The organism is Streptomyces uncialis (assembly GCF_001905345.1).
GTDB lineage: Bacteria > Actinomycetota > Actinomycetes > Streptomycetales > Streptomycetaceae > Streptomyces > Streptomyces uncialis.
Map to the genome: position 1 here is coordinate 1 of NZ_LFBV01000002.1, position 115,343 is coordinate 115,343.

Sequence of the window (115,343 nt, forward strand, 5' to 3'; positions counted from 1 at the left end):
GCCAGCCGGTCACACGATCACTGATCGCCTACGACCACTGATCATTCGGAATGACTCGTCTAGAGCTCGATCGGCCGGGTGCTTCGAGCAGGACGTCGACACGGATCTCCCGGCAGGCCGTGAAGACCGTCGCCGAGCCGTCGTCCTCGTCGTGTTCCACTTTGGGCGGGCCCCACGGGGTGACTGCGGCTCGGGCCTCCTCGAGGGTCATGCCGAGGTGTACAGGGCCAGCGCTGCGGGGCGGTTCCAGAACCAGGTCCATGAGTTGCGTGTCTCCCCTCCGGTGGGCTCACAGGTTACGGATGGCCTCCGCCAGGTCGGGGCCGTAGGACGCCCAGCAAACGACTGATCCGTCGGTACCGAGCTGCCCCATGTACCACTCGCCGTCGTCGAGCACGAGGCACAGGTCGTGGAACCCGAGGACTGCCTCAGGCCGGAGTGTCATGTATTCGTTCTGGCCCGGCTGTTCGACAACTACCAGCCTGTCGAGGGAGAGCGGGGTGGCGCTCCGGTCCTGCGAGAGCGTGCGGATCTGCTCGATCGTCCATCCGGCGGGCAGGTATGAGGTCACCGTCGCATGATCGCAACTTGCCGCGCCTCGGGGCCACTCGTCGATGACCGCACCCACCGCTGTTGTCTCGTGGTGCATCCACCCGCCACGTCATGATGGCGTACGCCACCTCGACGCGGCGGGGGTCGGCGGTCTCGTCGGATTCGACGCGCCGCATCAGGTCCGGGCCGAGGCTGCCGGGGCGGACCGGCAAACTTCCCAGACATGGCTTCTAGCGCGGGTCGCGTTCCGATTCGGTCTGCTGGGGTTCCCGACGCTCTCGGTCGATGAGCTCGGTGATTCCCTCGATGCTTCCGTCGCTGCGTGACCGTCGCGAGCGGACCCGGCGAATGACGCCGCGGGTGGCCGACTTGAGGGAGCTCGCGATGACGTCGGAGGCCACACCACCGGCGATGGAGAGGGCGATGGTGACGATTTCCGAGACCCCGAAGCCGTGTCCCTCCTCGACGGCCAGCACCTTGACGTTGATCCCGTGGTCGGTGAACTTACGCTCTTCGACGTCGATCAGCACCGACCCGGGGAGACCGGCGTCGTGCGGGTCGATCTCCACGTCGAGCTCGATGACGGTCATTCATGCCTCCGGAACGGGTCGGGGGAACATGTGCAGGGTGTGCGAAGTCGGGCGGCCGGCATGCTCGGATGTCAGGGTGCTTTCCCACCTGGCGGCGCTTTCCCGCACGGCCTTCGCGCTCGAAGCCGCCAGCTGACGGCGTATGGACTGGATGACGTAGAGGCCGGCGCCTCCCAGAACGACGTCGGTGCTCGACGGGCCGGCCGACCGGACGAAGGGGTGGATCAGGGTCTGTCGTGGTGGTCCGGTGACTGCGAAGGTCCCTTCTTCGCCAGCCAGGCGCCATGCCAGCAGCTTTTCCACGGCGAGGATTTCGAACAGCCAGCGGATCGCCATCCAGATGTCACCGATGGTGACGTTCTCGGCGGGGTTCCTGAAGAGTGCGTCGTAGGCGAAGCGATCGGCTTCGGCCTCCAGCTCCGGACCTGATCTGCCCTCTTCGTGCAGGAGGAGGTGCGCGAACTCGTGGGCGATCATGAAGGTCATCTGGATCCGTGCCGCATTGACGGCTCCTCCCCCGGCCAGCTCTGAACGTACCCGCATCATGGGGGTCTGGTCCCATCGGACGTTGCGGTACAGGGGCAGCAGGAACGGAAGGAGACTGTCGTAGGACGGGTTCGGCAGCGCGGCGTTGCTGCCGGTCGTGCCTATCAGCTGCTGCCGCACGCTTACGGCATTCCAGAGGAACAGGTCGATGGTGTGCCACAGCTGTCGAGTGACCAGGGACAGCCTTATCTGGCGTGTCGCATGGTGAGCGCGGACATACAGGCGAGGGTCGTAGGTGACAACGACCTCGATGTCGTCGACCTGGGGGAAGGCAGGACGCAGGTGATCGCGGACATGCACGACTGTTTCTTCCGCCCAGGTGGGCAGCGGCAGGGGATGCCCCTGGTTGGTCCACCAGTACAGGCGCAGTGCGCGATCGAGTGCGGTTCGCCGCCACGTGCGATGCCGCTCCACGGACGCCTCGTCCGCAGCTGATCCGAGGCTCGCCACCGACCGGAGGACGAAGTAGATCAGAGACTGGCGCTCGCGGTCTTCTTCCAGGAGCGAAAGCGCAGGGATGCCGTGTGGAGGAAAAGGAGGTTCTGACGACTTGTCGAGCAGGTAGTTGAGGTACGAGTCACTGTCGAAACCGATCCCGCTGAATTCCTCAGGCATAGGCCACACCAAGATTGTCGAGGTGCACGAACAGAGCCAGTTCGTAGTCGGCGGCCATGTGTCCCGCCACCGTGACGTGCGTGCCGGCCCCGCTGGACCGCAGGTGTTCCTCGATGCGCTCGGCCGCACCCGTGAGGACGGCGGCGTACGAGTCACTCGGGCCGGCCGTGGAGAATAACGTTCTCAAACCGTCAAGCGTCCAGGCGAAGCGCATGACCTCATCGCAAGCCACGGGATCCCCCGAGGGCGTCAGGAGACCGTCGAAGGTGGTCATGTCGGCAGGGATCAGGAGAGCGCAGCGACGAAAGATCACCACGGCCAGGAGGTAGTCGTACACCGAACCTTGCGAAACCGCCCGGCTGTAGGCCGTGAGCGCCAGATCGAGGAGCATCCAGCCGGCCAGCTGGGGTAGCCGGTAGGTCGTGAGGCGTGATTCCACAAGCGCCATGTGGCTGAGCAGCGCATGTGCATAGCCGCCGACGCGTATCCGCTCACCCGCCAAGTTGACAAGGTTCTGGAGTCGGTGCTCGGACTCCACAGGGTCGGGGGAGGCGGCCAAGGCACGCGCCAGAGCGGACATCGTGTCGTTCAGCGAGTCGAGACCGCCGAGGAGGCGGTACCGGGCGATATAGGCGAATCCGAGATTCGACAGGTACGGCATTATGGAGGATCCTTCGAAGTCCGCCTCCGCCACGGCCCTGCCCAGGAGGGCGACCGCCTCGTCGAGATCGTCCCGTGAGCGATCTCGCTCGCCACGCAGGCGCAGGGCACGCCCCAGCAAGTAGCAGGCCTCGGCGGCCTTCCGTCGAGGACCGGTGAGTGCGGCCACGGCCCGGCGGAGCGATATGACTGCCTCCCCGAGGGCTCCCGGAACCAGGGCCAGTTCATGGCTCATGAGGAGGGCCCGGCCCACGGTCTCGAACCGCTCGCCTTGCTCGATGCTGCCGTCCGTCGCCGACTCCGCGAGGGATCGCGCGATGCCCGAGACCGTCAACCAGTCCTCTGCCGAACGCTCGGGGTCTGTGGATTCGGTCAACGAGGCGCGGACCCCGTAGGCGGTGAGCCGTGCCCGCTGGACGTCGATCCGAGCGCGCGCTTCGGGAGAGCGCGCTATCGCCTCGTCTAGGCGGCTGATGCCCCTTGACAGAGGCTCCGTACTACCCAGAGCCGGACACGCGCCGATCTCCACCCCCACGAGTTCCAGGAGCGGCAGTATCGAATCCGGGACGGTGGGGTCTCGCAGAACGGCTTCCCACAGCGCGACCGACTCTTCGAATGCTTGCGTGTCCCTGCCAGCCATGGCTTGTTCGGCCAAGGCCCGCGCGGATTGAACCTGCGCGGCGGAACGACCCCAGATGCCGCCGTCATCGACGTCCGTGCCCAGTAGGTCCGTCACCGCTCCAGTATGCGTCCCGACCCGGCATGAGTAGCCCTGAACGCCGCAGAACGTCTTGCCCATACTGGGATCCCGCACAGCGAGGCCGGCCCCAGGCGTTCGACAGGCCCGTCACCCAACCGAAGGCGTCGGCCCAGCGCGGTCCCTGCAGCACGACGCGCCCCTTTCGGTGATCAACGCGTCAGCGGCGCATGGCGGCCTCCGTGGCCAGGACCTGGCGGCGGCGTTGCACGCGGGACCGCGCGACCGGGGCCGGCGCATCGTCCGGGCCGACGCCTAAGCGTCCGGACTGCGGGTCTTCCCGTCATCAGAACGATCCCACCCCGCACTGTGATCATCACGGCACGAGGCAAGACACGGGCCCCAGCGCCAAAACACGGCATCGCCGCTGCCCGGCACCGGCGCCGAGGGCCATGTCCGGCTGCCGCACGCGGACGGCATAGACGGACTGCCGCCCGCCCGGGCGCGTTTCGGGCAGTGAGACGCCGCCCAGGCCGGTTGCGCCATTGCGCCTGGTGCCGTACCGGCATGGCGGACCGGCTTCGCCGACGACCTTTGCCCGGAGCCCGAGGGGGGTGGGTAGGACCCTCGGTGTTCAGGTCGTCGAGCCGTCGTCGTACGGCTCGTGGGCGGGGACCTGCCCGATGCGGCGCCGCTGCCGGTCACCGGTGAGCGCGACAACACGGTGCAGGGGCACCCCGACAGACGTGTGCCCTCCCGCAGGGGAGAACTCCAGGCTGCCGGTGCCGGGGTCGAAGGCGATCACGGTGCCGTACAGGCGGTGCAGTGCGGTGCCGGGCCGGGGTCCGCACTCCACGTCCAGGCACAGCATCCAGTCCTTCAGCCAGTGCACGGGCAGCTCCGCCAGCTCGGCGGACGCACTGCCCCCGGCATCGTCGTCCGGCACCCAGCTGTACCGGCCGACGACGAGCTCGTCGTACCGCGCGATGGAGCCGAGGTCTCCCTGAAATGTACGGCCCGGGTCGCGCCGCGCCGCCCGCACCCCGGTCACCAGCGGGGAGGGCCGTCCGCCGGGCCCGTCGTCCCCGGCGTCCGCCGGAAGGTACGGTTAGGTGCCGCGCAGCAGCGCCCGCGCCTCCTGCCCGGCCTGTCCGGCAGCGCCGTCCGGTACGGCGGGTCCGCTCACGATCCTGCCGCTCCCGGCCGCGGCGTGCCCGGCGGCGAACGGGGCACGGCCAGGACCACGGCGTGGTCGGGTTCCCAGGTGTAGCCGGTACGGCGTACTCCGAACGGCACGGCGGGTGCGAGCTGTTCGTACTGGGCCAGGTAGGCCACAACCGTTGTCAGCGGTGCCGTCGGCGTTGACTACTCAATGACCATCAATCGATCGCTCGAGAAAGTACGCCCATCGCGTTCCGCCCGAGGCCGATCCACAGGTCCTGACACTACTCTCCGCAGACTCGGACTGTGCGGATCAAGCGCGCGTCTGACGATCGATAGACGCTGGTCTTCCGTCATGAATCAACGGTAGTTGTCGGGCATGACAGCCTCCAGGGTGTTCCCAGAGTGAACAGGGTCTCCTACGGCATGACGAACGTGGCGCTGTACTTCGCCCGCGTCACCGCGACGTAAAGCTTCGCCCTGTCTCCGGCCTGGGTGCAGTCTCGGGTCTGGTAGTAACTGATCATCGGCTTCGTCGGGAAGATGAGCACGCGGTCGAACGTGCTGCCCTTCGAGGTACCCATGTTCATTGCGTCGAGACCGCATGTATCGGCTCGCTTGTCCCAGCGCAGCACCGTCGGCGCGTACTTCTCGGCGTACTCCAGCACGGCCGATTTCCCGATCGCGAAGATGCCATCGTGACCAGTCACTTCGGTGTTCTTGGACACGGTACGCGCAAGGTTGGGGTACAGATCATCTGCGAAATCACAGATATCCTGGTTGCAGCGGTAACTCTCTACTCGGTTTTCAACGAGGCACAGGTCGGTACGTGTAGCCAACCACTCAACGATGCCACTCCCCTTGCACTTCGCGTTCTTTGTAGCGTTGTTCGTTGCGAAGGTGACCTGGCGAGGATCACCAACCACCGTGACGGCAATCGGCGACTTCATCAAAAGGTCCAGGAGGTCGAGGTCGCACCCTGCCACGTCCTGGATCTCATCAATGAAAATGTGGTCGTATATCCGCGAAAGACGATCTACCACCATACCCTTGCTCAGTTTGTTGGCCTCGAAGGAGAACGCCGACACACCGTCTCGATATGCCGACTTGCCGCGATCTAGGTAGTACTGCTGAGGCTTGCTTTTGGGATGTACCTCGAACGCTGTCCCACGAAATTGAAGCCACCCATCATTCCCGCTTCACCGAGAGCAAAGCTCTGATAGGGGCGAGCACACTCGTTGAGAATAAACGTGAACCAACCCATGACCGTGGCGTGCCGCGGTAGCACGCCAGTGCCCGCGCTCAGTCGGCTCACGATCTGATGGAGGTTTTCGTTGGTGTAAGTCGTCACCAAGACGCGCTTGCTCGGATCAGCGACAACGCAGTCGATGATGTGCTGGGTCTTCCGCGAGCCAGCCGCCGCGATAACGGCTAGATTATTAGGCGACTGCATCCCTGATGTACTCCGGCATGTTGATGTTCTGGTCGCTAGAGAAGATCGTTAGAGCACAGGTTGTCTTTCGATCCTCCATATGCTCAAGCAAGTCTGCCTCGGAGGCAAAATTCTCTCCGAGGATGGCGTTCATTGCGACTAGACCGTTCGCCTTGAGGAGTTGCGGCTCGAGAGTCCTGTACGTCTTATCCTGTCCCACGTGAACAGAGATGTTCGGGAAGGCAGTGTGAGCGGCGTACTTTCGCTGCACCTCTGCGGCCTCGGTACCGTCGTTATCCCTCACGACGGCGACCACATTTCCGGTGAGTGATGCGATATCCAGGGCTGGCGCCCGGCCGGGGCCTTGGCCGCAGCGTGAGGTCCTGTGGTTCACAAAGGTGAAGCTGTCTTTGGGCCCTTCCAGCAGGCCACTGCGGCTTGAGGGCGGCTATTGCGGGCGGCCCAGGGGAACGCGGGAGCGGACCGGACGAGGAAAGATCACGGCGTACACCTGGCCGGGCTCCTGGCACACCGTCGCGCTCCGTTTCCAGAGGTACCAGCAGCCGTTGCCGGGCGCCGGGGGGATTGGGCCGATGCAGTGAGGCCGGGGGCCGCGTGTGCGGTCCCCGGCCTCGTGGATGTGCGGGTGGGTTACTTGCCCTTGCCGGGCTCCCCGCGCTTGTTGGCGATCTTGACCGTCACGGTCTCACCCGCGTCCTCGGGGGTGATGACGATCGGGCCGCGGACCGGGTTGTCGGGCAGGACGTAGCCCTCGGGCACGTCCGTCTCGCGCACGTAGTACGTCCCCGTCGGCAGTTCGTCGAAGACGCACAGTCCCGCGCGGTCCGTGGCACAGCCAGGACCGGTACGGGTGTCGGGCGGGGTGGAGCCCGACGGCCGGGTCTGGAGGCCGGGGACGCCGTTGGTCTCCTCCCACAGTTCGAAGACCGCGCCCGCGAGGGGGCGGCCGTTCTTCGCGTCGGTCTTCTCGACCTTGATGACGCTCTCCTCGGCCGGGGTGCGGCTGTTGCCGGCCGTGACCGTGACGCCCTGTCCGGCGTTCTCCGGCGTGAGGTTCAGCGGGCCGAAGACCGGGGCGGAGGGGAGGTCGTACCCGTCGGGCGCCTGGGTCTCGCGCCAGTAGTACGTACCCGTCTCGACCGTGCGGGTGCACTGGCCGTTGGCGGGGGTGGTGCAGGAGCCGCCGACCTGGGTGTCGGGGTTGCCGCCGGTGGTCTGGAGACCGGCGATGCCGTTGGTCTCCTCCCACAGCTGGAACACGGCTCCGGCGAGGTTGGCGCCGGTGTCCGCGTCCTTCTTGACGACCGTGACCTCACCGGTGACGGGGGCGGTCGTGGAGTTGTTGGCGTTGACGGTGACGCCGGTCGGGGCGTTGGCCTCGGTCAGGACGAGCGGGCCGAAGACGGGGTTGGCCGGGAGGTCGTAGCCGTCGGGGGCGCGGGTCTCGCGCCAGTAGTAGGTGCCGAGGTCGACGGTGCGGGTGCACTGGCCGTTGGCGGGGGTGGTGCAGGGGCTGCCGACCTGGGTGTCGGGGTCGGTGCCGGAGGTCTGGAGGCCGGGGATGCCGTTGGTCTCCTCCCACAGCTGGAACACCGCGCCCGCGAGGGGTGCCTGGGTGGTGGAGTCCTGCTTGACGACGGTGACCGTGCCGGTGACCGGGGCGGTCGGGCTGTTGTTCGCGGTGACGGTGACACCCTGTTCGGCGTTCTCGTCGGTCAGCGCGAGCGGGCCGAACACCGGGTTGGTCGGCAGTTCGTAGCCGGGCGGTGCCTGGATCTCGCGCCAGTAGTACGTGCCGGTCTCGACGTCGCGGGTGCACTCGCCGTTCGCGCCGGTGGTGCAGGACGCGCCCACCTGGACGTCGGGGTTGCCGCCGGTGGTCTGGAGACCGGCGATGCCGTTGGTCTCCTGCCACAGCTGGAACACGGCACCCGCGAGGTTCGCGCCGGTGTCCGAGTCCTTCTTCACCACCGTGACCGCACCAGTGGCGGGGGCTTTGGGGGTGACCACCCGTGCGCTGCAACTCGGCTCGCAGCCGGGGTCGTCGGTGCCTGGGGCGGGGGTGACAGTCGCCGTATTGGTGATGTCGTCCGAGGCGTCGGCCGCGGGGGTGCCGGTGATGACGAAGGTCACCTGGCCTCCCGCTGTGATGTTCACCAAGGTGTCGACGTCTCCGGTGCCGGAGGGGTCGGTGCATGCGCTCGCCGTTCCTGCGGCCTCGCACGTCCAGGTGAGGCCGGTCAGCAGCGCGGGTCGGGGGTCGGTCACGCGGACGGCGTGCGCGTCCTGGGGGCCCGTGTTCTTCACGATGACCGTGTAGGTCAGCGGCCGGCCGGGTGTGTAGGACGGGGAGTCGGCCGTCTTGGTGACACTCAGTCCGATGTCCGCGCAGCGGGTCGGGTACAGCGTCTGGGGCTCGCGTGTCTCGTGGATCCACGCGCCTCCGCCGTCGTAGATCAGGGTGTCGGACGGGGTGTAGGTCTCGCCCACGGTGACCCGGGGGCCGCAGGGGCTGCCCCAGTCGTTGCTGCCGCGCCCGCCGACATCCCTCGGCGCGGGGGTCGCGGCGGTGGTCGCGGCGACGGGGGTGTCCCGGGCGTCGACGGCGACGTTCCCTCCGATCATGTCGTTGTCCTGATTGCTGTCCTGTCCCGTCTCGGCGTTGGTGAACGTGCGGAGGGCGACCGAGTCCTTCGGGAAGACGTTGCCGCGCACCAGGACGGTGTCCCGCATGACGCGCCAGGTGCCTTCCTTCTCGCCGAGCTGGATCATCGGTCCCGTACCGGTGAAGACATTGCCGAGGACGTCGATGTCCGAGGACGAACGCGACTGCTGGTCCTCGGGGGTGTTCGGGAAGGTCGCCGGGTCGAGGTTCTCCAGCGCGGTGCCCGCGCGGACAGCGCCCGAGTTGTCCTCCAGCGGGGTGAAGGAGATCTCGTTGTCGCTGACGGCCACATGGTGCGCGGGGACCGCGTAGACGACGTAGTTGGCGGGTCCGCCGCTCACCTTGTTGCGCAGATAGTCGAGCGTGTCCCCGCCGTAGGGGAAGAGGACGCCTGCGGGGTTGTCGGTCAGCTGGTTGTCGGCGAACGTGATGTCGCTGCTCTTCTGGATGACGTCCAGTCCGTCGGCGCTCGCGGACGGGTTGATGGTCAGGTTGGCCACGCCGGCGTTGCCGGTGAAGGTGCTGTTCCGGACGGTCAGCCGGATGACGGATTCCGTGTACGTCGCCCACCAGTCGATGCCGCTGACGGTGGCGTCGGTGACCGTGACGTCCGTCGTCATGTCCCAGTAGAAGGCGTTCGCGCCTCCGGTGAGCGTCGAGTTCTCGACGCTGATGTGGTCGGAGTAGTAGAAGCGGATCGCGGCGGATCCCCGGCGCACGTCGTCGGGGTTCTCGTAGCCCTCGACGGTCACGCCGCTGATCACGACGTCGGTGTTCTCGTAGCCGCCGATGCCGATGCCACCGCCGCCGCCCGCACCCGCGACGAGTTCCAGCGAGGTTCCGGTGACCCGCAGGCCCGAGTTGTTGGCGACGAGGATGCCGGTCGCGACGTCCGTGAAGGTGCCTCCGGTCACCACGGGGCCGTTGAGGGGATGACCGGACGTCCGCACCCAGACCTGTCTGACGCCGATGCGCACCCCGCTGATCTGCGGGTTGTCGAGGGTCACGGAGGTGGCGCGGACCAGGTCGACACCGGTGCCGGTACTCCCCGGCGCGCCGGAGACCTTCACGTCCGTGAGCCTGGCGCCGGTGGTCGCCCCGAGGCTGATGCCCGTCGTGCCCATCCGGGAGACCGTCACCCGGGTCAGCTGGGGGCCCTCGCCCGTTGTCGCGGCGGTGGTGGTGATGCCGTTGACATAGCCGGTGACCGTGCTGTCGGTCATCACGACACCCGTGGAACCGCCCAGGCCGACGCCGGTCGACCCGGCCAGCGACGTGCCCGTGAGGTGCACCTCGTCGAAGGAGGCGCCGGTCGTCCTGCCGGTCACCACGCCCTGCAAGGTCGCCCCGATGTCCACACGGGAGAACCGGGGGCCGGTGCCGGTGGCCGCGGCCGCCATGAAGAAACCACGGGTGACTCCGGTGATCTGCGTGTCGCGCACCACGACGGAGGCCGCGCTTCCCGCGTTGATGCCGGTGGAGACGCCGTTGGCGGCATTGTCACCGTTGTCGAACACGTAGTTCGCGACCGTTCTTCCGGTCGCCGGGGTACCGGAGAAGGTGATGCCGGTGATGGCGGCCAGGTTCGCCGTGTTGGTGATCCTGATGCCGTCCAGCACGGTGTCGGCGGAGGTCGCCGCGACCGTCACGACCGTCCTGCTCGCGGCGGTCGGCTCGAACGTGACACCGCTGACGGTCAGTCCGCCGCCGGTGACCGAGAACAACGCGGTGACCACCGAGGCCGACGCACTGGCGAGGGTCACCCGACGGGGCACGGTGATCGTCTTCGTGAACACATAGCTGTCGGGGACGATGCTGACGGTGTCCCCGTCGGCGGCCGCGTTCATCGCCTGTTGCAGGGTCAGCAAAGTCGGCGGCTGAGTGGGGCCGACCCAGGCGATGAGGGAGTCGTCAGCGGGATTGACGACGCGGCGGCCCGGCGCATCCGACCGGTGCGACGCTGGACGCGCCACGGTACGGGGCGCGGCCCCGGCGGGCCCCCCGCCCGGGGAGCGGGCCTCGCCGCCGCCCTCGCGGCCGGCGGCGTAGCCGGGGACAGGACGGTGGTCCAGTTCCCTGACCGCCGTGACCCGACCGGGAGCCGGCACCGCCGGAACCGCCGCGGCTCCCCATACCCCCCACACCAGCAAGCAGGTCAGCGCTGCCCGCACCGACCGGGCTGCGGCCGATGGACGTCTTCGGTTCAAGGACTCTCTCCAGGTCACTTCCGCGACTCCCCCGGAACAGGGACGCGGTGCCCCGATCCAAACCGGACGACCGACGCGTCCTACGCCTGACGCGCTGGGCGTAGGACGACTGCCACAGCACCGGCACCCGTCCGCGTGAAGAAATGAGGGCGCGGCCGACCCACCACCGGGTGCGGGCGAGTCCGTGGTGCCGGTGCCGGTGCCGGGGGTGGTCGGGGTGCGGGTCACGGTTCCCATTGGCGGGGAGCGTGGTGGGGTGGCTCAACCGGCTTTCCACGAGCCCGTGGGTGGGTGTGCTGGTGAGGGCCGGTGCGGGTGGCGTGCGACAGGTTCGCGCGTTCAGGTGAAGGGCGGGTAGTTGTCTCTTGGAGTCCGTCTGCGCCGTGTAAGGAGGGCGTTCGGTCGCGTGGGTTCAGGGGATGGTGTGGCAGCGGTCCGCGGATGAGCGGTGCCCCCGGCTTCGTCGGCGACGAACGGGTGGTGACGGCCGGTGCCGAACTCCTGGCGCTCCGCGACCCGGGCGCTCCGGGGGCAGCCGTACGGTCGGGGACCGTACGGTGCGGGTTCAGTACAGGCCCTCGGGGGCCGAGCTCGTGGTCTGGAGGGGGCGGACGTTGGCGACGCCGTCGATGGGCCAGCGGTCGGTGCTGTGGCGCAGTGCCTGATCGCGTTCCAGGATGTTGGGGAGGAAGAGGTCCTCGTGGAGCACGGTGAGCCGTACCTGGCCCACGGTGCCGGGGGCGACGGGGGTCGAGCGGTCGGCCTTGTCCACCACCGCCATCGTGACCTGTGGATAGTTCGGGACATAGCTGATCAGCTCACCGTCCCGCTCGATGTCCAGGCAGGCCGCGTTGCCGAAGGTGTTGCCGTAGGTCAAGCCGCAGATCCCGCCCCGCAGGGCGGTTCTGAAGGTCCGGTACATATCGGCGCTGATCTGGGTGCCGCTCAGGCGTACGCCGTCGAGGGCGGCGACGAGTTCGGGCCGGCGTTGGCGGAGGGCCTGGAACAGGGCCGGTGTGGTGTTGAGGTACTGGACCCGGCCCTGCCGGAGCACGTCGGTGATCTGCTCCAGCAGATGGGTGGTGTAATCGCCGACCTCGGCCAGCCGGCCGGCCCGGATGAGGCGCTTGACCCACCGGGGGTCCATGTCCACCGCGTACACCTGGCCGGCGTGGAGTTCCGAGACCTCCTGGACGCCGTTCCCGATCAGATGCGGTCCGGTGGGCGTGGCCTGCAGCCAGGTGCGGCCGGGTGCGAAGCCTTCCCGGACGAAGGACCAGCGGCGCCAGATCGCCCGGTGCGACAGCATGTCGGGGGTGTAGAACACCCGGCAGGGTGTGCCGGTGGTGCCGCCGGTGTCCCAGACACGCCCGGCGAGCGGCCGGGGCACGGACTGCGGGACGAGGTCCGCGGGGTCCTCCTCGCGCAATCGGTCCAGGGGGAACGGGCCGAAGGCGCCGAGCTGGTCGTGGCGGGTGATGTCACGCGGGTCGAAGTCCAGTTGGTGGACGCGGCCGAGCCAGTACAGGCTGCCGGACACCGGGTCGAAGTGCCGTCGGACGACCCTGCGGGTCCATTCGTCCAGGTCGGTGTCCAGCCATCGCGCGACCTGGGCGTCCGGGTCGGCACGGGTGGGGGCGGTCATGACAGCGCCGGGGCGCCGGTGAGGTCGATGCCGAGGTCGTACGCGGTGGTCAGAGCCTGTTCGATGTGCTCCGGCTGCTCGATGTGCACCACCGGGAAGGGGAACGCGAGGATGCCCTCCGGGATCGAGGGGCCCATCACCAGCCCGAGTTGTACGCCCTGTTCCCGCATGCCGTCGTAGACGTCGACCAGGCTGATGGGGTCCGTGGAGTTGCGTTGGAACAGGTCCCTCACGTCGGCCGCGGTCCGCAGGACCTTGGGTTCCAGGCAGGACAGCAGGGGGATCTCGGGGTCGGTGAAGGACATCGCGTCGATGCGCGGGGCCATGAAGTCGCGGTAGTGCCGACGCAGCGGGGTGTGGACGGCGATGGTGCGGCCGGGGAGCGGAACCACCGTGCCCGGTGGGACCTCGGCGGCGAGTGCGTCGAGCGCTTCGGCGTGGCCGGCCAGCATGAGGATGCGCTGGGTGCCGTCGGTGGTGGGGCCGAAGTCGCCGGCCAGATGGACGCCGGGGACATTCTCGCCGGGGTGGGAGGGGGCGCCTTCGCCGAGGGCGCCGAAGGCTATGGCTATCCCCTGCCGCGGTGCGTCGGCGGGCGGTTCCGGGGTGTCGCGGGAGCCGGCCAGCATCTCGAACAGTTCCCGACGGTCCACCGATCCGGCGAGGCAACTGGCGGCCATCGCACCGAGACTGAGGCCGCCGATGGCGGCAGGGCGTAGATTGAACGACGCGAGCACGTCGTGCACACCGATCGCGAGGGCCGCCTCGCGGACGGTGCCGACGCTCTGGCGTTCCTCCTGGGCGGTCGGGAGGTCTTCCTCCAGGATCTGACCAACGGTCAGCCCGGTCCACTCGGAAACCTGTTCGTACCAGCTGCGCACCACCGGGTAGGTCCGATGGAGCTCCAGGCCGTGCGGCTCGGTCCCGACGCCGCCGCCGAACAGGTAACCCAGACTCATGACAGCTCCCGTGAATTGGTGTGCGAAAAGGAGGGGCCGGTGCGGCCCAACGGTAGAGCAGCGAAACCAGGGCTACCAGCACAATGCCGCAGAATCCGCTCTCCGGGCGGGTGATCGGAAGCCCGTCTCGCTGCGCGATATCGATACGATATTCCGGTCTGGGAAAATCTACCGGAAGCGTACCGCTGGAGCACTTCTCCCCCTGAGGGAAAGACCTATCGGAAACGAGATCGGGGAACAGGCGGCTACCGCGCTCTCCCTATGTTTCGAGGAATTCCGGAAGGACCCGGGGCGGCCATGCCCCGACGCTCAGCACGCCGAGGGAATGTGCCCGCGAGACCAGGGCGGCCCGGTTCGCGACCTGGAAATGACGCAGCATCAACCCGATGCGGTACTCGACACCCTGTCGGCTCAGATAGAGGGAGGCCGCCAGCTGGACGGTCGAGGTGCCGACCGCGACACCCTCCAGGATCAGGACGTCCAGCGCGGTCAGCCGTCGGACGCCCACACCGCCGGAACAGTCCTCGCCCGACGGGCCGGGGTGATCGGCGCGCTCGGACCGCGGCGGTCCCTGCGCGGAGTGGATCTGCCCAGAGGTGGATAACGGTGTCACCCTCAACACCCCCTATTCCTGATGTTCGTGGTATCAGGCGCGCGGTGCGGTGGCGAGGTGCTCGCGGAGCATGCCGATCACCTCGTCCGGCCGACTGCTCAGATAGAAGTGCCCGCCGGGGAAGACCTTGAGGTCGAACGCGGCCGTCGTGCGATCGCGCCAGGTCCCGGCCTCGGACACGGGTGTCCAGGGGTCCTGGTCCCCCACCGCCGCGGTGATCGGGCACCCGACCGCGGCGCGGGGGTCGGCCTGGTAGGTCCCCAGCGCCCGGTAGTCGCCGCGCAGCGCGGGCAGCACCATCCGCAGCAGTTCCTCGTCCTCCAGGAGCCGGGCGTCGGTGCCGCTCATGGACTTGACCTCGGCCAGGATGCCCTCGTCGTCGAGGGGCTGTGAAAGCTCCGGCCGGTCCGTGGACGGCCCCCTGCGGCCGGACACGAAGAGATGGTCGATCCGGCCGCCCGCGCGCTCGATCCGCCGGGCCACCTCGAAGGCGACCAGGGCGCCCATGCTGTGGCCGAAGAAGGTCAGCGGGAGGTCGTCCCAGCGGCGCAGGGCCTCGAACACCCCGTCGGCCATGAGGTGGAGATCCTCGACGCCGTGCTCCTCGCGGCGGTCCTGCCGCCCTGGGTACTGCACCGCGAGGAGGTCGACCGGGCCGCACAGTTCGGCGGAGACCGGAAAGTAGAAACTCGCCGAACCGCCGGCGTGCGGAAAGCAGACCAGCCGACGTTTGGCCGTGGGCGAGGGATGAAAGCGACGGCACCACAGGTCGCTGTCCAAAGAGAGGGAAGTCATGTCGACCGTTCATTCCTTTCTCAAATCCGCGCGGCGCCAGTGGGCAGGGTGAGCCGATCATGTGGGACATCCTCCGCACCGGCGGACCGGCTGGTAGGCATACTGAATGCCGGGAGCGCCGATCGGCGGCGATCGGAGAGTCACGGGCACCGCATATCACAGCCTGCCATGCCGCTCGGAATGTCAGCAAGGGCGCACCGGCGCAGTCGCCTCACACACCACCGGGTTCAATTCCGGTTGTTTCCGCGGTGAATGGCGGGATCGTTGCGGTCCGGGCAACCTCGTGGGATTTACTTGACGCCGAACCGGCGGCAACGGTCCGGCCGGACCGAACGCCGCGGGCCCGGCGCGTACGCGAGGAGCACCGTTATGGCAAGGCTGTACGCCGTCAGCGACCTCCATGTCGCCCATCCGGAGAACCGGGCCGTTGTCGAGGGGATGTTCCCCGAGGACGAGGGGGACTGGCTGCTGCTGGCGGGGGACGTGGGCGAGTTGGCCGCGGACGTGGAGTGGACGCTGCGGCTGCTGGCCGACCGGTTCTCGACGGTCGTGTGGGTGCCGGGCAACCATGAGTTGTGGACCCATCCGGCCGACCCGGTGCGGTTGCGCGGCGAGCACCGGTACCGGTATCTGGTGGAGCTGTGCCGGCGTCTGGGTGTCATCACCCCCGAGGACCCCTATCCGATCTGGACCGGTCCGGGCGGTCCCGTGACGGTGGTACCGCTGTTCCTGCTGTACGACTACAGCTTCCTGCCGCCGGGAGTGCGTGACGTCGGGGCCGCGCTGGCCTTGGCGGAGGCCGCGGGTGTGGTGTGCTCCGACGAGTTCCTGTTGCACCCGGACCCGTATCCGACGCGGGCCGACTGGTGTCGTGCGCGGGTCGTCTCCACAGAGGCACGTCTGGCCGGCTGCGACCCGGCGCTGCCGACGCTCCTGGTGAATCATTTCCCCCTGGTCAGGGAACCGACGGAGGTGCTGCACCATCCGGAGTTCGCGTTGTGGTGCGGTACCACGGCGAGCCGGGACTGGCCTGTGCGGTACCGGGCGTCCGCGGTGATCTACGGGCATCTGCACATTCCGCGGACCATCCACACGGACGGGGTACGGCATCAGGAGGTGTCCCTCGGCTATCCGCGCGAGTGGCGGCGCTGGGGCAAGCCGGACCCGCTGCTGCGCGAGGTCTTCCCGGCCGGGGAGCAGCGGTGACGGGTGTCCGGCGGTGATCGAGGATCTGTTGCCGGCGTCGGTCGAGGTGGCGGAATCGCTGGGGGACCCGCCGGGGTCGGAGTTGTTCCCCGAGGAGGAGCCGCTGGTGGCCCACGCCGTGGAGCGGCGCAGACGGGAGTTCACCACGGGGCGGTGGTGTGCCCGGCAGGCGCTGGCCCGGCTGGGCCTGCCCCAGGCACCGCTGTTGGCCGGGCCGCGCGGGGAGCCGCTGTGGCCGGAGGGTGTGGTGGGGTCGATCAGCCACTGCGCCGGGTACCGGGTGGCCGCGGTGGCCAGCAGCGCTGATCTGCTCGCCCTCGGGGTGGACGCGGAGCCGGTCGGTCCCCTGCCGGAGGGCGTGCTCGACGCGGTGACCGTCGCCGGGGAGCGGGCCGCGCTGGACGGGTGTCGGCGCGTGTCGCCTGGGGTGTGCTGGGACCGGGTGCTGTTCAGTGCCAAGGAGTCGGTCTACAAGGCGTGGTTCCCGCTGACGGGACGGCCGTTGGACTTCCTGGACGCGTTCGTGCGGCTGGACCCCGTACGGGGCGTGTTCTCCGCCGGGCTGAGGGTGCCGGGGCATCGGGTCGGCGGCTCGGTGGTCGACGGATTCACCGGCCGCCTGGCCGTCTCCGGTGGCTTGGTGCTGACCGCTGTGGCAGTTCCCCGGAGCGCAAACCCGCCGTGATCGCAAGACATATGTTCTAGGGATACATCTAGATATACGGGGATCTTGTTGACCGGAGCATGATCGCCCAAGACGCTGGGGGCATCTCTGGCCATCGGTCGTGCGACGAAGAGGGATTTCCTTGAACTTCCTGCTGCTGGGCCCGCTTTCCGTCCGGTTGCACGCGCGTGAGGTCCACGTGTCGGCGCCAAGGCAGCGCGTGGTCCTGGCGGCGCTCCTCCTCAACGCCAACCGGGTGATCTCGGTCGACCGGATCGCCGAGTACGTGTGGGACGGCGCACCGCCGCCGAGCGCCGCCGCGACCGTCCGCACCTATGTGATGCGGCTGCGGCATTCGCTGGGTGAGCACGCCTCCGCCAGAATCCTCACCCGGGCGCCCGGGTACCTCCTCGAACTCGGGGAGCACGAGAGCGATCTGGGGCAGTTCACGGCGCATCGCCGACGCGCGGCGGAGCTGGCCGGGCGCGGGGATCTGGAGGGTTCCTCCACCGAGCTGGCCGAGGCCCTCGCCCTGTGGCGTGAGGAGCCGTTGGCGGACATTCCCTCGCGGACGCTGCGTGATGTGGAGGGCCGTTACCTCCAGGAGCTGCGGTTGCAGACCATGGAACTGCGTTTCGACGCGGAGCTCGCGCTGTTGCGGCACGCCGAGGTGGTGCCCGAGCTCGTACGGCTGGTGCGGAAGTACCCGTTACGTGAGGCCCTGGTGGGCAAGCTGATGCTGGCGCTGTTCCGCTCGGGAAGGCAGTCGGAGGCACTGGATCTGTACCGGCGCACCCGGGTCCTGCTCGTGGAGCAGCTGGGCGCCGAGCCGAGCGCCGATCTGCGTGAGGTCCAGCGGCATATCCTCTCGGCCCATGACCGGCCCCGTACGCCGGGCCCGGTGGAGCCGCCCGCCAAGAAGGCGGTCGCGCCGGCCGCGCCCTGGAATGGTCCTGGTCGGCCGAGTCCGGCTCAACTTCCCTCGGTCGCACCGAAGTTGTCGGCACACTCGGGTCCGCTGGCGCGGCTGGAGCATTTCCTCACCACCGGCGCGCTGCCCGCGGGCACGGTGGCGACCGCGGTGGTCACCGGTCGTGGCGGCGTCGGCAAGAGCGCGCTGGCCCTGCACGCGGCCCACGCCGTGCGCGAGTGCTCGGTGCACGGTCAGCTCTACGCCGACCTCGGCGCCGGGCCGCGACCGCTGACCGCGCGCACGGTGCTGCCGCGGTTTCTGGCCGACCTCGGTGTGCCCCGGGGCGAGATCCCGCGGGAGGAGTCCGAACGGGAGAGTCTGTACCGTTCGCTCACCTCGGACCGCCGGGTGCTGGTCGTGCTCGACAACGCGCACAGCAGCACACAGATCCGGCCGCTGATACCCGGCAGCGGAGGGAGCAGACTGCTGGTCACCAGTCGGCGGCGGCTGGCCGATCTGGAGGGCGCGCGCACCCTGCTCCTTCCTCCGCTGGACGAGGCCGGGTCCCTGGAGCTGCTGGGGAGCATCGTCGGACCGGCCAGGGTCGGCGCCGAACCGCACGCCGTCCGGACGGTGCTGACGATCTGCGCGGGCCTTCCGCTGGCGATCCGGATCGCGGGGACCAGACTGCTGGAGCGCCCGCACTGGAGCATCGGGGACTTCGCCCGGCGGCTCACGGAGGCCCCGCGTCTGCTGGACGAGCTGTGCGCGGGCGATCTCGGGGTCCGCCCCTGCCTCGACGCGGACCATGCCGGGCTGCGGCGGACGGCCCCGGACGGTGTCGATCCCGCCGAGGTGTTCACCGCGCTGGGGGCCGCGGAGGCGTCCTCCTTCTCCGGCAGCAGGGTCGCGGTGCTGGTCGGCTGCTCCGAGGCCAGGGCCGAGGAGGCCCTCGACACCCTGGTCGAGGCCAATCTGCTGGGTGCGCCGAGGGCGGGCCGCTACTGGCTGGACGCACTGCTGAGGGCCTACGCCGCCGAACAAGCACAGGCGGTCGCCCTGCGGCAGCGCGGTCGCCCGTTCATGCGCGCCGGGTGACCCTCCCGGCGCCCCGACCACGGAACATCCCGCCGACCGGCCCCTTCGAGAGGAACCCCGCGCCATGGCACACCAGACGGCAGCCACCCCCGACCTGCTCGCCTATGTCCGGGAGGTCTCCCTCCGCGACGACGAACTGCTCAGGGAACTGCGGGAGACCACCGCGGACCTCCCCGGCGGGACCGCCATGCAGGTGATGGCGGAGGAGGGGCAACTCCTCTCCTTGCTGGTCGGGTTGACGGGTGCCCGGGCGGTGCTGGAAATCGGCACCTACACCGGCTACAGCACCCTGTGCATGGCCCGCGCGCTCCCGGCGGACGGAATGCTGGTGTCCTGCGACATCGACGACCGGTGGCCTGCCGTCGGCGCCGACTTCTGGGAGCGCGCCGGGGTCGGCCCACGGATCGATCTGCGGATCGGTGACGCGGCCGGGATCCTGGACACCCTGCTGGCGGAGCGCGGGCCGGAGAGCTTCGACCTGGTGTTCATCGACGCCGACAAGACCAACTACGTGCGCTACTACGAGTCCTCGCTGGCGCTGGTGCGCGGGGGCGGTCTGATCGTGGTCGACAACACCCTCTTCTTCGGCAGGGTCGCCGATCCGGCCGCCGTGGACCCGGACACCGCCGGGGTCAGGGCGCTGAACCGGGTGCTGCACCAGGACCCGCGGGTGGAGCTGTCGCTGCTGACGATGGCCGACGGGATCACGCTCGCCCGCAAGCGCTGAGGACCGAGGGGGGAGCGTCGGGGCAGTCAGAGTGCTCCCGTCCCCTGTTCCGGCGCCCCCGGGTCGGGTGCGCCGAGGTCGGGTGCCTCCAGGCTCATGGTGGTGGACACCGCGCGCGGTCCGGGGGCCAGATGCAGCCGCTGGAGTCCCACGAGCGCCGACGCCGGTTCCAGGCCCGTGGCGCACGGGCACGGGTCCTCCTCGAAGCCCGCGAAGCGGTAGGCGATCTCCATCATCCGGTTGCGCTCGGTGGCCCGGAAGTCGGCCACCAGATGGACCCCGGCCCGGGCCGCGGAGTCGGCCAGCCAGTTCAGCAGGGTCGCGCCGGCGCCGTAGGCCACGACCCGGCAGGAGGTCGCGAGCAACTTGAGGTGCCAGAGCCCCGGGTGCCGCTCCAGCAGCAGTACGCCGACCGCGCCGTGCGGTCCGAACCGGTCGGTCAGGGTGACCACCAGTACCTCGTGCCCGTGGTCGGTGATCAGGTCGCGCAGCACCGCGTCCGGGTAGTGCACCCCGGTGGCGTTCATCTGGCTGGTGCGCAGGGTCAGTTCCTCGACCCGGGAGAGCTCGTCGCCGGTGGCCCGGCCGATGCGCATCCGCAGGTCCAGGGTGCGCAGGAACTCCTCGTCGGGTCCCGGCGCCGCAGCGCGCTCGGCCTCGCGGCGGAAGCCCGCCTGGTACATCTGCCGACGCCGCCGGGAGTCGACGGTGCTGGTCGCGGGCGTGAACTCCGGCAGCTCCGGCAGCGCGAGGACCTGTTCGGCCGGGTAGCACCGCACCTCGGGCAGATGGAAGGCCACCTCGGCGCGCTCGGCGGGCCGGTCGTCGACGAACGCGATGGTCGTGAGCGCGAAACCGAGCCGGTCCGCGATCCGGCGCACCGCCTCGGACTTGGCGCCCCACCCGATCTCCGGGAGTACGAAGTACTCGGCGAGGCCGAGGGCCTCCAGCCGGGCCCAGGCGTGCTCGTGGTCGTTGCGGCTCGCGATGGAATGCAGGATGCCGCGGGAGTCGAGCTCGATCACCGCCTTGCGCACCTCGTCCGGCAGCCCTACCTCACCGTCCTCCAGCAGGGTGCCCTGCCAGAGCGTGTCGTCCAGGTCCCAGACCAGGCACTTGACCGTCACGGGCGCCATGTCGTCCTCCGTCGGCTCGTCGGCCGGGGGCCCGTTCACGGTGCCTCCGGACGGGAGAGGGCGTGCTGAGCCAGCATCAGACGGCACAGCTCGTTGCTGCCCTCGATGATCTCCATCAGTTTGGCGTCCCGGTACGCCCTGGCCACCGGATGTCCGTCCCGCGCCCCTGCCGAGGCCAGCACCTGGACGGCCGTTGCCGCGCCCCGGGCCGCCTGGGTCGCGCTGACGTGCTTGGCCAGGACGGTCGCCACCACCTGGTCCGGCGCCCCCTCGTCCCAGCGGCGGCTGGCGTGCTCGCACACCCGGCTGGCCACCTGCTCGGCCGTGAAGATGTCGGCGAGGTGTCCGGCGACGAGTTGGTGCCCGGCCAGCGGTTCGCCGAACTGTTCACGCCCGGCGGCGTGGGCGGTGGCCGCCGCCAGACAGGCCCGCAGTATGCCCACGCACCCCCAGGCGACCGATATCCGCCCGTAGGCGAGCGCGGTCGTCACCAGCAGGGACAGCGGCAGGGCGTAGCCGCCGAGAACGCTGTCGGCCGGCAGCCGGACCCCGTCGAGACGCACGTCCGCGTGTCCGGCCGCCCGGCAGCCGAGCGGGTCGGTGATCCGTTCCACCCGGACGCCCGGCGCGTCGGCGGGCACCACCACGGCCGCCGCACCGTCCTCGTAGCGGCCGACGATCACCAGCAGGTCGGCGTAGTGGGCGGCGGTCACCCACTTCTTGTGTCCGTCCACGACGATCGAGTCGCCGTCGCGGCGGACGGTGGTAGTCATCGCCGCGAGGTCGCTGCCGGCGCCGGGCTCGCTGAAGCCGACCGCCGCCAGTTCACCCCCGGTGAGCCGGGGGAGGTACCCGGCCGACTGCTCCGCGGTGCCCAGGCGCCGCACGGTCCACGCCGCCATGCCCTGGGAGGTCATCACACTGCGCAGCGAACCGCACAGGCCGCCCACATGGGCGGTGTAGGTGCCGTTGTGCATGCTGCTGAGCCCCCAGCCGCCGTACTCCTCCGGGACCTCGGCGCACAGCCGGCCCTCGGCGCCCAGCTCATGGAGCAGATCCAGCGGGAGCAGGCCGGTCCGGTCCCACTCCCCCGCCAGGTCGCCGACCCGCAGGGTGACCGCGGTGAGGGCACCGGCCAGGTCCTCACCCATCGTGGCTCCCGGGGGCGGGCCGGCGGAGCCGGTCGACCAGTCCGGCCATCCGCCGCACGGTGCGGAAGTTGTCCAGCCGGAGGTCCGCGCCGCGGACGGCGATGGTGTAGGTCTTCTCCAGATGCACCACCAGTTGCATGGCGAACAGGGACGAGAGGCCCCCGGCCGCGAACAGGTCGGTGTCGGCTTCCCAGGGGGTTCCGGTGTGTCCCTCCAGGAACCCCAGAAGCTCCTTCTCCAGGTCGTCGGCGTTCGGGGTGCTGCCCGTGGTCATGGCTGTCTCCTCGTCGGGTTCGTCAGGTGTAGTCGTAGAAGCCGCGCCCGGACTTGCGGCCGAGCCGGCCCTCACGGACCAGTCGCACAAGCAGCTCGCTGGGGCGGCAGCCGTCGTCGCCGGTCCGTTCGTGCAGCACCCGGAGGGAGTCGACGAGGTTGTCGATGCCGATCAGATCCGCGGTGCGCAGCGGGCCCGTGGGATGTCCCAGACAGCCCTGCATCAGGGCGTCGACGGCCTCGGCGGTCGCCGTGCCCTCCTCCACGACACGGGCCGCGTCGTTGATCATCGGGTGCAGTATCCGGCTGGTCACGAAGCCCGGTGCGTCCCTGACCACCACCGCCCGCCGCCGCAGGGCCGCGAGCAGCGACGTCACCGCCGCCATCGCGGGCTCCCCGGTCCTGGGCCCGCGGACCACCTCGGCGGTCCCGATCAGATAGGGCGGGTTCATGAAGTGGGTGCCGACCAGTTCCTCCGGCCGCTCCAGCGCCCCGGCCAGCTCGTCCACGGGGATCGAGGAGGTATTGGTGATCAGCGGGGTTCCCGGGCGGACCAGTGCGGAGACCTCGGACAGGACCGCGGCCTTGGTCGCCGCGTTCTCGGTGACCGCCTCGATGACGGCGGTGGCCCCGGCCGCGGCCTTCAGCGAGGTCCCGGTGACCAGTTCGCCCGGGGAGATGCCGGGCGGCAGCGCGCCCATCAGCTCGGCCAGCCGGAGCTCGCCGTCGATCCGGTCCCCGGCCCGGTCGAGCAGCTCCCGGTCCACGTCGACCAGATGCACCGGCAGACCGTGCCCGAGGGCGAGGACGGTGATGCCGACGCCCATCACGCCGGCTCCCAGCACGGTGAGGGCGTGCCGCGGTGGCGATTCGTCATGCGGAGCGGTGGTCAACGGACTCTCCTTCGGCTTCACAGGTCATCGGAGGTGCGGAGGACGGCGCCGAGCCAGGTGCCGACGGCGTCCCCGGTGGTCGCGACATGCTGTTCCATGATCGAGAAGTGGTCTCCGGGAACGTCGACGACGGCGTCGGCGGAGGCCCAGGACGAGCGCCAGTCACCGGCCCCGGCGGACGGACTACCGAGGGGGACGGACGCGCGTACCAGGAGCACCGGGGCATGGACCGCCGGCGGTTTCCAGTCGTCGAGCAGACGGAAGTAGCCGCCCATCGCGGTCAGTCTGGTCCCGTCCATCGGGGCCGCCCGGTCCTCGCGGGCGAACATCCCGCCCAGCAGCACATCGTTGAACTGGGTGATGCCCGTGTTGTCGGAGAGATAGGTGTCCAGCAGCACCACGGCCGCGGGCCCCTCACCGCGGCGTTCCAGTTCGGCGGCCACCCCATGGGCGAGCGTGCCGCCCGAGGAGGAGCCGGCCAGCACCAGGGTCCGTCCGGACAGTTCGCGGAGCAGCGTCGCCGCCTGGAATCCCACCAGGGCGGCCATATCGGCGGGCAGTTCCTCCTCAGGGGTGAAGCCGGGGGCGTCCAGGGCGGTGACGGCGTAGCGGTCCCGGAAGCGGGCGGCGAAGCGGGCGTACTGGTGGGCGCCGCCGAGGGCGACGACGGAACCGAAACAGACGATCACCGGGGCACCGTCGCGCTCGTTCAGACGCAGCAGTCGCGGACCGGTGCCGGCCGCCGCGAGTTCGTCGCCGCCGCGGAACGCCGGGCGCAGGGCGGAGGCGTGCTTGAGCAGGGCGATGCCCTCGTCGGTCCGGCCGAGCGCGCAGGCCCGTCGGAACAGTACGCTCACCGGGTCGTTGTCGGACTCGGTGTCGGACGCGGCGTCCGGCGGGGTGTCTGTCACGGCCGGCGGCGCGATACCGGTTCGGGGTGCGGGTTCGGGTTCGGGTTCGGCGCGCGCCGCGGTGGCGAGGCGCGCGGCGAGCCCCGCCGGCGTCCCGCTGTCGAAGACCACGGAGGGCCTCAGCCGCAGACCGGTGGCGGCGGCCAGACGGTTGCGCAGTTCGACCGCGGTCAGCGAGTCGAAACCGACGGAGAGGAACGGCACCGTCCCGGACAGCGCCCCGGACTCGGTGTGGCCGAGGACGTCGGCGGCCTGGGTGAGGACGAGTTCACGCAGGATCAGCTCACGTTCCTGGGCGTCGGCGGCGTCGAGCCGGTTCCGCAGCGACAGGGCGGCCGTCGCCGCCGCTCCCGCCGGGCGGCCCCGCCGTACCAGCGAGCGCAGCATCGGGTGGACCGGACCGTCGCGGTGCGCGGGGAGGTCGAGGTGTGCCAGGACGGCGGGGGTCCCGTCACCCGTCTCGGCGGCGTCCGCGGCGAGAGCGGTGTCCAGCAACGCCATGGCCTCCGCGTCGGAGAGGCCGCGCGCGCCGCGTCGGTCGATACGTCGCCGTTCGGCGCCGTCGAGTTTCGAGGTCATCCCGCTGTGCCGCTCCCAGAGCCCCCAGGCCAGGGACAGCCCGGGCAGCCCGAGCCGTCGGCGTTCGGCGGTCAGCGCGTCCAGCGCGGCATTGGCGGCGGAGTAGGACGCCTGTCCCGGACTGCCCAGCACGCCCGCCGCGGAGGAGAAGACGACGAACGCCGAGAGATCCGTGCCGCGCGTCAGCCGGTCGAGGTGCCGGGCGGCGTCGAGCTTGGGCCGCAGCACCGCCGTCATCCGCTCCCGTGTCAGCCCCTCCAGCAGGCCGTCGTCGAGCACTCCGGCGGTGTGGACCACTGCGCACAGCGGATGGCGCGCGGGGATGGCCGCCAGAGCGGCGGTCAGTGCCTGACGGTCCGACACATCGCAGCCGACGGTGGTCAGCTCGGCCCCCGCCGCGGCGAGTTCGGCCGTCAGCTCCGGCATCCCGGGAGCGTCGGCGCCCCGGCGGCTCAGTACCCGGAGACGGCGTACCCCGTGCGCGGTGACCAGATGGCGTGCCAGGACGGCCGCGAGAACGCCTCCGCCACTCAGCAGCACCGTGCCCTCGGCCGGTCCGAACAGTCCGGTCGCCCGGGTCGTGGGCCCGGTGCCGGGCCCCGCACCGGGCGCGGCCACGGCCCGGGGGGCGGTCGGCCGTAGCAGTCGGGGCGCGTGCAGTACGCCGGCGCGCAAGGCTGCCTGCGGTTCACCGGTGGCGAGAAGTTCGGTGAGCGCGTCAACGACACCGTCCGGCCGGTCGATGTCCAGCACCACGAACCGGTCGGGGTGTTCGAGCTGGGCTGCCCGGAGCAGGCCCCAGACGGCCGCCGCGCCGAGGTCCACGGGGCGCGGCTCCCCGGTGGGCGGACCGGGCGCGCCCCGGGTGAGCACCACCAGCGGTACGGCTGCGGCGGTGTCGTGGGCGAGATGACGCTGGAGGTGTTCGAGGACGGAGGCCGCGACCGCGTGCACCGCCGGGATTCCCTCGTCCCGGGCCGAGGCGTCCCCCGGCAGGGCGTCCCCGGTCGCAACGTCGCTGGTCGCCGCAGCCACGGTCCCGACGGCCACGGTCCCGTCGGCCATGGTGGGAGCCTGCCCGGCGCGGGTGTCCCCGGCCGGAGCGGTGCCGGTCGGGACGTTCCCGGTCGGAGGGTTCCCCGCCGGGGCGGACGGGGGGCAGATCAGCAGTACCGCGTCGGGCGCCGCCGACAGCGGCACGACGGGGAAGCCGGCCGGCAGCAGCCGGTCGTCCCGCGGGCCGAGCAGGCCCCAGCGGGTGACCGGGCGTGGGCCGGTCGGCGCGGTGATCGGGGTCCAGCCGACACGGAACACGGAGCCCGACGACGCCCGCAGCGCGTCGGCGCGCGCCGCACGCAGGGCGAGCGAACCGACCGTCACCACGGCACGGTCCGACGGGTCGGTGATCCGCACGGTGACCGCGTCGGGTCCGTCGGAACGCAGCCGGACGCGCAGCACCGGCGCGTCGGACGGCTCGATCTGGACCCGCTGCCAGGAGAACGGCAGGGGGACACCGTCGGCGGCCCCCGGAGTACGGGAGCCCTCACGCAGACCGGTCGCCTGGAGGGCCGCGTCCAGCAGGACCGGGTGCACCCCGAAGCCGCCCCGCCCGGCACCGGGAAGGCCGGCGGGCCGTGCGACCTCGGCGTGGATCTCGTCCCCCGCGCGCCAGGCGGCGCGCAGACCCCGGAACGCCGGTCCGTAGTCGATGCCACCGGCTTCGAGCAGCTCGTACAGTTCGTCGACGTCCAGGGGGACCGCACCGGGCGGGGGCCACGTACCGTCCGGCCGTGCCGCACCGTCCGAGGGGCTCCGCACGCCGACCGTCCCGGTCGCGTGCCGGGTCCAGACCCGGTCGGGCCCGGTGGCGTCCTCGGGGCGGGAGTGGAACTCCACCGGACGCCGTCCCGAATCGTCCTCGGCACCCACCAGGACCCGCAACTGTACGGCGCGGTCATCGGTGGCATCACCGGGCAGCAGCAGCGGGGCGGCCAGGGTCAGCTCCTCCACCAGAGCGCAGCCGAGGCGGCGGCCCACGTGCGCGGCCAGCTCCACGAAGGCCGCGCCCGGCAGGATGACCGCGCCGGCCACGGTGTGGTCGGCGAGCCACGGGTGGGTGGCCAGGGACAGCCGTCCGGTGAAGAGGGTGCCCGCGTCGTCCGGCAGTTCGACCGCCGCGCCGAGCAGCGGATGGTCCGCCGCCGATTGACCGGTGGACACCGGGTCGCGATCGGCCGGAAGGGCGTCGAGCCAGTAGCGGCGTCGCTGGAAGGCATAGGTGGGCAGGTCCACGCGCTGGACACCGGTCCCCGTGAACAGCGCCGCCCAGTCGACCGGCAGACCGCGGACCTGGGCCGCGGCGAGGGCGAGCTGCATCTGGCGGAGTCCGCCCTCCCCGCGCCGCAGGGTGCTGAGCACCAGCGCCTCCGGGGCGCCCGCGTCGGCGGCCGTGTCCTCGACCCCGTAGGTCAGGACGGGGTGGGGACCGGTCTCGATGAAGACACGGTGTCCGGCGGCGAGCAGGGAGCGGGTGGCCCGCTCGAACTCAACGGTCCGACGGAGGTTGCGATACCAGTACTCGGCGTCCAGGGCCTTGGTGTCCAACAGGGCGCCGGTGACGCTGGAGTAGAACGGCACCGGACCGGAGAGGGGAGTGATCCCCGCCAGATCGGCGAGGAGCTGTTCGCGGATCTCCTCCACATGCGCGGAGTGCGAGGCGTAGTCCACCTCGATACGACGCGCCCGCACCTCCTGCTCGACGAGCTGGTCGACCAGCGTCGTGACCGCGTCCGCGTCGCCCGACACCACCGTCGACGACGGACCATTGACCGCCGCCACCGACAACCGGCCGTCCCAGGAGGCGATCCGCTCCCGCACCTCATCCACCGGCAGCGGCACCGACGCCATACCGCCGCGGCCCGCCAGCACACCCACCGCACGACTCCGCAGCGCCACCACCCGCGCCCCGTCGTCCAGACTCAAACCACCCGCCACACACGCAGCAGCAATCTCACCCTGACTGTGACCCACCACCGCATCCGGCACCACACCGAACGAACGCCACACCTCGGCCAGTGACACCATCACCGCCCACAACACCGGCTGCACCACATCCACCCGGGCCAACGCCTCGGCCGAGCCCAGTGCTTCTCCCAGCGACCAGTCGGCATAGGGCGCCAGCGCCCGCTCGCACTCCGCCATCCGAGCCGCGAACACCGCCGACCCCTCCAGCAGCTCCACGGCCATCCCCACCCACTGCGAACCCTGCCCCGGGAACACCAAGACCGAACGACCCGGTGTCACCCCACCGCCCCGCACCACCCGCGGGGAGTCCACGTCCCGTGAGAGGGCCGCGAGGCCGGTCAGCAACTCGTCGCGGTCCGACCCGGCCACGACCGCCCGCTCCGCGAAACGCGAACGCCCCACCGCCAACGAGTAGCCGACATCCAGCACATCCAGCCCGGGCTCCGCCAGTACCCGCGCGTGCAACGCCGCCGCCTGCCCGCGCAACGCCGCACCGTCCCGCCCCGACAACGGCCACACCACCACCCCCGGACGCGGAACCGATCCGGCCGGTCCGGTCGAGGTGACAGGAGGTGCCGACTCCACGATCACGTGGGCGTTGGTGCCGCTGACACCGAAGGAGGAGACGCCCGCCCGGCGCGGTCGGCCGGTCTGCGGCCAGGGGGTGGCCGCGGTGAGCAGGGAGACGGCCCCCTCGGTCCAGTCGACCTGGGTCGAGGGGCGGTCGATGTGCAGGGTGCGCGGCAGCAGCCCGTGACTCATCGCCAGTACGGTCTTGATCACGCCGCCGACCCCGGCGGCGGCCTGGGTGTGGGACAGGTTGGACTTCAGCGACCCCAGCCGCAACGGCCGGTCGGCGGGGCGGCCCTGGCCGTAGGTGGCCAGCAGCGCCTGCGCCTCGATCGGGTCTCCGAGCATGGTGCCGGTGCCGTGCGCCTCCACCATGTCCACCTCGTCCGGGGCGAGTCCGGCTCGGTCGAGCGCGCCGCTGATGACGCGTTGCTGGGCCGGGCCGTTCGGGGCGGTCAGTCCGTTGCTGGCGCCGTCCTGGTTGACGGCCGAACCACGGATGACGGCCAGGACGGGATGCCCCGCGCGCAACGCGTCCGAGAGCCGCTCCAGCAGAAGCAGACCGAGTCCCTCACCGAACCCCGCCCCGTCAGCCGTGGACGAGAAGGACTTGCTGCGCCCGTCGGGGGCCAGGCCGCGCTGGCGACTGAATCCGACATAGAGGCCGGGGGTGGACATCACGGTCACCCCGCCGGCCAGGGCGAGGGTGGCGTCGCCGGAGCGCAGTCCCTGACAGGCGAGGTGGATGGCGACCAGCGAGGACGAGCAAGCGGTGTCCAGGGTCACCGCCGGACCCTCCAGGCCCAGGGTGTAGGCGATCCGGCCGGAGGCCACACTGGGGATGGTGCCCGTGCCGAGGAAGCCCTCCAGCTCGTCGGGCACCCGGTCGAGCCTGGACGCGTATTCGCTGTAGATCACTCCGGTCCAGACCCCGGTGCGGCTGCCGCGCAGCGTCAGCGGATCGATGCCCGCGCGCTCCACCGCCTCCCAGGACGCCTCCAGCAGCAGCCGCTGCTGCGGGTCCATGGCCAGCGCCTCACGGGGCGAGATGCCGAAGAAGCCCGGGTCGAACCCGGTGGCGTCGTGGAGGAAGCCGCCCTCGCGGACGTAGAAGGTCCCGGGGGCGTCGGGGTCGGCGTCGAACCGTCCCTCGACGTCCCAGCCGCGGTCGGTGGGAAACGGCGCGACCGCGTCACGCTCCTTGACCAGCAGCTCCCACAGATCCTCCGGGGTTTGTACGCCGCCGGGGTAGCGGCAGCTCATGGCCACGATCGCGACGGGCTCGGCGGAGTCGTCGCGGAGCCGTCGGTTCTCCTGGCGCAGGCGCTGGTTGTCCAGCAGCGAGGCACGCAGGGCGGCGACCACCTGGTCCGTGTCCGTGTCCGTGGGCATCGTGTTCGGCTTCTCCCTCTGCGGCAGTCGGTCAGTCACGTTCGCCGCCCAGGGCCATCCGGACGAGGTCGTCCACGTCCATGCCGTTGATGTCGGCCGCGGGCGCCGACGGCCCCGGCCGGTCGGCGAGGCGCATCAGCGCGTCGAGCAGACCGGCCCGGCGCAGCTCGGCCGGCGGGATGGTGGCGAGCAGGGAGCTGATCTCACGGTCCCCCCGGTCCGTCGTACCGGCGCTCCCCCCGGTGCCGGGGCCGCCCGGCTCGTCGGGCACCAGTCGGCCGGTCAGATAGGTGGCGACGGCGACCGGGGTGGGATGGTCGAAGACCAGGGTCGCGGGCAGTCGCCTCCCGGTGGCCGCGCTCAGCCGGTTGCGGAGTTCGACCGAGGTGAGCGAGTCGAAGCCGAGTTCCTTGAACGCCTGGTCCGGGTCGATGGTCCCGGCGCCGCCGTGACCGAGTACGTCCGCGACCCGGCCCCGTACCAGTTCGAGCACGGCTGCGACGCGTTCCTCCGGCGGGAGCCCGGTCAGCCGGCGGCGCAGCGAGTCGGCCTCGGCGGCGTCCGCTCCCGAGGCCGGGCGGCGGGCGCCGGGGACCAGGCCGGAGAGCAGAGCCGGTACGGGCGCGGTCCGCGCCGCCGTCCGCAGTCGGCCGAGGTCGACCTTGACCGGGATCAGCAGCGGTTCGTCCAGGGCGAGCGCGGCGTCCAGCAGTGCCAGCCCCTCCTCGGTGCCGATGGCCGCGGTGCCTCCCCTGGCCATGCGCCGCAGATCCGCGTCGGTGAGCGCTCCGGTCATGGCGCCGCGCCGCGCCCACAGGCCCCAGGCGAGGGACTGCGCGGGCAGGCCCAGTGCCCGGCGCTGCTGGGCGAGCGCGTCGAGGAAGGCGTTGGCCGCCGCGTAGTTGGCCTGTCCCGCGTTGCCGACCGTCGCGGACGCGGAGGAGAACAGGACGAAGGCCGACAGCGGCAGGTCTCGGGTGAGGGCGTGGAGGTTGAGGGCCGCGTCGACCTTGGGGCGCAGCACGTGACGCATCCGCTCGGGAGTCAGCGACTCGACGACCCCGTCGTCCAGGACACCGGCCGCGTGGACGACCGCGCTCAGCGGACGGTCGGCGGGGATGTCGGCGAGCAGGGCGGCGAGGGTGTCCCGGTCCGCGACATCGCAGGCCGCGACGTCCACGAGGGCGCCGCGCCCGCGCAGCCCGGCCGCCAGGTCCATCAGGCCCGGAGCCTGTGCGCCGCGTCGGCCGACGAGCAGCAGGTTTCGTACTCCGTGCACGGCCACGAGGTGCTGTGCCACCAGGCCGCCGAGCGCCCCGCCGGCGCCGGTGACCAGGACGGTTCCGCCGGTCGCGGCGATACCCGACGGCGTGTTCGTCTCCGGCCGCGGGTTCGGGTCCGGGTTCGGGTCCGCCTCGCGGTTCGGGTTCGGGTTCGGGTTCGCGGGGACGGTGACCCTGACGAGCCGGGCGGCGAGGAGCTTTCCCCCGCGTATCGCCAGTTGGGGTTCCGATCCGGCCAGTGCCTGCGGCAGCAGACCGGGGACGGCGGCCGGGTCGTCGGTGTCGATCAGCAGAAAGCGGCCCGGATGCTCGGACTGGGCGGAGCGGACGAGACCGCGGACCGCCGCCCCCGTGAGGTCGGTGACACCCTCCTCGGCGTCCGTGGCGACCGCGCCCCGGGTGACGAGGACGAGCCGGGTGCCGTCATCCCAGCGGGAGTCGGCCAGCCAGTCCTGGACGAGTCGCAGGGCGTCGTCCAACGCTGTGTGCACGGACGCGGCATCGGGTGGGGACGGGAGGTGCGAGGCATGGTCGCACCACGCCAGCACCGTGGCGGGCGGCGGCGTTCCCTGGTCCACCGCGGTGATGAGCGCGGCGAGATCCGGATGGCCGCCGGGGAACAGGCCCCGGCCGCCGATGACCGCCCAGCGCCCGAGGGGGTCGGCCGGCTCGGTGGCGGGCGTCGCCGACCACTCCAGTCGGTAGAGGGATTCAGGCCCTCCGCCCGGGCGGAGGGCGTCGAGATCGATCGGGCGGACGGCGAGCGCCTCGACCGACGCGACCGGGAGGCCGGACGGGTCGGTGGCGTCGATCGACACCGACCCGTCCGGCCCGAAGCCGAGTCGTACCCGGAGCGCGGTGGCAGCGGAGGCGTGGAGCCTGACACCGCTCCAGGAGAACGGCAGTCCGGCGGATGTCCGGTCCTGGCCCGGGTCGCTTCCCGGCCCGGTGCCGAGGAAAAGTCCCTGGAGGGCGGCGTCCAGGAGAGCGGGATGCAGACCGAAGGCGGAGGCGGACCGGTGCTGGTCCTGTGGCAGTCGCACCTCGGTGAAGACCTCGTCACCCCGGCGCCAGGCGGCGGTGAGCCCACGGAAAACGGGTCCGTAGCCGTAGCCGGAGGCGTGGAACCGTTCGTACAGGTCGTCGACGGGGACCGGGACGGCCCCGGGCGGGGGCCAGGAAGCGGTGCCGCCCGGGACGGGGGCGGGCGGCGGGTGCTCCGTCGCACGGTCAGCGGTGAGTCCGCCGGTAGCGTGCGCGGTCCAGAGCGGTGCCGCCGCGTCCTCGCGGCAGGAGAACAGGTCCAGGGAACGACTGCCGTGTTCGTCGGCGGCGCCGACCCGCACCTGCACACGGACGGCACCGTCGGCGGGAATCAGCAGGGGCGCCTGGAGCGTCAGCTCTTCCACCGAGTGGCAGCCCGCCTCGTCCGCCGCGCGCACCGCCAGTTCCACGAAGGCCGCGCCGGGGAGCAGCACCGTACCGGCCACGGCGTGATCGGCGAGCCAGGGGTGGGTGCGCAGCGACAACCGGCCGCTGAGCAGCAGCTCGCCCGTGTCCGCGAGCTCGATCGCCGCTCCGAGGATGGGGTGGTCGGCCGAGTCGAGTCCGGCCGATCCCACGTCGGCCGCTGTCGTGTGCGTCGGCTCGGGCCAGTAGCGCCGGTGCTGGAAGGCGTACGTGGGCAGTTCCACCCGCCGGGCCCCGGGGAACGCCCCGGACCAGTCCACCGCGAGCCCGCTCTCCCAGGCCCGGCCGAGCGAGTGCAGCAGCCGTTCGAGGCCGCCCTCCCCGCGCCGCAGTGTCCCCAGCACCGCCGCCTCCACACCCGCGGCCTCCACCGACTCCCCCACCGCCACCGCCAGCACCGGATGCGCACTCGGCTCCACGAAGAACCGAAACCCCTCCCCCAGCAGCCCGCGTGTCGCCTCCCCGAACCGCACCGTCTCCCGCAGATTCCGGAACCAGTACGAAGCATCCAACGACGCCGTGTCCAGCCAGCCACCCGTCACCGTCGAGAAGAACGGCACCGAACCCGACACCGGGGTGATCCCCGCCAGATCGGACAACAACTGTTCGCGGATCTCCTCCACATGCGCCGAGTGAGAGGCGTAGTCCACCTCGATACGACGCGCCCGCACCCCCCGCTCGACGAGCTGGTCGACCAGCGTCGTCACCGCGTCCGCGTCACCCGACACCACCGTCGACGACGGACCATTCACCGCCGCCACCGACAACCCACCACCCAAGGACGCGATCCGCTCCCGCACCACATCCACCGGCAACGGCACCGACGCCATGCCGCCGCGGCCCGCCAGCGCACCCACCGCACGACTCCGCAACGCCACCACCCGCGCCCCGTCCTCCAACGACAGACCACCCGCCACCACAGCCGCCGCGATCTCACCCTGCGAATGCCCCACCACCGCATCCGGCACCACACCGAACGAACGCCACACCTCCGCAAGCGACACCATCACCGCCCAGAGCGCCGGCTGCACCACATCCACCCGGGCCAGCACCCCCGACCCGCGCAACACCTCCGTCAACGACCAGTCCACATAAGGCGCCAACGCCCGCTCACACTCAGCCATCCGCCCCGCGAACACCACCGACCCGTCCAACAACCCCGCAGCCATCCCCACCCACTGCGAACCCTGACCCGGGAACACCAACACCGAACGGCCTTCGACAGTCCGACCGCTGTCCCATGATCCCGAGGTGTCGTCCGCCAACTGGCTCAGCAGGGAGTGCAGTTCGTCTCCGCTCCCGATCAGTGCCTTTCGGTGTTCGAAAGGTGTGCGCGCGTTCAGCGAGAATCCGATGTCGCGTGGTTCCAGCGCGGAGTGGCCGTTCAGGTGGTGGCTCAAACGCTCGGCCTGGGACCGCAGTGCCTGGGGGCTCTTCGCCGAGAGCAGCCAGGGCACCGCTGGAACGGAGGTCCGCGCGGTTGACGGGGCGTCGTCGGGCGGGGACGCCTGTTCCAGGATCATGTGGACGTTGGTGCCGCTCAGGCCGAAGGACGAGACTCCGGCGCGGAACAGACGACCGCCGGCCGGCCAGGGCTGCGGTTCGGTGGCGAGGGTCAGTGCTCCGCGTGTCCAGTCGACATGGGCCGACGGCTTTCCGACGTGCAGGGTGCGGGGCACCTGCCCGTGCCGCATCGCCAGCACGGTCTTGATCACTCCCGCCACACCCGATGCCGCCTGAGCGTGACCGATGTTGGACTTGAGTGAGCCGACCAGCAGGGGCCGGTCCGGCGCACGGTCCTGGCCGTAGGTGGCGAGCAGGGCCTGGGCCTCGATCGGGTCACCCAGGGTCGTACCGGTGCCATGCGCCTCCACCACGTCCACCTCGGACCCGGCCAGCCCCGCGTCCGCCAGCGCCGCACGGATCACCCGCTGCTGCGACGGACCGTTCGGCGCGGAGAGACCGTTGCTCGCACCGTCCTGGTTCACCGCCGAACCCCGCACCACCGCCAGCACCGGATGCCCGTTGCGGCGCGCGTCCGACAGCCGCTCCAGCAGTACGACGCCCGCTCCCTCGCCCATGCCCATCCCGTCGGCGTCGTCGGAGAACGCCTTGCAGCGTCCGTCCTCGGCCAGTCCTCGCTGCTGGGAGAAGCTGACGATGGCGCCAGGGGTCGCCATCACCGCGACACCGCCGACCAGGGCCATGGAGCAGTCGCCGCCGCGCAGCGCCCGGCCGGCGAGGTGCATCGCGACGAGTGAGGAGGAGCAGGCGGTGTCGACGGTCACCGCGGGGCCTTCGAGGCCGAGGGTGTAGGCCACCCGGCCGGAGACCACGCTGGGGGCGCTGCCGGTGAGCAGATGGCCGTCGCCTTCCCCCGACTGGGCGACCACGGCCGCGTAGTCGGCGTAGTTGACGCCGGTGAACACCCCGGTACGGCTGCCCCGCAGGGTCACCGGGTCGATGGCCGCGCGCTCGATCGCCTCCCAGCTCGTCTCCAGCAGCAGCCGCTGCTGGGGGTCCATCGCCAGCGCCTCACGCGGTGAGACGCCGAAGAACTCCGCGTCGAAGTCGGCCGCGTCGTGCAGAAAGCCGCCCCGCCGGGTGGTCGAGGTGCCGGGGCGGTCGGGGTCGGGGTCGTAGAGCGCGTCGATGTCCCAGCCGCGGTCGGTGGGGAACTCCGAGACGGCGTCGCCGCCCTCGGCGAGCAGTCGCCAGAGTTCCTCGGGGGTGCCGATGCCGCCCGGGAAGCGGCAGGCCATGGACACGATCGCGATCGGGTCGTCTTCGGGCGCCTGAGGGTGGGCGGTGGCGGCCGGGTCGGACGGTTGCGCCGTGGTGGTCCGCCCGCCCAGCAGCTCGGCGCGGATCTCCTCCGCCAGTGCGGTGGACGACGGGTGGTCGAAGATCAGGGTGGACGGCAGCCGCAGGCCGGTGGCGGCGTTGAGCCGGTTGCGCAGTTCCACGGCGGTGAGCGAGGCGAATCCCATGTCCTGGAACGCCTTGCCGGGCCGGATCGCGTCCGCCGTGGGATGGCCGAGGACGGCGGCCGCGTGGGTGCGGACCAGGTCGACCAGCCTGCGTCGCTGTTCGGCCTCGCCCAGGTTGGCCAGCCGTTGGCGCAGCAGGGCGGCGGCGGGCACCTCGGCGCCGTCGTCGCCGGTCGGGCGTTCCAGGGCGCGGCGGGCCTCGGGGACACCGGTCAGCAGCGGGCTGGGGCGGGTGGAGGTGAACACCGCCGCGAACCGTTCCCAGTCGATGTCGGCGACGGCGACCACGGTCTCGTCGTCGTCCAGTGCCTGTTGCAGGGCGTGGACGGCGATGTCGGGGGAGATCCGGGGCAGACCGTGCTGCTCCAGTTTGAACAGGTCGGCGTCCTCACCGGCGACTCGGGTCTGCCAGGGGTTCTCGGCCTGCCAGACGCCCCAGTCCACGGCGGTGGCGGTGAGGCCGCGTGCCCGGCGGTGCTGGGCCAGGGCGTCGAGATAGGCGTTGGCCGCCGCGTAGGCGGCGTGGTCGCCGCTGCCCCAGACGCCGGCGATCGAGGAGAACAGGACGAAGGCGTCCAGTTCCCGGTCGAGCAGGGCGTCGAGGTGTTCGGCGCCGGCGGCCTTGGCGGCGACGATCTGTGCGAACGCGGACATGGGTGTGCTGTCCAGCGGGGCGAGCGCGATGAAGGCGGCCGCGTGGACCACCGCGGTGACCGGGTCACCGGCTGCTTCCAGACCCGTCAGCAAGGCGTCGACGGCGTCCCGGTCCGTGAGGTCGCAGACGGGCAGGGTCAGCCGCACGCCGAGGGCGGCCAGTTCCGCGGTGAGTTCCGTCGCGCCGGGGGCCTCGGGGCCGCGGCGGCCCGGCAGGACAAGGTGTGCGGCGCCGCTTCGGGCCAGCCAGCGGGCGATGTGCGGACCGACGGCCCCGGTGCCGCCGGTGAGCAGGACCGTGCCACGGGGTTTCCAGCTCCTCGTCCGGCTGTCGTTCCTGGTGCCGTGGCCGAGGCGGCGGGCGAGGAGGCCGGAGGCACGCAGGGCGAGCTGGTCCTCGTGGCCGAGGGCTTGCGTATGTCCGTCGCCGTCGGCGCCGCGGGGGGTCGTCAGCAGCGCGCCGAGCCGGGTCCTGGCGCGGGCGTCGAGGTCCGGCGGCAGATCGATCAGTCCGCCCCAGCGGCCGGACAGCTCCAGTGCGGCCACCAGTCCGGTGCCCCAGATCAGGGCCTGGCGCGGGTGGGTGACCGGATCGTCGGCTCCCGTCGACACGGCTCCGGCGGTGGCGCACCAGAGGGGCGCGGTGAGGGCGAGGTCGCCCAGTGTCTGCACCAGGGCGACGGTCAGTGCCGTCCCGGTGGGCAGGGCGGGGTGGTCGGGGTGGGGCTGGTCGGCCACGGCCAGCAGCGACAGCACTCCGGTCGGAGCGCCGCCGCCGAGGGCGGCGGTGAGCGTGGCCGCGAGTTCCTCGCGTCGGATGTCGCTTGCCGTGAGTTCGGCCGTGACGACCGTGGCGCCCGTTTCGGTGAGCGCCAGGACCGGGCCGCGCACCCGTTCGTCGGATCCGTGACCGGCGGGCAGCACCACGAGCCAGGTCCCGGCGGCGGAGGTGGCGGCGGCCGGGTCGGGCAGTGGCTGCCAGCCGACGCGGTAGCGCCAGGAGTCGATGACGGTCTCGTCCCGTCGCTGTCTGCGCCAGCCGCGCAGAGCGGGCAGGACCCGGCCGAGTGTGTCCTCGTCGACGGCGAGGTGGGCGGCGATGTCGGCGGGGGCCTCGTGGTCGACCATGTGCCAGAAGGCCGTGTCGTGCGGGTCGGCGGCGGTCGGCGCCGCGTTCTGCGATGCCTCGGGCTCCAGCCAGTAGCGCCGCAGCTGGAAGGGGTATCCGGGCAGGGCCGTCGGACGGGCCCCCGTGCCGGCGAACACCGCGGCCCAGTCGACGCTCACGCCCGCCACCCACAGTTCGGCGGCCGAGGTCAGTACCCGGTGCGGTCCGCCGTCGTCCCGGCGCAGGGTGCCGACGACCACGGGCGGGTCCGCGGTGCCCATGTCCTCGGCGGTGTCCTGGAGGGCCATGGTCAGCACCGGGTGGGGCGACACCTCGACGAACACCTCGTGGCCCTGTTCGACCAGGGAGCGGACGGCCGTGTCGAAACGGACGGTCCGGCGGAGGTTGCGGTACCAGTAGTCGGCGTCCATGACCGTGGTGTCCAGCCGGTCTCCCGTGACGGTGGAGAACAGCGGCACCCGGCCCGCGGCCGGGCGCACATCCGCCAGCGCGGCCAGTACCTGGGACCTGATCCGTTCGACCTGGACCGAGTGCGAGGCGTAGTCCACGGGTACGGCTCTGGCCCGCACTCCTTGGGACGCGCAGTGGGCGAGGAGTTCGGTGAGGGCCTGTGTCTCTCCGGAGACCACGACGGCGGCGGGTCCGTTGACGGCGGCGACCGACAGCTTCTCGGCCCAGGGGGCGATCTCGGCCCGGACCCGTTCCTCGGACAGGGACACGGCGACCATGCCGCCGAGTCCGGCCAGGGCCCGGATGGCGCGGCTGCGCAGGGCGACGACCTTCGCCCCGTCCTCCAGCGTCAGCGCTCCCGCCACCACGGCGGCGGCGATCTCCCCCTGGCTGTGGCCGACCACGGCGTCGGGCCGGACACCCCAGGAGTCCCAGAGCGCGGCCAGTGACACCATCACCGCCCACAGCACGGGCTGCACCACGTCCACCCGTTCCAGGGAGGGTGCGCCCGGCGCGTCCTCCAGGACGTCGAGGAGCGGCCAGTCGACATGGGCGGCGAGGGCGGTGCCGCACTCGGTCAGCCGGTCCCGGAAGACGGGGCTGCTCGTGAGCAGGTCCCGTGCCATGCCGACCCATTGGGAGCCCTGGCCGGGGAACACGAGCGCCGTCCGGCCCTCGACGACCCTGCCGGCGCCCGCTACGACGTCAGCGGCGCCGGGCGGGTTCCCGGGCGCGCCGGTGAACACGCCCGGGTCGCCCGTGGACACACCGGCGAGCCCGTCCAGCAGCGCGGCACGTCCGTCGCCGATCACCACCGCACGGTGTTCGAAGGCGGAGCGGGTGGTCGCCAGGGAGTACCCGATGTCGACCGGTCGCGCGGCCGGGTCCGTGGCGAGACGGGCGCCCAGCCGGGCCGCCTGGTCCCGGAGCGCGGACGCGGTGCGGCCGGACAGGACCCAGGGCAGCACGGATGTCCCCGGCCCGGCGCCCGTCCCCGGTCCGGCTGCCGGGTCCGGGTCGGCTGCCGGGTCCGGGTCGGCTGTCAGATCCGGCCGCGGTGCCTGTTCCAGGACGACATGCGCGTTGGTGCCGCTCATGCCGAACGAGGACACCCCGGCCCGACGGGGACGGTCCGTGGCGGGCCAGTCCCGGGCCTCGGTGAGCAGTTCGACGGCGCCCGAGGACCAGTCGGCGTGCGGGGTGGGCTCGTCCACGTGCAGAGTGCGGGGCAGCACGCCGTGCCGCAGGGCGAGCACCGTCTTGATGACCCCGGCGACCCCGGCGGCGGCCTGGGTGTGCCCGATGTTGGACTTCAGCGACCCCAGCCACAAGGGCCGTTCGGCGGACCGGTCCTGACCGTAGGTGGCCAGCAGGGCGTCCGCCTCGATCGGATCACCGAGGGTGGTGCCGGTGCCATGGGCCTCGACCGCGTCCACGTCCCGGGCGGCCAGCCCCGCGTCCGCGAGGGCCGCCCGGATCACCCGCTGCTGGGAGGGGCCGTTGGGCGCGGTCAGCCCGTTGCTCGCGCCGTCCTGGTTCGTCGCCGACCCGCGCAGCACGGCCAGCACCGGACGGCCGTTGCGCCGGGCGTCCGACAGCCGCTCCAGCAGCAGCATGCCGACGCCCTCGCCCCAGCCGGTGCCGTCCGCGGCGGCGGCGAACGGCTTGCAGCGGCCGTCGGCGGACATCGCGCCCTGCCGGCTGAACTCCACGAACACCGCCGGCAGCGCCATCACGCTGACCCCGCCGGCGAGCGCGAGCGAGCACTCGCCGGCGCGCAGGGCACGCGCCGCGAGATGCAGCGCCACCAGCGACGCCGAGCAAGCGGTGTCCACCGTGACGGCGGGGCCTTCGAGGCCGAGCGCGTAGGACACCCGCCCGGACATCACACTCATCGAGTTCCCCGTCATCAGGAACCCCCGCACGGCTTCCGGGGCGGTGGCGCCCAGTGTCGCGTACCCCTGGTCGATGGCCGCGGCGTACACCCCGGTGCGGCTGCCCCGCAGGGTGAGCGGATCGATGCCGGCCTGCTCGACGGCCTCCCAGGACGCCATGAGCAGCAGCCGCTGCTGCGGGTCCATCGCCACCGCCTCACGGGGCGAGATACCGAAGAAGTCGGGGTCGAAGTCCGCCGCGCCGTCGAGGAAGGCACCCTGGCCGGGGACCCCTTCACCGGCCGGCCAGGCAGTCTGCCAGCTCCGGTCGTCGGGGACGGGGGTGATCGTGTCGCGGCCCGCGACGAGCAGGTCCCACAGGTCCTCCGGGGTGCGGACACCGCCGGGGAAGCGGCAGCTCATCGCCACGATCGCGATCGGTTCGCGGTTCCGGGCCTCGGCCTCCCCGAGCCTTCGCCGGGTCTCCCGCAGGTCGATGGTCACCCGGTTGAGGTACTCACGCATCCTCTGGTCGCTCACAGGACACCGCCGTTCTGGTCTCGGGAGGCTCGGGCAGCGCGGACAGGGCCCCGGGTCACGCGGATCCCAACTGCCTGTCGATGTAGTCGAAGACCTCGTCGTCGCTCGCCGACTCGATCCGGTCGGGAGCCAGATCGTGCGCGTCGCCCCCGTCCGTGGCGGGGGCGGGTGTCCCGCCGGGCAGCGGGCGCGACAGCACCTCCCGCAGCCGGGACGCCAGTTCGTCGCTGACGCCGTCCGGGGGCAGGGCCTCCAGCAGTGCCTCCAGGGTGTCGAGTCCGGCCCGGACCGCCGCGTCACCCGTCGGGCGTGCGGCCGTGGTCAGCGCCGTGAGATGGCGTGCCAGCGCCTCCGGTGTGGGGTGGTCGAACACGAGCGCGGGCGGCAGCCGCAGCCCGGTCGAGGACACCAGCCGGTTGCGCAGCTCGACCCCGGTGAGGGAGTCGAATCCGACTTCCTTGAACGGGCGTGCCGCGCGGATCAGGTCCGGTGAACTGTGGCCGAGCACCGCCGCGGCGTTCCCGCGCACCAGATCGAGCAGCGTCCGGTACAGCTCGGCCTCCGGGAGCGCGGCGAGTTGCTGTGCCATGGAGCGGGCGGGAGCCGCGGCGGAGGAGGCGGTGCCGGTGCGGGCGGGGCGTACCAGGCCGCGCAGCACGGCGGGCAGCCGGTCGTTCGCCCGCAGGGCGGACGGGGTGATCCTGGCCGCGAGCCGGTAGGAGTGCGGGGAGTTCAGTGCCGCGTCGAACAGGGCGAGCCCTTCGGCCGATGTCAGCGCGCCCGCCCCGGTGCCCCGGTCCCCGGTGACCCCGGCGGTCATCACGCTGCGCTCCTCCCACAGGCCCCAGCCGATGGACAGGCCCGGCAGCCCCTCGGCCCGGCGTTCGGTGGCCACGGCGTCGAGGACCGCGTTGGCGGCCGCGTAGTTCGCCTGCCCGGCCGCGCCGAACAGGGCGGCGCCCGAGGAGAACAGCACCAGGGCCGCGAGGTCGGAGTCCCGGGTCAGTTCGTGCAGGGCGAGTGCCGCGTCCGCCTTGGGCCGCAGGACGCGGTCGAGGCCGTCCGGCGTCAGACGGGCGATCGTGGCGTCGTCCAGGACTCCGGCCGCGTGCACGACGGCGGTCAGCGGATGTGTACCGGGCACCGCCGCGAGCAGGGCGGCGAGCGCGGTACGGTCGGCGACGTCGCAGGCGGCGACCGTCACCGCGGCCCCGAGGCCGGTCAGCTCCTCCACCAGTTCCGGCATTCCGGCGGCGGAGCCGCCCCGGCGCCCCGCCAGCAGCAGATGCCGGGCGCCGTGCGCGACGACCAGATGCCGGGCCAGGATTCGTCCCAGGGTGCCGGTGGCCCCGGTGACCAGGACGGTGCCCTCGGGGTCCAGCGGCGCGGGGAGCAGCAGGACGTTCTTGCCGACCCCCCGGGCCTGGCTGAGCGAGCGCAGGGCGGCGGGGGCACGCCGGATGTCCCAGCCGGTGACGGGCAGGTGATGGAGCGCACCGCGCTCGAACAGGTCCAGGATCTCGGCGAGCATCTCTCCGATGCGCTGGGGACCGGCCTCCATCAGGTCGAACGCCCGGTAGCGCACACCGGGGTGCTGCCGGGCGACCGTCGACGGGTCGCGGATGTCGGTCTTGCCGAGTTCCACGAACCGGCCGCCGTTCGGCAGCAGTCGCAGACCCGCGTCGACGAACTCCCGCGCCAGGCTGTCCAGTACGACGTCGACGCCCCGTCCGGCGGTGGCCGTGAGGAAGGAATCGGCGAAGTCGGTGGTGCGGGTCGAGGCGATATGGGTGTCGTCCAGTCCGTTCGCGCGCAGTACGTCCCACTTGGCGGGGGCGGCGGTCGCGAACACGCGTGCCCCGGCGTGCCGGGCCAGCTGGACCGCCGCCATGCCGACGCCGCCCGCGGCGGAGTGGACCAGTACGGACTCGCCGCGCCGCAGCCCGCCGAGATCGAACAGACCGTAGTGGGCGGTGAGGAACACCACCGGCACGGACGCGGCGCGGGCGAAGGACCAGCCGGCCGGTATCCGGGCGATGGTGCGGCGGTCGGCGACGGCGACCGGGCCGAACGCGCCCCCGAAGATCCCCATCACCCGGTCCCCGGGGGCCAGGTCGTCCACGCCGGGGCCGGTCTCGATGACGGTTCCGGCCCCCTCACTGCCCAGGCCCTGCTGTTCGGGGTCGGGGTCCAGACCGAGCGTGGCGATGACGTCGTGGAAGTTGAGCCCGGCGGCGCGCACCGCGATCCGGACCTCGCCCTTGCCCAGCGGGGCGAGGGCGGCGGGAGCGGGCACCGGCGCGATGTCCTCCAGGGAGCCCCGGCCGTCGGTGGACAGCCGCCAGGCGGGATCGGCCGGCAGGGACAGCGTCCCGTCGGACCGGCCCCCGCGGACCAGCCGGGGCAGCAGCGGCGCCCCGGCCCGTAGCGCCAGTTCGGGTTCACCGCCCGCCAGTGCGGCGGGCAGCGCGCCCGCCGCTTGTTCACCGGCCCCGGCCAGGTCGATGAGTACGAAGCGGCCGGGATGCTCGGCGCGCGCGCTGCGCACCAGACCCCACAGGGCGGACTGGGCGGGGTCGACGGGACGGTCGGTCGGCCCCGTACGGACCGCGTCCGTGGTGAGCAGGGCCAGTCTGGCCGCGGCGAACCGCTCGTCGGCCAGCCACCGCTGGACCAGGGCGAGGCAACCGTGCGCGGTGGCGTGCACCCGGTCGGCCGGGTCGGGCAGGGCGGCGGTCGCGACCGTCGCGACGATCACCTCGGGGAGGGCGGTGCCCGACCCGAGGGCGGCGCCCAGGGCGTCGAGGTCCGGCCAGGAATCCGCGCCGGGGACAGCGCCGCCGAGGGCGGCCCAGGTCGGGGCGGGGCCGTCGGCCCGGGTGGTGGCCGGTGTCCAGTCGAGGTGGAACAGCAGATCGGCGTGGGCGGCGGCGGACAGCGGTCCGCCGGGGGCCGGGGGCCGCAGAAGCAGGGACTCCACGCCGAGCACCTGCTGACCGGCCAGGTCATGGGCGGAGAGGGTCACCGCGTCCGGGGCGTCGGCGGTGAGCCGCACGCGCAGGGTGGTGGCCCCGGTGATCCTGCTGGTCACCCCGGTCCAGCTGAACGGCAGCCGGGCCCGGCCGTCCTGATCGGGCAGCAGCGCGGCGATCTGGAGGGAGGCGTCCAGCAGTGCGGGGTGCAGCACGCATCCGGCGGCGTCGGCGTGCTGCGGCTCCGGCAGCACCACCTCGGCGAACACCTCGCCGTCGCGGAGCCACGCGGCGCGAAGACCACGGAAGGCGGGGCCGTAGTGGTAGCCGGCTTCGGCGAATCGCTGGTAGAGGTCGTCGGTGTCCACGGGCTCGGCACCGGGCGGTGGCCAGCTCAGCAGACCGGCGGGGGACACTGCCTCGGTCATGTCCCCGGCGGGCTGGGGCGCCAAAGTGCCGCTGGCGTGCTCGGTCCAGGGCGAGTCGGCTTCCCTCGCGGCGCGGGCGAACACACTGAGCCGTCGTCGGCCGTCACCGTCGAACGCTCCGACCCGTATCTGTAGCTGAACGGCTCCCTCGTCCGGCATCACGAGCGCCGACCCGAGGGTGAGTTCCTCGACCACGGGGCAGTCCGCCTCGGCCGCGGCGCGCAGCGCTAGTTCGAGAAAGGCCGTGCCGGGGAACAGCACGACGCCCGACACCGCGTGGTCGGCCAGCCAGGGATGGGTCTCCAGCGACACCCGGCCGCTGAGCAGCAGCTCATCGGAGTCCGCGACCTGCGTCGCCGCGCCGAGCAGCGGGTGCCCGGTCGTGGCGAGTCCCGCCGACGCGACGTCCCAGCTCGTGGTCGGAACGTCGAGCCAGTAGCGCTGGCGTTGGAAGGCGTACGTGGGCAGCTCCACCCGCCGGGCACCCGGGAACATCCCGGACCAGTCCACCTCCAGCCCCCGCACATATCCCTGACCGAGCGAGTGCAGCAGCCGTTCGAGGCCGCCTTCCCCGCGCCGCAGTGTCCCCAGCACCGCCGCCTCCACACCCGCGGCCTCCACCGACTCCCCCACCGCCACCGCAAGCACCGGATGCGCACTCGGCTCCACGAAGAACCGGAACCCCTCCCCCAGCAGCCCGCGTGTCGCCTCCTCGAACCGCACCGTCTCCCGCAGATTCCGGAACCAGTACGAAGCATCCAACGACGCCGTGTCCAGCCAGCCACCCGTCACCGTCGAGAAGAACGGCACCGAACCCGACACCGGAGTGATCCCCGCCAGATCAGCGAGAAGCTGCTCACGAATCTCCTCCACATGCGCCGAGTGAGAGGCATAGTCCACCTCGATACGACGCGCCCGGACACCCTCCCCCACCAACCCGTCAACCAGCTGGGTGACCGCGTCCGCGTCACCCGACACCACCGTCGACGACGGACCATTCACCGCCGCCACCGACAACCCGCCACCCAGCGAAGCGATCCGCTCCCGCACCGCATCCACCGGCAGCGGCACCGACGCCATGCCGCCGCGGCCCGCCAGCGCACCCACCGCACGGCTGCGCAGCGCCACCACCCGCGCCCCGTCCTCCAACGACAGACCACCCGCCACCACAGCCGCCGCGATCTCCCCCTGCGAGTGCCCCACCACCGCATCCGGCACCACACCGAACGAACGCCACACCTCGGCCAGTGACACCATCACCGCCCAGAGCGCCGGCTGCACCACATCCACCCGGGCCAGCACCCCCGACCCGCGCAACACCTCCGTCAACGACCAGTCCACATAAGGCGCCAACGCCCGCTCACACTCAGCCATCCGCCCCGCGAACACCACCGACCCGTCCAACAACCCCGCAGCCATCCCCACCCACTGCGAACCCTGACCCGGGAACACCAACACCGAACGACCCGACACCACCCCACCAGCACCGGTCACCACACCCGCCGCGGGCAACCCCCGCGACAACGCGCCCAATCCGTCGGCGAGCTTGTCCGCGGTGCCCACCACCACCGCACGGTGTCCCAGGGCGGTACGGCCCGTGGCCAGGGAGAACGCCACGTCGTCGGCGGAGACGTCCGATCCGTCACCGAACTCGGCCAGCAGCGCCGCCGCCTGGGCGCGCAGCGCCTCGGGGGTGCGCGCCGAGAGCAGCCAGGGGACGGCGGTGGGCGCGGTGTCCGGCGGGCCGGACCGGTCGGTCGGGGGCGTCGCTGGGGCCTGTTCCAGGATGACGTGGGCGTTGGTCCCGCTCACTCCGAAGGAGGAGACACCGGCCCGGCGCGGACGTTCCGTGTCGTCCCACGCCCGGGCTTCGGTGAGCAGCTTGCCGGCCCCCGCGGACCAGTCGACCTCCGGTGTCGGACCGTCCACGTGCAGGGTCTTCGGCATCACCCCGTGCCGCAGCGCCAGCACCGACTTGATCACTCCGCCCACACCCGCCGCCGCCGAGGTGTGCCCGATGTTGGACTTCAACGAGCCGATCCACACCGGGCGTTCGGCGGGGCGCCCCTGTCCGTACGTCGCGAGCAGCGCCTGGGCCTCGATCGGGTCGCCCAGGGTCGTGCCGGTGCCGTGCGCCTCCACCACGTCCACCTCGGACGCGACCAGTCCCGCGTCCGCCAGCGCCGCACGGATCACCCGCTGCTGCGACGGACCGTTCGGCGCCGTCAGGCCGTTGCTCGCACCGTCCTGGTTCACCGCCGAACCCCGCACCACCGCCAGCACCGGATGGCCGAGACGCCGCGCGTCCGACAGCCGCTCCACCAGCAGCATGCCCGCGCCCTCACCGAAGGCGGTGCCGTCGGCCGCCGCGGCGAAGGACTTGCATCGGCCGTCCGGGGCGAGACCGCCCTGGCGGCTGAACTCCACGAACAGTTCGGGGCTGCACATCACGTTGACACCGCCGGCCAGGGCCATGGAGCACTCGCCGGATCGCAGTGCCCGCACCGCGAGATGCAGGGCCACCAGCGACGACGAGCACGCGGTGTCCACCGTGACCGCGGGGCCCTCCAGTCCGAAGAAGTAGGCCAGGCGCCCGGAGACGACGCTTCCCGAGTTGCCGGTGCCGAGGAATCCCTCGACGTCCTCGGGGATGTAGGGCAGCAGGCGTGCGGCGTAGTCCTGCTGCATCAGCCCGACGTACGTTCCGACGCGAGCGCCGCGCAGGGTGGACGGGTCGATGGCCGCGCGCTCGAACAGTTCCCAGCTCGTCTCCATCAGCAGTCGTTGCTGGGGGTCCATCGCCAACGCCTCACGCGGCGAGATGCCGAAGAACTCCGCGTCGAAGTCGGCCGCGTCGTGGAGGAATCCTCCGTCGCGGGTGAGGGAGGTGCCGGTGCGGTCGGGATCGGGGTCGTACAGCGTGTCCAGGCCCCAGCCGCGGTCCGTGGGGAATCCGGAGATGCCGTCGCGGCCCTCGGCCAGCATCCGCCACAGATCCTCGGGCGAGCGGACACCGCCGGGGAAGCGGCAGGCCACGGAGACGATCGCGATTCGGTCGTCGTCCGCGTCCTGGTCCCGGCCGGTCGCCGCGGCGGGTGGGGCGGGGACCGGGGCCGACACCGTGTCCGTCAGTCCGGTCCGCAGGAAGTCCGCGAGCGCCGTCGGCGTCGGGTGGTCGAACACCAGGCTCGCGGGAAGCCGCAGACCGGTGGCGGCGGTCAGGCGGTTGCGCAGTTCCACCGAGGCCAGCGAGTCGAATCCCAGTTCGCGGAACGCCCGTCCGGGGTCGAGGGCGTCCGGGGAGGCGTGGCCGAGGACCGATGCCGCGTGGGTGCGGACGAGTTCGCCCAGCAGCCGTGTCCGTCCGGCGGCGTCGAGTGCCGCGAGACGCCGCCGCAGCGCGTTGTCGTCGGCCGTCGTGTCCGCGGTGGCCGACGCCCGGCGCGGTGGTGTGCGTACGAGACCCCGGAGCAGCGGCGGCAGTGTGCCGTCCGCCGCCGCGGACCGCAGGGCCGTGGTGTCGAGGCGTATCGGCACCAGGGCGGGACGGTCCACGGTGAGGGCGGTGTCGAAGAGCGCGAGCCCCCGCTCGGTGGAGAGCGGCGGCATCCCGGAACGGGCGACGCGTCGCACATCGGCGTCCTCCAGGTGGCCGGTGAGGGCGCTGGGCTGCTCCCACAGGGTCCAGGCCAGGGACTGACCCGGCAGTCCCGCCGCCCGGCGCTGTTCGGCGAGGGCGTCGAGGAAGGCGTTGGCGGCGGCGTAGTTGGCCTGTCCGGGGCCGCCGAAGGTGCCCGCGGCCGAGGAGAAGAGGACGAAGTGCGCGAGGTCCAGGTCCTGGGTCAGCTCGTGCAGATGGAGGGCGGCGTCGACCTTGGGGCGCAGGACGCCGTCCACCCGTTCGGGGGTGAGTGCCGTGACGACGCCGTCGTCGAGGGTGCCGGCGGTGTGGACCACGGCGGTGAGCGGATGGTCGGACGGCACGGCCGCGAGCACGGCCGCGAGGGCGTCCCGGTCGGCGGCGTCGCAGGCGACGATGTCGGTCTCGGCCCCCAGTGCGGTGAGTTCGGCGCGCAGTGCCCCGGCGCCCGCGGCGGCCGGACCGCGGCGGGACAGCAGCAGCAGCCGCCGGACGCCGTGCCCGGTGACCAGGCGGCGGGCGACATGGGAGCCGAGGAGGCCGGTGCCTCCGGTGATGAGGACCGTGCCGGTCGGGTCGAGTGCCCGGACGGGTGCGGCCGGTCCGTCCGGCTCGCTCCTGGCGATCCTGGCCAGCCGGGGCACCAGGACGTCCTCGCCCCGTACGGCAGACTGCGGTTCTCCCGAGGCGAGGGCCGCCGCGACGCCGGCGGAGGTGCCGTATTCGTCGCTGGGGTCGAGGTCGAGCAGGGCGAAGCGTCCCGGATGCTCGGACTGGGCGGAGCGGACCAGGCCCCAGAGCGCGCTGTGCGCAGGGTTGCGCACGGCCTGCCCGGCGCTCACCGCGCCCCGGGTGCGGAACACCAGGCGTGATGCGTCGAAGCGTGCGTCGGTGAGCCAGGTCCGCACGTCGGCGAGGGCCTGGTGGACGGTCGAGCGGACCGTCTCGGCGGGGCCGCCCGCGTCCTCGTGCTCCGCGCAGGCCAGCAGTACCGTTTCGGGCACCGGCGCCCCGGCGTCGACCTCGGCGACCAGCGCGGCCAGGTCCGCGGTGACGTGGACCGGTGCTCGGGTCCCGCCCGGTTGCGCGGCGACCCACTCCACCTCGTACAGGTCCTGGTGACGCCGTGTAGCGGGGCGGCCGGTGGCGGGTTGTCCGGTGCCCGCGGGCCGGAGCACCAGCGCGTCCACCGTCGCCACGGCGCGGCCGGTCGGGTCGGTGACATGGAGCGCCACCGCGTCGGGTCCCGCCGGGGTGAGCCGGACGCGGATCGCCCCGGCGCCGGTGGCGTGCAGGGTGACACCGGTCCAGGAGAACGGCAGCCGTCCCCCGGGGTGGGCGTCCGCGCCGGGGGTGCCGGGCAGTCCGGTGGCGTGCAGGGCCGCGTCCAGCAGCGCCGGGTGCAGGCCGAAGCGGTCGGCGTCGGGGGCGGGCCCGGCCGGCAGGACGGCTTCGGCGAACGTCTCGTCGCCGCGTCGCCAGGCCGCTCGCAGGCCCTGGAAGGCGGGACCGTAGACGAATCCGCCGGCCGCGTAGCGGTCGTGAAGGCCGTCGAGGGCGATGGGCTCGGCGCCGGGCGGCGGCCAGGGCGCCGGTTCGCCGTCCGTGGTGCTTTGCGCGGGGTCCTCGGCCAGTACGCCCTCGGCGTGCCGGACCCACTCGTCGTCGTCCGGGTCCTCGCCGGTGGGTGTGTCGGGCCGGGAGTGCAGGCTGAGCGGGCGGCGTCCCCGGCGGTCGGGTGCGCCCACGGTGAGCCGCAGTACGGTCCCGCCCCGCTCGGGCAGCACCAGGGGGGTTTCGAGGGTGAACTCCTCGACCCGGGGGCAGCCGACGCGGGCTCCGGCCTGGAGCGCGAGTTCCAGGAAGGCTGTTCCCGGGAGCAGCACACTGCCCTGGACCGCGTGGTCGGCCAGCCACGGGTGGCTGCGGGTCGACAGCCGGCCGGTGAGCAGCAGGCCGTCGCTGTCGGCGAGGACCACGACCGCGCCCAGCAGGGGGTGGTCCGCGGGGGTCAGTCCGGCGGAGGTGACGTCGGCGGCGGGCGCGGCGCCGTCCTCCAGCCAGTACGGGTCCCGCTGGAACGCGTAGGTGGGCAGTTCCACCCGTCCGGGGCGGCGTCCGGCGAAGACGGTGTCCCAGTCCAGGGGCACGCCGCGCAGATGGAGTTCGGCCAGGGACTCGGTGAATCTGCGTGGTCCGCCCTCGTCGCGGCGCAGCGTGCCGACGGCTGTGGCGTCGGCGCCCGCGTCCTCGACGGTGTCCAGCATCGGGACGGTGAGGACGGGGTGGGGGCTGCTCTCCAGCAGTACCTGGTAGCCGTCCGCCAGCAGGGCGCGGGTGGCCTGTTCGAAGCGGACGGTGCCGCGCAGGTTGCGGTACCAGTAGTCGGCGTCCAGGGCGGAGGTGTCCTCCAGCGGTCCGCCGCTGACGGTGGAGTAGAACGGGATGCCGGACCGGCGCGGGGTCAGTCCGGCGAGCTGGGTGAGCAGTTCCGTCCGGATGTCCTCGACGTGGGCGCTGTGCGAGGCGTAGTCGACGGGGACCCGTCGGCTGCGGATGTCCTGGGCCGCCGTTCGCGCGAGGAACTCGTCCAGGGCGTCGGTGTCGCCCGAGACGACCGTGGACGAGGGTCCGTTGACCGCGGCGACGGAGAGCCGGCCGTTCCAGGGGGCGATCCGTGCGGCGGCCTGTTCGGCGGGCAGTGCCACCGAGGCCATCCCACCGCGGCCGGACAGGGCGCGTATCGCCCGGCTGCGCAGTGCGACGACGCGCGCGGCGTCGTCCAGGGAGAGGGCGCCCGCGACGCACGCCGCCGCGATCTCCCCTTGTGAGTGGCCGATGACGGCGCCGGGGGTGACGCCGTGGGAGCGCCACAGCTCGGCCAGGGAGACCATGACGGCCCACAGGACCGGCTGTACGACGTCCACCCGGTCCGCCGGGGGTGTGCCGGGGGCGCCGCGCAGGACGGCCTCCAGGGACCAGTCGACGAACGGCGCGAGGGCTCGTTCGCAGTCCGCCACGCGGGCGGCGAAGACCGGCGCGCGGTCCAGCAGCCCGACCGCCATTCCGGCCCATTGCGATCCCTGTCCGGGGAAGACCAGGGCGACCGCGCCGCCCGTTCCGGCGATGCCGCGCACCAGGCCGGGGGCGGGTGTGTCGGCCGCCAGGGCGTCGAGGCCGGCGCGGAACTCGTCCGGGTCGGCGCCGATCAGGACCGCCCGGTGCTCATGGGCGGCGCGGGTCGTCGCGAGGGCGTGGCCCACCTCGGCCGGGCCCGGCCCGGGGTGGGCGTCCAGATGGGCCCGGAGCTGTCCGGCCTGGGCGCGCAGGGCCCCGGCGGTGCGTCCGGAGAGCACCCAGGGCACGACGGGCGGCGGGGTGCCGTCGGCGGTGTCCCGGGTCTCCCGCGTCTCGTCGTCGCCCGCGGGCTCGGCCGGGTCGTCCGCCTGTTCCAGGACGATGTGGCCGTTGGTGCCGCTGACGCCGAACGAGGACACCGCCGCCCGGCGCGGCCGTCCGGTGTCCGGCCATGGAGTGCTCGCGGTGACCAGGCGGACCGCGCCCGCCGTCCAGTCGATCCGCGGGGACGGGTCCTCGGCGTGCAGGGTCGGTGGGACCGTGCCGTGCCGCATGGCCAGTACGGTCTTGATGACGCCGCCGACCCCGGCCGCCGCCTGGGTGTGTCCGATGTTGGACTTCAGCGAACCGAGGAGCAGCGGCTGTCCGTCCGTGCGGTCCTGCCCGTAGGTGGCCAGCAGGGCCTGGGCCTCGATCGGGTCGCCGAGCGGGGTGCCGGTGCCGTGCGCCTCCACGACGTCCACGTCGGCGGGGGTGAGTCCGGCGTTCGTCAGTGCCTGGCGGATCACCCGTTGCTGGGCGGGGCCGTTGGGGGCGGTGAGTCTGCTGCTGGCGCCGTCCTGGTTGACGGCGGTGCCGCGGATCAGCGCGAGGACGGGGTGCCCGTTCCGGCGGGCGTCGGAGAGGCGCTCCAGCAGCAGCGTCCCCACGCCTTCGCCCCAGCCGGTGCCGTCGGCGGTGGCGGCGAAGGACTTGCAGCGGCCGTCCCTGGCCAGACCGCCCTGCCGGCTCATCTCCACGAAGGGGACGGGTGTCGACATCACCATCGCGCCCCCGGCGAGCGCCAGGGCGCAGTCGCCCGCGCGCAGTGCCTGGGCGGCGAGGTGGATCGCGACCAGGGAGGACGAGCAGGCGGTGTCGACGCTCACCGCCGGGCCCTCCAGGCCGAAGGTGTAGGCGACCCGGCCCGAGGCGACGCTGTCGGAGCTGCCGTTGCCGAGGTAGCCGGCCACGTCGTCGGGGACCTGGCGCAGCCGTACCGCGTAGTCCTGGTACATCATCCCCGTGAAGACCCCGGTGCTGCTGCCCCGCAGTGACACGGGGTCGATCCCGGCCCGCTCGAACGCTTCCCAGGTGGTTTCGAGGAGCAGCCGCTGCTGCGGGTCCATGGCCAGGGCCTCGCGGGGGGAGATCCCGAAGAATCCGGGGTCGAAGTCCCTTATGCCGTCGAGGAATCCGCCCCGTGCGGCGTAGCTGGTGCCGTTGCGCAGCTGGTCCGGGTCGTCCAGGTGGTCCAGGTCCCAGCCACGGTCGTCGGGGAAGCCGGTGATCGCGTCGGTGCCGTCCGTGACCAGGCGCCACAGGTCTTCCGGCGACCGGACCCCGCCGGGGTAGCGGCAGCTCATCGCGACGACGGCGATCGGTTCGCGGCCCGCCGCCTCGGCCTCGGTCAGGCGCAGGCGGGTGCGGTGCAGATCCGCCGTCACTCGCTTGAGGTAGTCCCTCAGCCTGTCGTCGTTCACCCTTGCCTCGCCGCCTTGGTCCGTGTGCCTGGTCGGTGTCATGACATGCCGAGTTCGTTGTCGATGAAGTCGAAGAGCTCGTCGTCGGTCGCACCGTCCATGCGGCCCTCGATCCCGTCGTCCGCGGCGCCGGTGCCGTTGGTCGCGTCGGGCGCCGGATCGAGGCGTGTCAGGAGTTCCTGGAGCCGGCCGGTGAGCCGGTCGCGGGCCGCGCCGTCGCTGACGCCGTCGCCGAGGGCGAGTTCCAGCTGGTCCAGTTCGGCCAGTCCCGGCACCGGGTCGGGCCCCGGTTCGGGGACCAGTTCGGCGGACAGGTGTGCGGCGATCGCGGCCGAGGTCGGATAGTCGAAGAGCAGGGTCGCCGGGAGCTGGAGTCCGGTGGCGGCGCGGAGCCGGTTGCGCAGCTCCACCGCTGTCAGCGAGTCGAAGCCGATCTCCAGGAGGCCGCGTCCCGGCTCGACCGCGGCGGCGCCGCTGTGGCCGAGCACCATCGAGGCGTGCGAGCGGACCAGGTCGAGCAGCACCCGTTCGCGCTGCGGCCCGTCGAGGGGGCCGAGCCGCTGTTTCAGTGCTCCGGCCCGGTCGGGTCCGGTGTCGGTGGCCGGGCCCGCCGTGGCGCGCCGGGCCGCGGGGCGCACCAGGCCGCGCAGCAGGGCCGGGACCCCGCCGGTGGCGGCCTGGGCCCGTACCGCCGCCGTGTCCAGCCGCAGCGGCAGGACGACCGCGTCGTCCAGTGCCCCGGCCGCGTCGAACAGCGCCAGTCCTTCCGCCGGGGTGAAGGCGACGATCCCGCCCCGGGCGATCCGTCGCAGGTCGGCCTCGGTGAGGCCGCCGGTCATCCCGGTCCGGTTGGCCCACAGCCCCCAGGCGAGGGAGCGTCCGGCGAGGCCGTCGGCGCGGCGCCGGTGGGCCAGGGCGTCCAGGAAGGCGTTGGCGGCCGCGTAGTTGCCCTGGCCCATGCCGCCGAAGACGCCCGCGATGGAGGAGAACAGGACGAACTCGGAGAGGTCCAGGCCGGCGGTCAGCTCATGCAGGTTGATCGCCGCGTCCACCTTGGGTCGCAGCACCAGGTCGAGCTGGTCGGGCGTCATGGTGGCGACCACGCCGTCGGCCAGGACGCCCGCGGCGTGCACCACCCCGGTCAGCGGGTGTGCGGACGGCAGACCGGCCAGCAGGGCCGCGAGAGCGTCGCGGTCGGCGGCGTCGCAGACGGTGATCTCGGCTTCGGCGCCCAGCGCGGTGAGATCGGCGAGGAGTTCCGCCGCCCCTTCGGCGGCGGGACCGCTGCGGCTGGTCAGCAGCAGGTGCTTGACGCCGTGTTCGGCGGCCAGGTGCCGGGCGACGTGGGCGCCGATGGCACCGGTGCCGCCGGTGATCAGGACGGTTCCTCCCGCGTCCCAGCCGGGCCCCCGCCCGGTGGCGGACAGCGGGACCCGGGCCAGTCTGGCGACATGCGCCGCCCCCGCCCGGATCGCGAGCTGGGGCTCCGCGGACGCGAGAGCCTGGGCGAGCGCCGCGGGTGAGGCCTCGTGGGTGTCCAGGTCGAGCAGGACGAAGCGGTCGGGGTTCTCCGTCTGCGCCGAGCGGACCAGGCCCCACACCGCTGCCCCGGCCAGGTCCGGGACGTCGTCGCCGACCGCCACCGCGCCCGAGGTCACCAGCACCAGCCGGGACCCGGCGAGGCGTTCGTCCGCGAGCCAGTCGCGCAGCAGACCGAGGACCGCGCCGACATCGCCGTGCACCGCGTCGCGGAGATCGCCGGACGGCCCGGCCGCTGCCGTGACGGGCGGGCAGGCCGCCAGCACGAGCCGGGGCGGCGGTGTGCCCGCGTCGATGAGTGCGGCCAGTGCGGCGAGGTCCGTCACCGCCCGGCCCGGGAGCGGCGGGGAGCCGGACCACCAGGGTGTCCGCGTACCGAGCACGGTCCAGGACTCCGGGCCGAGGTCGCGGCCCGCAGGCGCGGCGCGCTCGGGGAGAGCCTGCCACTCGGGACGGTACAGCTCCTCGTGGTGTCCGCCTCGCGCGGCCTTGAACTGATCGGCCGAGACCGGCCGGAGGACGAGGGAGCGCGCCGAGGCCACCAGCTGTCCGGTGCCGTCGGTGGCCAGCACCGCGACGGCGTCCCGGCCGGTCGGGGTCAGCCGCAGCCGCAGCTCGGACGCGCCCGAGGCGTGCAGCCGCACCCCGTTCCAGGAGAACGGGAGCCAGCCCTTGGCGGGACCTCGCAGCACGTCGAACACCAGCGCGTGCAGAGCGGAGTCCAGCAGGGCCGGGTGCAGGCCGAACCTGGCCGCGTCCGGCTGCTGCCGCTCCGGCAGGCTCGCGGCGGCGAAGACCTCGTCACCGAGCCGCCAGGCCGCACGCAGGCCCTGGAACGCGGGGCCGTAGGCGAACCCGCCCTCGGCGAAGCGCTGGTAGAGCCCTTCCACATCGAGCGGGACGGCTCCGGCCGGCGGCCATGGCGCGAGGTCCGCCGGGTCGGCCGGTACCGGCTCGTCGCCGGTGGTCAGCAGGCCGCTCGCGTGCCGGGTCCAGGGTGTGTCGGGTCCGCCGCCCTCGGGCCTGGCGTGGACGCTCAGCGGGCGGGCGCCGGAGCCGTCCGGGGCGCCGACGGTGAGCTGTAGCGCGACCGCTCCGCTCGCGGGGAGCACCAGTGGCGCCTCCAGGGTGAGTTCCTCGACCTGGCCGCAGCCGACCTGGTCGCCCGCGCGGACCGCGAGTTCCAGGAAGGCGGTGGCCGGGAACAGCACGCCTTCGAAGACCCCGTGGTCGGCCAGCCACGGATGGCTGCGGACCGAGAGCCTGCCGGTGAACAGGAAGCCGTCTGAGTCGGCCAGTTCGGAGCCGGCGCCGAGCAGCGGGTGATCGGCCGTCAGCAGTCCGGCCGCGGGCAGGTCCGCTCCGGCGGAGCTGCCCTCCAGCCAGTAGCTCCGGCGCTGGAAGGGGTAGGTCGGCAGGTCGGTGGGGTCGGCTCCGCCGCCGGGGTGGACGGCTTCCCAGTCCACCGGGACGCCGTGGACGTGCAGCCGGGCCAGGGCGGCCGTGGCCGTGGCGGCCTCGGGCCGGTCCCGGCGCAGCAGCGGCACCAGCACGGCGCCGTCGGTGAGGCAGTCCTGGCCCATGGTGGTGAGGGCGCCGTCGGGCCCGAGTTCCAGGAACGAGGTGACGCCCTCGCGTTCCAGGCGGCGTATCCCGTCCTGGAACCGCACCGTGCCGCGTACATGGTCGACCCAGTGGTCCGGCGAGCCGAGCTGCTCGGCCGTGACCGGTTCCCCGGTCAGGTCGGAGATGACCTGGACGGTGGCCTCACCCGGCTCGATCCGCGCGGCGGCCTCGCGGAACCCGGCGAGCATCGGCTCCATGAGGGGCGAGTGGAAGGCATGGCTGACCCGCAGCCGGCGGGTCTTGTGTCCGAGCGCCGCGAGTTCGGCGGCGAGTTCGGCCACCTCCGTCCCGTCACCGGAGATCACGGTCGAGGCCGGGCCGTTGACCGCGGCCAGCCCGACGGCCCTCTCCCGGCCCGCCAGCAGCGGCAGCACGTCCTCCTCCCCGGCGCCGAGGGCGAACATCGCGCCTCCGGCCGGCAGGGCCTGCATCAGCCGTCCCCGCGCGGCCACCAGGGCGGCGGCGTCCGCCAGCGGGAGCACACCGGCGACGTGGGCGGCGGCCAGCTCCCCCACCGAGTGGCCGAGCAGGTAGTCAGGACGTACACCCCAGTGTTCGACCAGCCGGAACAGCGCGACGCCGATGGCGAACAGGGCGGGCTGGGTGTATCCGGTGTGGTCCAGCAGGCCGTGGTCGGGGCTGCCGGGGGCCGCGTCGATCACCTCGCGCAGCGGGCGGTCCAGCAGCGGGTCGAGCTCCGCGCAGACCGCGTCGAAGGCGTCGGCGAAGACCGGGAAGCGCGCGTACAGCTCCGCGCCCATGCCGGGCCGCTGGCTGCCCTGGCCGGGGAACAGGAAGGCGGTCTTCCCGGCCGTCCTCCCCGCCGCGCCGGTGACGCCGTGCACCAGGTCCGCCGACGGATCGCCGGAGGCGAGGGCGGTGAGCCCGCGCAGCAAGGACTCCCGGTCCGTGCCGGTGACGGCGGCCCGGTGCTCGAAGGCGCTGCGGTTCAGCGCCAGGGACCGGCCCAGACCGGCGACGGGGAGCTGCGGGTTCCGCTCCACGTGCCGCAGCAGCCGCCCGGCCTGGTCGCGCAGCGCGTCCGCGCTCCGCGCGGACAGCAGCCACGGCAGCGCGGATGTCCCCTGGACGGTCGCGGACGCCGGCGCGAGGACCTTCCGGGGGGTGTCCGCGGGGTCCGGGGCCGGATCGGTGGGCTGTTCCAGGATGGTGTGGGCGTTGGTGCCGCTGACGCCGAACGACGACACGGCGGCCCGCCGGGGGCGACCGGTCCGCGGCCACGGGGTGTCCTCGGTGAGCAGCCGGACCGCGCCGGCGGACCAGTCCACGTAGGGTGTCGGCGTGTCGACGTGCAGGGTCCTGGGCAGTGCCCCGTGCCGCATGGCCTGCACCATCTTGATGATCCCGGCGACCCCGGCGGCGGCCTGGCTGTGCCCGATGTTCGACTTCAGCGATCCCAGCCACAACGGCCGCTCCGCGCCCCGCTCCCGGCCGTAGGTCGCCAGCAGTGCCTGGGCCTCGATCGGATCGCCCAGCCGGGTCCCGGTGCCGTGCGCCTCCACCGCGTCCACCTCGGACGCGGCGAGCCCGGCGTCGGCGAGCGCCGCCCGGATCACCCGCTGCTGGGAGGGGCCGTTGGGCGCGGTGAGACCGTTGCTGGCGCCGTCCTGGTTGACGGCCGAGCCACGGACGAGGGCGAGCACCGGGTGCCCGTTGCGCCGGGCGTCCGAGAGGCGTTCGAGGACGAGCAGCCCGGCGCCCTCGGCCCAGGAGGTGCCGTCCGCGGCGGCGGCGAACGGTTTGCAGCGGCCGTCCTCGGCGAGCACCCGCTGCCGGCTGAACTCCACGAAGGCGCCCGGTGTCGACATCACGGTCACCCCGCCGGCGAGCGCCAGCGAGCACTCCCCCGCCCGCAGCGACCGGGCCGCCAGATGTACCGCGACCAGGGAGGAGGAGCACGCGGTGTCGACGGTCACCGCCGGGCCTTCCAGGCCGAGGCTGTAGGAGATCCGTCCGGACGCCACGCTGCCCGCGCTGCCGATGCCGAGGTAGCCCTCGAACTCCTCGGAGGGCTCGGTGACCCGTGAGCCGTAGTCGTGGTGGCTGCATCCGACGAAGACGCCGCTCTCGCTGCCCTTGAGCGACAGCGGGTCGATACCGGCCCGCTCGAACGCCTCCCAGGACAGTTCGAGCAGCAAGCGCTGCTGGGGGTCGATGGTCAGTGCCTCGCGCGGGGAGATCCCGAAGAAGGCCGGGTCGAAGCGGTCGGCGTCATGCAGGAAGCCGCCCTCCCGCGCATATGTGCTGCCGACCCGGTCGGGGTCCGGATCGTAGAGGCCCTCCAGATCCCAGCCGCGTCCGGTGGGGAAGCCGGAGATCGCGTCCTGCCCGGTGGTGACCAGCTCCCACAGCTCTTCGGGGGTGCTGACGCCACCGGGGTAGCGGCAGCTCATGGCGACGACGGCGATCGCCTCGTCGTCGGGCACCGCCGCCGTCACGGGTGCCCGCTCGGGTTCCGCGAGCGTCGCCGGGCCGGCCGCTCCCAGCAGTTCGGTGCGCAGATGACCGGCCAGGACCGTCGCCGTCGGGTAGTCGAAGGCCAGGGTCACGGACAGCCGCAGCCCGGTGGCCTCGGCGAGCCGGTTGCGCAGTTCGACGGCGGTCAGCGAGTCGAAGCCGATGTCCTTGAACGCCTGGTCGGGTTCCACCGCCTCGGGTCCGGTGTGCCCGAGCACCGCGGCGACCTCGGCGCGGACCAGGTCCAGCAGGGCCCGGTCCCGTTCCGCCGGGGGCAGCGCGGCCAGCCGCAGGGCGGGCGGCCCGGCGCCGTCGGCCGTGTCCCGGGAGCCGCGCGCGGCGGCGAGCACCTCCCGCACCTCCGGCAGATCCCCGAGGGCGGCGCTGGGCCGGAGCGCGGTGAACGCCCGGGTGAAGCGGTCCCAGGCGAAGTCGGCGACCAGGACGGCGGTGTCGTCGTGGTCGAGTGCCTGTCGCAGCGCGACCGTGGCCGACCCGGGGTCCATGGCCGGCAGACCGTCACGGATCAGCCGTTCGGCGACCGCTCCCGAGGCGAGGCTGTCGCCGCCCCACAGGCCCCAGGCGACCGAGGTGGCCGGCAGCCCGAGTTCACGGCGCTGCCGGGCCAGGGCGTCGAGGTAGGCGTTGGCGGCGGCGTAGCTGCCCTGGCCGGTGCCGCCGAGCGTGCCGGCCAGCGAGGAGAACAGCACGAACGCGGTCAGGTCGAGCTCGCGGGTGAGCGCGTCGAGGTTGCGGGCGCCGTCCAGCTTGGGGCGCAGGACTCCCGCCGCGCGTTCGGGGGTGATCGAGTCGATCACCCCGTCGTCCAGTACGCCCGCGGTGTGCAGCACGGCACGCAGCGGACGCTCGGCCGGGATGCCGGCCAGCAGTTCCGCCAGCGCTTCGCGGTCCGCGACATCGCAGGCCGCCGCGGTGACGTCGGCCCCGAGTCCGCGCAGTTCGGCCAGGAGGGCGTCCGCTCCCGGGGCCTGTTCGCCGCGCCGGCTGGTCAGCAGCAGACGCGCGGTGCCGGTGCGGGCGAGCCACCGGGCGATCTGGGCGCCGAGACCGCCGGTTCCGCCGGTGATCAGGACCGTGCCGTCCGGTGTCCAGTCACGGACGGGGGCCGTGTCGCCGAGTCCGGCGTGGACGACCCGGCGGCCGAAGACGCCGGACGCCCGTACCGCCAGCTGGTCCTCGCCGTCCAGGCCCGTCAGCGCCTCGGCCAGCCGGGCCCCGGCCCGGTCGTCGAGCCGTCGCGGAAGGTCGACCAGGCCCGCCCACCGCTGCGGGTACTCGACCCCGGCGACCCCGCCGAGGCCCCAGACCAGCGCCTGGAGCGTACTGTCGATCCGGTCGGAGCGGCCGACCGACACCGCGCCCCTGGTGGCGCACCAGAGCGGGGCGTCGGCGCCGAGGTCGCCCAGCGCCTGGAGCAGTGCGACCGTCAGGGTGAGGCCGAGCGGCAGCGCCGATCCCTCGCCGTGGGGTTCCTCGGCCAGGGCGAGCAGGGACAGCACCCCGGCGGGCGGCCCGTCGCTCCGGTCGTGGGCATCGCGCAGCAGTGCGGCGAAGCGGCTCCGGTCGGCCGCGTCGGGGCCCGCCTCGACCAGGACCGGCGCGGCGCCGTGCCGGCGCAGGGAGTCCACGGCGAACGCGACGGCCGGGTCCTCGGCGGCGCCGGCCGGGGACACGACCAGCCAGCTCCCGGCGAGCCGGGGCCGCCCGGGAGTCGGCAGAGGCTTCCAGGCGACCCGGTAGCGCCAGCTGTCGGCGGTCCGGTCGCCGCGTCGGCCGCGGGCCCAGTCCGCGAGGGTGGGCACCAGGGAGGCGAGGGAGGCCCGCAGTTCCCCGTCCTCGACCCGCAGGGTGGTGGCGAGGGCGTCCAGGTCCCCGTGGTCGACGGCGTCCCAGAACCCGGAGTCGGCCGGGCCGGTGCCGGTCATGGCGGCGGCGGTCCGGTCGGGGGCGCCGGTGTCGAGCCAGTACCGCCGCTGCTGGAAGGCGTAGGTGGGCAGGGACCGCTTGCGCGCACCGGTTCCGGCGAACACCGTCTCCCAGTCCACCGGCAGTCCGCGCACGTGGAGTTCGGTGAGCGCGGCGAGGAAGCGGGCGGGGCCGCCCTCGGCCCGGCGCAGGGTGCCGACGACGGCTCCGTCACCGGCCCCGGCCGCCTCCACGGCCTGTTGGAGCCAGACGGTCAGCGCGGGGTGGGTGCTGCACTCGACGAAGGTGTGGTGTCCGTCGGCGATCAGCGCGTCGACCGCCTGTCCGAACTCCACGGGGCGGCGCAGATTGCTGTACCAGTACTCGGCGTCCAGGGCGAGGGTGTCCAGCGGGCCGCCGCTGACCGTGGAGTAGAACGGGATGCCGGATGTCCGCGGCGCGGTCCCGGCGAGCAGGGTGAGCAGTTCCTCCCGGATCTCCTCCACCTGCGGCGAGTGTCCGGCAAAGTCCACGCCGGGGACCGGCCACGTCAGTACGCCCGCTTCGGAGTACCGTTCGCGCAGTTCCGCCAGGGCCACCGGGTCACCGGAGACCGTCACCGATGTCGGTCCGTTCACGGCGGCGATGTCGAGTGCCCCGTCATAGGCGGCCAGCAGTTCTCGTACCGCGTCCACGGGCTGCGGCACGAACAGCATGCCGCCGCGTCCGGTCAGGGCGAGCAACGCCCGGCTGCGCAGGGCGACGATCCGTGCCGCGTCGTCCAGGGAGAGCGCGCCGGCCACGCACGCGGCGGCGATCTCCCCCTGGGAATGGCCCACCACGGCGTCGGGGACGATCCCGTGGGAGCGCCACAGCTCGGCCAGGGACACCATCACGGCGAACAGCACCGGCTGCACCACGTCCACCCGGTCCAGCGGGGGCGCGTCGGGCTCGTCCCGCAGAACCGCGAGCGGCGACCAGTCCAGATACGGGGCGAGGGCGCGTTCGCAGGCCGCGATCCGCGCGGCGAACACCGGGGCGTGATCGAGCAGTTCCTGGGCCATGCCCGTCCACTGGGAGCCCTGGCCGGGGAAGACGAAGACGGTCCTGGCCGATCGGGCGACGCTGCCGTCGACCAGGCCGGGGGCGCGTTCTCCCTCGGCCAGCGCGGCCAGACCGTCCAGCAGGGTCGCGCGGTCGTCGCCGACGACGGCGGCGCGATGCTCGAACGTGGTCCTGGTGGTCGCCAGGGAGTAGCCGACGTCGACGGCCGGTATCTCCGGACGCTCCGTCAGATACTCGTGCAGTCTCGACGCCTGGTCACGCAGGGCCTCGGGGGTGCGCCCGGACACGATCCACGGGACGGCGACCGGCGAGGCGTGCGGGTCCGGCGCGGCGGACCCGGGGGCGGGGGCGGATTCCGTGGGTACGGCGGGCGCGGCGGGTTCGCCGGGCTGCGCGGGTACGGAACCGGCGGGCGGCTGTTCGATGATGACGTGGGCGTTGGTGCCGCTCAGGCCGAACGAGGAGACCCCGGCCCGGCGTGGCCGGCCGGTCCGCGGCCAGGCGGTGGCCTCGGTCAGCAGGGAGACGGCGCCCGCCGTCCAGTCGACGTTCGGGGACGGCCGGTCGATGTGCAGGGTCCGCGGCAGCTGTCCGTGGCCCATCGCCAGCACCATCTTCATGATGCCGGCGACCCCGGCGGCGGCCTGGGTGTGCCCGATGTTGGACTTCAGCGACCCCAGCCACAACGGCCGGTCGGCGGGCCGGTCCTGACCGTAGGTGGCCAGCAGCGCGTCGGCCTCGATCGGATCGCCCAGCCGGGTGCCGGTGCCGTGGGCCTCCACCGCGTCCACCTCGGCGGGCGTCAGCCCGGCGTTCGCCAGCGCGTCGCGGATCACCCGCCGCTGGGCCAGCCCGCTGGGCGCGGTCAGCCCGTTGCTCGCGCCGTCCTGGTTGATCGCCGAGCCGCGCAGCACCGCCAGCACCGGGTGGCCGTTGCGGCGGGCGTCCGAGAGGCGTTCCAGCACCAGCAGGCCCACTCCCTCGGCCATGCCGAAGCCGTCCGCCGAGGCGGCGAAGGACTTGCAGCGTCCGTCCTCGGCGAGTCCGCGCTGCCTGCTGAAGCCGGTGAACGACAGCGGGGTGCCCATCACCGTCGCGCCGCCGGCCAGCGCCAGCGCGCACTCGCCCGAACGCAGCGACTGGGCCGCGAGATGCACCGCGACCAGCGATGAGGAGCAGGCCGTGTCCACCGTCACGGCAGGCCCCTGGAGGCCCAGTTGGTAGGCGACCCGCCCGGACAGGACACTGGTCGAGATGCCCGCGATGAACAGCCCCTCCAGTTCGTCGGGGACATCCCGCAGGGTGCCGCCGTAGCCCTGGTAGGACGCACCGGCGAAGACCCCGGTCCTGGTGCCGTGCAGGGACGTCGGATCGATGCCGGCGCGCTCGATCGCCTCCCAGGAGGTCTCCAGCAGCAGCCGCTGCTGCGGGTCCATCGCCAGCGCCTCGCGCGGCGAGATCCCGAAGAACCCGGGGTCGAACCGGTCCGCGTCCTGGACGAATCCGCCCGCGGCGGCGTAGCTCCGGCCGGGCCGGTCGGGGTCCGCGTCGTAGAGCGTGTCCAGGTCCCAGCCGCGGTCGGACGGCAGCCCGGAGACCGCGTCGCGCCCGTCGGCGACCAGGCGCCACAGTTCCTCGGGGGTACGCACCCCGCCGGGGTAGCGGCAGCTCATGGACACGATCACGATCGGGTCGTCGTCCGTGGCGGACACCACCGGCGGGGGCGGGGAGACGGCGGCGGGGCGCTCGGCCGCTCCCAGCAGCCCGGTCTCCAGATGCCGGGCCAGCGCGGTGGCCGAGGAGTAGTCGAAGACGACGGTGACCGGAAGCCGCAGCCCGGTCGCGGCGTTGAGCCGGTTGCGCATGTCCACGGCGGTCAGCGAGTCGAAGCCGAGGTCGCGGAAAGCACGGCCGGGGGCGACGGCGTCCGGCGAGTCATGACCGAGGACGGCGGCCGCGTGGGTACGGACCAGGTCGACCAGCACCCGTGTCCGCTCGGCCGCCGGGAGCGGACCCAGCCGCTCGCGCAGCACCGACGACGTCCCGGCGGTGCCGTCCGGGCCGGTGGCCTGGTCGGCGGCCAGCGCGGCGCGCACCTCGGGCAGTTCGGCGATCAGCGGGCTGGGACGCGCCGAGGTGAACACCGTCGCGAAACGGTCCCAGTCGATGTCGGCGACCAGGACCACCGTCTCGTCGTGGTCCAGTACCTGCTGGAGTCCTGTGATCGCGACGGCGGGCGGCATGAAGAGGACGCCGTGACCACGCAGGGTCTCCTCCACCAGTTCGGCCGCCATCCCGGCCCCGCCCTCGGGGTTCCAGATCCCCCACACCACGGAGGTCGCGGCGAGGCCACGGCTGCGGCGGTTCTCGGCGAGACCGTCGAGGTAGGCGTTCGCGGCGGCGTAGGCGCCGTGGTCGGCACTGCCCCAGACCGCGGAGATGGAGGAGAACAGCACGAACGCGTCGAGCGGGTCCCCGTCGAACAGCAGGTCCAGGTTCCTGGCTCCGCCGACCTTGGCGTGGAGGGTGTCGGCGAACTCGTCCAGATCGGTGGTGGGCAGCGGCACCAGCAGTCCGGCCCCCGCGGCGTGGAAGACGGTGCCGATCCGGTGGCCGTCCTGTTCGAGGTTGTCCTTCAGGGCGCGCAAGGCGTCCAGGTCTGCGACATCGCAGGAGGCCAGGGTGACCCGGGTACCGAGAGCGGCCAGTTCCTCGGAGAGCTCCGGCGCGCCGGGCGCGTCCGCGCCGCGCCGGCTGACCAGCACCAGGTGCCCGGCTCCGCGCCGGGCCAGCCAGCGCGCGATCTGCGCGCCGATCCCGCCGGTACCGCCGGTGATCAGCACGGTGCCGCCGGGTCGCCAGGTGCGCCGCGGTGGGGCGTCGCCCAGTGGGGATCTGACCAGACGTCGGCCGTGGCAGGCGGTGGCCCGCACGGCCACCTGGTCCTCGGCGCCTGCCGCGCCGGCCAGCACCCGGCACAGCCGCGGGGCGGTGTCCTCGTCCAGGTTCTCCGGAAGGTCGATCAGACCGCCCCAGCGCTGCGGGTACTCCAGGGCGGCCACCCGGCCGAGGCCCCAGAGCAGGTTCTGCTCGGCGCTGACCGGGCTCCCGGTGTCCGCGCCCCCGACCGATACCGCGCCCCGGGTCGCCCACCACAGGGGCGCGTCGACCCCGGCGTCACCGAGGGACTGCACCAGGGCCAGGTTCTGCGCGGTGCCCAGCGGGACGGCGGGGTGGGCGGGGTGCGGGCGCTCGTCGAGGCCCAGCAGCGACAGCACCCCGGCCACCGGACCGGGCACCGGGCCGAGGGCCTCACGGACCCGGTCGGCCAGTACGGCGCGGTCGGCCTCCGCCTCGGTGAGCCGCACCTGGACCACCGTGGCCCCGCCCTGTTCCAGGGCCCGGACGGTCGCGGCCGACCGGTGTGCCTGCTGCCCGGACCGTTCGGCCGGCGACAGCACGAGCCAGGTGCCGGTCAGTGCGGCCGCGGGGCCCTCGGGCAGGGCCCGCCAGGTCACGCGGTAGCGCCAGGAATCCACCACCGAGCGTTCCCCGCGCTCGGTGCGCCAGGTGGTGAGCGCGGGGAGCACCACGTTCAGCGGGTCCTCGGGGTTCACCCCGAGGGTCGCGCTGAACCGGTCCAGGTCGCCGCCGCCGATGGCCTCCCAGAAGTCGTCGCCCTCCGAGGACCCTCCGCGTCCACCGCCCGGTACCGCGCCGGTGTCCTCCAGCCAGTACGGGCGGCGCTGGAACGGGTAGGTCGGCAGGGAGACGCCGTCCGAACGGTGTCCGGCGAACACCTGCTCCCAGTCGGGCGACAGTCCGCCCGCGTGGGCCTCGCCCAGCGACAACAGGAAACGGTCGAGGCCGCCCTCACCGCGCCGCAGCGTACCCAGTACCACCGCCGGGCCCTGCGCGGAGTCGGCGGTGGCGGCGGCGTCGGCGGTCTGCTGGACACCGAAGTTGAGCACGGGGTGCGGGCTGGGCTCCACGAAGAACCGGAACCCCTCCCCCAGCAGCCCGCGTGTCGCCTCCTCGAACCGCACCGTCTCCCGCAGATTCCGGAACCAGTACGAAGCATCCAACGACGCCGTGTCCAGCCAGCCACCCGTCACCGTCGAGAAGAACGGCACCGAACCCGTGACAGGAGCGATCCCGGCCAGTTCGGACAGGAGTTGTTCGCGGATCTCCTCCACATGCGCCGAGTGAGAGGCATAGTCCACCTCGATACGACGCGCCCGTATCCCCTCCTGAACCAACTGCTCGACCAACTCGGCGACCGCGTCCGCGTCGCCCGACACCACCGTCGACGACGGACCATTCACCGCCGCCACCGACAACCCGCCGTCCCAGGAGGCGATCCGCTCCCGCACCACATCCACCGGCAGCGGCACCGACGCCATGCCGCCGCGGCCCGCCAGCGCACCCACCGCACGGCTGCGCAGCGCCACCACCCGCGCCCCGTCCTCCAACGACAGACCACCCGCCACCACGGCAGCGGCGATCTCCCCCTGACTGTGACCCACCACCGCATCCGGCACCACACCGAACGAACGCCACACCTCCGCAAGCGACACCATCACCGCCCACAACACCGGCTGCACCACATCCACCCGAGCCAACGAACCCGACGAACGCAACACCCCCGACAACGACCAATCCACATACGGCGCCAACGCCCGCTCACACTCAGCCATCCGCCCCGCGAACACCACCGACCCGTCCAACAACCCCGCAGCCATCCCCACCCACTGCGAACCCTGACCCGGGAACACCAACACCGAACGGCCGGTCGACACTCCGTCGCCCCGGACCAACTGCGGTACGGATCGGCCTTCGGCCAGCGCCTTCACTCCGTCGAGCAGTCGGTCCGGGTCCTCGCCCACGACCACGGCCCGGCGCTCGAAGGCCGTACGTGTGGTGGCGAGTGCGCGGCCGAGCTCGCCGGGCCGCAGCGGTCCGGGGCCGGCACTCAGATGTGCCAGCAGCCGGGCCGCCTGGTCCCGCAGCGCTTCATCGGTCCGCCCGGACAGCGGCCACGGCAGCGGGTGCGCACCGGGATCGGTCGCGGGGCCGGTGACGGGAGCGGTCTCCTCCGCCGGGACCTGTTCCAGGATCAGATGGGCGTTGGTGCCGCTGACGCCGAAGGAGGACACCCCGGCCCGGCGCGGATGCCCCGTGTCGTCCCAGGCGCGGGCCTCGGAGAGCAGTTCCACGGCCCCCGACGACCAGTCGACCATGGGGGTCGGCCGGTCCGCGTGCAGGGTCCGGGGCAGTTCGCCGTGCTGGATCGCCAGCACCATCTTGATGACGCCGCCCACCCCGGCCGCCGCCGAGGTGTGGCCGATGTTCGATTTCAACGAGCCCAGCCACAAGGGCTGCCGGGCGGGGCGGCCCTGCCCGTAGGTCGCGAGCAGCGCCTGGGCCTCGATCGGGTCGCCCAGGGTCGTACCGGTGCCGTGCGCCTCCACCACGTCCACCTCGGACCCGGCCAGCCCCGCGTCCGCCAGCGCCGCACGGATCACCCGCTGCTGCGCCGGACCGTTCGGCGCCGTCAGGCCGTTGCTCGCACCGTCCTGGTTCGTGGCCGAACCCCGTACCACCGCCAGCACGCGGTGGCCGTTGCGCCGCGCGTCCGACAGCCGCTCCAGCAGCAGTACGCCGGCGCCCTCGGACCAGCCGGTGCCGTCCGCGTCGGCCCCGAACGCCTTGCAGCGTCCGTCCGCCGCCAGCGCGCGCTGGCGGCTGAACGCCACGAACGCGTCGGGGGTCGCCATCACCGAGACCCCGCCGGCCAGGGCCAGCGCGCAGTCACCCGCCCGCAGGGCCCGGATCGCCAGATGCAGGGCGACCAGGGAGGACGAGCAGGCCGTGTCCACGGTCACCGCGGGCCCCTCCAGGCCCAGGGTGTAGGCGATCCGTCCGGAGACCACGCTGCTCGCGGTCCCGGTGTCCAGCAGGCCCTGGACCTCGGGGAGATGACGGGAACCCGCGCCGTAGCCGTTGCCGATCGCCCCGAGGAAGACACCGGTGCCGGTCCGCCGCAGCGCCCGGGGATCGATCGCCGCCCGCTCGACCGCCTCCCAGGCGGTCTCCAGCACCAGCCGCTGCTGGGGGTCCGTCGCCAGCGCCTCACGCGGTGAGACGCCGAAGAATTCCGCGTCGAACTCGGCGGCCTCGTGGAGGAATCCGCCGTGCCGGGTGTAGGAGGTGCCGGGCCGGTCGGGGTCCGGGTCGTAGAGGGCCCCGACGTCCCAGCCGCGGTTGACCGGCCATTCGGAGACCGCGTCGACGCCCCGGGAGACCAGGTCCCACAGCAGCTCCGGGGAGTTGGCCCCGCCGGGATAGCGGCAGGCCATGGAGACGATGGCGATCGGTTCGTGGCGGGCCTGCTCGGCTTCCCGCAGTTGCCTCCTGGCGTCACCGAGATCCGCGGTGGCGCGCCTGAGGTAGTCGAGCAGCTTCTTGTCGTCGGACATCGGTGCCAGCTCTCTCTCAGGCCGTGCCGAAGTTGTTGTCGAGCAGGGCGAACAGCTCGTCCGCCGTCGCCGTCGCGGTGTCGTCCACCGGTCCGGGCGGGGGCGCCTTGCCACCTGTGGGAGCGGCGCGCTGTCCCCAGCCGCGCAGCAGCTCGTTCAGCCGCTCGCCGACCCCGTCGGCGTCTGCCTCTCCTGGCGGTACGGCCGCGAGGAGCGCGGCCAGCCGGTCCAGTTCGGCCAGCAGTGGCGAGGGCGGCTCGGACGTGGCGGAAAGCTCCGCGTCCAGGTATGCGGCAAGCGCGGCGGGGGTCGGATGGTCGAAGACGAGCGTCGGCGGGAGGGGCAGTCCGGTGGCCTCGCCCAGCCGGTTCCTGAAGCGCACCGCGAGCATCGAGTCGAAGCCGACCTCGGAGAAGGAGCGCTCGGGTCGCACCGGACCGGTCCCGGTATGGCCGAGGACTGCGGCGGCGTGGCCGGTGACCAGGTCGAGTACCGCTTGGCGGCGTGCCTGCCGGTCCAGCGGGGCCAACCGGGCCGCCAGTCGTGCGGCGGGTGCTTCGTCGTGCTCGTCCGTGGTCCCGACGGGCTCCGCCGCGGTCGCGACGGCGGCGGGAGCCCCGGTCCGGCCCGGGGTGGGCAGCCAGTAGCGGTCGCGCTGGAAGGGGTAGGTCGGCAGCGGGAGGGGTGGAGTGGCGTCCGGACCGGAAGCCTCCGTCCAGGGCGACCAGTCCACCGGGCCGCCGCCGCTCACCCATGCCTCGGTGAGTGCGGCCAGCAGCCGGTCCCGGCCGCCGTCACCGCGCCGCAGTGTGCCGACCGCCGACACCTCACGTCCGGCGTCCCCGGCCACCGCCTCGATCCCGGCGAGCAGCACCGGATGCGGGCTGACCTCGACGAACAGGGTGTGGCCCGCTTCCAGCAGGGTGCGGGTGGCTCCGACGAAGTCGACCGGCTCGCGCAGATTGCGGTACCAGTAGGCGGCGTCGAGCGATTCTCCCGCGACGGGCTCGCCGGTCACCGTCGAGTAGAGCGGGACGGCCGAGGCGCGTGGGCGTATCCCGGTGAGGGCGCCGCGCAGTTCGTCCTCGATCTCGGCGACCTGGGCCGAGTGGGCCGCATAGTCCACCGGGATCGCCCTGGCGCGCAGCCCCTCGCGGGCGCAGGCCGCCAGCAGGGCGGACAGGTCCTCCGGTTCTCCGGCGACGACCACGGCGTCGGGGCCGTTCACCGCGGCCACATGGACACGTCCGCCGTCGGGCAGCAGGCTCGCGGTCCGTTCGGCGGAGGCGGCGACCGACACCATGCCGCCGCGCCCGGCCAGCCGTAGCAGCGCCCGGCTGCGCAGCGCCACCACGAGCGCCGCGTCGTCGAGCGACAGGGCTCCGGCGACGCAGGCGGCGGCGATCTCGCCCTGGCTGTGTCCGACGACCGCGTCCGGGGTGATCCCGCTGTCGCGCCAGTGCGCGGCCAGCGCGACCATGACGGCGAACAGCACCGGTTGGACGACGTCCACGCGGTCGAGCGTCGGCGCGCCGGGCGCTCCGCGCAGCACCTCGGTGAGGGACCAGTCGGTGTACGGGGCGAGGGCGCGTCCGCAGGCGGCGATGGCGTCGGCGAACGCCGGCGAGGCGGTGAGCGCCTCCACGGCCATACCGGCCCACTGCGAGCCCTGACCGGGGAAGACGAAGGCGGTAGGGCCGCCGCGTACCCGGTCCCGCACCGCGTCGGGCGCGGGTTCTCCCGCGACGAGGGCGTCCAGCCAGTTGAGGAGCCCCGCACGGTCGCGGCCGGTCGCGGCCGCCCGGCAGGGCAGGGCGGGACGGGTGGTGGTGAGCGCGCGGGCCGCCTCGGCGGCGTTCTGGCCGGGGTTGGCCCGCAGTTGCTCCGCCAGTCGTCGTGCCTGGCGGCGCAGCGCCGCGGGGGTCATCGCGGAGAGCAGCCAGGGAACCTTCGTCGCCGTGTGTTCGGACGGTCCGTCGGACACGTCTTCGGGCGGCGGTGCCGAGCCGGTGGCGGGTGCTTCCTCCAGGATCGCGTGGGCGTTGGTGCCGCTCATCCCGAACGCGGAGACGCCGGCCCTGCGCGGCCGGTCCCCGTCCGGGGCGTCCCAGGGGCGGGTGCGCGCGAGCAGCCGGACCGCGCCCGCCGACCAGTCGACCCGGCTCGACGCCTCCTGGGCGTGGAGTGTGCGGGGGAGCAGGCCGTGCCGCAGGGCCAGCACGGTCTTGATGACCCCGGCGACCCCGGCGGCGGCCTGGGTGTGCCCGATGTTGGACTTCAGCGACCCGAGCCACAAGGGCCGTTCGGCGGGCCGGTCCTGACCGTAGGTGGCAAGGAGGGCCTGGGCCTCGATCGGGTCGCCGAGCACCGTACCGGTGCCGTGCGCCTCGACCAGGTCGACTTCGGCACCGGACACCCCCGCTGTGGCGAGCGCGGTCCTGATCACCCGCTGCTGCGCGGGGCCGCTCGGGGCGGTCAGTCCGTTGCTGGCGCCGTCCTGGTTCACCGCCGTGCCCCGGACCAGGGCGAGCACCGGGTGCCCGAGGCGCCGTGCGTCGGAAAGCCGTTCGACGAGCAGTACGCCCACCCCCTCGCCCCAGCCCGTGCCGTTCGCCTCTTCGGCGAAGGACCGGCAGCGGCCGTCGGGCGAGAGTCCCTGCTGACGGCTGAACTCCACGAAGACGTCCGGGCTCGCCATCACCGCGGCACCGCCGACCAGGGCGAACGAGCAGTCCCCCGCGCGCAGTGCCTGGCCGGCCAGGTGCAGCGCCACCAGGGAGGACGAGCAGGCCGTCTCCACGGTCACGGCGGGGCCGCCGAGTCCGAGGGTGTAGGCGACGCGGCCGGAGGCGACGCTGGTCACATTGCCGCTGAGCAGGTGCCCCTCGACCTCGTCGGACGGGTTCTGCGGTCCGGTGCCGTAGCCCTGGGCTGCGACGCCGACGTAGACACCGCCCTCGCTGCCGCGTACCGAGGCGGGATCGAGTCCGGCCCGTTCCAGCGCCTCCCAGCTGGTCTCCAGCAGTAGTCGCTGCTGCGGGTCCATCGCCAGCGCCTCGCGCGGGGAGATCCCGAAGAACTCCGCGTCGAACTCGGCTGCTCCGTCGAGGAATCCGCCGCCGGTGGTGTAGAACGTGCCCGGGTTCAGGGGGTCGGGGTCGTAGAGCGTGTCCAGCGGCCAGCCCCGGTCGGCCGGCAGCGCGGCGACCGCGTCCACTCCGTCGGCCACGAGCCGCCACAGGTCGTCGGGCGAGCGGACACCGCCGGGGAAGCGGCAGGCCATCGAGACGATCGCCAGCGGCTCGTCGGACGCCATGGGCCCGGGGACGGAATCCGCCGGGCGGTCGGCGGTGGCGTCCGTGTCGCTCAGTCCGGCGAACAGGTGCGCGCCGAGCTCGACGGCCGTCGGGTGGTCGAACACGGAGGTGAGCGGGAGCGGCAGACCGGTGGCCGCGACCAGCCGGTTGCGCAGTTCGACGGCGGTGAGCGAGTCGAAGCCCACCTCGCGGAACGGGCGGTCGGCCGCGAAGCCACCGGCCGACTCATGGCCCAGTACGGCGGCCGCCTCGCTTCTGACCAGTTCCCGCAGCAGCTTCCGGCCCTCGGGCACGGAGAGCCGCTCCAGCCTGAGGCGCCACGACGGGTCACCGTCCGCGCCCGGCCCGGCGGGAGCGTCCGCCGCCGGGGGCGGCGGGGCCGTCGGCAGCCCGCGCAGCAGCGCGCTCTCCCGTACCGAACCGAACGTCGGCGCGAAGCGGCTCCAGTCCACCTCGGCGACCACCGGTTGGCCCTCGTCCAGTTCCAGCGCCAGGCCGAGCGCGGCGAGCGCCGTCGCGGGGGCCATCGGCACCAGCCCGTGGCGGCGCAGGCCGTCGCCGACCGCGCCGTCCGCCATGCCCGCGCCGGACCAGGGGCCCCAGGCCACCGAGGTCGCCGTCAGTCCCCGGCCGCGCCGCGCCGCCGCCAGCCCGTCGAGATAGGCGTTCGCCGCCGCGTACACGCCCTGACCGCCGCTGCCCCAGGTGGCCGAGATCGAGGAGAACAGCACGAAGGCGTCCAGCTCATGGCCCTCCAGCAGGGCGTCGAGGTGCGCCGCGCCGCGTGTCTTGGCCGCCGTCCGTTCGGCCAGCTCCTCCAGGGCGCAGTCCGTGATCGCGCTGTCCGTGGTGAGCCCCGCGGTGTGCACCACGGCCCGTACGGTGTCGTCCTCGTCGCGCAACCGCTCCAGGATCCGCTCCAGTGCGCCCCGGTCGGCGACGTCGCAGGCCAGTACGGTGCTCCGGGCTCCGAACTCCGCCAGGGCGGCGACCAGCCCGGCGGCTCCCGGCGCCTCGGGGCCCCGGCGGCTCAGCAGGACGAGGTGCTCCGCGCCGCGCTCCGCCAGCCAGCGGGCGACCTGGGCGCCGAGACCTCCGGTGCCTCCGGTGACCAGTACCGTGCCGCGTGGCGTCCACGGCGTGGCCGCGGGGGTCGCGGGTGTCCGCGCGCGGACGAGGCGGCGGCCCAGCGGTCCCGGCGCGCGCAGCGCCACCTGGTCCTCGCCGTCCAGTCCGGCCAGCACCGCGCACAGCCCGTCCAGTGCCGGTTCGTCCAGCGGTTCCGGCAGGTCGACCAGGCCGCCCCAGCGTCGGGGATGCTCCAGTGCCGCCACCCGGCCCAGGCCCCATATCTGGGCCTGTTCGGGGCGGGCCGTCTCCGTGCCGTCCGCGGCCACCGCTCCGCGTGTGGCGCACCACAGGGGCGCGTCGATCCCGCTGTCGCCCAGTGCCTGGAGCAGCAGCAGGGTCCCGGTGAGGCAGGCGTCGAGCGTGTCCAGACGCGGATGGGTTCCCTCGGCGAGGCCCAGCAGGGACAGCACACCCGTGAGGGTGCCGAACTCCGGCAGCACCGAGGCCAGTTCCGCGCGTGTGGTGGCGGCCCCGACGCGGATGACCACCACGTCGGCGCCGTGTCCGGCGAGGGCCTGTTCGCAGGCGAGCGCGGTGTCCTCGGCCCCGGGTCCGTCCGGGGTGACCAGCAGCCAGCGACCGGAGAGCCGGGTGGACACGGGCGCGGTGAGCGGCTGCCAGTCGACGTGGTAGCGGTGGAGGCCGGCGGCGGTCGCGGACGCGCGACGGGAGCGCCAGGACGCGGGGACCGGGTCGAGGGCGGCCTCCGGCCAGAAACGCCGGCGCTGGAAGGCGTACGTGGGCAGGTCGACCCGCCGGACGTCGGTGCCGGTCCACCCCGCCGACCAGTCCACCGGTACACCGCGCAGATGCAACGAGGCGAGTGCCGTGCGGACCGCGTCCGTCTCGGCGCGGCCGTCACGCAGCAGCGGCACCGTCGCGCACTCGCCGGGGTCCGGGAGGCAGGAGTGCGCCATCGCGGACAGCACACCGCCGGGGCCGAGTTCGAGGAACGCCGTGGCGCCCTCGGCCCGCAGTCGGCGGGCTCCCTCCAGGAAGCGCACGGTGCCCCGGACATGGCGTACCCAGTGGTCCGGCGAGCGGAGTTCGTCGGCCGTGGCCGTCCGCCCGGTCAGATTGGAGACGATCTCGATCCCGGGCGCATGATAGGTCAGCGACTCGGCCACCTCCCGGAACTCGTCGAGCATCCCCTCCATCCGGGCGGAGTGGAACGCGTGGCTCACGTTCAGGGTCCGGGTGCGCCGACCGAGGGAGCGGAACGCCCCGGTCAGACGCCGCACCGCGTCGCCGTCACCGGACAGCACCACGGAGGTGGGACCGTTGACGGCGGCGATGTCCACCGTGTCCCGGTCCGTGCCCCGCCCCGCGGCGGCAGACCCGGCTCGGTCGTCCAGCAGCGCCTGCCGTGCCTCCTCCTCGGTGGCCTCCACCGCCGTCATCGCCCCGCCCCCGGGCAGCGCGTCCATCAGCCGGCCGCGGGCCGCCACCAGCGCACAGGCGTCGGGCAGATCCAGCACACCCGCCGCGTGGGCGGCGGCGAGTTCACCGATCGAGTGCCCCATCAGCAGGTCGGGCCGCACCCCCCAATGCTGGACGAGCCGGAACAGCGCCGTCTCCAGGGCGAACAGCGCGGGCTGGGTGTAGCGGGTGCGTTCGAGCAGTTGCGCCCCGGGAGTTCCGGGAGCGGCGAACAGGATGTCGCGCAGCGGACGGTCGAGGTGCGGGTCCAGTCCGGTGAGCACCTCGTCCAGGGCTGTGGCGAACACCGGGTCGTCGCGGTAGAGCTCCGCACCGGCCCCGGCCCGCTGGCTGCCCTGTCCCGGGAAGAGGAAGGCGGTCCGGCCGGGGCGTCCGGCGCCGCCGGTGAGCAGCGGGCCCGCCGCCGTGCCCCGCGCGAGGGCGGTGAGCGAGCGGCGGACGGACGCCGGGTCCCGTCCCAGGACTGCGGCGCGGTGTTCGAGAGGGGCGCGTCCCGTGGCCAGCGAGTAGGCGACATCCGCCAGTTCGACATCCGGGTCGGCGTCGAGCCGGGCCCGCAGGCGTTCGGCCTGTGCCCGCAACGCCTCCGGCGTCCTGGCCGAGAGCAGCAGCGGCACGGGCGGTCCGGTACGGCCGGCGGGGACGGTGGCCGTGGTGGCGGGTGCGGCGGGATTCGAGGGGGGCACGGGCGGAACGTCGGCGGGCTCCGCGGCGGGGCGGACCGGGTCGGTGGGGTCCGCGGGGGGTACGGCCGGGCCGTCGGTCCGGTCCGGGGAGGGGACGACCGCCGTGACGGGTGCCTGTTCGATGATCGCGTGCGCGTTGGTCCCGCTGATGCCGAAGGACGACACGCCCGCCCTGCGCGGGCCCCCGGTCTCGGGCCACGGGGTGCGCCCGGTGAGCAGGCGGACCTCACCGCCGGACCAGTCGACGTGCGGGTTCGGCGCACCGGCGTGGAGGGTGCCCGGCAGTTCGCCGTGCCGGATGGCCAGCACCATCTTCATCACCCCGGCCACACCGGCGGCCGCCTGGGTGTGGCCGATGTTCGACTTCACGGAGCCGAGCCACAGCGGACGGTCCGCCGGGCGCTGTGGCCCGTGGACGGCCTGGAGCGCCTGCGCCTCGATGGGGTCGCCGAGCCTGGTACCGGTGCCGTGGGCCTCGACCGCGTCGATCTGGTCGGCGCGCAACCCGGCGTCGGCCAGCGCGGCGCGGATGACCTGTTGCTGGGACGGGCCGTTGGGGGCGGTGAGCCCGTTGCTGGCACCGTCCTGGTTCACCGCGGTGCCGCTGATCAGCGCGAGGACGGGGTGGCCGTGGCGCAGGGCGTCGCGGTGGCGCTCCAGCAGCAGCACACCGGCGCCCTCGCCCCAGCCCGTGCCGTCCGCCTCCGCCGAGAACGCCTTGCACCGGCCGTCGGCGGCGAGTCCGCGCTGGCGGCTGAACTCCACGAAGAGCTTCGGTGTGCTCATCACGGTCACCCCGCCCGCGAGCGCCTGTTCGCAGTCACCGCGCCGCAGCGCCTGCACGGCCAGATGCACGGCCACCAGCGACGACGAGCACGCGGTGTCCACGGTGAGCGAGGGCCCCTGGAGGCCGAGGACGTAGGACAGCCGCCCGGACAGCACACTGGCCGTGTTCCCGGTCAGCAGATGGCCCTCGGATATCCCCTCGGCCCCCTCCAGCAGGGCGGAGTAGTCCTGGCCGTTGGTGCCGATGTACACCCCGACCTGCCGGTCCTTCAGCACGGTCGGGTCCTGGCCGGCCCCCTCGACGGCCTCCCACGCGGTCTCCAGGAGCAGCCGTTGCTGCGGGTCCATCGCCAGTGCCTCGCGTGGCGAGATCCCGAAGAACTCCGCGTCGAATCCGGGGGCGTCGTGCAGGAAGCCGCCCTGTCTGCTGTAGGTGGTACCGGCCCGGTCGGGGTCCGGGTCGTACAGGCCCTCGGTGTCCCAGCCCCGGTTCGACGGCCAGTCGCCGACGGCGTCGGTGCCCTCCGACAGCAGACGCCAGAAGTCCTCGGGCCGCTCGACCCCGCCGGGGAAGCGGCAGCCCATGCCGACGATCGCGATCGGCTCGTCGCGGCCGGACTCCCCCACCCCGTTCCCCTCGGCTCCGGCGGATGCCGCGCTCCCGCCCGTCGGGTCCGGGAGGCCCAGTTCGGCGAGCAGCCGGCCGGCCAGCGCCGACGGCGTGGGATGGTCGAACAGGACGGTGGCGGGCAGCGCGAGTCCGGTGGCGGCGGCGAGCCGGTTGCGCAGTTCCACCGCCGTCAGTGAGTCGAAGCCGAGCGCGGAGAACGCCACTGCGGGCCGGACCGTCCCGGCATCGGGGTGGCGCAGAACGGCCGCCGCGTGGGTGCGCACCAGCTCGGTGAGGGTCCGGACCCGGTCCTCATGGCGCGGCAGTACGGCGATCTGTTGCCGCAGGGTACCGGCGGAGCCGGCGTCCGGGGCCGACCGTGCGGCGGCGGGGTCGGGGACGGCCGTCGCCGTGCCCGGGGCCGGTATGCCGTCCAGCAGGGCGCCGGACCGCAGTCCCATGCCCGCGGCGAAGCGCCGCCAGTCGACATCGGCCACCAGGACCAGCGCGTCGTCCTCGGCGAGCGCCCGGCCGATCGCGGTGACCGCCGACTCGGGCTCCATCACCGGCATGCCGAAGTCCCGCAGCCGCTCGGCGACACCGTCCGCGAGCATTCCGCGCCCGGCCCAGGCGCCCCAGGCCACGGCCGTCCCGGGCAGTCCCGTGGCCCGGCGGGCGGCGACGAGCGCGTCGACAGCGGCGTTGGCGGCCGCGTAGTTGCCCTGCCCCGCGCTGCCCACGACGCCCATCACCGACGAGAACACCACGAAGGCCGACAGAGCGAGTCCCGCGGTGACCTCATGGAGGTTGCGCGCGGCGGTCAGCTTGGCGCGCAGCACGGCGGCGAGCCGCCCGGGGTCCAGGGCGTCGAGCACGCCGTCGTCCAGTACGCCCGCCGCGTGGACGACGGCGGACAGCGGGTACCGCGCCGGGATGTCCGCGACCAGCTCCGCCAGCGCGGCCCGGTCGGCGACGTCACAGGCCGCGAAGGCCACCTCGACGCCCAGCGCGGTCAGCTCCTCCCGCAGTTCGTCCGCTCCGGGTGCCCCGGCGCCGCGACGGCTGACCAGCAGCAGCCGCTCCGCCCCCTGGCCCGCGAGCCAGCGCGCCGTGTGCGAACCGACACCACCGGTGCCACCCGTGACGAGAACGGTGCCGTGCCAGTCCGTGCCGGGCGGCACCTGGGCGGCCGGGTCGTCCGTACGGGCCTTCGGCGGGGCCGGTGCGGCGGGCCGGAGACGGCGCCCATGGACCCCGGTGGACCGCACCGCCACCTGATCCTCGTCGGCGGCGGCTCCCGCGAGCACCGCGCACAAGCGGCGGGCGGCACGCGCGTCCAGCACCTCGGGCAGATCGACCGAGCCGCCCCAGCGGTGCGGGTGTTCCAGTGCCAGCGTCCGGCCCAGGGCGGCGGACGCGGCCTGGCCGACGTGTCCGGGCCGTTCCGAACCGCCCAGAACCGCCGTTCCCGTCGTCAGTGTCCACAGCGGGGCGCCGATCCCGGCGTCCTCCAGTGCCTGGGCCAGCGCGAGGGTCAGCGCCGGACCGCCGGGGAGGTCGGGGTGCTCGGGATGGGTGCGCTCCTCCCAGGACAGCAGCGACAGCACCCCGGCGATCGGCTGCTCCCCCACCTCCTTGGTGAGCAGCGAGGCCAGTTGCTCCCTACTGGTGCCCGGGTCGGCAACGACACACTGGAGCAGATCGGCCCCGGCGTCGCCGAGGGTGTCCAGGACGGCGGCCGCGGCGTCGCCTTCAGGACGCAGGGCGAGCCAGCGACCGACGAGACCGTCCACCGGAGCGATCGGGAGGGGTGACCAGGCGACGTGATAGCGCCAGGAGTCCGCCCGGCGCTCACGGGTTCTCGTGCGACGCCAGGTCGCCAGGGCGGGCAGGACTTCGTCCAGCGCGGCACGGCCGACCCCCAGCGCCTCGGCGAGCCGGGCGGGGTCCTGTAGTTCCAGATCGTCCCAGCGGTCCTCGGCGGGGGAAGCCGGGACGAGGGCGGGGGCAGTCAGCCAGTAGCGCCGGCGTTGGAAGGCGTACGTGGGCAGCTCCACCCGCCGGGCCCCGGTCCCCGCGTACAGGTGCTCCCAGTCGACCGGCGCGCCCTGCGCATACGCGTCGCCCAGCGCGAGCAGCAGCCGTTCGAGGCCGCCTTCCCCGCGCCGCAGTGTCCCCAGCACCGCCGCCTCCACACCCGCGGCCTCCACCGACTCCCCCACCGCCACCGCAAGCACCGGATGCGCACTCGGCTCCACGAAGAACCGAAAACCCTCCCCCAACAACGCACGCGTCGCCTCCCCGAACCGCACCGTCTCCCGCAGATTCCGGAACCAGTACGAAACGTCCAACGACGCCGTGTCCAACCAGCCACCCGTCACCGTCGAGAAGAACGGCACCGAACCCGACACCGGGGTGATCCCCGCCAGATCGGACAACAACTGTTCGCGGATCTCCTCCACATGCGCCGAGTGAGAGGCGTAGTCCACCTCGATACGACGCGCCCGCACCCCCCGCTCGACGAGCTGGTCGACCAGCGTCGTCACCGCGTCCGCGTCACCCGACACCACCGTCGACGACGGACCATTCACCGCCGCCACCGACAACCCACCACCCAAGGACGCGATCCGCTCCCGCACCACATCCACCGGCAACGGCACCGACGCCATGCCGCCGCGGCCCGCCAGCGCACCCACCGCACGACTCCGCAACGCCACCACCCGCGCCCCGTCCTCCAACGACAGACCACCCGCCACCACAGCCGCCGCGATCTCACCCTGCGAATGCCCCACCACCGCATCCGGCACCACACCGAACGAACGCCACACCTCCGCAAGCGACACCATCACCGCCCACAACACCGGCTGCACCACATCCACCCGGGCCAGCACCCCCGACCCGCGCAACACCTCCGACAACGACCAGTCCACATACGGCGCCAACGCCCGCTCGCACTCAGCCATCCGCCCCGCGAACACCACCGACCCGTCCAACAACCCCGCAGCCATCCCCACCCACTGCGAACCCTGACCCGGGAACACCAACACCGAACGACCCGACACCACCCCACCAGCACCGGTCACCACACCCGCCGCGGGCAACCCCCGCGACAACGCCGCAAGACCGGCCAGCAGCTCGTCACGGTCCGACCCGACCACCACCGCCCGCTCCGCGAAGCGCGAACGCCCCACCGCCAGCGAGTGACCGACATCCGCCACGTCCAACCCGGGCTCCGCCAGTACCCGCGCGTGCAACGCCGCCGCCTGCCCGCGCAACGCCGCACCGTCCCGCCCCGACAACGGCCACACCACCGCACCGGGCCGCTGGGCATCCGCCACCGGCACGGCCGGGGTCCCGACCGGCGCGGACTCCACGATCACGTGGGCGTTGGTGCCGCTGATGCCGAAGGAGGACACACCGGCCCGGCGCGGACGGCCGGTGTCCTCCCACGCACGGGCCTCCGTCAACAGCTCGGCCGCCCCCGCCGACCAGTCGACCTCCGGTGTGGGACCGTCCACGTGCAGGGTCTTCGGCATCACCCCGTGCCGCAGCGCCAGCACCGACTTGATCACTCCGCCCACACCGGCCGCCGCTTGGGCGTGTCCGATGTTGGACTTCAACGAGCCGATCCACACCGGGCGTTCGGCGGGGCGCCCCTGTCCGTATGTCGCGAGCAGCGCCTGGGCCTCGATCGGGTCACCCAGCCGGGTCCCCGTGCCGTGCGCCTCCACCATGTCGACCTCGGACGCCGCCAGCCCGGCGTCCGCCAGCGCCGCACGGATCACCCGCTGCTGCGACGGACCGTTCGGCGCCGTCAGGCCGTTGCTCGCGCCGTCCTGGTTCGTGGCGGAGCCCCGCACCACCGCCAGCACCGGATGGCCGAGACGCCGCGCGTCCGACAGCCGCTCCACCAGCAGCATCCCCACGCCTTCGGCCAGACCGAAGCCGTCGGCGGCCGCCGCGAAGGCCTTGCAGCGGCCGTCCGGGGCGAGACCGCCCTGGCGGCTGAACTCCACGAGCATGCCGACCGTGGACATCACCGTCGCACCACCGGCGAGCGCCAGCGTGCACTCGCCCGAACGCAGGGCCCGCACCGCCAGGTGCAGTGCCACCAGCGACGACGAGCACGCCGTGTCCACGGTGACAGCCGCTCCCTCCAGACCGAGGGTGTAGGCCAGCCGGCCCGACGCGACGCTTCCGGTGTTGCCGGTCAGCAGATGGCCGCCGGCGTCGGCGCCCTGTTCGAGACGGGGTCCGTAGTCCATCGTCATCGCCCCGACGAAGACACCGGTCCGGGTCCGTCGCAGGGTGGCCGGGTCGATCCCGGCCCGCTCCAGCACTTCCCAGGCCGTCTCCAGCAGCAGCCGTTGCTGGGGGTCCATCGCCAGCGCCTCACGCGGTGAGATACCGAAGAATTCCGCGTCGAACTCGGTGGCGTCGGCGAGTGATCCCGCCTCGCGCTGGTAGTACCGGCCCGGCGTGCCCGGTGCGGGGTCGTAGCGTCCGGCGGTGTCCCAGCCACGGTCGTCGGGCAGCGGCGAGACGGCGTCGGCACCGGCCGACACCAGTTCCCAGAGTTCGTCCGGACTGCTGACGCCGCCCGGGTAGCGGCATCCCATGCTGACGATCACCACGGGGTCGTCGTCCCGGGCCCGCGCCGGCACGACCGTGTCCGTGTCGCGGTCGGGCCGGTCACCGACGAGTTCGGCGCGCAGGTATTCGGCCAGGGCATCCGGGGTCGGGCAGTCGAAGACGGCCGTCGCCGGGATGCGCAGCGTCGTCGCCGCGCTGAGGCGGTTGCGCAGTTCCACCGCGGTGACGGAGTCGAATCCCAGGTCGAGGAAGGCCACATCGCCGGGCACCGGATCGGACCGCCCGGTCAGCGCGGCGATCTCTCCCGCCACCAGCCTTGCCAGCGCGGCGCGCTGCTCCGACGCGTCCATCGAGACCAGCTCCGCATGGAACGCGACGCCGTCGTCCCGCTGCCCGTCGCCGTCACCCGACGGGGTCATGTCCGCCGGGCCGGGCTCCGCCAGGGCCGCGAGCGGCAGTTCCCGCAGCTGGGCGCGCTGTCCGGCGAACAGCGCCTCCCGGTCCGGTGTCACACCGCGCACATACAGTTCACCGAGCGAGGTCAGGAACCGGCCCGGGCCGCCCTGGTCCCGGCGCAGCGTCCCGAGGACGGCGGCGCGCGATCCGTGCTCCCGCGCGGTGTCCGTGAGGGCAGCGGTCATCACGGTGTGCGGGCTGACCTCCAGCAGTACGTCATGGCCGTCCCGCAGCAGCTCCTCGGCCGCCTGCTGGAATCTGACGGTGCCGCGCAGATTGCGGCACCAGTAGTCGGCGTCCAGCACCGGGACGTCCAGTCGTCCGCCGGTCAGCGCGGAGTAGTAGGGCAGGTTCGGTGTGCGGGGCCGGATCGGCGCGAGGTCGGCGCGCATCCGGGGGACGATCGTGTCGATCTGGGGGGAATGGGCGGCCAGGCCCACCGCGATCCTGCGCGCGTGCACGGCGTCCGACGCGAGTTCGGCGAGCAGTTCGGCCGCGGCGTCGCGGTCGCCGGAGACGATCACGGACCGCGGGCCGTTGAGCGCGGCGACGACGAGGCGGCCGTCCCAGCGTTCCAGTCGTGGCGCCACCTCGTCGACCGGGGCCATGACGGAGACCATGTCCCCCTGTCCGGCCAGGGTCGCCTGGGCCTGGCTCCACAGGGCCACGACCCGGGCGGCGTCGTCCAGGGAGAGCGCGCCGGAGACCTCGGCGGCGGTGATCTCACCGACGCTGTGCCCGAGTACCGCGTCCGGTTCCACGCCGTGGGAGCGCCACAGCGCGGCCAGTGACACCGTCACGGCGAACAGCACGGGCTGCACCACGTCGGCCCGGTCCGCCGCGGGTGCGTCCGGCGCGTCCGGGTCGCGCAGCGCGTCCGTCAGCGACCAGTCGATGAAGGGTTCCAGGGCCTGGGCGCACGCGTCCATCCGGTCGCGGAACACCGTGGACGTGTCGAGCAGGTCCACCGCCATCCGGGGCCACTGGGCGCCCTGTCCGGAGAACACGAAGGCGACCCGCCGGTGGGGGCCCCCGGTCCCCTCCACGAGACCGGGCATGCTCCTGCCGTGGGCGAGCGCGTCCAGCCGCTCCAGGAATCCGTCACGGTCCTGCGCCACCAGCGCGGCCCGCCTGCTTCCCTCAGCGGCGCGGTGGGCGAGGGTGAACGCGATGTCCCGCGGGCTCCAGTCGTCATGGCCGGCCAGGTACGCGCGCAGCTCGCGCGCTCCGGCCGCCAGCGATTCCCTGCCGCCGCCGGCCAGTGTCCACAGCAGCGGTGATCCCGTACCGGTTGGGTGCGCCATCGTGTCTCCGGACTCCTTCACGCCGAGCAGGACCATCAGTCACCGGACCTCGCGGACGCCCGCTTCCGTGGGCCGCGCACCGGCTGGGGCGCTTCTCGTCATGCCCGGCGCGTGCCGTCACCGGACCTGCGACGCTGATCTTGCCGAAGCCGCATAGCGGCCTGATAGCGCAGGCCGCGACACGGAAGCGAGCGGGGCACCCGACGGGTCGCGGAGAAGCGGAGGAGCCGCGTTCATCTCACGGACAGGGGGTGTTCGCGGGGTCGTTGCCATCACCCCGTCACACGAGCGCGGCCGTGCGGACGCCGCCGTTGGCGGGTGCCCGTACCGACCGGGCCCGACGGCGCGTTGCGCGTGCCCCGGTATCGGGAGGTGCGGGTCAGCCGTCCGTCGTGGCGGGACGTCGCGGGTCCGGGGCGCGTGTCAGCCCCAGTTCCTGCCAGATCTCGTCCAGTGCCGCGACGAACTTCCTTATCTCGGACGGCTCGTGCACGGCGCCGGGAGCGCTCCTGAGGATCTCCTGGCCGGGGCGTACGCTCGGCGCGTTGATCGCCTGCACATAGACGCCGTGGCGTTCCAGGAGCAGGCCGGAGATCCGTTTGGCGAGTTCGTCGTCCCCGACGAAGACCGAGACGATATGGGATTCGTCGGAGACGAAGGGAATCCCGTGTTCCCTGAGCAGTCGGTGCGTCAGTCGCGCGTTCTCCCGGAGCCGGTGACGTTCCGCGTCCGAGGCGCGCAGGTGCCGGACGGCGGCGAGCGCGCCCGCGACGACCGCCGGGGGCAGGGCCGTGGTGAAGATGAAGGAGCGGGAGAAGCCGCGTACGGCGTCGATCAGTTCGGCGGGACCCGCTACGTAGCCGCCGGTGGTGCCGAATCCCTTGGCCAGGGTTCCCATGATCACGGTGAACTCGTCCGCAATTCCCAGGCCCGCGGCGATACCGGCTCCCTCGGGTCCGTACATTCCGACAGCGTGCACCTCGTCGAGGAAGGTCATCGCGCCGTGCTTCCGGGCGATCCTGGAGATCTCGGCGAGCGGGGCGACATCACCGGCCATCGAGTAGACCGACTCCGTGACGATCATCTTCGGACGGTCGGGATCGGTGGCCGATATCAACTCCTCCAGATGCACCGTGTCATTGTGGCGGAAGATACGCTTCTCCGCGCCGCTGTGCCGGAGTCCGTCGATGATCGAGGCGTGGTTCATCTCGTCGGAGAAGACGACGCAGTTCCCCAGCCGGCCGGCGAGCACCGAGAGGGATCCGTCATTGGCGGTGTACCCGGAGGTGAAGAGGAGTGCGTCCGCCTTGCCGTGCAGATCCGCCAGTTCCTTCTCCAGCAGCACATGGTAGTGGTTGGTCCCCCCGATGTTCCGGGAGCCGCCCGCGCCCGCGCCGTACTCGTCGAGGGCTTCCCGGGTAGCCGCCAGGACGAGCGGGTGCTGGCCCATTCCCAGGTAGTCGTTGCTGCACCACACACTGATCTCGGCGTCGATCCCGTCGCGCCGGCTCCGCGCCGCCGGAAACTGTCCGGCGAGCCGTCCGATCTCAAGGAACTCCCGTTTCCCCTCCGCGGACCCACCTTCCTGCATATGCCGCGAGAAGAGCTCCAGGTAATGGTCCATGACGTCAACTCATTTCTCTGTGAACTGCGTCGATGCGGGCTCGGACTGGTAGGTGGGATTGTCCCAGAGCGGCATATCACTTCGATGGCGCGGCCTGCGACAATTCCGAACTCCTCACGCAACCGTTTCTGCAATTCACACTCCTGGCACATCCGCCTTTCGTGTTGTAGGCTCCCCGGAAATTCCTCGACACGGCACCACTGGAGTTCCGTATGCCGTCGAACGAAACGTATGTCAGCCAGATCCTTGAGGTAATCTCCGCGGAGCCGGAAAAGGTGGTCCTGTCATGGCAGGACCGGACCCTGACCGCGGCGGAGCTGACCGCCATGGTCCGGTCCGCCGCGCAGGCCCTGCACCGGCACACCGGCGGGGACGGGAAGGCCACCGACGCCGTGGTAGCGGTCCTCACCGTCACGAACACCGCCCCGACCCTGGTGCTGCGGTACGCGGCCAATCTGATCGGGGCCACGGTCGTCCATCTGCACACCACCAACGCGGTCGATCCGGCGGACCACTTGGCCGCCGACGCCAAGCTCAAGATCCTCCAGGAGACCGGTGCGACACACCTGGCAGTCGACGCGGAGAACGTCACGGCCGCTCGTGAGCTGAGCGAGCGGTCGCGAACTCCCCTCGTCCTCGTCGGTCTCGGCGATCTCGGCCCCGATGTCCTGGACCTGACGGCCGGGAACCCGGACGCGTTCGATCCGGCCGCCATCGAGATCGGGCTCGACCGGACCGCGGTGGTGACCTACACCAGCGGGACGACCGGTGAGCCGAAGGGCATCGCCGTCGACTTCCGGACCCGCAACGGCTTCATCTCCGCCGGACTCCAGATGGGCTGGCGCTCGGTCTATCTGGCCACCCTCCCGCTGAGCCACTCCAGCGGCGCCACGACCGACGACTCGCTCGCGTCCGGTGGCTCGGTGGTCCTGCGGGACGGGTTCGAGCCGGGTGACGTACTGCGCTCCGTGGAGCGGCACGGCATCACCCGGATGCTGCTCTCACCGCCCCAGTTGTACATGCTCATGGACCACTCGGAGGCGGGCTCGGCCGACCTGTCCAGCCTCCAGATGGTCACCTATGTGGGTTCCCCCGCGTCCCCGGAGCGGCTGGCCGAGGCGGTCAAGCTCTTCGGTGACGTGCTCATCCAGGTGTACGCCACCAGCGAGGCCGGTTTCGTCAGCATGCTGTCACCGGCCGAGCATCTCGATGCCCGGCTGCGGACCACGGTCGGCCGGCCGATGCCCGGCTGGGTCCGGATACGCGACCGGGACGACTCCCGCGTTCTGCCGACCGGTGAGACCGGTGAGGTCTGCGTGCGGTCAGCGTTCACGATGAGCGAGTACGTGGGGGAGCCCGAACTCACCGCCCGGACCGTACGGGACGGCTGGGTGCACACCGGTGACCTCGGCTTCGTCGACGGTGACGGTTATCTGCACCTCCGCGGACGGATCGGTGAGGTGATCAAGACCAATGGCATCAAGATCCATCCGGTGACGGTCGAGAACGCCTTCCTGGCCCATCCCGATGTCGTGCAGGCCGGCGTCTTCTGCGTGCGGGACAAGGACCGGATCGAGCACATGCACGCCGCCGTGGTGCTGCGCGAGCCGGGAGCGGTCACCGCCGCCGAGTTGGCGGACCATGTCGGGGCGGTCATCTCACCGAAGCACGTCCCGGCGAAGATCGGCATCCGTACCGCCCTGCCCCTCACCGGTGCCGGGAAACCGGACAAGGCACGGCTGGCCGCGGAAGCGAGCGTGTGAGACCCGTATGACCCTCTCCGTGGCGGCCATACTCGCCGAGTCCGCGCTGCGGCGACCGGAGCACCCGGCGGTCGTGTTCGACTCCCGGAAGGTCACCTACCGTGAACTGTGGGACGGGGCACGCAGATACGCGGCGGCGCTGCGCGAGCGGGGCATCGGCCCCGGCGACAAGGTGGCGCTGCTGCTGCCCAGTACACCGCACTTCCCACTGGCCTACTTCGGTGTGCTCGCGCTCGGTGCGGTCGCGGTCCCCGTCCACGCCCTGCTCCGGGCGGACGAGATCGCGTATGTCCTCAAGGACTCGGGGGCCGCGGCGCTGATCTGCGCCGCCCCGCTGCTGGCCGAGGGCGGCAAGGCGGCGGACGCCGTCGGCACACCCGTGCTCACCGTCATGGAGGAGAGGGACACCCGTGCGCCGCGGCTGGACGCGCTCGCGGCGCGGAGCACACCGATCGAGCGTCAAGTGCCACGTGATCCCGGTGATATCGCGGTGATCCTCTACACCTCCGGCACCACCGGCCGGCCCAAGGGCGCGTTGCTCACCCATCTCAATGTGGTGATGAACGTCGACACCACCATGCTGTCGCCATTCGACTTCACGGCGGACGACATACTGCTCGGCTGTCTGCCGCTGTTCCACACCTTCGGCCAGATCTGCGGAATGAACACCTGCTTCCGGGCGGGCGCGACCCTGGTACTGATGCCCAGGTTCGACGGACCGCGGGCGCTGGATCTCATGGTCCGGGAGAACTGCACCCTGTTCATGGGGGTCCCGACGATGTACGTGGCACTCCTCGACGCGGCCCGGGCCGATCCACGACGGCCCGCGCTCGACCGGGCGTTCTCCGGGGGCTCCGCGCTGCCGGTGGCACTCCTGGACGCGTTCCGGGAGACCTTCGGCTGCCCGGTCCTCGAAGGGTACGGGCTGACAGAGACATCCCCGGTGGTGGCGTACAACCAGAAGGCGTGGCCGCTGAAGCCGGGCACGGTAGGCCGGCCGATCTGGGGCGTCGAGGTCGAGATCGCCCGGGCGGACGTGGAGGACCGGGTGGAGCTGCTGTCCACCGGTGAGCTGGGCGAGATCGTCATCCGGGGACACAATGTGATGGCCGGGTACCTGAACCGGCCGGAGGCCACCGCCGAAGCGATCGTGGACGGCTGGTTCCGCTCGGGCGATCTCGGCGTCAAGGACGACGAGGGCTATCTGTCCGTCGTCGACCGCAAGAAGGACATGGTGCTGCGCGCCGGGTACAACGTCTACCCCCGCGAGGTGGAGGACGTCCTGGCCCGCCATCCGGCGATCGCCCAGGTGGCCGTCATCGGACTGCCGCACGCCGTCCACGGCGAGGAGGTGTGCGCGGTGGTGATGACACATCCCGGCGCGACGCCGTGCCCGGCACTCGGCGCCAGGATCGTGGCCTGGAGCAGGGAGCGGATGGCCCCCTACAAGTATCCGCGGCTGGTGGAGTTCGTGGACGCCTTCCCGCTCGGCCCCAGCGGCAAGGTGCTCAAACGGGAGCTGGTGTCCCGGCTGAGCGGTGCGGAGCGCGTGGCCGGCGGATAGCCCGGACCGCCTCACATTCTTAGGGACACAGTCATACCGGGCCCGGAGGCCGGCGGCCCCATTGCAGGACCGCGAAAAGGACAACGGGGGGGCTGCCGGAGCAGGACAGCGGGAACATCCAGAGCGGGAGAGCAAGGACGCGGTGCTCGGACCCGGCTTGCGAGGTCCGTTCAGGGAGTGGTTCTGCCAGGAGCGGCGGAGAGGTCGCCGCCGCTCCTGGCAGATGAAGCTCCAGCCCCCTTTCGGAGCCTGGCTCAGCTCGCACAGCCCGGCGGCTGTCCTGTTGTGCGCAGGGTGGCCTGCCGCAGGAGCGACTGGACGGAGGTCCTGTCGCGGTGGGGGGCCAGTGTGGTGCGCATGGTGGTGACGGCTCTGTCGATGCTCCGTGACCGGGTGAGGGTGCTCTGTTTGAGGAAGCGCGACCAGGTGTCGCACGCACGGTCCAGGTGGCCTTCCTGGGCCTGTAGTTCGGCTGCCCGGGCGAGGGCGTTGGCGCGCGGTGCGGTCATCTCGGGCGGGCAGAGCCGGGCGCATTCGCCCAGGGCTGCGATCGCACGTGTCCGGTCGTCCAGGTGCCAGGCGACGGTGGCGCGGTGGAAGGCGAGCTGGGCGAGGAGAACGCGGGTATGTGCGTGGGGTGCGGTGGTCCCGGCTGCCGCTGAGGCAAGTTCCTGGGCTGTCCGCAGGCTTGTGCGGGCCGCGACGCTGTCGTGGAGGGCGGCGAACGCGGCCGCGAGCTGTCCGTGGAGAAGGGGGGTGTCGGCTGAGGTGCCGTGGCCCTGTTCCACCGCGGCGAGGGCCAGGTCCAGGGCGGCGGTGTGGTGGCCGAGACGGCCCGCCTGCATGCTCAGGGTGCGCAGCACGGAGGCGAGGCTGTGCCGGTCGCCGGCCTCGTCCGCGAAGGCCGCACTCAGACGGTAGAACTCCATGGCTGTTCCGTGGAGTTCGTCGTCGACGTGGACCGTGCCGCACAGGCTGGTGAGTGACGCCGCGGATGCGAGGAGCTCCTGGTAGAGGGCGGGCCGGGTCCGCATGCGGAAGGAGGGGCAGAGCGTCGTGGCGAGGAATGCGGTCAGTGGCGCGCGGACCGTCTGTGCTCCCAGGACGTGGCTGGTGCGGGTGAACAGGACTGTCAGGTCCCGGAGTCCCCGCAGGTGCGCGGAGGGCATGGGGAGGCTGCCCCGGGGCGGAGCCTTCGGGCCCTGGTACCTGCCCGATCCTGCCGCTCGGGGGATGCCCGTCAGGCTGCTGACGGAGTAGACGAGTGTCCGGCGGTCGCCCTGGCCTGCCAGTGTCCGCAGCGTGTCCGCGGTGCGGGGTCGTTCCTCGGGGTCGGGGGTGCCGGCTCCCGTGAAGCCGGCTTGGGCCGCGGTCAGGGGCCGGCCCAGTCTCCGGCTCAGTGCCTCCGCCACCAGTTGCGGTCCGGTACCACGCGGCACGCCTCCGGCGAGCCACTGCGCGACCGAGGGCCTGTCGTAGCGCAGATCCAGCCCTGTCTCCCGGCCCACCGTGTTCACCGCGCGTGCGAGGTCGGCGCCGCTCCAGCCGCTTTCGGTGAGAAGCGACCGCAGTGCCGCGTTGGGAGAACGCCCTGTGGCCATCAAGTCTCCCGATTCCGACGGAACTTGCTGTCTGTCCACGCCGTGACGTGCCTGGTCCGCGTAAGCGCGGGGCACTGTCCTGCGCCGAATGAAAGCAGGCCGTCCGGGGCGGCGGCAAGGGATGCCACGCGAGGTCATATGGGTGAGCGGAGCGCATGCGTGCGCGGGATGCGAACGGCCCGCCGGACCGGGCGCGGCCCCGTCCTCTGCTTGTTCCGTGCGGGCGGCAGTGACCGTCCGCAGGTCCGCCGGGTGGGAGACGAACAGCCCCGCCCCATGCGGTCGCGGGGCGGGCGTCCTCGGGGCAGCAGGCATCCCGGTTTCTTAACGTCTGCAGAAGCTGAACAGAACCGGACATCCGTGGACTTGTGACGCTGCCGGTGCGGGTCGACGGTGGTGCGAGGGCCCGGCCCGGGCGCATCCCGTCACCGGGGCGCGCGACAGGTGGGAAGAGTTCGTTCTGAAAGGCGCCATGAACATGAACAGTGCGGATCCGTCGTGCAGCTGCGCCGCGCACCGGGCCGTCTCGGTCGCCCCGCTCGCGGCATCTGTGGAAGGTGTCCTGGACGCGGCGGCCGTGCGCGGCGACTTCCCCATCCTCCGGCGGACCGTCAACGGGGGTATGCCCCTGGTCTACCTGGACAGCGCGGCCACCTCCCAGAAGCCGCAGAGCGTCCTCGACGCGGAGACGGACTACTACCGGCTGCACAACGCCAACGTCCACCGCAGCCACCACGAACTCGCCCGGGAGGCCACCGCTCTCCTGGAATCGGCCCGGATCCGGATCGCCGCCTTCGTCGGCGGGCGGGCCGAGGACATCGTGGTGACGAAGAACGCCTCCGAGGCGCTGAACCTGGTCGCCTACTCCCTGATGAACGCCTCGCACGCCCCCCGCGCGCTGCGCTCCCATGCGCTGGGCCCGGGTGACAGCGTGGTCATCACCGAGATGGAACATCACTCGAACCTGATGCCATGGCAGCAGCTGTGCCGCCATACGGGAGCCGAGCTGAGGTGGCTGAGCATCACCGCCGAGGGGCGGCTCGACCTGGACGGGCTGGAGAAGACGGTCGACAGCAGTACCCGGGTGCTGGCCTTCACCCACCAGTCCAACGTGTACGGCACCATCAACCCCGTCCCGGCGCTGGTCCGGCGGGCCCGGGAGGTCGGTGCGCTCACCGTGCTCGATGCCTGCCAGTCGGTCCCGCACATGCCGGTGGACGTCAGCGGTCTCGGCGTGGACTTTCTCGCGTTCTCCGGGCACAAGATGTGCGGGCCGACCGGTATCGGCGTGCTGTGGGGCCGGTCCGGTCTGCTCGGTGAGCTGCCACCGTTCCTCACCGGCGGGGACATGAACGAGTCGGTGTCGATGACCGGCGCCGAGTACGCCGAACCCCCGCACCGCTTCGAGGCAGGCACACCGGTGATCGCCCAGACCATCGGCCTGGCCGCGGCCTGTTCCTACCTCGACGGGCTGGGTCGCGCCCGGCTGGCGTCCCACCACGAGCGGCTCACCGCACGGGCCTTGGACCAGCTGAGCGGGGTGAGGGGCGTGCGGATCGTCGGCCCGGCCGACGCGGCGGACCGCGGGCCCGCCGTCTCGTTCGCCGTCCGGGACCTCGATCCCGACGCCGTCGGTGAGCACCTCGACCGGCGGGGCATCGCGATCCGGGTCGGTCATCTGTGCGCCCGCCCGGCCTGTGTCCGGTTCGGTCTGCCCGCCACCACGCGGGCCTCGTTCTACGCCTACAACACCGACAGTGATGTGGACGTGTTCACCGAGGCGCTGGCCGAACTCGCCGAGCCTCGTTCCGTGGCACCCGGGGCCGCGTCGGCCGCAACCGCCGCGCCGCCGCGTGATCCCGTCGCGACCGTTGCCCCCGGGGACCGGCCGGACACGACCCGCCGGGAACCGGCGCCGACTCGCGACGGGGACGCGGCAGCGTTCATGGACACGGTGTTCGCGGACGCGGCCACCGCGGCCACCGGACTGGCTGTCTCCCTGGGCGACCGGCTCGGGCTGTACCGCGCCATGGCGGGCGCCGGACCGCTCACCCCCGCGGAGCTTGCCGCGCGGTCCCGCACGCAGGAGCTCTACATCCGCGAGTGGCTGCACACCCAGGCAGGGTCAGGCTATGTCCGCACCGTGGCGGACGGTTCCGGGCCGCTGCGCTACGAGCTGCCCCCGGCCCACGCGGAGGTGCTGGCGGACTCCGGTGCCCCCACGGCCGCCGTCGGTATCTTCGCCGCCCTGCAGAGCCTCTACGGTGTCGAGGACCGGCTCGCCGAGTGCTTCCGCACCGGGGGTGGTGTGGACTGGGGCGAGTACCCGCCGCAGATGTTCCGGGCCGTCGCCCGTTTCTTCAGGCCCGCCTACCGCGCCAACATCGTCCAGCACTGGATTCCGGCGGTGGAGGGCCTCCCGGAGCGACTCACCGCGGGTGCCTGCGTCGCCGACATCGGCTGCGGGGTGGGCTACTCCACCCTTCTCATGTCCCGCGCCTACCCCCGGTCCGTCTTCCACGGCTACGACCCCCACCGTGAGTCCGTCGAACGGGCGCGTGTCATCGCCGAGGAGCAGGAACTGGACGACCGCACCCATTTCCATACCCTCTCCGCGGCCGACCTGGACGCCGAACGGCCCCGGGCCGACCTCGTGACCTTCTTCAACTGCCTCCACGACATGGGTGACCCCGTGGCCGCGCTGCGCGGTGCGCGCCGCATCCTCAAGCCGGACGCCGTTCTGCTGCTCGTGGAACCCAACGCGGAACCCGACCCCACCACCAACACCCACCCCACCGGAATGCTCTTCATGGCCCTGTCGGCCGCTCTGTGCCTGCCTGCCGCGGCGGCACAGAACGGACCCGCCGCCCTCGGCAACCACGCCGGCGAGGCAGCCCTGCGGGCCGTGGCCGGACAGGCCGGATTCACCGCGTGGAAGCGCGTCGCGGAAACACCGCGCAGCGCCGTCTACGCCGCAGGACTGTGACCGCACCCGCTCTCCCGGGCCCGGGCCGCCGCGGGCATCGGGGTCCGCCGGCGCCGCGTAGCTCCCGGGCGCGTGCTCCCGGACACGGACACAGCGCCCGCACCTATCAGCCCGATCCACACGCCGGGAGGCCCGATGAGCAAGGACCTGGACAGTTTCGACACCAAGGCCACCTACAGCGACGCCTCCCTCGACTACGCGACCGCCGCCGAGGAGTTCTGGGGTTTCGTCTCCGACGACACCGCCGACCTGATCGGGCCGCGGCCCGGCCAGCGGGTGCTGGACCTGTGCTGCGGGCCGGGGCCGATGACGATCCGCAGCGCGGAACGGGTCGGGGCGCACGGTTATGTCGAGGCCGTAGACATCCTGCCCGAGATGCGCGCCATCACCCGGGACCGCGCCCGGGAACGGGGACTGGACCAGGTCACGGTGCGCCATGGCGACATCGACGAGCTGCCGCCCGGCGACGCGTCCTTCGACGTCGTGAACTGTTCCCTCGGTCTCTACTTCGCCAAGGACATGGCCCGCTCCCTCGCGTCGTTCTGGTCCTATGTGCGCCCCGGCGGAACGCTCGCGGTCACCACGATCGGCCGCAGACTCTTCGAACCGGTCCTGCCCGTCTTCTTCGCCGCATGCCGGGCGGAACAGCCGGGGATGGGCACCTACCTGCCGTGGGTGCGCACGGAGGACCCGGACGTCCTGCGCGCACTGGCCGCCGAGGCACGGCTGACAGGCGTTCATGTGAGTACCCGTGACACGCCCATGCCGCTGCCCTCCCCCGGGGCATGGTGGCCGATCGTGCACGGCAGCGGCCTGCGGAGGCTGGAGACCGAGCTGGACCCCGGCGCCCAGGACCGCGTCAGACGCACCTGCGAGGAGTGGATCACCGCACACCGCATCACACAGCTCAACGTCGGAACCGTCCGTCTGATCGCCACCCGCGGCCGGGACGGCGTGCCGTACACCGTCCCGGCCTGACCCCCGCAGAGAACGGAGATACCCGTGAGCAGCAGAAGCGAAGTAGAGGCCACCGCCCTCAGGACCATCGCCGAGATCCTGGAGGAGGACGGGCAGCACGCCCCACAGGTTTCCGGAGCGAGCACCCTGGACGGGCTGGGCGTCACCTCCCTGGTCCTCGCGCGGGTGGTCATCGATCTGGAGGACCAGCTCGGCGTGGACCCCTTCAGGGGAGGACTCGCTGGGGACTCCCCCCTGCGGACGGTCGACGACCTGATAGACGCCTACACCGGCGCCCTGACGGAGGCCGGTGCGCAGTGAAACTCCAGCGCTACGCCCTGACACCCCAGATGAGGCAGTACGACGACTTCGACAACCGCGGCCACACGCGCTACCTGCCGTACCAGATGTACTTCAACCACGCGGACTACCGCTCGGACGTCCTGAACACCGACCGGTTCGGGTTCCGTTACACCCACGGGCCCGGCGGTCGCCGGGCCGCGCTCGACGGGGCGGCGGAGCAGGGACCGGTGAATCTGTTCGTCGGCAGCTCCGTGGCCCTCGGTATCGGCGCCACCAGCGACGCCACGACCATCCCGTCCCTCCTGTGGTCCCGCTACGCGTCGTCGGTTCCCTGGCTCAACTTCAGCGGCCGGAGCTACAACTCCGCCCAGGAACTGATCATGATGCTGCTCTACCGGCATCTGCTGCCCGGCGTCGAGGAGATCGTCATCCTCTCCGGGGTGAACAACCTGCTCCTCGCCCGGCTGCCGGCCGAACTCCAGGGTGACCACGGAGCGTTCTTCTACTGCAACGAGTACTACGAGCTCATGGAGCAGCTGCGGGCCCGGCACCGCAGGCCCGGCCGCCGGCTGTGGGGCCGGACCGGGCCCGCCCCGGGCCCGTCCGGCCTGCCGTCCCGGAGTGATCCCGTCCATGATCTCGACGAGCTGATCAGCCGTGCCACCGGTCTCACCGCACGGCATCTGGACGGATGGCGCCGGCTCGCCGCGGCCACCGGTGCGCGCGTGTCGTTCGTACTCACTCCGCTGGCCCCCTGGATCCGCAGGCAGCCCGCCCGGCAGGAAGCCGTCCTGTTCACCGAACTCGACAAGCTGTCCCACCTCGGTGTCCCGCTGGACGAGATGTTCGGCGAGATCGGCACACAGGACGCCGGGCGCCGGTACGCCCAGGCCCTTCGTGAGACCTGCGAGAAACAGGATGTGCGGTTCCTGGAGATCGCCCCGCTCATCGCGCGGGCGGCAGCCCCCGAGGACTGGCTCTTCGTCGACCGCGGCCACTTCACCGACCTGGGCAGCGACATCTTCGCCCGTCTGCTGGCGGAAGAGCTCTCCCTTACCTGAAAAGGAGCACCCCGTGCGGTTCATCCGGAAGGTGATAGCGCGATGGCGCCGGCGCAAGGCCCGGCGCGGGAACGACAACTCGATCTACCCGATGTTCTGATGACGCCGGCACTCGGCGGGCCCACAGCCGGGACCGGTCAGTACCACAGCGAGGAGGACGACAGGATGCCCGTATCCACGGCGGAGACAGCGACAGCGGACGGGACGGCCTGCCGGACGCTCTACCGACGGGCCGCCGACCCGGAGGGAGTGCCCCCGGGAGCCGACTGGGTGGCGCGGACGCGCGCCGAACTGGACGGTGCCGCCGGATGGGACGGCGGCAGCGGCCCGCCGGACAGCGGCGGCGCCGGCCTGGACGGCCTGCGGGGCCTCGTCGGCACCTGGGCGGAGGAGGAGCGCGACCGGTACCGCGTCCTGTGCGACGGGAGCGGCGAGACGGCCGGTGTCCTGGCCGCGCGGGCCGCGCTGGCCTGCGCCCCGTTCGCCGCCCACGACGGTGCCTGGCTGCAATGGATGAGCGCAGCGGGAAACGCGGACGGGACGGCGGCCCTGCGGCTCCTCGCGCTGTACGCGTCGGACGTGGGAGTCGGCGGCGCCCGCGCGTCCCGGGGTGACACCTACGTGGCCTCGCTGCGTGCGGCCGGCCTCGCCCAGTACGCGGAGCCCGCCGCACGCCTCGCACTGGACGGCAGGATCGCCGACCGCGACTTCTATCTCCCCGCGCTGCTGCTCGCCATGAGCCGTCTGCCGGACGAGTTCCGGCCCGAGATCCTCGGAGCGGACCTGTGCCTGACCGCGGTCGGCGCGGTTCCCCCGCTGGTGGCGGCCGCCCCGCTGCTGCCGCCCGGCGGCCGGAGCGGACCGGGTCCCGGCCGGGACCCGGTCCGCTCCGAGCACCGCTGGAACACCGTGCGCGCCTGTCTGTCTCCCCGCGGTGACGACAACCGCCGTGCCGTCACGGGCTTCGTCTGGGCTTGGCAGGCCCTGCGACGGTGGAGCGGCGACCTGCACGGCGACCTGCGGTGCGCGCGCGATCCGGCGTACGGGATGGCCGAACTGCTCCGGGCGCGGGCCAGGGAGGGAGCTGTCTATCACGACCGGTTCCTGCTCGCCGGACGTCCGGTGTCCGCGTGGCTGGAGGAATGCCGCGCCGACCCGGCCGGATTCCTGGAGGTCCTGGCGGCGAGCACGCTGGTGCGGCCGGGCCGGTCGCGGGAGAGCCGCCTGGTCAACGGGCTGGTGCTCCAGCGCGGGCCGATGTTCCGCGTGTTCTCCCCGGAAGACCTGACGGTCATACGCCGCTGGATCGACTCACTGCCGAGGGAACCCGGCGCGCCACCCGCCGGACCGGCGCGACCACGCGCCTCCTACCCCGTCCCGCAGGAGACCCCGTGCCACCTCCCGTCACGCCGGACCCCGGGACGCCGGTCCCCGGACTCCGGCGGCCCGTCGGATCTGCGGTCCGCCTACTTCCTCCTCCAGGGCCGCCCACGGACACCGGCCCTGCGCCGGTACACCCTCGACTATCTGCGGGGCTGGCTGGCACGGTCACGCCACGGGATCGACCGTGACCCCCGTCCGCTGCTGCCCGCGGCCTGGCCGAGGAAGGGGCTGCGGCCCTGGCTGCTGGACCAGCACGACCGCCACGACCGGGAGCGGGCCACTGACGGCGCGCCCCTGCCGTCCCGCGGGGAGCTGATCGACGCCACCGTGCAGCTGGCACCCCTGACGCTGATCGACGGTGCCTGGTTGCAGGGCTTCACCGACTACGCCCTCGCGTCGTCCGAGCACGGCCGCTTCCTGTTCGAGACCTACTGGGACGAGCTCGGCAACGGCATGCCCAGCCTCAATCACCCCCTCATCTACCGCCAGGTGCTCGCCGAGATGGGCGTCACGCTGCCGCCGACCGCATCCCGGGAGTTCGCGCGGTGGCCCGGCTTCCGCGAGGAGTCGTTCGCCCTGCCCGTCTACTGGCTGAGCATCGGCCGCTATCCACGGACCTGCCTGCCCGAAGTCCTCGGCCTCAACCTGGCCATGGAGCTCTCCGGAGTCGGCGGCGGGTACCGCCGCGCCCACACCGCCCTGAAGGAACACGGCTTCAGCACCCGGTTCGTCGACATCCACAACACCATCGACAACGTGGCCACCGGCCACGCCGCATGGGCCGCCGACGCGGTGGACGCCTACATGGCATCCGCGCTCCAGACCCGCGGCCCCCAGGCCCAGTCGGCCGACTGGCAGCGGGTGCGTGCCGGGTTCCGCTCCCTCGATCCCCCGGGCGGGTTCCGGGCGCGCCGGGCGGGCCACCGGGCCCGCCGTTCGCCGCGCGGCCGTGCCCGCGGCTGGGAGGAGGCGGAGGCATGACCGAACTGATCCTGGGGGTCTCCGCCTTCTACCACGACAGCGCCGCCGCGCTCGTCGCCGACGGCGTACCCGTCGCCGCCGCGCAGCAGGAACGGTTCAGCAGGCGTCGGCACGATCCCGCGTTCCCCTCCGACGCCGTCCGCTACTGCCTGCGCGAAGCAGGCGCCTCTCTCGCCGATGTCGCGGCGGTCGCCTACTACGAGGACCCGTTGCTGAAGTTCCGGCGCGTCATGGCCACCTTCGCCGCCACGGCGCCCCGCGGCTACCCCGTCTTCCGGGAACGGATGCCCGGCTGGCTCACCTGGCGGCTGCGGGGCGCGGCCACCGTGCGCCGGAAGCTGGCGGAACTGGACGCGGGGCCCGTCCCCGGCATCGGCCGCCGGGAGCACCATGAATCCCACGCGGCCTCCGCGTTCTTCCCCGGCCCGTACCGGTCCGCGGCGGTGCTGTGCGCGGACGGCGTCGGCGAATGGGCCACCACCAGCATCTGGCACGGCCGGGACACCCGTCTGCGGAAGGTCGCGGAGATCCGCTTCCCGCACTCGCTGGGACTGCTCTACTCCGCGTTCACGTACTTCTGCGGCTTCAAGGTCGACTCGGGTGAGTACAAGCTCATGGGACTGGCCCCGTACGGCACACCCCGCTGGGCGGACGTGATCCGCGACAGGCTCATCGACGTCAAACCGGACGGCTCGTTCCGCCTGGATCTGCGGTACTTCACCTACCTGCGCGGGCAGACGATGACCGGCCGCCGCTTCGAGGAACTGTTCGGCGGGAAGCGCCGGCTGCCGGAACAGCAGCTCACCGAGCGGGAATGCGATCTGGCGGCGTCCGTCCAGGCCGTCACCGAGGAGGTACTGCTCCGCCTCGCCCGCACGAGCCGGACCCTCACGGGCGAGGAGGATCTCTGCCTCGCGGGGGGCGTGGCGCTCAACTGCGTCGCCAACGGGAAGATCGCCGGGGCCTCGGACGGCGGGCTGTGGATCCAGCCCGCCGCGGGCGACGCGGGCGGCGCGCTCGGCGCGGCCCTCGCCACCGCCATGGAACGCGGCGCACCCCGCGACCGCCCGGACAGCCGGCACGACACGATGTCCGGGGCCCTCCTCGGGCCGGCGTTCAGCGACGAGGAGATCGGCGCGTACCTCGACCGGCATTCCATCCCCTACACCCGCCCCGGACGCGACGCCCTGGTGGAACAGGTGGCGGCCGCCCTCGCGGACGGCCGGATCGTGGGCTGGTTCCAGGGCCGTATGGAATTCGGACCGCGCGCGCTGGGCGCACGCTCGATCCTGGGGGACGCCCGCGATCCGCGCATGCAGTCGGTCATGAACCTTCGCATCAAGTTCCGCGAATCGTTCAGGCCGTTCGCACCGGCCGTCCTCGAAGAAGAGGCCCACGACTACTTCGACCTGCCGCACACCAGCCCCTACATGCTGCTGGTCGCCGGGATCGCACAGGCAAAGCGGCTACCGACGGCCGCCGACACCGATGTCCGCGGACCGGAGCTCCTGCGGATACCCCGCTCAACGATTCCCGCGGTCACCCACGTCGACTCGACCGCACGGGTACAGACCGTCGACGCGCGCACCCATCCGCTCTTCCATCACCTGCTCACCGCCTTCCGCGGGCGGACCGGCTGCCCGGTACTGGTCAACACCTCCTTCAACGTCCGGGGCGAACCCATCGTGCACACACCCCACGACGCCTACACCTGCTTCATGCGCACCGGCATCGACATGCTCGCCCTCGGCGGCTACCTCCTGCACAAGGACCGGCAGCCGGCCTGGCGGGAGGACGGCGACTGGCGCGACGAGATCCCCCTCGACTGACCGGCCCGGCACCACGCCCGGAACGCCTGGCCGGACGACCCCCTGAAAGGAAGGTGGGGACGATCACCCGCATGTGGAGCCTCCTGCTGCCGCCCGCCTACTTCCTGCTGTTCACCCCCCTGAGTCTGCTGCTGCGGGTCGCCCGTGACCCGCTGCGCCGCCGCTGGGACCCGTCGGCCACCGACTACTGGCACTACCGCCGCCCCACGAGGGACAACGATGAACCGCATCCGCCCCGCGCCCTCCGCTGACCCGGGCAGCGTCATCGGCCCGGCCGCGGCAGGCCGCGCCGCCGTGCTCGCCGGGGCAGGACACTGGCTTCCCCCGCGCGTCCTCACCAACGAGGAACTGGGCGACCGGCTGGGCACACCCGCCACCTGGCTGCACAGCCGCACCGGCATCGCCCGCCGTCACGTCGTCCAGCCCGGCATGGCGACCTCGGACCTCGCGGTCGAAGCCGGGCGCCTCGCGATGGCATCGGCCGGCACCACCGAGGTCGACACGGTGATCGTCGCCACCACGACCCCGGACCGCATCTGCCCGCCCACCGCCCCCGAGGTCGCCGCACGGCTGGGCCAGCCGCAGACCGCGGCCTTCGACCTGAACGCGGCCTGTAGCGGGTTCCTCTACGCACTCGCGGTCGTCGGCGGCATGATCGCGGCCGGCACCGCCCGCACGGCCCTCGTCATCGGCGCGGAGACACTGACCTCACTGATCGACCCTCAGGACCGGGCCACCTCCGCGATCTTCGCCGACGGCGCGGGAGCTGTGGTCCTGCGCGCCGGGACACCCGGGGAACCCGGCACGATCGGACCGGTCGTCCTCGGCAGCGACGGCACCGGCAGCGACCTGATCGCGGTCCCCGCGGGCGGCTCACGCCGGCCCCTGCCTCCTGCCCCCGACACCGGAGCACGCTGTCTGACCGTTTCGGGGCCCGAGGTGTTCCGGCACGCCGTCACCCGCATGACCTCGGTGACACACCAGGCGATCTCCGCCGCCGGATGGGAACTCGACGATGTCGACCGGGTCGTCGCCCACCAGGCGAACGCCCACATACTCGCCGCCGTCGCCCGCAAACTCGGCATCACCCCGCACCGCATGGCCACCAACATCGCGCAGGTGGGCAACACCTCCGCCGCCTCCATCCCTCTCCTCCTCTCCCAGGACGCCGCCGACGGACGCATCGAACCCGGCGACCGTCTCGTACTCACCGCCTTCGGCGCCGGACTCACCTGGGCCGCCACCACCCTCGTCTGGCCCCACCTGCCCGAGCCCGCCGCCCCCGCCCCGTAAGGAACCGGTATGCCTGCCACCACCGCTGTCCTGTGCGGACTGGGCGCGAGCCTTCCCCAACAGGCCGTCTCCAACAGCCGCCTCATCGCGGACAACCGTCTCGACTCCGACGACCAGTGGATTCTTCAGCGCACCGGAATCGCCTCCCGTCATATGGCCGACGCCCGCACCAGCACCGGAGACCTCGCCACCGCCGCGGGACGGGCCGCCCTGGACTCCGCCGCCGAACTCGCCGGGACCCGTATCCACCCCGACATCGTCCTTCTCGCCACCACCACACCCGACCACCGCTGCCCGGCCACCGCACCCGAGGTCGCCCACCGCCTCGGACACACCGGCACCCCCGCCCTCGACCTGTCCGCCGCCTGCGCGGGCTTCGTCTACGCCCTCACCGTCGCCCGCGCCCTCATCACCGCCGGCCACTGCACCCACCCGCTGGTCATCGGCGCGGAGACCTACACCACCACCCTGATCGACCCCCACGACCGCGACACCGCCATCCTCTTCGGCGACGGAGCCGGCGCCGCCCTCCTGCGCCCCGGAACCCCCACCGAACCCGGCGCACTGCAAGCAGCCGACCTCGGCAGCGACGGCGCCCGCGCCGCCTACGCCCAGGTCCCCGCAGGCGGATCACGCACCCCCCTCGGCGCCCCCGGTACCCACCCCGGCGACCATCACCTGCGGATGAACGGCCGTGCCGTGTACACCCAGGCCGTACGCCGGATGACGTCCTCCGCGCTCACCGCCCTGGAGAAGACCGGCTGGACCACGCACGACGTCGAGGCATTCATCAGCCACCAGGCCAACCAGCGCATCATCGACGCCGTCGCCGACCGCCTCCACATCCCCGCCGCCAGGCGCCACGGCAACCTGCGCGAGCTCGGCAACACCGCCGCCGCGTCCATCCCCCTCGCACTCGCCGACGCCGCCACCCGCCGGGCCGCCCACCCTGGACAGCGCACCCTGCTCACCGGCTTCGGCGCCGGCCTCGCCTGGGGCTCCCACACCCTGCTCTTCCCCGAAGCCCGCCCCCGCACCCTGCCCCCGCACCCCCACGACGACAAGGCAACCCCATGACCATGGCCTCCCGCTACGAGCACCTGACCCGTCTGCTCACCGAGAAACTCAACGTCGCCCCCGACACCGTCCACCCCGACGCCACCCTCGCCGACCTGGGACTCGACTCCCTCGCCATCGCCGAACTGACCATGTCCCTCCAGGACGACTGGCACGTCGACCTGGAAGCCGTCAGCACACCCCCCGAAACGACACTCACCCACCTCCTCACCCTCGCGGACACGGCACCACCCGCCACCACCTGAACCCGCCCCGGCACAGCCCCCACCAGAGAAACCCCCTCCCGACCGACCGCCGCGCCGCACACGCAGTCCTCCGAAAAGGTGCGAAATCCATGAACGACGACCGCGCAGAATCCGGGCCGACGCACTCCACCGGCCTCGCGGCCCACCTCGCGCTCGGCACGGCCAGTCACCGGACCGCGCAGTTCCGCGAACGCGTCCGCACACTCATCACCGACCGCATCGCCCCCCTGCTCCCCGCCGCCGAGCGCGACCGGACGTTCCCCCGGGCAGCGGTGACCGCCTGCGGCGCCGCCGGACTCTTCACCGAACGCTGGACCGGAGGCATCCACGGCGACCTCGGCCGCTCCGTGCTCCTGTCCGAAGAAATGGGACGGGCCGGACTCGGCGGCATCGGCGTCGGCATCGGCCTCCACCTGGAGGCAGCCGTCCCCCTGCTGCGCCGCTACGCCACCACCGACCACGCCAGAGCGCTCCTCGGTCAGGCCCTCGACGGCGACATCACCTGCTGCGTCGCTACTTCCGAACAGAACGTCGGCTCCGACCTGGCCGCCGTCGAAACCCGGCTCACCCCCAAAGGCAGCCAATGGCAGGTGCACGGCACCAAGTGGTACGTGTCACCCGGCGCCGCCGCCGACACCGCCCTCGTACTCTGCCGCCACACCGACGGCCCCGCCATCGTGATCGTTCCCCGCGACGGACTCCACACGGTGAAACGCTGGACCACCACCGGCATGCGCAGCCTGGAGACCGTCTGCCTGTCCGTCGACGCGACCGTCCCCGACGAAGCGGTCCTGGTACGCCCCGGCGCCGGACTGGCCGCCATGGGCCACGGCCTCCTCCACGAACGCCTCGCCCTGGCCGCCCAGACCCTCGGCGCCCTCGACCTCGCCATGACCCTGGCCATCACCCACCTGAAACGCAGAAGACAGTTCGGCACACCCCTCCACCGCCACCAGGCCCTGCGCCTGCGCGCAGCCGACCTCCACTCCCAGGTCCGCATCACCCGCCTCGGCCTGTACGCGGCCGCCACCGAATGGTCGGCCAACGGCCATGTGCCCCCAGCAGAGGCAGCCGCCCTCAAAGTGACCGCCGCACGGCTCGGCGAACAGGTCACCAGCGAATGCGTGCACCTCTTCGGAGGACGCGGATACACCGAGGACGCCACCCCCCTGGAACGCCTCTGGCGGGACCTCAAAGTCACCCGCCTCGGCGGCGGCAGCGACGAGATGATGTGGGAACTCGTCGCCGCCGGATTCCGCCCCGACCACGCCCTCTACGAACACTGGATCACCGACTGACCCCGCGCGGAACGCGGAACCCGGACGCCGCCGACCCCGACCAGCCTGCCTCCATCGGGGCCCTGCCGCTGGCGGTCGCCCGGGACGCGGGATGCCAGGTCGCCTACCTGCCCGGACTCACGATGCGACGGATCGCCGATCTTTACCCTGGCGAGGCGAAGACCGACGCCCGCGACGCGTTCATCATCGCGGATGCCGCCAGAGCGATGCCCCACACCCTGCGGACGATCGAGCCCGCGGACGGGACGGTTGCGGAGCTCGCGATGATCGCCGGGTTCGACCACGACCTCTTAGCTGTGGGCGATGCCTGTGCCTCCGGGTGGACGGCCGGGCCGTGTCCGCGGGGGCTTCACGCTGCCTCATCGCGGGCGTGCACACGGCTGGGCGGGGGGAAGCCGTCGCTCCGGGCGAGCACGGCCGTCAGCGCGGAGGCCGCCAGCAGGGCTGAGGCCACCCAGGGCAAGGCCTGTGCCCCGGCGCCGTCCAGGACGGCGCCGCCGAGCGGGGAGCCGCCAGCCATGCCGATGTTCCATCCGGTGACCCAGAGTGAGTTGGCCGTGTCGGGAGCGAACGGGGCCGCCTTCACCCCTGCGGTCTGCGTCAACGTCGGAATGCCGCCGTGCGTTACACCCCAGAACACCGCGCCTAGCACGACGGCCGCGGTGATGTGCGAGAGCCCGACGGCCATGCCCGCCAGCGGGGGTCGCCGGGCACCGGTTCGCCGTCAGTGGGGTCATCAGATCGCGTGTCCCCAGTTCGGTGGCAGCTGCCAAGCAGGCCCCGTACATGAAGCGCGGCAACCCGCGCGTCGGCCCGAGTTCCTCGCCGACCGGCCGGCCTCCATGGCACGGGCGCCTCGCGGGCGGCCTTCAGGGGTGGGACCGCGCCGAGGCGGCGACCCAGTCGTCCTGCTCCCACAGGACGACGTCGTCGGAGGTCCCGGCTCCCATTCCGACTTCGATGCCGCCTTCGGCTCCGGTTCCCCTCCTCGCGGCCCGGAGGATCTCGGCGACGGAGCAGCCCTGGTCCCGCACCGCCGTCGAGAGGACCCGGAAGAGGAAGACCAGGAATTCGGCGGCCTGAGCAGGGTTCATGAACGACGGCAGATGGGTGAGCCTGCCGGTGGTGGGGCCGCCGTCCGGCTCGACCATGTGCAGGGCCAGTCCGTCGTGCAGTGCCGGTGTGCGAAAACCCAGGAGACGGAACGCCAGATCCCCGGGTTCGGTCGGCTCGGCGTCGCACATCGAGCGAGGGTAGATCTGCATGCACACGGAGGGGGCGTGCGCGGCTTCCGGGTCATCCTGTGCCAGGGCCTCCTCGACCAGATACGACGGTGTGCTCGCGTGGTCGACCGCGTCGAGGAGCACGTCCTGGGCCTGCTCGACCAGTTCAGGGAAGGTCGCCGTGCGGTCGACCGGGACCCGCAGCAGGAGTCGGTCGCTGAACAGACCGACGAGCGGCTCGTGCTCCTCTTCCTCACGTCCCGCGTACGGCACGGAAACGACCGTCTCCGGGGTTCCCGTCAGATCGGCGAGCACTGCGGCCAGCGCCGCCAGCGTGATGGTGAACGTGGTCGAACGCAGCGAACTCGCCAGCTGCCGCATCCCCTTCCCCAGAGGATCGGGGAGACCGAAAGGCAGGGACAACGCCACGGTGCTCCGCGCCCCTTCGCCCGGACTCTCCCCGGACCCCTTCCCCGGCCCGGCGTCCGACGCCGGCACTCCGAACGCTCCGCCGAGACGGCGACGCCACCAGCCCAGATCACGGGTGTACCAGCCGGACCGCTCCCGCTCCGCGGACTCGGCCACAAAGGCCGCCCAGGCAGCTTCGAGCGCTTTCTGCGGATCTCCCGGATCGGTGGCCTCCCCGCGGGACAGTGCGCGGAAGTGGCTCTGGATGCCCCTGATCACCACGCCACAGCTCCAGCCGTCGGCCACGACATGGCTGATGGTGAGGAACAGCAGATGGCGCCTGGGTTCGAGGGTCACCAGGGTCACACGCATCGGCCAGTCCGTCGCCAGATCCACGGGCACCGCGCTGTCCGTCGCCCCGAAGCGGGTGCTGGCGTCCGCCTGCCGTTCGGTGGGCTGCCCGGTCAGATCGACGACCTTCACCGGGTACGAGTCCGGGGCCGCCCGGAGCGTCGCCACGGGTTCTCCGTCCGGGCCGGCCACGATGCGCGTCCGCAGCGGGGCGTGCTGGCGGACGACCCGCGCCAGAGCCCGGCCGAGCAGAAGCGGATCGATCTCGTCCGTCACCAGATAGGTCGGTGACATCTGGTCGACCGGGTTGTCCGAGGCGCATGCCGCGCGCCAGCGCCGTGCCTGCCCGCGGGTCAGTTCCGTCGGGATCGCGTCGTGCCCCTCGTCAGCCACCCGTGGCCCCCTCTCGGCCGCGGGTGGCCGATCCGCTTCCTCTCGGCACGCGCAGCTGAGCGAGAAGCTGGTACACGGTCTCGGTGCCGCGGCGCAGTTCCTCCACCTTGATGTACTCGTCCGTGCCGTGCATACGCCGCAAGGCGTCCCGGTCGACGGTGTACGGGTACATCCCGTACACCGGGATTCCCTTCTCACGGAAAGGGACAGCGCTGGTCACCGCTTCGAACTGTGCGGCGGTCGTGGCCACTTTGCCGTGGGTGACCGTCACGGCGCGCCGCCACATGCGGAAGATGTCCGTGTCGACCGTGGACGCCGGGACCGCGAGATATCCGGTGAACCGTTCCAACGCCTGCTGCTCCGTCTCGCCCGCGCGGGCCACGACGGACAGCACGGCGTGATCCGCGATGAGCTCACGTAGTCCGCGCACCACCGTGGCGGGGTCGTCCCCGCCGGGCAGGAAGCCGACGAGCATCCGCGCGGAGGCGCGGCCCGGGATGATGCTGGTGTAGTAGCCGGCGTCGGCGCCTACGAACGCGAGGGTGGTGCGCATCATGGCGTTGTGCAGTTCGGGGTGCCCGCTCGCTCTGATCGCGCGCTCACCGGCCTCGTTCCTGGCCGGTTGGGTGCGGGCGGAGAGCATGTCCCGGAGTGCGGCCGCGAACGCGCGGTCGCGAGTGGCGCGGCTCAACTCCTTGAAGTAGGTGCGGGACAGCGCGTTGGGGCGGATGGGGGCACGGAAGTCGCCGAGTAGTTCGAGCGCCCGACCGAGGCGGACCACCGCCTGGCCCTCGTTGGGCTTCGAGGTGTGGGTCGCGTAGGCCCGGGTCTCCACCTGGACGAGGATCGCGCGCCTGTCCGAGCAGGTCAGACTGGCGAGCATGGGGGTGGTCTCGTCCTTCTGGTTCAGGATCCAGCCGCCCTCGGTGAGGACGACCCCGGGTTCTACCTTGCCCGGGTACTTGTCCAGCAGCCAACGCACTCCGTGGGAGCCTTGCTCCTCGTCACAGTCGGACCAGAAGATCACCTCGCGGTCGAAGCGTGCTCCTTCCCTCAGATGTCGCACCAGGGCGGCTGCGAAGGCCGCGTTGGTTCCCTTCATGTCCAGCGCGCCCCGACCGTAGAGACGTCCGTCCTTCACCTCGCCCCCGAAGGGGTCCACCGTCCACGGGTCGCCGATCGCGGGCACCACGTCGGAGTGCCCGAGCAGAAGCAGGGGCTTCTTGTCCGTGGGGCCCGCGGCGGGGACTCGGGCGAAGAAGTGGACGTTTCCGGCCTTCGGGGTCTCAACCGTCTCCGTGCGGGCGCCGGCGTCCTCGAAGAGGTGCCGGAGCATCCGGGCGTGCGGCAGGGTGAGCGCGCCGTCGCCCGGATTGCCGGTGTCGTGACGGATCATCGCGGAGGCGAGAGCGACCGGGTCGACGGCGGCGGCGCTCGTGAACGTCGCCGGGCCCGTTCCGCTCCGGGCCGTCTGAAGCGGCGCGGTCACCGTCGCGTTCGGCGCGAGCGCCTCGGCAGGGGTGGCGGTCGCGCCGAACGCGACGGTGACCGCGCCGACGCCGACGCTCAGCAACGACCGCCGGGACGGTTCCCCGGCCGCGACCGGGGCCGGCACACAGGCCCGGATCACCGGCCCGGGGGCCGTGCGGTGGATGTCGTGACCGCCGTCCACGGTGTCTTCGGTCCACTGGATGTCTGTGTACCGTGCCCACTCACGGGCCGTCGTCTCGGAGACCCGCGGGTCGTGGGTGCCTCTGACCAGCCGGACCGGCACGGAGAGGCTCGGCGCGGCACGGCCGTCGTATCCCGCGCCGAGCCGGAGATCGGCGAGGATCGGGGCCAGGAGAAGTTCCTCGGCGGCCTCCGGCCCCTTGACCGGCTCCGGTGCCGTGAGGCCGGCTGCCGCCGCGTACGACCGCGCGTCCACCGCGGTGATCGACCGGGATCCACCGGTGCGGGCCGACGGCGGCCTGCCCGCCACCACGCACAGGAGCGCCACGTCCCGGCCGGCTTCCGCCAGGGCTCGACACGTCTCGTACGCGATGACGCCGCCCAGGCCGACTCCGACCAGGATCAGCCGTCGGTCCGAGCCGGCGAGTTCGGCGGCGATCATCTGCGCGTACTCGGCCATGTCGGTCACCGGCCGCTCGCCGAGGCGCGGGCCGCGGCCGGGCGGGTCCACGACCGCGAGGGCCGTTCCGGTCGGCATCCGCGACGCCCAGGAGTCGAACGACGTGCCGGACGCGCCGGTGGGCGGAACGCAGACGACGAGCGTGTGGGCGTCGTCAGGCCGGAGGGTGAAGCGCACCCACGCCGCTGTCGTGGTCATGCGCCGGCCTCCGCGTCGCCGTCACGGTCGCGGCACAGCTCGACGACCCCCGAGAAGGTGGGGGACCCGAGCAGTCGACGCAGGCTGATGCGCTTGCCGAACGCCGTCTCCAGCCGGTTCGCGAACCGGACGGCCAGCAGGGAGTGGCCGCCCGCGTCGAAGAAGTTGTCGTCCGGCGTGGCGGGGGCCGTTCCGAGCAAACGCTCCCAGAGGCCGAGGACGACGCTCTCTGTCTCGTCGGCCGGTGCGAACCGCTCGCGCGGCCCCTGGGCGGCATTCTCGGCGATCGTCCCGAGGACGACACGGTCCAGCTTGCCGTTGGTCCCCAAAGGCAGGTTCGGCAGCACGACGATCCGTGACGGGAGCATGTAGTCCGGCAGCCGATCCCGGAGGAAGGCTCGCAGAGCCGCCGGATCCGCTTCAGCCGCCTCCGTCACACAGGCGACCAGCCGGGGTTCCCCTTGTTCCTCGGTGACGAAGACACCCGCTTCGGCGACGGACGGATTCTTGCGCAGGGTGGCCTCGATCTCTTCGAGTTCGACACGATAGCCGCGAATTTTCACCTGGTTGTCGACCCGTCCGACGATCTCCAGATCGCCTCCGGCGGACAGCCGACCGCGATCTCCGGTGCGGTAGCGGCGCACGCCGTCGTCCCCTGTGGTGAACCTGTCGCCGCTGGCACGGACATAGCCCAGCGCCAGGGGCGTCCCCGCCACCCACACCTCGCCGACCACTCCCGGGGGCAGCAGCCGACCGTACCGGTCGTGCACGGTGAGGGACGCGCCTGCCACCGCCTTCCCGACGGGCACCCGGTCGGCGTCGGGGGCGAGCGCGGCGGTGTCGTACGCGGCGACGTTCGAGGCGGTCTCCGTCATCCCGTACAGGTTGAGCAGGGTGGTACCCGGGAACGTCGCGCGGAACCGGTGGACTGTGGCCGTCGGCAGGGCGTCCGCACCGCTGGTCACGAGCACCGGACGATGCGCGAGTCCGCCGCGGCGGTCCGCCTCGTCCAGCAGCCCGGTCACAAGGTGCGGAGTGAGGAACAGATGGGTGACCCGCTCGCGTTCGAAGGCGTCGGCGAAGAGGGCGGGGTCCAAGACCTCCTCCCTGGTCAGGAAGACGGACGGGACTCCCCGCAGGAGTCCGCCGAGCAGTTCCCAGGGGGAGGCGACCAGGGAGACGGACTTCTGGACGGCGAGTACGGCTCCGGGCTCGAAGGGGTGGTCACGCCACATCCACCGCAACCGGTTGAGGACCGCCCGGCAGCCGATGCGCACCCCTTTGGGGTCCCCGGTCGTGCCCGAGGTGTAGACGATGTGGAACACCGCCGAGGGATCGTCGTCGGCCGGGTCGCGAGGCGCGAGCACGGGCCCCCGCGTCGGCTCGGTCAGCCGTACCCGGGGCGCGTCCAGCGTCGGGAACTGGTCGAGCCCCGGTTCCGCGAGTACGCAGTCCGGAGCGGTCTCCTCGATCATCCTGCGCTGTCGGCGGGCCGGAATCGCCGGGTCGAGACCGAGATGGCCGGCACCGGTGCGCAGCACCGCGAGCACACCGGCGAGAGCGGCGGGCCCCCGATCGGCCGCGAGCGCGACGACGCCGCCGGGGCGCACACCGCGATCGGCGAGCTGTGCCGCGAGTCGGCCGCTCCACAGATCCAGTTGGCCGTAGGTCAGGACGCGCTCGCCGGTCCGCACCGCGATCGCGTCCGGGGTGGCGGCGGCCTGCGCGGCGAAGAGCGCCGCGAGTGACGCGGGGCCGTCGCCGATGCCGGCCTCATGCGGTGCGGTGACGTCGGACAGCATCAGAGGGTTCCTCCCGTGGTGAGGTTGGAGACGAGGTACCGGCTCTTCGCGTCCGGCAGCAGGTTCAACGCGCGGGTCGCAGTGCCGGGGGCCTGTACGAGGGCGCGCGCGGCGAGCAGCGTGCTCTCCAGCACGTTCCGGGCGACGTCCTCGTCCATCAGCTGCGGCTGATATGCGAACTGCAGGAGAAGCTCCCCCGGCCCGTGCGGCTGCACGTAGAGCGCGCAGTCGTACTTGGTGTAGCCGGTGTCGAGTTCGACGAATCGGAAGGTCACCCCGTCCGCGGTCGTGCCCGCCGCCGGGTAGGCGAGCATGTTGAGCATGGTCTGGAAAACGGGCGTGGCGGAGCCGCTGCGCGCGGTGGCCGGCAGATCGCGCAGGGTCCAGCCGAAGGGATGGTCGGACGCGGCGTATCCGTCGAGCACCACGTCCCGGACCCGTTCCGCGAAGGTGCCGATGGTCGTGCCGGGGTCCACCGCGATGCGCAGCGGGAGCATCGACAGCATGAAGGCGGGGACGTCGGCCTGCTCGGGACGGTCGCGGCTCGCCATCGGCGCGCCGATCATCACCTCGTCGGTGTCGCCGTAGTACGCGAGGGCCAGCGCGTAAGCGGCGAGGAGGTGACTGAACGAGGTCCCGCCGATGCGGCGCGCCGACTCCCGCACGGACGTCGTCAGATCCTCTGTCAGGACGGCCTCGACGATCCGACCCCGGTACGTCGGTCGCTTCGGCCTCGGCCGCTGCGCCACGTCGAGCACGGGCAGTTCGCCGGCGAGCTGTCGATGCCAGTACGCGCCGGCCTCGGCGACTTCCGGGGTGCGCAGGAGTTCCTCGTGCCAGTCGAGGTAGCGGTCGTAGTGCGCGGTTCGCTCCCGGTCGGCGGTGGCCGTGCGGTCCCGTGCCGATTGGTACAGCTCTGCGAGGCGACGGAACAGCACGGTGGCACCCCAGCCGTCGAGCAGGATCTCGTGCATGGTGACCAGAAGCCGGTGCTCCCGGTCCCCGAGGGAGAACAGGCGCAGTCGCAGGGGTGGTTCCGAGGTCAGGGCGAACGGCCGCGCGGCCTCGTCGGCGGCCTCCTCCCGGTGGCGCCGCAGGCGTTCCTCCGCTCCGTGTTCTCCGAGGTGCTCGACGGCGGGCAGCGGCACGCGCCAGTGCGGGTAGCTGTGGACGGGCCTGTCGTCCTGTTCCGCGAAACGCGCGAGCAGGACCGGATTCTCCTCCAGCAGCAGGTCCCAGGCGCGGGAGAGCCGGTCGTGATCGAGTGGGCCGTCCAGCACCAGGGATCCCTGGTAGCTGTAGTTCGGGCTGTCCGGGTCGAGACACCAGTGGAAGTAGACCCCTTCCTGTTGCGGCGTCAGCGGCCGGGTGCGCGGGACGTCGTCCGAGGCGCTCCCGGCGGAGGGGGCGGGGCGCCGCTCGGCCGGGGTCCCGACGGGGGCGGAGTCCGTGGCGAGGGCGGCGAGAGCGGCCGGGCTGCCGTCGCCCAGGACATCGCGCAGAGTAGCGGCGGTCCCGTCGACGCGCAGCCGGGCCAGCAGCCGCATGGCCAGGAGGGAGTCGCCGCCCAGCTCCAGGAACGTCTCGTCACGGCCGACCGCGCCCGTGCCCAGCAGTTCGGCGACGACGGCGGCGATGTGCCGTTCCGTCAGATCATGGGGGGCGTCGTAGGCCCGGGCGGCGGGTCGTTCCCTGCGGGGCGGCGGGGGAAGCGCGGCGTGGTCCGTCTTGCCGTTGCGAGTCAGCGGCAGGGCCGCCAGCTCCACGAAGACGGATGGCACCATGGCCTGGGGGAGCCGGTCGGATAGATGGGCGCGCAGCTCGTCGACGGGGAGGGGAGAGCGGTCCGACACCACGTGGCCGACGAGTCGGGGCGGCACCGCCGCGGCGGGTGCGAGTCCCGTCTCCCGGGCCACCAGCGCGGCGGACGGCTCCGGGGTGTGCACCGTCACCGCGCAGGCGGTCACGGCCGGATGAGCTCCGAGGACGGCTTCGATCTCCGCGAGCTCCATCCGGACGCCACCCAGCTTCACCTGGCGGTCGACGCGGCCCAGGTACTCCAACTCCCCGGACGGCAGGACGCGGACGGCATCCCCGGTCCGGTACACGCGGCCGTGCCCGGTGAACGGGTCCTGGTGGAAGGTCTCAGCGGTACGCAGCGGATCACCGAGGTAGCCGCGACCCACCGCGACCCCGCCGACGAACAGCTCCCCCGCCTCGCCTCGCGGGCACGACAGCCAGCTGTCGCCGTCTCCGCGCAGCACGTACAGCGTGACATTGCCGATAGGGCCGCCGATCGGAAGGTGGCGCACGTCCGGGGCGGGTGCCACAAGTCTCGCGTGCGTCACGTCGTCGGAGCATTCCGTGGGCCCGTACGCGTTCAGCAGTCCGACCGTCGGGAAGGCGGCGAGCCAGCGGCGAGCCAGCGCCGGCGGCAGCTCCTCACCGGTGGCGATCATCCAGCGGAGTCCGGCGAGGGTCTTCCATTCGGGCTGGGCCGGGCCGACGGATGCCGTACAGGTGTCCCGGGCGTCCAACAGGAATCGGATCAGCGTGGGCACGACCTCCAGGACGGTGGTGCCCCGGCGCACGACGGACGTCAGCAGCGCCGCGCCGTCCTGGGCCTCGTCGTCGGTGTAGATCTGCACGACGCCACCGGTCAGAAGCGGGGCGAGCATCTGCCAGACGGAGATGTCGAAACCGAGTGGAGCGGTCTGGGCCAGTCGGTCCTCCGCGCCCAGCCCGAGGTCATGGACCTTCGCCCACAGGTGGTTGAGCATGCCCTGGTGCTCGACCAGCGCGCCTTTGGGGCGGCCGGTGGAACCCGAGGTGTAGAGGACGTAGCGGATCTCGTCGGGGGCCGGGGGCAGGGGACGCCCCGTGGGGACGGCGGTTTCCGCGTCGAGGGTGAACCGCAGTGTGGGGCAGCCCGCCGCCTCGGCTCCCTTGACCAGCGACTTCCGGGCTTCGGGCCTGCCGGTGGTGATCAGGCAGCTCGCCGCGCTGTCGGCGAGGACGTCCTCGACGCGGGCGGACGGCCACCCGGCATCCACCGGGAGATAGACCGCGCCCAGGATTTCCAGGGCCAGGAAGGCGGTCACGACCTCGCTGCCGCGCTCGCCGCCGACGGCGACCACCTGGCCGGGGCCGACGCCCCGGGCGGCGAGTGCCGACGCGGCCCGCCGGGCCTCGTCCGCGAGTTCGCCGTAGCCGACGGTGCGTCCGGCTTCCTCCACGGCGGGTCGCCCCGGGGTCCGTTCCGCGTGGCGTTCGACGTGGGTGACCACCGCGTCGCGGAGGTCGTAGGGCTCGGTTCTGGACAGGGCGACCGCGCTCGCGGCCTTCCGGTGGGCCTCCGTGAGTGGAAGCGGCGGGAATACGGCGGGCACGAGCGAGGGGGTGTCACTCACCGTCGCTCCCTCTTCTCGGCGATCACCTGGAGGTATTCCACAGGTAGACCGGTCCCCCGGCTGTCGGTGGTGACGAAGCGCTCGGTCATCTCGACCAGCTCGGCGCGCAGTTCGTGCCATCGGCCCGGAGGGGAGATGGTGTTGCGGGCGGCGATGCACGGGCCGAAGCAGGATTCGAAGAAGGCGATCAGCCCCTCGGCGTCGAATGCGTACCACAGCGCGCGACGCTCCGTCGTGAGCTCGAACGAGTCCCCGAACAGCTCTCGTTGGTACTCCTCGTCACCCCAGAGCATGGGCTGTCCCTGGTTTCCCGTGGGCGAGGGAAAGTACGAGGACAGGATCTCCTGGAAGTGCGCCGTCCAACTGCGGCTGGTCCAGTTGCACATGCCGATACGCCCACCGGGACGGCAGACACGTGCCATCTCGCCCGCCGCGGCGGCGTGATGCGGGGCGAACTGCACACCGTAGGTCGAGGTCACGAGGTCGAACGAGTCGTCGCCGAAGGGAAGCTCCTCGGCATCGCCGCGGTGAAGGTCGATGTGGACGCCCGCCCGCTCGGCTCGTTCAAGGGCGTCCGGGAAGAACTCGTCGGTCAGATCGAGGCCCTGGACGAGTGAACCGCGACGCGCGGACAGAAGGGCCACGTTGCCGTTTCCGGTCGCCACGTCGAGGTGCAGCGTGCCGGGCTCCGGGGCGAGACGGTCGATCAGATCGACTGCTCCGGGCCTGAGGAGGTCGGCGACATGCCGGTACTCGCCGTACGACCACATGGTGCGGTTGACCTCACGGATGTCCTGATGCGTGGGCATGGTGTCTCTTCTCTCTCAGAGGCTGAGCAGGCTGCCGATGTCGCGGGCCTCGGCCTGGGCACGGACTCGGTCGGCGACGGCCACGTCCAGGATCGACATGCCGAACGGGTTGCTGACGATGACGTCGTTCTGGCCGCGCCGACCGGGATGGCGGCCGGCCACGATGTCGGCAAGTGAAGCGTCCACTCTCCGCGCGCCCGGCAGGGGAGTCACTCCGGGCCGCGGCAGGCCGTCGGGCCCGAGCAGGCTGCCCGCGCGGTGCATGCGGCCGAGGAGGCGTCGTGGGTCGTCGGACACCAGGCCCCAGTCGTCGACGACCACGAGATCGGCGCTCGACACCGCCTCCTGGGTGAGGTCGTCGAGAGAGACATGGGCGATCAGCGCGCCCGCTTTCAGCCAGTCGGGCTCGATGTAACCCTCCGTGACCGTGGTGACCGGAACAACCAGGTCGGCGTCGGCGACGCACTCCCGCGGTCCTGCGGCTGCCTTCAACGCCAGGCGCTCCCCGCCGGGCAGCCCGGCGACGAACGCCAGCAGGCTCTCCGCGCGGCCCGGTGTGATGTCGTACGCGATGACCTCGCCGAGCGTCGGCACACTCGCCAGCAGGAGCGTCGCGTGGGCCTGCGCCAACGTGCCACAGCCGATGAGCGCGAGGGTCCGGGGTATCTCGACGGCGAGGTGTCGCGCCGCGAGGGCGGTCACCGCCGCAGTGCGCATGGCGCTGATGTAGGCGGCCTCCATCAGGGCGACGGGCCGGGCCGTGTCCACGTCGAGCAGCAGCGTGAACCCTTGGGACCGGGGAATGCCCCGGTCGGGGTTGGCGACACTCGCATTGATCGTCTTCAGGCCGATCACCGGCCCGGACTCCTTGATGAGCGCGCCCGGCATGGCCAGGCATCGGGCGGCGGCGCCGCCCGATGTCGTCCAGCCCAGATACGCCTCTTCCGGGAGGACCGACCTGCCCTCGCTGTGCAGCACCAGCGCCTCGGCGACGGCGTCGACGATATCGATCCGCCGGGTCGCCTCAATGACGTCCGCACGGGTCAGATAGCGAAAGGAACTCTCGGGGTAGCGCTCGAAATCCACGGGCGGAGACCTCCTGAGGTCTGAGGGTGGGACTCGGAACTCGCGGGGAAGACAGACACGGGGAGAGACCGGGGTCAGGAAACGGGCCCGAGGACGGATGCCTTCGCGGGCAATCGTCGGACCAGGGCGAGGACGGGAACCGCCGAGCTGAGAAGGAAGATCCCGGCCAGGAGCACCCACCCCGCCGTGCCGAGGGCGAGCACCACGCCGGTCATCAGGAGCGGTCCGGCCACGCGGTTGGCCATGGTGCGCCCCAGGTTGAACAGGACCAGGTAGGCGCTGCGCGCGTGCTCCGGGGCGAGTTCGTAGGAAAGCGTCCACGAAGCGCCCACCTGGAGCACCTCGCCGAAGGTGAGGAGGACGATGGATCCCGCCATGACGGCGACGGCCGTGCTCGGTTCCACGCCCGGGGCCAGCGAGAAGCCCGCACACGAGACCGCGAGCAGCCCGCCGGCGACGCCGTAGGAGACCCAGGAGCGTCGGGGCGTTCGATAACAGGCGTTCAGTGGGTACTGCAAGGCGACACAGGCCACGGTGTTGACGGCGTAGAGAATCCCCACGTAGCGCTCGGGCACGTCCGTGCGCGTCACGAGCCAGAGCGGGAAGGCCACGTTCAGCATCGGCGTCCACAGCGACAGCACCGCGTTGTACAGAGTGAATCCCAGCAGCTTCCAGTCCTTGAGCAGCAGCCCGACCCGGGGCTGGGTTCGCTGGGCGCCCTCGTCGCCACGCACACAGAGAAGGAGCAGCGCCACGGCCGCGTACGCTGCCGCGCCGCCGATCATCAGCCAGTCGAAGGAGGCCCGGTCCCCCCGTCCGAGCGCCACACTGGCGATCAGCCCCCCCGCGCTGATCCCCAGATTGACGATCGTGCGCTGCATGGCCATGACCCGGCTGCGGAGGTTCCTCTCGACGCGCGCGCCGACATAGGCCTGGACGAGGGGAGCCGACGACTGTTCCGTCACGGCGATGACGATCGCCACACACAGGAAGCCGCGCCACCCGTCGACCCAGAGGTATGCGAGCGTCGCCACCGAGCGAATCAGATCGACGCCCACCAGCACCCTGCGCGGCCCGAAACGCTCGGCGAGACGGGCGACGGGCACTGCGGCGGGCATGGCGACCGCGCCCGCGATGGCCAGCCCCGCGCCCACCGAGGTGACGCTCAGCCCCACGATCCGCACGAAGTAGATGGTCGAGGCGGCCAGGAACAGACCGGTCCCGGTCCACTCTATGAACGCCACCAATTGCAGTGACGGCAGGTAGTCGCTCCACTTGGCCCGCTCCTCGTGAGTGCCGGCACCGTCGGCGTGCGTGCCGACGCTTTCGCGGTGCGTGCCGGGACTCTCGCCGTGCTTGCCGGTCATTTCCGCGCTGCCCCCCAGCCGAAGGCGACCCCGTCCGCGCGCAGACGATCGACAGCCTCGCTGACGTTCTCGTGAATACCCTGTTCCTTGATCCAGTCGTCGGAGTAGAAGGTGTCGAGATACTTGGCGCCGCCGTCGGCGGCGAGGCAGACGGGGAACCCGCCGGCGGCCTCCGTGGCGAGATCCGCCAGCAGCGCGCGGACGACACACCCCGTGGAGCCGCCGACAGTCACGTCGAGGTCCTCGCGCAGAATCCGGCAGACCGCGATGGCCTCGGCGTCGTCCACGTGCACCGCGTGGTCGTACGCGCCGTCCCGGAGGAACGCGGAGCGGCGGCTGGCTCCTATTCCGGGAATGAGTCGACGTCCGGCGCTGCCGCCGATGGCGACGGAACCCGTGACGTCGACGGCGACACAGCGGACATCGGGCCGGTGTTCACGCAGATGGGCAGCGATGCCGGCAAGGGTTCCCCCGGTCGACACCGGTGCGTACGCGGCGCTCAACTCCGGTCCCGCCTGGTCGGCGATCTCCGGTCCGGTGCTGTGCTCGTGCACCCGGGGGCTCGCCGGGTTCTCGTACTGGTTGGGCCAGCGGTACTCGGGGTGCTCGGCGAGGATGCGGCGCACCGTGTCGAGTCTCCGTAAAAGGTAGCCGCCCTGTCCGTCGGGCTCGTCCACGACGATGACGCGCGCGCCTCGCTCCAGGAGTTCCCGCCTGGTCGAGTGGGGGGTCTTCAGGTCCACGACAGCCAGAAATACGCAGTCTATGGAGGGGAGAATGTGTGCCATGGCGAGACCGAGGTTTCCCGAGGTAGATTCG

Annotated in this window: 49 protein-coding genes and 1 pseudogene (1 of these 50 running past the window's edge); 18 read left to right on the forward strand and 32 right to left on the reverse strand. The window is 72.5% G+C overall.

Annotated features, from left to right (window positions below; genetic code table 11):
- Positions 1-289: 289 nt before the first annotated feature.
- The 12 genes from AB852_RS08640 to AB852_RS08695 all read right to left on the reverse strand — a co-directional run bounded on the left by AB852_RS08640 (position 290) and on the right by AB852_RS08695 (position 15,158).
- Entirely contained in the window at positions 290-571 is a 282-nt protein-coding gene (locus AB852_RS08640; protein WP_073787543.1) for a hypothetical protein, read from the reverse strand.
- A gap of 211 nt (positions 572-782) precedes the next feature.
- Positions 783-1,142, reverse strand: coding sequence for a hypothetical protein (locus AB852_RS08645; RefSeq protein WP_073785728.1), 360 nt, complete (start codon positions 1,140-1,142; stop codon positions 783-785).
- Positions 1,143-2,303 carry an ImmA/IrrE family metallo-endopeptidase gene (locus AB852_RS08650; protein ID WP_073785730.1) on the reverse strand — a complete coding sequence of 387 codons (1,161 nt, stop codon included), beginning with the start codon at positions 2,301-2,303 and terminating at the stop codon, positions 1,143-1,145. It abuts the gene before it with no gap.
- On the reverse strand, positions 2,296-3,699 hold the full coding sequence (locus AB852_RS08655; RefSeq protein ID WP_143201192.1) for a hypothetical protein: 1,404 nt from the start codon (positions 3,697-3,699) through the stop codon (positions 2,296-2,298). The genes AB852_RS08650 and AB852_RS08655 overlap by 8 nt, the downstream gene beginning before the upstream one ends.
- 595 nt (positions 3,700-4,294) lie before the next feature.
- Positions 4,295-4,711 (reverse strand): hypothetical protein, encoded by a 417-nt coding sequence (locus AB852_RS08660; RefSeq protein ID WP_073785734.1) that lies wholly within the window; start codon positions 4,709-4,711, stop codon positions 4,295-4,297.
- Between the two features lie 529 nt (positions 4,712-5,240).
- Positions 5,241-5,909, reverse strand: a complete 669-nt coding sequence (locus AB852_RS40580; protein WP_245876689.1) for a UvrD-helicase domain-containing protein — start codon at positions 5,907-5,909, stop codon at positions 5,241-5,243.
- Between the two features lie 351 nt (positions 5,910-6,260).
- Positions 6,261-6,647 (reverse strand): hypothetical protein, encoded by a 387-nt coding sequence (locus AB852_RS08670; RefSeq protein WP_143201193.1) that lies wholly within the window; start codon positions 6,645-6,647, stop codon positions 6,261-6,263.
- Positions 6,648-6,904: 257 nt separating this feature from the next.
- Positions 6,905-11,047: a SpaA isopeptide-forming pilin-related protein gene (locus tag AB852_RS08675; protein WP_073785738.1), complete on the reverse strand. Its 4,143-nt coding sequence runs from the start codon at positions 11,045-11,047 to the stop codon at positions 6,905-6,907.
- A 664-nt stretch (positions 11,048-11,711) separates the two neighbouring features.
- Positions 11,712-12,791, reverse strand: coding sequence for an arylcarboxylate reductase (locus AB852_RS08680; protein WP_073785740.1), 1,080 nt, complete (start codon positions 12,789-12,791; stop codon positions 11,712-11,714).
- Positions 12,788-13,750, reverse strand: coding sequence for a malonyl transferase (locus AB852_RS08685; RefSeq protein WP_073785742.1), 963 nt, complete (start codon positions 13,748-13,750; stop codon positions 12,788-12,790). Before AB852_RS08685 ends, AB852_RS08680 begins: the two co-directional genes overlap by 4 nt.
- A gap of 259 nt (positions 13,751-14,009) precedes the next feature.
- The gene (locus tag AB852_RS08690; protein WP_073785744.1) at positions 14,010-14,363 is read right to left on the reverse strand and encodes a LuxR C-terminal-related transcriptional regulator; all 354 of its coding nucleotides are present in this window, start codon (positions 14,361-14,363) and stop codon (positions 14,010-14,012) included.
- 33 nt (positions 14,364-14,396) lie between these two features.
- Entirely contained in the window at positions 14,397-15,158 is a 762-nt protein-coding gene (locus tag AB852_RS08695) for a thioesterase II family protein (RefSeq protein WP_073785746.1), read from the reverse strand.
- A 369-nt stretch (positions 15,159-15,527) separates the two neighbouring features.
- Here AB852_RS08695 and AB852_RS08700 point away from each other — a divergent pair, with 369 nt between their 5' ends.
- The 4 genes from AB852_RS08700 (at position 15,528) to AB852_RS08715 (ending at position 19,766) form a co-directional block, all read left to right on the forward strand.
- Entirely contained in the window at positions 15,528-16,364 is an 837-nt protein-coding gene (locus AB852_RS08700; protein WP_073785748.1) for a metallophosphoesterase family protein, read from the forward strand.
- 13 nt (positions 16,365-16,377) lie between these two features.
- Positions 16,378-17,049, forward strand: coding sequence for a 4'-phosphopantetheinyl transferase family protein (locus AB852_RS08705; RefSeq protein WP_073785750.1), 672 nt, complete (start codon positions 16,378-16,380; stop codon positions 17,047-17,049).
- A 121-nt stretch (positions 17,050-17,170) separates the two neighbouring features.
- A complete protein-coding gene (locus AB852_RS08710; RefSeq protein ID WP_073785752.1) occupies positions 17,171-19,039 on the forward strand; it encodes an AfsR/SARP family transcriptional regulator in 1,869 nt (622 codons plus the stop codon).
- Between the two features lie 64 nt (positions 19,040-19,103).
- Positions 19,104-19,766 carry a class I SAM-dependent methyltransferase gene (locus AB852_RS08715; protein WP_073785754.1) on the forward strand — a complete coding sequence of 221 codons (663 nt, stop codon included), beginning with the start codon at positions 19,104-19,106 and terminating at the stop codon, positions 19,764-19,766.
- Positions 19,767-19,792: 26 nt separating this feature from the next.
- On the opposite strand, the gene AB852_RS08720 is transcribed toward AB852_RS08715, so the two are convergent.
- The 10 genes from AB852_RS08720 to hemA all read right to left on the reverse strand — a co-directional run bounded on the left by AB852_RS08720 (position 19,793) and on the right by hemA (position 83,005).
- Complete coding sequence (locus tag AB852_RS08720; RefSeq protein ID WP_073787545.1) at positions 19,793-20,902, reverse strand: HAD-IIIC family phosphatase; 1,110 nt, start codon at positions 20,900-20,902, stop codon at positions 19,793-19,795.
- Positions 20,903-20,937: 35 nt separating this feature from the next.
- Positions 20,938-22,053, reverse strand: coding sequence for an acyl-CoA dehydrogenase family protein (locus AB852_RS08725; protein WP_073785756.1), 1,116 nt, complete (start codon positions 22,051-22,053; stop codon positions 20,938-20,940).
- Entirely contained in the window at positions 22,046-22,327 is a 282-nt protein-coding gene (locus AB852_RS08730) for an acyl carrier protein (RefSeq protein ID WP_073785758.1), read from the reverse strand. Before AB852_RS08730 ends, AB852_RS08725 begins: the two co-directional genes overlap by 8 nt.
- A gap of 22 nt (positions 22,328-22,349) precedes the next feature.
- On the reverse strand, positions 22,350-23,219 hold the full coding sequence (locus tag AB852_RS08735) for a 3-hydroxyacyl-CoA dehydrogenase family protein (protein WP_073785760.1): 870 nt from the start codon (positions 23,217-23,219) through the stop codon (positions 22,350-22,352).
- Between the two features lie 17 nt (positions 23,220-23,236).
- On the reverse strand, positions 23,237-29,695 hold the full coding sequence (locus AB852_RS08740) for a type I polyketide synthase (RefSeq protein ID WP_073785762.1): 6,459 nt from the start codon (positions 29,693-29,695) through the stop codon (positions 23,237-23,239).
- A gap of 31 nt (positions 29,696-29,726) precedes the next feature.
- The gene (locus tag AB852_RS08745) at positions 29,727-40,070 is read right to left on the reverse strand and encodes a type I polyketide synthase (protein WP_073785764.1); all 10,344 of its coding nucleotides are present in this window, start codon (positions 40,068-40,070) and stop codon (positions 29,727-29,729) included.
- Between the two features lie 70 nt (positions 40,071-40,140).
- Positions 40,141-51,945: a type I polyketide synthase gene (locus tag AB852_RS08750; protein WP_245876690.1), complete on the reverse strand. Its 11,805-nt coding sequence runs from the start codon at positions 51,943-51,945 to the stop codon at positions 40,141-40,143.
- Positions 51,946-51,983: 38 nt separating this feature from the next.
- Positions 51,984-67,058 (reverse strand): type I polyketide synthase, encoded by a 15,075-nt coding sequence (locus AB852_RS08755; protein ID WP_073785781.1) that lies wholly within the window; start codon positions 67,056-67,058, stop codon positions 51,984-51,986.
- A 16-nt stretch (positions 67,059-67,074) separates the two neighbouring features.
- Complete coding sequence (locus tag AB852_RS08760; RefSeq protein ID WP_073787547.1) at positions 67,075-81,381, reverse strand: type I polyketide synthase; 14,307 nt, start codon at positions 81,379-81,381, stop codon at positions 67,075-67,077.
- A gap of 379 nt (positions 81,382-81,760) precedes the next feature.
- Positions 81,761-83,005, reverse strand: a complete 1,245-nt coding sequence (gene hemA, locus AB852_RS08765) for a 5-aminolevulinate synthase (RefSeq protein WP_073785783.1) — start codon at positions 83,003-83,005, stop codon at positions 81,761-81,763.
- A 212-nt stretch (positions 83,006-83,217) separates the two neighbouring features.
- Between hemA and AB852_RS08770 the strand changes: the two genes are divergently transcribed.
- The gene (locus tag AB852_RS08770) at positions 83,218-84,768 is read left to right on the forward strand and encodes a class I adenylate-forming enzyme family protein (RefSeq protein ID WP_073785785.1); all 1,551 of its coding nucleotides are present in this window, start codon (positions 83,218-83,220) and stop codon (positions 84,766-84,768) included.
- Between the two features lie 7 nt (positions 84,769-84,775).
- Positions 84,776-86,332, forward strand: coding sequence for a long-chain-fatty-acid--CoA ligase (locus AB852_RS08775; RefSeq protein WP_073785787.1), 1,557 nt, complete (start codon positions 84,776-84,778; stop codon positions 86,330-86,332).
- A 254-nt stretch (positions 86,333-86,586) separates the two neighbouring features.
- Here the strand turns inward: AB852_RS08775 and AB852_RS08780 are convergent, their stop codons facing one another.
- The gene (locus AB852_RS08780) at positions 86,587-87,933 is read right to left on the reverse strand and encodes an NsdA family TPR-like regulatory protein (protein ID WP_073785789.1); all 1,347 of its coding nucleotides are present in this window, start codon (positions 87,931-87,933) and stop codon (positions 86,587-86,589) included.
- 478 nt (positions 87,934-88,411) lie between these two features.
- Between AB852_RS08780 and AB852_RS41480 the strand changes: the two genes are divergently transcribed.
- The 12 genes and pseudogenes from AB852_RS41480 to AB852_RS08840 form a co-directional block, all read left to right on the forward strand.
- Positions 88,412-90,919, forward strand: a complete 2,508-nt coding sequence (locus tag AB852_RS41480; RefSeq protein ID WP_079184580.1) for a SufS family cysteine desulfurase — start codon at positions 88,412-88,414, stop codon at positions 90,917-90,919.
- A 135-nt stretch (positions 90,920-91,054) separates the two neighbouring features.
- Positions 91,055-91,897, forward strand: a complete 843-nt coding sequence (locus tag AB852_RS08790; protein WP_073785791.1) for a class I SAM-dependent methyltransferase — start codon at positions 91,055-91,057, stop codon at positions 91,895-91,897.
- Between the two features lie 24 nt (positions 91,898-91,921).
- On the forward strand, positions 91,922-92,197 hold the full coding sequence (locus tag AB852_RS08795; protein WP_073785793.1) for a hypothetical protein: 276 nt from the start codon (positions 91,922-91,924) through the stop codon (positions 92,195-92,197).
- Positions 92,194-93,240, forward strand: coding sequence for an SGNH/GDSL hydrolase family protein (locus tag AB852_RS08800; RefSeq protein ID WP_079184435.1), 1,047 nt, complete (start codon positions 92,194-92,196; stop codon positions 93,238-93,240). The genes AB852_RS08795 and AB852_RS08800 overlap by 4 nt, the downstream gene beginning before the upstream one ends.
- A 165-nt stretch (positions 93,241-93,405) precedes the next feature.
- Positions 93,406-95,604: an iron-containing redox enzyme family protein gene (locus AB852_RS08805; RefSeq protein ID WP_073787553.1), complete on the forward strand. Its 2,199-nt coding sequence runs from the start codon at positions 93,406-93,408 to the stop codon at positions 95,602-95,604.
- Entirely contained in the window at positions 95,601-97,433 is a 1,833-nt protein-coding gene (locus AB852_RS08810; protein WP_073785808.1) for a carbamoyltransferase family protein, read from the forward strand. Before AB852_RS08805 ends, AB852_RS08810 begins: the two co-directional genes overlap by 4 nt.
- A gap of 71 nt (positions 97,434-97,504) precedes the next feature.
- Complete coding sequence (locus AB852_RS08815; RefSeq protein WP_073785810.1) at positions 97,505-97,684, forward strand: hypothetical protein; 180 nt, start codon at positions 97,505-97,507, stop codon at positions 97,682-97,684.
- Positions 97,653-98,726: a beta-ketoacyl-ACP synthase III gene (locus tag AB852_RS08820; protein WP_079184436.1), complete on the forward strand. Its 1,074-nt coding sequence runs from the start codon at positions 97,653-97,655 to the stop codon at positions 98,724-98,726. Before AB852_RS08815 ends, AB852_RS08820 begins: the two co-directional genes overlap by 32 nt.
- A gap of 9 nt (positions 98,727-98,735) precedes the next feature.
- Positions 98,736-99,803: a beta-ketoacyl-ACP synthase III gene (locus AB852_RS08825; protein WP_073785812.1), complete on the forward strand. Its 1,068-nt coding sequence runs from the start codon at positions 98,736-98,738 to the stop codon at positions 99,801-99,803.
- Positions 99,800-100,048, forward strand: coding sequence for an acyl carrier protein (locus AB852_RS08830; RefSeq protein ID WP_218623241.1), 249 nt, complete (start codon positions 99,800-99,802; stop codon positions 100,046-100,048). Before AB852_RS08825 ends, AB852_RS08830 begins: the two co-directional genes overlap by 4 nt.
- An 89-nt stretch (positions 100,049-100,137) precedes the next feature.
- Positions 100,138-101,346: an acyl-CoA dehydrogenase family protein gene (locus AB852_RS08835; RefSeq protein WP_079184437.1), complete on the forward strand. Its 1,209-nt coding sequence runs from the start codon at positions 100,138-100,140 to the stop codon at positions 101,344-101,346.
- A 38-nt stretch (positions 101,347-101,384) separates the two neighbouring features.
- A pseudogene (locus AB852_RS08840) lies at positions 101,385-101,642 on the forward strand (IS110 family transposase); the annotation flags it as partial.
- A 53-nt stretch (positions 101,643-101,695) separates the two neighbouring features.
- Here AB852_RS08840 and AB852_RS08845 read toward each other — a convergent pair.
- From AB852_RS08845 to AB852_RS08890, 9 genes are all read right to left on the reverse strand, one after another.
- Positions 101,696-101,950, reverse strand: coding sequence for an MFS transporter (locus tag AB852_RS08845; protein WP_143201194.1), 255 nt, complete (start codon positions 101,948-101,950; stop codon positions 101,696-101,698).
- 265 nt (positions 101,951-102,215) lie between these two features.
- Positions 102,216-103,721, reverse strand: a complete 1,506-nt coding sequence (locus AB852_RS08850; protein WP_073785818.1) for a condensation domain-containing protein — start codon at positions 103,719-103,721, stop codon at positions 102,216-102,218.
- Positions 103,714-106,050 carry a M20/M25/M40 family metallo-hydrolase gene (locus AB852_RS08855; protein ID WP_079184438.1) on the reverse strand — a complete coding sequence of 779 codons (2,337 nt, stop codon included), beginning with the start codon at positions 106,048-106,050 and terminating at the stop codon, positions 103,714-103,716. The genes AB852_RS08850 and AB852_RS08855 overlap by 8 nt, the downstream gene beginning before the upstream one ends.
- The gene (locus tag AB852_RS08865) at positions 106,047-107,852 is read right to left on the reverse strand and encodes a non-ribosomal peptide synthetase (protein ID WP_073785820.1); all 1,806 of its coding nucleotides are present in this window, start codon (positions 107,850-107,852) and stop codon (positions 106,047-106,049) included. Before AB852_RS08865 ends, AB852_RS08855 begins: the two co-directional genes overlap by 4 nt.
- A complete protein-coding gene (locus AB852_RS08870; RefSeq protein WP_073785822.1) occupies positions 107,852-111,262 on the reverse strand; it encodes a non-ribosomal peptide synthetase in 3,411 nt (1,136 codons plus the stop codon). Before AB852_RS08870 ends, AB852_RS08865 begins: the two co-directional genes overlap by 1 nt.
- Complete coding sequence (locus tag AB852_RS40200) at positions 111,259-112,071, reverse strand: class I SAM-dependent methyltransferase (protein WP_079184440.1); 813 nt, start codon at positions 112,069-112,071, stop codon at positions 111,259-111,261. Before AB852_RS40200 ends, AB852_RS08870 begins: the two co-directional genes overlap by 4 nt.
- Positions 112,072-112,086: 15 nt before the next feature.
- Positions 112,087-113,157 (reverse strand): ornithine cyclodeaminase family protein, encoded by a 1,071-nt coding sequence (locus tag AB852_RS08880; protein ID WP_073785824.1) that lies wholly within the window; start codon positions 113,155-113,157, stop codon positions 112,087-112,089.
- Positions 113,158-113,231: 74 nt separating this feature from the next.
- The gene (locus tag AB852_RS08885; protein WP_073785826.1) at positions 113,232-114,524 is read right to left on the reverse strand and encodes an MFS transporter; all 1,293 of its coding nucleotides are present in this window, start codon (positions 114,522-114,524) and stop codon (positions 113,232-113,234) included.
- Positions 114,521-115,343, reverse strand: partial view of a pyridoxal-phosphate dependent enzyme gene (locus AB852_RS08890; protein WP_079184441.1) — the 3' portion only. It continues 575 nt past the right edge of the window; only the last 823 of its 1,398 coding nucleotides appear in the window; its start codon lies beyond the right edge, outside the window; it ends in the stop codon at positions 114,521-114,523. The genes AB852_RS08885 and AB852_RS08890 overlap by 4 nt, the downstream gene beginning before the upstream one ends.

Excerpts from the sequence above, each read along its gene's own strand:
- AB852_RS08645 (WP_073785728.1), bottom strand. The coding sequence starts at position 1,142 with ATGACCGTCATCGAGCTCGACGTGGAGATCGACCCGCACGACGCCGGT.
- AB852_RS08650 (WP_073785730.1), bottom strand. The coding sequence starts at position 2,303 with ATGCCTGAGGAATTCAGCGGGATCGGTTTCGACAGTGACTCGTACCTC.
- AB852_RS08680 (WP_073785740.1), bottom strand. The coding sequence starts at position 12,791 with ATGACCGCCCCCACCCGTGCCGACCCGGACGCCCAGGTCGCGCGATGG.
- AB852_RS08685 (WP_073785742.1), bottom strand. The coding sequence starts at position 13,750 with ATGAGTCTGGGTTACCTGTTCGGCGGCGGCGTCGGGACCGAGCCGCAC.
- AB852_RS08695 (WP_073785746.1), bottom strand. The coding sequence starts at position 15,158 with ATGACTTCCCTCTCTTTGGACAGCGACCTGTGGTGCCGTCGCTTTCAT.
- AB852_RS08700 (WP_073785748.1), top strand. The coding sequence starts at position 15,528 with ATGGCAAGGCTGTACGCCGTCAGCGACCTCCATGTCGCCCATCCGGAG.
- AB852_RS08715 (WP_073785754.1), top strand. The coding sequence starts at position 19,104 with ATGGCACACCAGACGGCAGCCACCCCCGACCTGCTCGCCTATGTCCGG.
- AB852_RS08720 (WP_073787545.1), bottom strand. The coding sequence starts at position 20,902 with ATGGCGCCCGTGACGGTCAAGTGCCTGGTCTGGGACCTGGACGACACG.
- AB852_RS08725 (WP_073785756.1), bottom strand. The coding sequence starts at position 22,053 with ATGGGTGAGGACCTGGCCGGTGCCCTCACCGCGGTCACCCTGCGGGTC.
- AB852_RS08730 (WP_073785758.1), bottom strand. The coding sequence starts at position 22,327 with ATGACCACGGGCAGCACCCCGAACGCCGACGACCTGGAGAAGGAGCTT.
- AB852_RS08740 (WP_073785762.1), bottom strand. The coding sequence starts at position 29,695 with ATGCCCACGGACACGGACACGGACCAGGTGGTCGCCGCCCTGCGTGCC.
- AB852_RS08745 (WP_073785764.1), bottom strand. The coding sequence starts at position 40,070 with ATGCGTGAGTACCTCAACCGGGTGACCATCGACCTGCGGGAGACCCGG.
- AB852_RS08755 (WP_073785781.1), bottom strand. The coding sequence starts at position 67,058 with ATGTCCGACGACAAGAAGCTGCTCGACTACCTCAGGCGCGCCACCGCG.
- AB852_RS08760 (WP_073787547.1), bottom strand. The coding sequence starts at position 81,381 with ATGGCGCACCCAACCGGTACGGGATCACCGCTGCTGTGGACACTGGCC.
- hemA (WP_073785783.1), bottom strand. The coding sequence starts at position 83,005 with ATGGACCATTACCTGGAGCTCTTCTCGCGGCATATGCAGGAAGGTGGG.
- AB852_RS08770 (WP_073785785.1), top strand. The coding sequence starts at position 83,218 with ATGCCGTCGAACGAAACGTATGTCAGCCAGATCCTTGAGGTAATCTCC.
- AB852_RS08775 (WP_073785787.1), top strand. The coding sequence starts at position 84,776 with ATGACCCTCTCCGTGGCGGCCATACTCGCCGAGTCCGCGCTGCGGCGA.
- AB852_RS08780 (WP_073785789.1), bottom strand. The coding sequence starts at position 87,933 with ATGGCCACAGGGCGTTCTCCCAACGCGGCACTGCGGTCGCTTCTCACC.
- AB852_RS41480 (WP_079184580.1), top strand. The coding sequence starts at position 88,412 with ATGAACAGTGCGGATCCGTCGTGCAGCTGCGCCGCGCACCGGGCCGTC.
- AB852_RS08790 (WP_073785791.1), top strand. The coding sequence starts at position 91,055 with ATGAGCAAGGACCTGGACAGTTTCGACACCAAGGCCACCTACAGCGAC.
- AB852_RS08805 (WP_073787553.1), top strand. The coding sequence starts at position 93,406 with ATGCCCGTATCCACGGCGGAGACAGCGACAGCGGACGGGACGGCCTGC.
- AB852_RS08810 (WP_073785808.1), top strand. The coding sequence starts at position 95,601 with ATGACCGAACTGATCCTGGGGGTCTCCGCCTTCTACCACGACAGCGCC.
- AB852_RS08815 (WP_073785810.1), top strand. The coding sequence starts at position 97,505 with ATGTGGAGCCTCCTGCTGCCGCCCGCCTACTTCCTGCTGTTCACCCCC.
- AB852_RS08820 (WP_079184436.1), top strand. The coding sequence starts at position 97,653 with ATGAACCGCATCCGCCCCGCGCCCTCCGCTGACCCGGGCAGCGTCATC.
- AB852_RS08825 (WP_073785812.1), top strand. The coding sequence starts at position 98,736 with ATGCCTGCCACCACCGCTGTCCTGTGCGGACTGGGCGCGAGCCTTCCC.
- AB852_RS08830 (WP_218623241.1), top strand. The coding sequence starts at position 99,800 with ATGACCATGGCCTCCCGCTACGAGCACCTGACCCGTCTGCTCACCGAG.
- AB852_RS08835 (WP_079184437.1), top strand. The coding sequence starts at position 100,138 with ATGAACGACGACCGCGCAGAATCCGGGCCGACGCACTCCACCGGCCTC.
- AB852_RS08855 (WP_079184438.1), bottom strand. The coding sequence starts at position 106,050 with ATGACCACGACAGCGGCGTGGGTGCGCTTCACCCTCCGGCCTGACGAC.
- AB852_RS08865 (WP_073785820.1), bottom strand. The coding sequence starts at position 107,852 with ATGCTGTCCGACGTCACCGCACCGCATGAGGCCGGCATCGGCGACGGC.
- AB852_RS40200 (WP_079184440.1), bottom strand. The coding sequence starts at position 112,071 with ATGCCCACGCATCAGGACATCCGTGAGGTCAACCGCACCATGTGGTCG.
- AB852_RS08885 (WP_073785826.1), bottom strand. The coding sequence starts at position 114,524 with ATGACCGGCAAGCACGGCGAGAGTCCCGGCACGCACCGCGAAAGCGTC.